Below are 115,343 nucleotides of genomic sequence, written 5' to 3'. Positions count from 1 at the left end.
CGCCGAGCTCGAAGCCGCGCAGCCGGTAGATTTCATCGGTGACGTGCACGCGGTGGAAGCCGTACGTCAGCCCCGCGGTGTGCGTGAGCAGGTGCCACACGCGGATGGGCTCGGTCGCGGGCACGGTGACGGGCCGGGCCGCGGGCCCTCCGACGTAGACGCGCGGCTGGGAGAACTCGGGCAGCCACCGGCTGACGGGATCGGACAGCTCGAAGGCGCCCTCCTCCCACAGCATCATCGCCGCGACGGAGGTGATGGGCTTCGTCATGGAGTAGAGGCGCCAGAGGGTGTCCGTCTCGACGGGGCGGCCGGCCTCCTTGTCGGCGAGCCCGTACGAGGACAGGTGCGCGACCTTGCCCCGGCGGGACACCATCACCTGCCAGCCCGCGAGCCGCCCGTCGTCGACGTACCGGCGCAGGTGCGTGTCGATGCGCCGCAACCGCTGCGCATCCAGGCCGACCTCACCCGGCTCGACGTTGATGCCGAAGTCCGCCATCCGTTGGCTCTCCCCTCCAGGCTCCGCGTGGAGCATGGCACGGATGACGCGGTGCACAAGCCTCATGAGCGGGCGCTGTTCTCGAAGGTGAGCGCTCCCCGAGCACGAGCCCAGCGCGCCGATTTCAGTGGGCTTCGGTGGCAGGAGGGTTCGCTGCTGGGCGCGGACCTGCAGGGAGCGCGGCTCGCCGGTTGCCAGTGGATCGGGTGGGACTCACCGGGACTACCCTGCCGGAAGGATGGGTGCGCCATGCCACCGCCGTGGAAGAGCGCCGAAGCGGTCTCCCTCCTCAACAGGACGCGCTCTCCCTGGCAATAGACCTCGGCTATGCATCCACCGTGACGGCGTGCGCGTGGAGTCCGGACGGCCTGCGCCTCCTGTCTGGCTCTGACGACAAGTCCCTGCGCGTGTGGGACGCAACCTCGGGCCAATGCTCCTGGTCAGGCCATGTCATTCCCGAGGAACAGATCGCGGCGATCGATGAGATTCACGGACGCATCCTCCGGGCCTCTCCCGAAGCCTGGCGCTGGTTGGGCTGGCGCTGGACCGATCCCGCCACCGGCCAGCTCCGCCTCCTCCCCGCCGAAGCCTTCGGCCCGCTCCCCGCGTGAGCCCGAGTGACTCGCTCTCCGGCTCCATGACGCTGCCTCGAGGAGGGGAACGTCTTGCTCAGGGCTACGCCAGGAAGGCTCTGACGATCTCCTCCGCCGTGGTCTCCGCGGTCAGGTAGACAGTTCCCCGGTCGCACCTCAGCAAAAGCTGCTCGGTGTGTACGGCCGAGCGGCACCATACGGCGAACCGGGCGCAATCGCGCGGATCGCCTGTGAGCACCATGGCGTTGACCGTCCGCCTCACCTGACCGCTCACCTCGGAGTGAGGCATCGGCACATGGAACTCGAAGACCCATCGGCTGTCCGCGTCCACGGCTTCCACGAGCCGTGCCGAGGGCCAGCGCTCCCGCATCCGTTGCGCGAGAGCCTCCAACGGCATGCCCCAGCCCCCGCGAGCGATGATGTCGTAGTCCATCCACCCTGGGGGGCTGGCGTGTAGCCGAAGGCCTGGAAGATGTCCGTTTCGGTCGTGCCAGGCTCCAGCTCGAGCATGCCGCTCATGGAGTCGTCACAGAAGATCATCGGCTCGGAACCTGGGGCGAGCGAGCGGAACCACAGGGCAAGCCGGGCCGCATCACGGAGGTCGCTGTCGAAGTGAAATGACCTGCCCGCGCGGTCCAGCCCACCATCCACTCGCGAGTGGGGCATGCGCAAGTCGAAGTCCAGGCCCATGCCGCTCTCTGGCGCGCTCACTTCGCGGATGACGGCCTCTGGCCACTGGGCGCGCATCCGTCCGATGAACTCATCAGACTGGATTGCCCAGCTTCCCGTGGAGATGGCGAAGAAACTCATGGCGCGCTCTTCGTGATGACGACGATCCGGCCCGGGATACCGAGCTCTCTCATGAGCCCTTCGAAAAAGGGCATGGCACGGGCATCGTTGAGGATGACCTCGAGACCGACGGCGGGAGTCATCGGGTCCTTCAGGACGGCCGCATACCTGCTGAACTGCTCGAATTCCTTGAGGCGGATGCTGTCTCGGACCCGTTCGAGGCAACGCGACCCATTGATGAACGGACTGCTGTCCGGTTTTTCTACATGCTTGGCGTCCAGAAGGTGGGCATCGCTGGAGCGATAACCGTCTGCATCCACGGCCTGTCCGACGACCGGGACACCTTGCGCGCCCATCCAGGCAGCACTCAGTGCCATCATCGCCGCGAGACTCTCGGGCGTAAGCATTGCCCGAACTTCCTCTGAGGTGGCCTCCGGCACATTGGCCAGGGCGAGTGCGAGCGAGCGGCAAAGTTTCTCCGAGCCCTCCATTCGCGCGACAGGGTTGGGGGTCGTCCTGCAAAGGGCTTCTTCTAGCGTGTTGCCGAATGCCGGAGTGGCAAGCCACAAGCTCAGGAAAAAGATAAACGCTCTCAACAAGCCTCCAGCTTCCAAAGCCCAGTGGTAAGCGTTCACCGCCTCGGAGAATCAGGGCGGTGGTCGCGATTCAAGGGGAAGGCAGCAGAGAGGGAGCAGCCTGTCCATGCAGGTGGGCCACCATGGCGTCGGTCAGGTAATCGAGCACGTTGCGCTGCTGCAACTGGAGCGTGGTGACGGCCGTCAGTATCCGCTCGAGGTAGCGGCTCCCCTCGGCGCTGTGCGTCCCAAAGCTGCCCTTGCGCATACAGACGGCGGGGCGCAGCGCACGTTCGGCCCGGTTGTTGGTGGGCTCCACCTGCTCCATGTGCACAAACGCCCACAGCGCTGGCTCCACTTGGAGGATGGCCTCGGCCATGCCGGCCACCTTCTGGTCCGGGCACACGCGTGCCTTGCGCAGCAGTCGAGCCACTGCCGTCTCCACCTCGCGCATCCGCGCTTGGAAGGCCGGGCGCGGCAGCGGCCCATCCCGCCATTGGTGGTACAGCTCGAAGAGCTTCTTCGTCTGGCCCAGCAGGGCCTGGCCCAGGGGCATTGCCGCTCCGCCCCTGTCCACCCATTTCTGGAAGTCGCGCCGCAGGTGCGCCCAGCACACCTGCCGCAGGTTGATGTCCACCCAGTTGTAGCCACTCCACCTGTCGCTGCCCACGAAGCCCACGAAGTCCTCGCCCAGCAATCGCCGGGCGGCCTTGCCGCTGCGCTCCGGGTGGATGATGAACACGACTACCAGCGCCGTGGCGGCCACCCACAACCAGGCCTTCTTCAGCTTCTCGCGCCAGCTGGTTTCATCCGCGTTTACACTCAAGGCCTCACGCACGTACGCGCGCGCCTCTTCCACGGGCGCTCGCAGAGCGGCGCTCATGCTTCTCTCCAACTTGGAGATGCTCCCCAGGGCCACCTCCACCCCCAGCACGCTGGAGAGAAACTCCCGCACCAGCCGCTTTGTCAGCCGCAGCCGCCCTGTCATCAACGCCACCACCGCGGTGAGCCGGGGGCCAAAGGCTCCGCTCGGCACTCCCGGTGGCAGTTGGGCCTGCGTCCACACCTCACACCTCGCGCAATGCCCGTAGCGCAGCTGGTACTCGGTGACGCGCGGCTTCACCTCGGGCAGCTCCACCACCTGGTGCCGCCATGCAGCCGGCCCGTCCCCCCTGTGCTCGAGCTCGCCGCCGCACCGGCTGCACCCCTTGGGCTGCACCGCCACCACCTCGTCCACCTTCTGGGGCGGCAACAACTCACGCCGGTGCCCCTTGTGCCCGGGCTGTCCTCCCGGCTTCCTCCCCGTGGGCTCCTTGCGCTCTCGCTTCACTCCGGGCCCATCCGAGGAGGGCGGCTTGTTGGAGTTGCTCGAATTCCGCCCCAACCTCGTCCGCAGCTCGGCGAGGGTGGCCAGCGCTTCGGCCAACTCCTGCTTCAGCCCGGCAATGCTCGCCCGTGCTTCGGCCAGCTCGGCTTCGAGCTGGGCTATGCGGGCGTCTCTGGGGTCTGCCTCCTCCATACCACTGCTACATAACGCCAGCCGTCACCCCGTCCAGCACCACTTCTCCGGTCATCTCGCCCCTGCTCACCCACCCACCAACCAAGCCAGACGCGTGAACGGTTACGCCCAGTGAACGCCCTCCATGGACAGCCGGGCTGAAGGCGACAGCGCGGCAAACCGCCCGCGTCCAGGCACCAGGTGGTGGAGGCGACTCCGCCAGCTCGCCTGATTGCTCCTGTTCAGCACCCTCCGATGCCACGGAGCCAACCTGGGATACGTGGCACCCTCACCCCGTCCCTCTCCCGAAGGGAGAGGGGTTGATGCGGAGTGGGTGGCTGAGTGGTGCTCGGTTGGGCTTCAGAGGCTCGCGAGCGCCACGCGGTAGAGGGCCCGGTAGCCCATCCGCGGCGCGGGCTCGAAACGCTCCGCCGAGAGAGCTCCTCCAGCAGGCGCTTGCCGTCCTCGCTCTCGTGCAGCGCCAGCAGCGCCCGCTCCAGCAGGCCCACCACTTCCGGCGCCACGCCCATGCCCACCGGCACCCCGTCGTTGGGGGCTTCCTCGGTGTAGGCGATGAGTTCGAACGCCCCGCCCTTCCCCGGCAACACCACTTCCACGCCATCCGCGTACGTCAGCCCCGTGGACTCCGGCGGGCAGAAGATGCTCGCCACGTCCGCCTGTCCGCCCTGCACCGCCTCGAGGGCCGCCTTGTACGAGCCCGCGAACTGCTGCGCGGCGAACGTCTTCACCGGCTCCCGGCCCTTGGCCTTCAGGTACGCCACCGGCAGCAGGTAGCCCCCCACCGAGTCCCGGTCCACCCACGCCACGCGCGTGCCCTGCAGCGTCTCCAGCGTCAGCCCGGAGCCCGCCCGTGTCACCAGCGCCGAGCGGTACGACGAGCGCCCCCGCCGCACCCCGCGCGCCAGCACCCGCACGCCCATGGCCTCCACCCGCGCGCACACGAAGGGCGGCGCCCACACGGCATCCGCCCGGCCCGCCAACAGGTCCTTGGCCAGCGCCTCATAGCTGGCCGCCACGCTCACCTCCACCTTGCGGCCCAGGGCCCGCTCGATGAACGCCGTCAACTGCTCGGCCCGGTCGCGCGCCAGCCCATTGCCTAGAGAGGGCGGTAGACCGAACCGGAAGGAGAATCGTGCCGGGTTGGGAGGAGAGACGGACATGGTCGGGAGCCCGTCCTACGCCTCGCGGTCCAGCCGCGCCACTTCGTCGTCCGCCAGCCCGAAGGTCGCCTGGAGCATGTGGAGGATGCGCTGCTCGGCGAGGCTCGGCTCCTGGCCGCCCGCGTGGGCGATCTTCGTCGCCAGCCGGTAGGCCTTCAGCCGCTGGGTGTGGGTCGTCAGCCCGTGCGCCATCACCTGCAGCCGTGCCGGCAACCCCTCGGCGGCCAGCGCCGCCACCGACTCGCTCACGAAGGACTGCGCCCGCTCGGGGCTCACGTTGTGGAAGAGCGGATCCGACGCGAAGCTCTCCACCAGCGCCCGCGCCTCGGCCTCCTTCAGACGGCCGTCCGCCGCGCTCACCAGCACCATCACCTCGGCGAAGAGGCGCTCCAGCGGCTCACCCAGCGCCTCCGCCAGGCTGCCTCCGCCCTCGATGACGTCGATGATCTCCGCCACCTCGTCCTCGGAGATGCCCAGCGCGGCCTGGAACGTCTTGAGCAGCCCCAGCTCCGAGCGCGTGGCCCGGTGGTCCGCGAACGCCACGGACGCCGCCAGCCCGAAGGCCAGCATCCGGTTCTTGTGGTCCGGCAGCCGCGCCCGCAGCGAGGCGAGAATCTCCTCCAGGTCGTGCGCCGCGGACAGCCGCTGGGCGCTCGACTCCACCAGGGAGTTCGAGCTCCTCGGGCTTGGTGCCCTCGAACTCGGGGCGCTCGATGACGCGCCGCAACAACGTCTGCAACTCCCGCTGGGAGACACGGCCATCGGCCATGGCCGCCAGCAACATCACCTCCACCAGCGCGGCCTTCCGCTCCTTGCGCGCCTTGATCGCCAGTTCCTTAGGCATCCGCCAACCCTCCCAGGATTCGTGCTGCCGTCGTCGTCTGTGCCTGCGCCTGCGCTTCTTCTGCTGGAGTACCCTCGGACGCGAGCGCGGAGAAGTCGAAAACGCTCTTGTCCAGCAGGTGGCTCGGCCGCACGTTGCTCATGGCGGAGAGCACGCTCTGGCGGACGTTGGGAATCTCCTTGCCCAGCTCCTCCATCAGCTTCTGCATGCGCTTGCGCTGGAGGTTCTCCTGGGTGCCGCACAGGTCACAGGGGATGATGGGGAACTGCTTCGCCTCGGCGTAGGCGGCGATGTCCTTCTCCGGCGCGTAGCACAGCGGGCGGATGACGGTGTTGCGCCCATCGTCGCTCTTGAGGATGGGGGGCATGGCCTTGAGCGAGCCGGCGAAGAAGAGGTTGAGCAGCAGGGTGTGGATGAGGTCATCCCGGTGGTGGCCGAGGGCGATCTTGTTGCAGCCCAGCTCCACCGCCGCCGTATAGAGGATGCCGCGCCGCATCCGGGAGCAGACGGCGCACTGCGTCTTCCCGGGGGGCGTCTTCTCGAGGACGATGGAGTAGGTGTCCTCCTTGAGCATCTTGTAGGCGAAGCCCTCGGACTTGAACCAGCCCTCGAGCTTGCCGGCGGGGAAGCCGGGGTGGCCCTGGTCGAGGTTCACCGCCAGCAGGTCGAACTTCACCGGCGCGCGGCGCTGCAGCTCCCTCAGGAGGTACAGCATGGTGTACGAGTCCTTGCCACCGGACACCCCCACCATGATGCGATCTCCCTGGGAGATGAGGGAATAATCGGAAATGGCACGGCCCATGTGGCCGAGCAGGCTCTTCTCGAGGCGAAGGACGTCGGGGTTCATCGGGGTTGTCATCCTAGCGGCGGCTGGGGAAAAAACACGCTACACGTACATACCTGGTCCGCTAGCCTGCTCTCTGCCATGTCGACCTTCCCACAAGGTGCGCAGGACATCATCGATTCACCCGGAGCCCAGGCGGCCGCCCGGAAGCTCGAAGCTTCCCGGGAGCTGGCCGTGGACGTGGAGGCGGACGCGATGCACGCCTTCCGTGCCCGCCTGTGCTTCCTCCAGGTAGCCACGGACGAGGAGGTGCTGCTCTTCGACACACTCCAGCCCGGGGTGGAGGCCTCCCTGCTGGCGCCGGTGATGGGGGACCCGGAGCGGACCAAGTTCTTCCATGCGGCCGGGGGGGACCTGCCCTACCTGGCCGAGGCGGGCGTGCGGGTGCGGGGGCTCTTCGACACGCACCGGGCGGCGACGCTGCTGGGCTGGCCCAAGGTGGGGCTGGCGGACCTGGCGCGCGAGCGGCTGGGCGTGGAGCTGCCGAAGGAGCATCAGCAGTCGGACTTCTCGCTGCGGCCGCTGCCGCCGGGAATGCGGGACTACATCGCCAACGACGTGCGCTACCTGGTGGAGCTGGGCCGCCTGGTGAGGGAGGAGACACGGAAGGCGGACATCCTCGAGGAGGTGCTGCTCGACTGCCAGCGCATGTGTGACGAGGCGGCGGCGAGGCCGGACGTGGGGGCGGACTTCAAGCCGCGCCTGCCGAAGGCGGGGCTGACGCCGGGGCAGATGGTGCTGGCCAACGCGATCGCGCAGGCGCTGCACCGCAAGCGGCTGGAGTGGGCCGAGGCGGAGAACGTGCCCATGGGGAGGATGCTCTCCAACATGGCGATCTCGGACATCGCGGTGAAGCCGCCGGGCAACCCGCGGGAGCTGGCGAAGGCGGCGGGAGTCCGGGGCGCCTTCGTGAGGGCGCACGGGGAGGAGATCATCGCCCTGGTGCGCGAGCTGCTGGAGAAATCCCGGCGGGGCGACCTGAAGCCGGAGCAGGAGCAGAAGGGGCCGAAGGATCCGAACCGGCGCAAGCGCGAGGAGGCGATGAAGGCGTGGCGCTCGGAGAAGGCGTCGGCGAGGAAGGTGACGCCCTCGGTGGTGCTGCCCAACCCCGTGTTCGACGTGCTCGTGTCACGGCCTCCGGCGAACCTGGACGAGCTGAGGACGGTGCCGTACATCGGAGAGAAGCGCGTGGAGCTGTACGGAGAGGAACTGCTGGCGCTGCTCGCCCAGCACCCCGTGCAGGGCTGAGCCCTCTGCTCCACCCATCCCCGTGCATCCATCCCCAATCCCTCCCCTCTCCCCCCGGGAGAGGGACGGGGTGAGGGTATCCGTCCCCGTGCTTCCCACTGCTCACGGGTTCTATCGTGCGCGCTCCGGTGCAATAGAACCGGCCCTCGGACGTTCTTCCGCCACCCAACCGAGGGAATCCATGCACCTCCGCTTCCGCCACACCCCGTGGGCGCTGCTCGCGCTCAGCCTCGCCTGCGCCACGCCGCAGCAGACCACCGCGCCCACCGCGCCACCGCCTGCCCCCGCGGCCGAGACCCCACGCCCGCCCACGTTCCGCCTGGGCACCCAGGTGAAGCCCACGGGCTACAAGGTGGAGCTCACCGTGGACCCGCAGAAGGAGGGCTTCGACGGCGTGGTGGAGATCGCCCTCGCGCTCTCCGAGCCCACGCGGCAGGTATGGCTGCACGGCAAGGGCCTGACGGTGAAGGAGGCCACGCTCACCGCGGGAGGCCCGCCGCAGCCGGCGCGCGCGGTGACGGAGGGTGACACCTTCATCGGCTTCCTGCTGGAGCGCCCGGTGGGGCCCGGCACGGCGACGCTGCGCGTGGCGTACCAGGGGCTCGCGCCCGCGAAGGAGACGGTGGGCCTCTTCCGCCAGAAGGATGGGGACAACTGGTACGCGCTGACCCAGTTCCAACCGGATGACGCGCGGCGGGCGGTGCCGTGCTTCGACGAGCCGGGCTTCAAGGTGCCGTGGCAGCTCACGCTGCGGGTGCCGGGCAGCCAGCGGGCCTTCGCCAACGCACCGGTCGAGTCCGAGCAGACGGGCCCGGACGGGTGGAAGACGGTGCGCTTCCGGACCACGCCGCCGCTGCCCAGCGAGGTGGTGGCTTTCGCGGTGGGCCCCTTCGAGACGGTGGATGCGGCGCCCGCCGGACAGAAGGGCACGCCCGTGCGCATCGTGGTGCCCAAGGGCCGCACGGCCGAGGCCGCCTATGCCGCCCAGGCCACGCCGCCGCTGCTCGGCCTGCTGGAGGACTACTTCGGCATCCCCTACCCCTACGAGAAGCTGGACGTGCTGGCCATTCCGCAGCCCGTGCTCTTCGGGGCCATGGAGAACCCGGGCCTCGTCACCTTCCAGATGCCGCTGCTGCTGGCCCGGCCCGAGCACGACACGCTCTCCCGCCAGCGCAGGTTCGCACTCATCCAGGCGCACGAGCTGGCCCACCAGTGGTTCGGCAACCTCGTCACCCTGGCCTGGTGGGATGACACCTGGCTCAACGAGTCCTTCGCGGACTGGCTCGCGCTCAAGGTGACGGGCCAGTGGCAGCCCTCGTGGAACATGGACGCCGAGCGCGTGCGCGACAGGGCCCACGCGATGACGGCGGACCGGCTCGTCACCACGCGCCGCATCCAGCAACCCGTCGAGAGCGAGGGCGACATCCTCACCGCCTTCGACGGCGCCATCACCTACCACAAGGGCAACGCGGTGCTCGCCATGTTCGAGTCCTGGGTGGGCCCGGAGCGCTTCCGCGACGGCGTGCGCGCCCACATGCGCCAACACGCCAACGCCAACGCCACCGCGGCCGACTTCTTCCAGGCCCTCTCCGAGGCCTCGGGCACCGACATGGCGGCCCCCCTCTCCACCTTCCTCAACCAGCCCGGCGTGCCGCTCGTCACCCTGGCCTTGCAGTGCGCGGCGGGCGCGCCCCCGAAGCTGACGCTGGCGCAGCGCCGCTTCCTCCCCGTGGGCTCCCAGGGCGCGAGCACCGCGGAGCAGACGTGGCAGCTCCCCGTGTGCGTGCGCTACGGCACCGGCAAGCAGTCGGCGCGGGCCTGCACCCTCCTCACCCAGAAGACGGGCGAGCTCGTGCTCACGGGCGCCACCGGCTGCCCCGAGTGGGTCGTCCCCAACGCGGACGCGCGCGGCTACTACCAGTCGAAGCTGGAAGGGGATCTGCTCGCCAGACTCACGCGCGGCGGCGCGAAGCAGCTCTCCCTGACCGAGCGCATGGGGCTGCTCGGCGATGCGCAGGCGCTGATGGCCAGCAACGAGCTGCCGGTGGACGCGGCCCTGGGCGTGGTGACGAGTCTGCTGCCCTCGGATGACCGGGACCTGCTCACCGGCGCGCTGGGCATGGTGGGCTCGGTGCGGCGCGAGTTCATCCCCGAGGCGCTCCGGCCGAAGTACGCGGCCTTCGTGCGCCGCACCTTCGGGGACAAGGCGCGCGCGCTCGGCCTGCAGCCGCGCCCGGGCGAGGACGAGGACACGCGCCTGCTGCGGCCCTCGGTGGTGCGCGTCGTGGCGCTGCTGGGCGAGGAGCCCTCGCTCCTGGCCAGCTCCCGCGAGCTGACGCGCAAGTGGCTGGAGAATCGGAGTGCCATCTCACCGGAGATGGTGGAGGTGGTGCTGCAGCTCGCCGCGGTGAAGGGGGATGCCGCGCTCCACCAGCGCCTGCTGGCCGAGGCCCGGAAGACACAGGACCCGGCCGAGCGCGGCAAGCTCTTCGCCGCACTGGGCTCCTTCCGGGACCCGGCGCTCGCCCGCGCCACCACCGCCCTGCTGCTCTCCGAGGACTTCTCCACGCTCGAGGTCATCATGGGCCTGGCCAACAGCATGCTGCTCGAGGAGAGCACGCGCGCGCTCTTCTACACCTACGTGAAGGAGCACTTCGACGCGCTCATGGCCCGGATGCCGCACGAGGTGGGCGGCCACATGCCGGCGCTCGGTGGCCTCTTCTGCGACGCCACCCACCGCCAGGACGTGGAGACCTTCTTCCAGGAGCGCGCGGCCCGCTACCCCGGCGGACCGGAGATCCTCAAGCGCACGCTGGAGGGCGTGGACCTGTGCATCGCCCAGCGCGAGTCCCTCCAGCCCGGACTGGTGCGCTTCCTCTCACGCCAGTAGCCCGTCTCCAGTGCCGGACCCACGAGGAGCGTAATGTTCCGGCCGGCAGGAACCGTTCCTTCCAGTGGCCCCACATGCATGAGGAGCCGCCGACATGGGCACTCAGGTGGATTGCCGGAGTTCCGCGAAGAACGGGGCGGGAACCGCGGTGTGCTCCTGTGCGTCCTTCTCGATGGCGGTAGGCACCAGGGAGAGTGTCATGGAGCCGATTTAACATGTGACTCGAAGGGCGACGGTTCCGGTTGCGGCTGGGGGGAACGTGCGTAGTTTTGAAGCCGCTGTGGAGGTGGCGTGGGCATGTCTGGAGTCCGACTGGGTGGCGCGACGGCCGACGTCCATCACTGCATCGCCGCGAGCCTGAGCTGTCAGGCCTCGTGCGAGGCGGCGATGGCGCAATTGGCCGCCAAGGGAATGCGCGCTGACAGCGAGCCGATGCGCCTGCTGCGTCAATGCGCGGAGTTGTGCGAGCTGAACGCCCGTGCCTTGCAAAAGGACAGCCGCCTGTCGCGGCGCACGGCCACGCTGTGCTTCGAGCTGAGCAACCAGGTGGCACGCGCCGCGTGGCTGGACGTCAACCTGTCCTCCAACGTGCTGGCGAGGGATGCGCTGCAACTGGCCCGGGCCTGCCGGCCGCTGCTCTTCACCTGACGGCGCAACCCTCCGTTCTTCCCCGGGAAACTCCCCGCTCCTGCTGGGAGGGGGCTAGGGTGGGGGTCTTCTCGCGAGGAGGACTCCCCCCGTGCAGACGCCCTTCTTCCTGGGTCCCCGCCTGTACTTCCGCCCGCTCGAGCGCGAGGACGCGCCGAGGCTGGCGGCCTTCGTCAACCACCCCGACGTGCGCCGCAACCTGCTGACCCACCGGCCGATGAACACGGTGCAGGAGGTGGCCTTCATCGACACGCTCACCGCCAGTCAGCGGGATGTGATGTTCGCCATCGTGCTGCGGGACGGCGACCGGATGATCGGCACCAGCGGGCTGCACGACCTGGACTTCCGCAGCCGGCGGGCCACCTTCGGCATGCTGCTCGGCGAGCCGTCCGAGTGGGGCAAGGGCTACGGCTCGGAGGCCACGCGGATGGTGCTGGAGTACGGCTTCGGCACGCTGAACCTGAACCGGGTGCAACTGGAGGTGCTGGAGCACAACGTGGCGGGCATCCGCGCCTACGAGAAGGCGGGCTTCCGCCGCGAGGGCGTGATGCGGCAGCACCACTACGTGGACGGCGCGTACGTGGACACGCTCGTCATGGGCATTCTGCGCTCGGAGTGGAAGCCGTCTCCGGCATAAGGTGCGGCGCACGAGGAGCGCATGCCGGAGGGAGACACGCAGGACCTGAGGGACGTGGTACGGCGGCTGGAAGAGACGGTCTCCCGGCTGGAGGCGCGCATCGAGCGGCTGGAGACGGTGGCCCCGGCCCAGCCCCCCGCTACCCCCACGGCCAGCGCCCCGGTGCCCGGCGAGCCCGTGCCCGCCCCCGCGCCGGAGCCGAGGGACCTGGAGGCGCACCTCGGCACGTACTGGCTGAGCCGGGTGGGCATCGTCGCGCTCATCATCGGCTTCGCCTTCCTCATCATCTACCACTTCGGCGAGCTGGGCGTGCTGGTGCGGGTGGGAGCGGGCTACCTGCTGAGCGCGGGGCTCGCGGCGCTGGGCCTGTGGCTGTCGCGGCGGCATGAGCTCTTCGGGCGCATCGTCTTCGGCGGAGGCCTCGCGCTCGCCTACTTCGTCACGTACGCGCTGCACTTCGTCCCGGCGGTGCGTGTCATCGAGAGCGAGCCGCTCGCGCTGGTGCTGCTCGCGTTGAACGTGGTGGGCATCATCGTCATCGCCCAGCGGATGCAGTCGGAGACGGTGGCGGGCATCGCGCTCTTCCTCGGGTTGCGCACGGGGATGCTCAGCGACATCACCTCCTTCACGCTCATGTCCACCACCATGCTGGCGGGCGGGGCGCTCTTCTTCCTGGTGAAGAACCGCTGGGTCTTCGTGCCGCTGTCGAGCCTCGTGGCCGTCTACGCCACGCACGTCGTCTGGGCGATGCGCACGGAGGCCATCGCCCCGGGCCAGCCCGACAGCGAGCGGCTGACGCTGAGCCTGTCCTTCCTGGTGCTCTACTACCTGCTCTTCTCGGTGGCGCTGCTGGTGCACCCCCGCGAGCTGTCCCGGCGGGCGGCGCTCTCCTTCGCGATGCTCAACTGGGTGGGGATGCTCACCCTGGGCGCGGTGGAGGTGGGGCGCTGGGGCGAGCCGCACCTCTTCACCTTCTTCGTCACCCTCGCGCTGGCGCAGGGCGCGGGCGCCGCGGTGGCCCGGTGGCGAGGCGCGTCCGGGGCGGTCATCCAGACCTTCCTCGCCACGAGCATCCTCACGCTCGCGCTGGGCCTGCCCTGGGAGTATGAGGACACGGCGCTGGTGGGGGCGTGGACGGCGGTGGGGCTGGTGGCGGGAGTCGCCGGGCGCGTCCTGGGCGCGGGCGCCCTGCAGGTGGTGGGCGTGGGCGTCCTCTATGTGGCGCTCGGGGCCACGTGGCAGGTGCCGCCCTCGGGGCGCGAGCTCCTGTACGCCGCCCTGCTGGTGGGCTTCACGCTCGTCGAGCGCGCCGCGGTGGCCCCCATGGACCGGCTGCCTCCGCCTCCCGAGGGCCGCCGCCGCGGCACGTTCCAGTTCTTCTGCGCGGCGGGCGCGGGGCTCGCGCTGCTGTGGCTCGTGGGCGAGCTGATGCCCCAGGATCTCACCACACTGGGCTGGGGCGTGGCGGCCTTCGGCCTGTTCGCCCTGGGCTTCGCCGTGCGCGAGCGCTGGTACCGGCTCGTGGGCCTCGCGGTGCTGGCCGTCACCCTGGGGCGCCTGCTCCTCGTGGACCTGTCCGGGCTGCCGCCCGACCAGCGCATCCTCACCTTCATCCTGCTCGGGGCGATGCTGCTGGCCGTCTCGTACGTCTACACGCGGCTGCGCGGCAACCGGAGCTGAGCGGGCCTACTCCAGCACCGGCGGCTGGGGCCCGTTCGTCTTGCGCAGCGGCAGCTCCGGCAGCGCCAGGGTGACGAGCAGCGCCACCAGCGCGATGAGCATGGTGATGCGGTAGATGTCGCGGATGGCCTCGGAGAAGGCCTCCTTGAAGGCCAGGGCCACCTTGTCCACCGTGGCCTCGGCGGACTTCTGTGCCTGCTCCAGGCCCGCCAGCCGGTCCTTCGCCGCCGGGTCTCCCGCCTGGGCCCCGGGGGCGAGCGCCTCGCGCTGCTTCTCGAAACCCTCGGCGAGGCGCGCCTTGATGGCCGCCGCGTCGAACGAGCGCTCCGTCACCCCGCCCTCCTCGCTCACCTGCCCGCCCGCGGCCTGCTGGGGCATGAGCTGCTGACGAAGCTCCACGGGCACGTCCCGCGTGGCCGCCGTCATGCGCGTGGCCATGGACGAGGCGAGCGCCACACCGAACACCGTGCCCATGAGCGCCACGCCGATGGTGGAGCCCATCTGCCGGAAGAAGGTGGCGCTGGAGGTGGCGACGCCCACCTGGTGCGGCGCCACCGCGTTCTGGATGGCCAGCGTGAACAGCGGGATGGAGGGGCCCAGCCCCAGGCCCACGAAGATCATCTTCATCGTGAGCTCGCCCTGGGTGGAGGCGGGCCGGAGGGTGAAGGCCATCACCCCGAAGGCCAGCACCGCCACCGCCTGCGCGGAGAGGATGAGCACCTTGTAGCGGCCCATCCGGGACACGAGCTGGCCGGAGAGGATGTTGCCCGCGACGATGCCCAGGGTGAGCGGCATCATCGTGAAGCCCGAGTCCGTGGCCGACAGCCCCACCACGTTCACCATGAAGAGGGGCAGGAAGACGATGGCGCCCAGGAAGACGGCTCCGCTGATGAAGGCGGCCGCGTTGCCCACGGCGAAGGTCCTGTTGCGGAAGAGCTTCAGGTCGAGCAGCGGCTCCTGCACGGTGCGTTCGATCAGGATGAAGGCCACGAGCCCCACCACCGAGAGCGCGAACATGCCCAGAATCTGGGGCGAGCCCCACGCGTAACCCGTCTCGCCCGGAGCGACGACGCGGCGGCCCAGCGACAGGGCGATCAGCAGCGGCACGGCGAACACCGACAGCGAGAGCGCGCCCAGGATGTCCACGGAGACCTTGCGCCCCTCGTGCCGCAGCGGCGGCATGCGCGTGAGGATGAAGGTGAGCGCCACCGCTCCCACGGGCAGGTTGACGAAGAACACCCAATGCCAGCTCAAATGGTCCGTGAGGAAGCCGCCCACGAGCGGGCCCACCACGCTGGAGAGCCCGAAGACGGCGCCGAAGAGGCCCTGGTACTTGCCGCGCTCGGAGGGCGGGAAGATGTCCGCGACGATGGCGAACGCACTGGTGAAGAGCGACGCGGAGCCGACGCCCTGCAACGCGCGGGCGAGGATGAGCTGGAGCGTCGTCTGCGACAGGCCACACAGCGCCGAGCCCACCAGGAAGATGACGATGCCGATGAGGAGGATGCGCCGCCGGCCGAACGCGTCCGACAGCTTGCCGTACACGGGCACCAGCACCGTGGAGGCCACCAGGTACGAGGTGGTGATCCACGCGTACAGCGAGGCGGGGATGTTCAGGTCCTTCTGGATGGCGGGGCCCGCGGTGGACACGATGGTCTGGTCGAGCGCGGCCAGCAGCATGCCCAGCAGCACGCCCAGCAGGGTGAGGACCTTCTGCGGGCGGGTCAGCTCGAAGGGCTGGTGGTGCTTCATGTCCGGCGGCTCCAATTCAGGATTCTTCCGACAGCTCGTGGGCGATCTCGCTCAGTGTGTCGGCCAACGCTTCCAGCCGGGCCCGGGGCATGCGGCCCGTGCCCCGCTGGACCAGTTCCAACATCGAGCCCCGCATCCCGGCGAGCACGGAGTCTCCCGCTGGGGTGAGCGCCAGCTTCATCCGCCGCAGGTCCTCGGGGTCCAGCTCGCGCCGGACGAGCCCCTTCTGTGACAGGGCATCCAACGCGCGGGACACCTCCGAGGGCGGCATCCCCAGGGCCTCGGCGAGCGCTCCGGGAGAGAGGTGGCCGCGGGAGATGCTCGTCAGCACCAGGAAGTGCTTGAACTGCACGCCGTGCTCGCGCTCCAGTCGCGGCGCGACGTGGCGCTTCATGGCTTGCGAGAGCTTCCACCAGGCCGACAACAACCTGGCGGCCGGCTCGCCCCCGTCCTTGTTTCCGGCGGGAGATATTTCCATTTCGAAAATATCTCTAAGCAGAAGCATCCCACCGCGCAACGCGGGACGGGGCCAAGGCCGCCCGGTTACCCTATGAGGAGGACACCGTGAACTCGCTGGCCCTCAGAGGGACACGCCGTAGAGGGCGCCGAACTTCGACTTGAGGTAGGCGAGGAAGTCCACGTCGGTGAGGCCCTGGCCCGTCACCTGGCGCACCAGGTCCTCGGCGGGCTGGCGGTGGCCCTCGGCGTGGACGTGGGTGCGCAGCCAGTCGCGCAGGGGCTTCAGCTCGCCGCGGGCGAAGCCGTCCTCCAGTTGCGGCAGGGCGCGCTTCGCCGCGCGGTAGAGGGACGCGGCGTAGAGGTTGCCCAGCGCGTACGTGGGGAAGTAGCCGAACTCGCCCCAGGCCCAGTGGATGTCCTGCAACACGCCCTGCGTGTCGTCCGGCGGGGTGACGCCCAGGAAGCGCCGCATGCGCTCGTTCCACGCCGAGGGCAGCTCGTTCAGCGGCAGCTCGTCGTGGATGAGCAGCAGCTCCAGCTCGTAGCGCAGGACGATGTGCAGGTTGTACGTCACCTCGTCCGCCTCCACGCGGATGAACGAGGGCGTGACGCGGTTGATGGCCGTGTGGAAGGTGTCCAGCTCCACGCCCGCGAGCGCCTGGGGGAAGGCCTCGCGCAACGCCGGGAAGTAGTGCGTCCAGAAGGGCCGGCCGCGCCCCACCAGGTTCTCCCACATGCGCGACTGCGACTCGTGCAGGCCCATGGAGGGCGCGTTCGCCAGCGGCGTGCGGGAGTGGGCCGGGGAGAAGCCCTGCTCGTACAGGCCATGCCCTCCCTCGTGCAGCGTGCTGAAGAGGGCCGTGAGCGAGCCCTCCTCCAGGTCCGTGGTGAGCCGCACGTCCGTGGCGTGCAGCCCGCTGGAGAAGGGGTGGATGCTCTTGTCCTGCCGCCCCGCCTCCAGGTCGAAGCCCATGTCCCCCAGCAGCCGCAGCGTGAAGCGCCACTGCGCCTCGGTGTCGAAGCGCCGGCCCTCGAAGAAGTCCGTCACCTTGCGCGGCGCCGCCTGGAGGGCCGCCACCAGCGGAATGAGGTTGTCCCGGAGCGCGCTGAGCACCGGGGTGAGGCGCTTCACGCGCATGCCGGGCTCGTAGCCCTCGAGCAGCGCGTTGTACCGGTCCCCGTCATGGCCGTAGGCGTCCGCCTGCTCGCGGCGGAGGACCAGCAGCCGCTCCAGCGCGGGCTGGAAGACGGAGAAGCGGTTCTGCTTGCGGGCCTCGCGCCACGCCACGAGGCCCCGGCTCTGCGCCTCGGCGAGCGCCTGCACCAGCCTCTTGGGCACCTTCACCGCCCGGTCGCGCTCCTGGGTGAGCACGCGCGCCATGGCCCGCTGGTCCTCGGTGAGGGCCTTGTTGCCCGCCGCCCAGTCGAGCAGCTCGCCCAGCCGGGGGTCGATCAGGCGCTCGTGGTGGATGCCCTGCAGGGTGGAGAGCTGGAAGGCCCGCGACTCGGCCCCCTTGGGGGGCAGGTAGGTCTCCTGGTCCCACGTGGCCAGACTGATGAGTCCACCGAGGTCCCGAAGCTCCTGCATCCGGGCGAGCAGCGCGTCGAAGGTCTTTTCCATGGCGGATTCTTTAGTCCGAATCGCCTCGGACTTCCGCAATGCGCGGCATTCGGTTAATTGCCCCACCATGGCCACCCAGCTTCAGTTCTTCATGTCCCCCGACGACGAGGTCGCCTTCTTCCGCTTCCTCGAGCGCTTCGAGCTGGAGGTGTACCCCCGGCGCGTCCCCCCGGACTGGAAGCCCTTCCGGGCGAGCGAGGAGAATGTCCCCAACCTGCCCGAGGAGGACGTCTACCTGGTGGCCGTCGCCATCGGGCCGGCCATCGTGGACAAGATGAAGCGCGGCCCGGACAAGGGCTTCTGGCGCATCGACGAGGTGCGCTCGCCCGTCATCTTCATGGAGCGCTGCCGGATGAACGAGGAGGGCGAGCTGCTCAGCGGCCAGCTCTGGGCCGAGCTGGATGTGACGCCCCAGACGGGCCGCGTGGACGCCACCTCGGACAAGTTCCGGCGCCTGTACCGCGAGATCGAGGAGTACCTGAAGAAGACCTTCCGCAGGGGTGACCCCAAGGCCTTCTTCGTCGGCCCCAAGGCCGCGCGCCTCTACAAGGAGACCCGCCTGGTGCTGCGCGACTCGGCCCACCGCGGCGGCACGGTGGTGCCCTACAAGTGAATTAGACTCCGTCTCCGCCCCGGCATCTGTGGTGCCGGCCGTTACCCGGAGACGCGACCTTGCGACGATTCCCTTCCCTCCTCCTTCCCCTCTCGCTCGGCCTCGTCCTCGCGGCCGCCTCCTGCGACCCCGACGAGCCCGGTGACGGCTCCGGCAACGACGCGGGCATGGAGGAACCCCTCCCGGACGCGGGCGGGGACGCGGGGGAGGAGACTGATGCGGGGCTCGACGCGGGCACCGAGGCCGACGCGGGGACCGAGGAGCCCGGTGAGCCCTGCACCCTCACCGACCCCCAGCCCTCCATGTGCGGCTATGGCTCGTTCTGCGGCGCCAGCAGCACCTGCCAGACCGTGCCCGCCCCCACCTGCGAGAACTTCAACAAGTTCCCCGTCTCGTGGGACCCGGCCACCTCGTCCGGCCCCGTCATCTACGGCGCCGAGCTGCTCTCCTTCGCGGCCGACGCCACGAATTGCTTCTCCGGGCGTCCCATGCGCATCCGGACCCGCATCCGGGCCTATTCACCCTCGGGCCGCCTTCCCACGACCCCTTCCGAGCTCGCGGCCGTGTTCAGCTATGTCCGCCCGGATGGCTCGAGCGTGGTGGACGCCAGCCAGTACAGCAACGTCGTGACCAGCGGAGATCTCACGCACACGGAGTTCGAGGTGCGCGTCTGCGTCAGCGATCTGCCCACCGTCAACCTCGGCTTCTACTTCGAGGAAGGGAACGGGTACTGCCAGACCGCTACCCGGTAGCGCCCGGGCCACGGGCTCGACTCGGGGCCCGTGGCACCCTCACCCCGGGGGGCTTGCTGCTCTCAGCTCCCCGTGTTCTCCAGCAGGCGCAGCATCGGCGCCGCCGACAGGAACTTCAGCTCCGGGTGCTTCTCCTCCGCGTGCTGCAGCGCCCAGTCGTCACGAAACAGCACCAGCGGCAGCCCGTCCCGGTCCTGCACCGTCTGCCGGTTGCCTTCCCAGTCGAACTTCTTCGGATCGAAGTCCGGCCCCACCACCCACCGCGCGTGGCTGAACGGCAGCCGGTCCAGCATGATCCGCGCCCCGTACTCGTGCTCCACCCGGTACTGCAGCACTTCGAACTGCAGCGCTCCCACCACGCCCACGATGGGATCCTTCATCCCCATCCCGAGCTGCTGGAAGATCTGCACCGTGCCCTCCTCGGAGAGCTGCTCCAGCCCCTTCTCCATCTGCTTGCGCCGCAGCGGATCCTTCGAGCGGACGATCGCGAAGTACTCCGGGCTGAAGCGCGGCACGCTGTCGAACAGCAGGTCCTCGCCCTCGCACAGCGTGTCGCCGATGCGGAACATGCCCGGATCGAACAGGCCGATCACGTCCCCGGGCCACGCGTCCTCGATGGCCGTGCGCTCGGCCGCGAGGAACTGGCTCGGCTTGGCCAGGCGCACTTCCTTGCCCAGCCGCGAGTGGAACGCGCTCATCCCCTTCGTGTACCGGCCCGACACCACCCGCATGAACGCGATGCGGTCCCGGTGCGAGGGGTCCATGTTCGCCTGGATCTTGAACACGAAGCCCGCGAACTTCGGATGCGTGGGCTCGCGCGGCCCGGCCTTCGTCAGACGCGACGTGGGCGCCGGCGCCAGCTCCAGGAAGTGGTCCAGGAACGGCCGCACACCGAAGTTCGTCATCGCGCTGCCGAAGAACATCGGCGTCAACTGGCCCTGCTCCACCTTCTCCCGGGTGAACTCGTCGCCGCCGATGTCCAGCAGCTCGATCTCCTCCTTGAGCGTGGCCAGCTCGCGCTCGTTGAGCACCGAGTGGATGTCCGGCGAGTCGATGGACACGGAGTGCTCGGCCACCTCGGACTCGCCGTGACGGCCCTCGGCCGCGAAGACGTGCACCACCTTGGACTGCCGGTCATACACGCCCCGGAACTCCGGCCCCATGCCAATGGGCCAGTTCATCGGGTAGGCGCGGATGCCGAGCACCTGCTCCAGCTCGTCCATGAGCTCCAGCGGCGCACGGCCCCAGCGGTCCAGCTTGTTGACGAAGGTGAAGATGGGGATGCCGCGCATGCGGCAGACCTTGAAGAGCTTCTTGGTCTGCGGCTCGACGCCCTTGGCCGCGTCGATGAGCATCACCGCCGAGTCCGCCGCCGCCAACGTGCGGTAGGTGTCCTCGGAGAAGTCCTGGTGGCCCGGGGTGTCCAGCAGGTTCACCGCGTGGCCCCGGTAGGGGAACTGGAGCACCGAGGACGTCACGGAGATTCCGCGCTCCTTCTCCAGCTCCATCCAGTCACTCGTCGCGTGGCGGCTCGCACGCCGGGCCTTCACGCTGCCGGCCAGGTGGATGGCGCCGCCGTAGAGCAGCAGCTTCTCGGTAAGCGTCGTCTTACCGGCGTCGGGGTGGGAGATGATCGCGAAGGTTCGCCGACGGGCGACTTCCTGGTCGAGCTCGGATGCCATATCGGGATTGGAACTATCACGGGGCGTGCGTTTTTTCGCGGGGTTCCACATATCGGACCCGTTCCGCCGGAAAGCCTCCGGGCGGACAGGCCCCTCCCCGCCTCCAGGCACACCCCATGTATGTCCCCACTCCCGCTCCCAGAGGGCTAGGGTGGGGGGCTGCTTCACCCCTGCACCCCAGGAGACCCATGCAGCGCACCACCTACTCCACCGGCACCGCCTGGGAACCCCGTGTGGGCTACTGCCGCGCCGTCCGCGTGGGGCCCTTCGTCTCCGTCTCCGGCACCACCGCCACGGACGCGTCCGGCCAGGTGGTGGGCGAGGGAGACATCTACGCCCAGACCGTCCAGGCGCTCACCAACATCCAGACGGCACTCGAGGCCCTGGGGGCCCGCCTGGAGCACGTGGTCCGTACCCGCATGTACGTGACGGACATCTCCCTCTGGGGCGACGTGGGCCGGGCCCATGGCGAGTTCTTCGCCACCATCCGCCCCGCCACCACCATGGTGGAGGTGACCCGCCTCATCGACCCGGTCATGCTCGTGGAGATCGAGGCCGAGGCCATCGTCCCCGACTGAACGGGGAACCGGCGTAGCCCGATGAGCCCTTCAGCCCGCCCTCTTCTGGGAGGAGGGCTCGGGAGGCGGGTGGGAGGCGGCCAGCTCGCGCACGGGCCGCTCCGGCTCCGCGACAACGTCCGTCAGCAGGGCCTCGAAACAGTCCCGCATGGCCTGGATCGTCTCCGGAGCGAAGACTCGGCCCGGTATTCGAAGCTGCCACCCAGCCCCTCGGGGCCTTCGGACATGCTCAGCTTCACGTCGTACAGGCTCACGCCGCGCGACATCATCACCGGGTGCACGTCCAGGCCCGGCACGCCCGAGCGCTGCCCGTCACGGCTGGAGAAGGTGAAGCCCGCCTTGCACGGTCCGGGCAGCAGCTTCATCAGCTCCACGTGCGGAAGCCCCTGATGCTCGAAAGCCTCCAGGCACGCCGTCCGCACCTGCCCGAGCACCTCGCGGAAGGAGGGCGTGCCCGAGAGATCGGCGCGGATGACGAAGTAGCCGGCGAACATGCCGATCATCCCCTCGAGCTTCCGGGCGCGGACGCTGCGCATGGGCGAAGCCCACGTAGATGTCCTCCTGCCGCGCGTAGCGTGAGAGCAGCACCTGGTAGGCCGTGAGCGCCAACATGAACAGGGAGACGCCCTCCCGGCGGCACAAGGCGCGGAGCTGCTCGGCGAGCTCGGGCGGCAGGAGGAAGTTCACGTTGGCGCTGCGGAACTGCTCCTGCGCGGGAACGGGGAAGTCGAGCGGGAGCCTCAGGTCCGCGGGCAACGCCGCCAGCCTCCGCGCCCAGTAGGAGCGCACCCGCTCCAGGGTCTCGCCCTGCATCCACTGCCGCTGCCAGCGGGTGAAGTCGCGGTACTGGAGCGCCGGCTCGGGAAGCAGCGAGGGCGCGCCCTCCCGGTAGGCGACGTAGAGCGCCGCCAGCTCCCCCACGAGCACCGTCAGGGACACGAAGTCCATGAGGGCGTGGTGCATGTTCATCAACAGCACATGCACCGTCTCCGAGATCCGGAAGAGGTGGCAGCGCACCAGCGGGCCGTGGGCCAGCTCGAACGGACGCAGCACCTCCTGCTCCACCCGCCTCCGGGCCTCCGCCTGCCGCTCCTCCTCCGGCAACGACTCGAGCGAGCTCACCGGGAGCTCCACCTCATACGGCGCACTGATGTGCTGGACCGGCACGCCTTCGCGCATGGGGAACGTCGTGCGCAGGCTCTCGTGACGGCGGATGAGCTCCGTCAGGCTCCGGCGCATCGCCTCCACGTCGAGCATTCCGTTCAGCAGCAGCGCCAGGGGCGTGGAGTTCACCACGCTGTCCGCGCCACCCTGCTCGGGAGACCAGTACGCCTCCTGGCCAAAGGAGAGCGGCAGGTATTCGGCCGGTGGCGTGGGAAGAACCGGAGGCAACGCGGCCCCCGGCGCGTCCCGTAGAGAGGCACGCTTCTCCGCCAGCCCGGCCACCGTGGGCTGATTGAAGATGTCCCGCAGGGAGATCTCCTGCCCGAGGGCCGCCCTGAGCCGCGACACGAGCTGGTTGGCCAACAGGGAGTGGCCGCCCAGGTCGAAGAAGTTGTCGTGGATGCCCACGCGCTCCACCCCGAGCACATCCGCCCAGATGGAGGACAGCAGCTCCTCCACCGCATTGCGTGGGGCCACGAACGCCACTCCCAACTCGGGCCGCTCCGCTCCCGGTACCGGCAGCGCCTTGCGGTCCACCTTCCCGCTGGACGTCAGCGGCAGCACCTCCAGCTCCATCAGCACCGAGGGCACCATGTAGTCGGGCAGCTTCGCCTTGAGGCCCTCGCGCACGGCTCCTGCCTCGACCGCCACGCCCTCCTGCCGGACGTAGTAGCCCACCAGCCGCTTGTCGCCGGTCTCCTGGCGTACCACCACCACCGCGTCGGCCACGCCGGGCTGCTGGCGGAGCACCGCCTCCACCTCGCCCAGCTCGATGCGGAAGCCACGCACCTTCACCTGCGCGTCCGCACGGCCCACGTACTCCAGGGCGCCACCCTCCACCCACTTCACCACGTCACCCGTGCGGTACAGCCTCGCTCCCGCTTCACCGCTGAGCGCGTCCGGCACGAACTTCTCCGCCGTCAGGTCCGCCCGGCCCAGGTAGCCGCGCGCCACGCCCTCGCCTCCCACGTACAGCTCTCCGGCCACGCCCACCGGCACCGGCATTCCCTGCCCGTCCAGCACGTACACGCGCACGTTGCGCCACGGCTTGCCAATCACCCCCGCCCGCTGCTCCTCCACCTCCTTGTTGATGGTCGCGCACACCGTCACTTCCGTCGGGCCGTACGCGTTGAGCAGCTTCCTGCCTGGCTTCCACTTGCCCACCACCTCCCGCGTGCACGCCTCTCCGGCGGAGATGATTGTCTCCACTCCCTCCAGCCCCTCCACCCCCTGCTGCGCCAGCACCGTCGGCGTCAGCGTCACCATGCTGATGCGCTGCTCCAGCAGCGTCTTCGTCAGCGGTGCTCCCGGCATCAGCTCCTCGCGCTTCGCCAGGCACAGGCACGCCCCCGCCACGAGCGTCGAGAACACCTCGCACACCGAGGCGTCGAAGCTCATCGAGGCGTACTGCAGCACCCGGCTGTCCTCGCGAACTCCGTGCTCCTCGCCCGCCGCCAGTGCCGTATTCACCAGGCCCCGGTGCCTCACCATCACGCCCTTGGGCCTGCCCGTGCTTCCCGACGTGAAGATGACGTACGCCAGGTTGTCGCCACTCACCCCCGACTCCACCCGCCCCTCGAGCTGCTGCTCCACCCGCGCCCAGTCCTCATCCAGGCGCACCACGTGCTTGCCTTGCGCCGGCAGCTCGTCGGCCAGCTTCCCCTGCGTCAGCAGCACCGGCAGCGCCGCCTCCTGCATCATCATCGCGAGCCGATCGGCCGGGTAGCCCGGGTCCAGCGGCACGTACGCGCCGCCCGCCTTGAGGATGCCCAGCATCCCCACCACCAGCTCCACCGAGCGCTCCATGCTCAGCCCCACCATCACCTCCGGCCCCACCCCCAAGCCCTTGAGGTGCCGCGCCAGCTTGTTGGCCCTGCGGTCCAACTCCGCGTAGCTGAGCGTCTGGCCCTCGAACGACACCGCCGGTGCCTGCGGCGCACGAGCCACCCGCGCCTCGAACAGCTCGTGTGCGCAGGCCTCCCGCGGCAAGGCCACGGCCGTCTGGTTCCAGTCGCGCACCACCCGCTGGCGCTCCTCCACCCCCATCACCTCCAGCTCCGTCACCCTCCGGCCCGGGTTCTCCGCCATCTGGCCCAGCACCCTTTCGAAGTGCCCGGCCATCCGCTGGATCGTCCCCGCGTCGAACAGGTCCGTGCTGTACTCCCACACGCTCTGCAAACCGTTCGGCGTCTCCTCCAACGAGACGACCAGATCCAGCTTCGACGTCCCCGTCTCGAAATTGACGGCGCTCATCGTCAGCCCCGGCAGCTCCAGCCTGGCCGTGGGCGTGTTCTGCAGGAGCAGCGACACCTGGAAGATCGGCGCGTGCCCGAGGCTCCGCTCCGGGTTCAGCTCTTTGACCAGCGCCTCGAAAGGCAGCTCCTGGTGCGCGTAGGCCCCCAGCGTCGTCTCACGGACGCGCGCGAGCAACTCCTTGCACGTCGGGTTCCCCGAGAGGTCCCCGCGCAACACGAGCTGGTTGATGAAGAAGCCGATCAGCCCCTCCGTCTCCAGGCGGTTGCGGCCCGCGATGCCCGTGCCAACGACGATGTCCTCCTGCCCCGAGTAGCGGCCGAGCAGCACCTGGAAGCCCGCCAGCAGCGTCATGAAGGACGTGACGCCTTCACCGCGGCTCAGCCGCTCGAGGGACTTCGTCAGCTCGGCGGACAGACGCCGGACGTGGTGGGAACCGCGGTAGCTCTGCACCGCCGGACGCGGCTTGTCCGTGGGGAGCTCGAGCAGCGCGGGCGCCCCCTGGAGCCGCTGCCGCCAGTACGCGAGTTGCGCCTCCAGCGCCTCACCCTTCAACCAGCCTCGCTGCCAGGCCGCGTAGTCCGCGTACTGGATGCGCAGCTCGGGCAGCGGCGAGGGCTTCCCGGCGGAAAAGGACTCGTAGAGCACCGCCACCTCTCGCAACAGGATGCCCGTCGACCAGCCGTCGGAGACGATGTGGTGCATCGTCAGGAACAACACGTGCTCCCGCTCGGACAGCCGCAGCAACCCGAGCCGGACCAGCGGACCCCGTGACAGGTCGAAGGGCTTGCGCGCCTCTTCCTCCGTCAGCCGCACGACCTCCGCCCGCTGCTCCCCCTCGGGGAGCGCACTCAGGTCCACCGCCACCAGCGGCGTCACGTGCGCGGGGTGGATGCGCTGCACGGCCTCCTGCCCCTCGGCCTGGAACGTCGTCCGCAGCACCTCGTGCCGACGGAGGATCTCCTCGAAGCACCGCTCCATCACCTGGACGTCGAGCACACCCTCGAGCCGGACGGCCGCGGGAATGTTGTAGAGGGGATTTTGCGGCTCGAGCTGATCCAGGAACCACAACCGCTGCTGCGCGAACGAGAGCGGCAGCGCCCCGTCCCTCGGCGCCGGCACCAGCGCGGGCACCTGCTGACCATTGGCCCGAGCCTGGAGCTCCTCCACCTTCCGGGCCACGCTCTCCACCTTCGGCGCCGCGAAGAAGTCCTGCAGCGGCAGCTCCACGCCCAGCACCTCGCGAAGCCGGGAGATGACCTGCGTGGCCAGCAGGGAGTGGCCGCCCAGGTCGAAGAAGCTGTCGTGGACTCCCACGCGCTCCACCCCGAGCACTTCCGCCCAGACGGACGCCAGCAACTCCTCCACCGGATTGCGCGGCGCCACGAACGCCACTTCCAGCTCCGGCCGCTCCGCTCCCGGCTCCGGCAGCGCCTTGCGGTCCACCTTCCCGCTGGACGTCAGCGGCAGCACCTCCAGCTCCATCAGCGCCGCGGGCACCATGTACTCGGGCAGCTTCGCCTTGAGGCCCTCGCGCACCGCTCCCGCCGTTACCTCCACGCCCTCCTCGCGCACGTAGTAGCCCACCAGCCGCTTCTCACCGCCGTCCTCCCTCGCCACCACCACCGCGTCCGCCACACCGGGCTGCTGGCGGAGCACCGCCTCCACCTCGCCCAGCTCGATGCGGAAGCCACGCACCTTCACCTGCGCGTCCGCACGGCCCACGTACTCCAGTGCGCCACCCTCCACCCACTTCACCACGTCACCCGTGCGGTACAGCCTCGCGCCCTGCTCCCCGCTGAGCGCGTCCGGCACGAACTTCTCCGCCGTCAGGTCCGCCCGGCCCAGGTAGCCGCGCGCTACGCCCTCGCCTCCCACGTACAGCTCCCCGGCCACTCCCACCGGCACCGGCATTCCCTGCCCGTCCAGCACGTACACGCGCACGTTGCGCCACGGCTTGCCGATCACCCCCGCCCGCTGCTCCTCCACGTCCCTGTTGATGGTCGCGCACACCGTCACTTCCGTCGGGCCGTACGCGTTGAGCAGCTTCCTACCTGGCTTCCACTTGCCCACCACTTCCCGCGTGCACGCCTCTCCGGCGGAGATGATCGTCTCCACTCCCTCCAGCCCCTCCACCCCCTGCTGCGCCAGCACCGTCGGCGTCAGCGTCACCATGCTGATTCGCTGCTCCAGCAGCGTCTTCGTCAGCGGTGCTCCCGGCATCAGCTCCTCGCGCTTCGCCAGGCACAGGCACGCCCCCGCCACGAGCGTCGAGAACACCTCGCACACCGAGGCGTCGAAGCTCATCGAGGCGTACTGCAGCACCCGGCTGTCCTCCCGAACTCCGTGCTCCTCGCCCGCCGCCAGCGCCGTGTTCACCAGGCCCCGGTGCCTCACCATCACGCCCTTGGGCCTGCCCGTGCTCCCCGACGTGAAGATGACGTACGCCAGGTTGTCACCCACGACTCCGGCCGCCACGCGTCCCTCGGGCTGCCGCTCCATCTGTGCCCAGTCCTCATCCAGGCACACCAACTGCTCGCCGCCAGCCGGCAGCTCGTCGGCCAGATGCCCCTGCGTCAGCAGCACCGGCAGTGCCGCCTCCTGCATCATCATCGCGAGCCGATCGGACGGATAGCTCGGGTCGAGCGGCACGTACGCTCCGCCCGCCTTGAGGATGCCCAGCATCCCCACCACCAGCTCCACCGACCGCTCCACGCACAGGCCCACCCGCACCTCGGGCCCCACTCCGAGCCCCCGCAGGTGCCGCGCCAGCTTGTTGGCCCTGCGGTCCAACTCCGCGTAGCTGAGCGTCTGGCCCTCGAACGACACCGCTGGGGCCTGCGGTGCACGGTCCACCCGGGCCTCGAACAGCTCGTGCGCGCAGGCTTCGCGCGGCAACTCCGCCGCCGTCCGGTTCCACTCGCGCACCACCCGCTGGCGCTCCTCCGCCCCCATCACCTCCAGCTCCATCACCTTCCGGTCCGGAGCCTCCACCACCTGGCCCAGCACCCTTTCGAAGTGCTCGGCCATCCGCTGGATCGTCCCCGCGTCGAACAGGTCCCTGCTGTACTCCCACACGCTCTGCAACCCGTCCGGGCCCTCCATCAAGTGGAGGCTCAGGTCGAGCTTCGCCATGCCCACCATGGCCTTCTGGGGCTTCAGGCGCAGGCCCGGCACGTCGATGGAGCCCACCGGCGCGTTCTGGAGGTTGAAGGACACCCGGTAGAACGGCGTGTGGCCCGGATCCCTCTCCGGCTGCAGCTCCGCCGCGAGGTGCTCCAGCGGCAGCTCCTGGTGCGCATAGGCGCCCAGGCTCGTCTCCTTCACCCGGCGCAGTGCCTCCAGGAAGGTCGGGTTCCCCGAGAGGTCCGTCCGCATCACGAGCGTGTTGATGAAGAAGCCGATCAGCCCCTCCACCTCACGCCGGTTGCGGCCCGCGATGGGGATGCCCACCGCCACGTCCGCCTGCCCCGCACGCCGCGCCAGCACCACCTTCAGGGCCGCCAGCAGCACCATGAAGAGCGAGCTGCCCTGCCGCTGCGCCAGCGCCTGCAACTGCTCCACCCGCGCCCTGGGAATCACGAAGGAGTGCGTCGCCCCCCGGAAGGAGGGCACGGCCGGCCGCGGGCGATCCGCCGGCAGCTCCAACATCGTCAGCCCCGCGAGCTGCTTCCTCCAATACGCGAGCTGCTCCTCCAGCACCGGGCCCTTCAGCCACTCCCGCTGCCACCGGGCGTAATCGCCATACTGCATCGGCAGCGCCGGAAGCATCGAGGACCGTCCCGCCACCCGGGCGAGGTACAGCTCGGTCAGGTCGCGCATCAGCACGCCCATGGACCAGATGTCGAACACGATGTGGTGCAGCGTCATCACCACCAGGTGCTCGCGCTCGCTCAGCCGAAGCAGCGCCATCCGCATCAGCGGACCCTTCGAGAGATCGAAGGGACGCATCAGCTCCTCACGTGCCAGCCGCTCGGCCTCCGAGGCCCGCTCCGGCTCCGGCACGCCCTGGAGGTCCACCACGGGCACCTCCACCTTCGACGTGGGAGACACCACCTGGACCGGCTGGCCCTTCTCCTCGGCGAAGTGGGTCCTCAGCACCTCATGGCGCTCGACGAGGGCCTCGACGGCGCGCGTGAAGGCGCCCACGTCCAGCGCGCCCTCGATGCGGAAGAGCGCCGGCAGGTTGTACACCGACTGCCCGGGCTGCATCCGGTCGATGAACCACAACCGGTGCTGCGCGAAGGACAGGGGCAATGGCTGGGAGGGGTCCCTCGTCACCGCCGGAGCCTGGGCCCGCTGCGCCGCTTTCGCCTCCTCCTCCAGCTTGCGCAGCAGCTTCTCGCGCTTCTCGGGAGGCAGGTTCGCAATCCGCTTCGCCAGGTCACTCATTCCTCGGCCTCCAGCTCCGCCAACATCGCCGCCAGCTTGTCCTCGTCGGTGCTCGCCGCCGCCCGGGCCTGGACCACCACCAGGGCCACTCCCGCCACCGTGGGAGTCTCGAAAACAGCACGCAGCGGTACGTCCACCTGAAACGACTCACGCACCCGCGACACCATCTGCGTCCCCAGCAGCGAGTGGCCGCCCAGTTCGAAGAAGTTGTCGTGAATGCCCACCTGCTCGATGCCGAGCAGCTCCTGCCACAGCGCGGCGATCTGGCTCTCGGACTCGTTGCGCGGCGCCACGTACGGGTTGGGGAGCCGCGGCCGGGCATGCGCCGGACGGCTGCCCGTGGACGCCTGGGCCTCGGTGGAGGACACGGGCGCGCGTTGCACCCAGAGCGCCAGGCGGGCGGAGAGGTCCCCCGTGGAGACGAGCCACCGGCCTCCCTCTCCCGTCGCCAGCACCCGCTGGAAGCACTGGAGTCCTTCTTCGAAGGAGAGCGCCAGCCGCTCCTTGTCCTTGGCCCATCCGTCCCAGCCCACGCTCAGCCACCGCGTGGTACCGGCCCGCGCCCGCTGGAGCGCGAAGGCGTCCATGAAGGCGTTGGCCGATGCATAGGCGGCGAAGCCCAGGCCACCCAGCACGGCGGCCAGCGAGGACTGCAGCACCACGAAGTCGAGCTCCCGTCCCTCCAGCGCCTGGGCCAGCACCCGCAGCCCGTGCACCTTCGCGACGAACTGCGCGTCACACCGCGCCACGTCCGCCTCGAGCACCGGGACGTGGGTGTCCGCGCCGATGCTGCCGGCCGAGTGCACCACCCCGTGCAGCGCGCCGAAGTGGGCCTGGGTCCGCTCCAGGACCGTCCGCAGCTGCTCCGGCTGGGACACGTCCGCGCGGAGCACCAGCACCCGCGCGCCCGCACGCTCGAGCGCCAGCAACCGGCGCACCTTGCGTGACGTCTCGTCCGCCTCGCCATGCGCGGCGAGCCACGCCTCCCACTCGCCACGGGCCGGGAAGTGCGAGCGGCCCACCAGCACCAGGCTCGCCCGGGCCACCGTGCCCAGGTGCTCGGCGATGGCGAGGCCGATGCGCCCCAGTCCTCCGGTGATGAGGTAGACGCCGCCCTCGCGCAGGGACACCGCTCCCGGAGCGGGCTCGGGCAACCGCGACGACACGTAGGTCTCCACCCAACGCTTGCCGCCGCGCCAGGCCACCACCGGCTCACTCGCGGGCACCGCCAGCTCCGCCAACAGGTGCTCCACCAGCCGCGTCCCGCCGGGTCCGCCCGCCTCGGGCAGCGCCACGTCAATGGAGCGGCAACGCCACCCCGGCCCCAGCTCCTGCGGCAGCACCTTGCAGGGGCCCAGCACCAGCGCCTTCTCCGGCTCCAGCGCTTCCGACCCCGTCACATCCTGCAGGCCATTGGTGATGAGCGACAGCTCGACCGGTGCGGAGGCCGCGTGCGCATGGAAGGCACGCCCCAGGTACAGCGGAGCGTAGAAGCCGAGCGCCAGCCGCTCCTCCAGTGAGGCCTGCCCGCCAACGGCCGGCTCATGGGTGACGCCCCACAGGTGGGCGATGCGCTCCGGCAGCGGGCCGTCCTCGCGCAGCGCGCTCAGCAGCCGCGCGTAGTGCTCCTCGCACCGCGGATCGATGGCGTAGCGCCGGGGGCCCGAGCGCGAGAAGGACTCCCCCGCGACGACGCCCACCACCTCGGCTCCGGCGGCCTCCAGGCGCGCCACCAGCCGCTCGCCGAGCCCCACCGCATCGAGGAACACGAGCCACCGGCTCCCCGTGAGGGCCGGCGCGTCGTGAACCGCGAGGCGCTCCTGCTTCCAGGCCGGGGTGTAGAACCAGTCCGCCAGCTCCGGCTTCCGCGTCACCGGCCCCTTCGGCTGCGCGGGCGTCAGCTCGGCGCCGCGCCCCTGCTCCACCCAGTAGCGCTCGCGCTGGAAGGGGTACGTGGGCAGCGGCACCCGGCGGCGCTTCTCCGAGTTGTAGAGCTTCACGCCCTCCAGCCGCACCCCGTCCAGCCACAGCCGCCCCGCCGTCTCCAGCAGGAAGGCCAGGTCCGGCCGCGGCTCGCGCGGGTGGCGCAGCGAGGGAAGGATGAGGGGCAGCGCTCCCGGCGAGGCCACCTGCCGGGCGAAGGTGCCCAACACCTGCCCGGGGCCGACCTCGAGGAGGATGCGGCCCGGCTCGGCCAGCAGCGTCGCCAGCCCGTCACCGAAGCGCACGGTGCGCCGCAGGTGCTCCACCCAGTAGCCGGCATCCGTCGCCTGCTCCGGGGAGATCCACTTCCCCGTCACGTTGGAGACATAGGGAATGCGCGGAGCGAACAGGCGCACCTGGCGCACCCGCGCCGCGAAGGCGTCGAGGATGGGCTCCATCATCGCCGAGTGGAAGGCATGCGAGGTGTGCAGGCGGCGGTGGGACACCCCGCGCCGGTCCATCACGGCCTCCAGCGCGCTCACCGCGTCCGGAGGTCCCGACACCACGCAGAGCGAGGGCCCATTGACGGCGGCCAGCGCCAGGGACTCGCCCAGCAGCGGCCGCACTTCCTGCTCCGGCAGCGACACGGAGAGCATCGCGCCGCCCGGCAGCTCCTGCATGAGCCGCCCGCGCGCCGCCACCAGCGACAGCGCGTCCTCCAGCGACATCACGCCCGCGAGGCACGCCGCCACGTACTCGCCGAGGCTGTGGCCCACCATGGCCCACGGCTTGATGCCCCACGACATCCACAGCCGCGCCAGGGCGTACTCGGTGACGAAGAGCGCGGGCTGCGTGAGGTCCGTCCGCTCCAGCCTGCGGGAGGCTTCCTCACGCTTCGCCTCCGGCGCGAACAGCAGTTGCCTCAGGTCGAGGCCCAGGTGCGGCAGCAACTGCTCGCAGCAGGCGTCCACGTGCTTGCGGAAGACGGGCTCCGACTCGTAGAGCCCCGCTCCCATGCCCGCGTACTGCGCGCCCTGGCCGGGGAACATGAAGACCACGGGGCGCTCCCCCGCCTCCTGCTCCTGGGTGAGCAGGCGCTGAGGGTCGCGCGACGCCAGTGCCGCGCGTGCGTCGCTCGTGTCGCGGCAGACCACCACCCTCCGGTGCTCGAAGCGCTTGCGCCCCACCAGCAGGGTGTGGGCCACGTCCGCCAGCTCCAGCTCCGGGTTGCGCTCGAGGTGCGTGGCGAGGTTGTCCGTCGCCGCCTCCAGGGCCTGGGGCGTGCGCGCGGACAGCGTCAGCAGGTGCCAGGGCCGGGCGCTCGCGGGGGCCGGCGCGGTGCGGGGCGCCTCCTCGAGGATGACGTGCGCGTTGGTGCCACCGATACCGAAGGAGGCTCACTCCCGCGCGGCGCGGGGCCCCCTGCGTCTCCCAGGGGCGCGGGGTGGCGTTGATGAAGAAGGGCCCGCTCGCGAGGTCCAGGCGCGGGTTGGGGCGCTCGAAATTCAGGCTGGGCGGGAGGAAGCGGTGACGGAGCGCGAGCGCCGTCTTGATGAGCCCGGTCACGCCCGCCGCCGCGTCCAGGTGGCCGACGTTCGTCTTCACCGAGCCGAGGGCACACGTGTTCGGCACCCCGCCCCGGAAGGCCTTGTTGAGCGCGGCGACTTCTATCGGGTCGCCCAGCGGCGTCCCCGTCCCGTGCGCTTCGACGTACTGGATGGAGGAAGGCTCCACCCCGGCCATGCCGAGGGCCTCGGCGACGACCGCCGCCTGTCCCGCCACGCCGGGCGCGGTGTAACCCACGCGATCCGCGCCGTCGTTGTTCACGGCCGAGCCGCGGATGACGGCGTGGATGAGGTCCCCATCCGCCAGCGCGTCTTCCAGGCGCTTGAGCACCACCACCCCCACGCCCGAGCCGCGCACCGCTCCGCTGGAGCGCTCGTCGAAGGCCCGGCAGTGCCCGTCCGGAGAGGACACGTCCCCCTCGCGGTAGAGGTACCCGCTGCGCTGGGGCAGCGAGATGGAGACGCCTCCGGCCAGCGCCAGATCGGACTCACCCGACATCAGGCTCTGGCAGGCCAGGTGCACGGCCACCAGCGAAGTCGAGCACGCCGTCTGCACGGCCACGGCCGGTCCGCGCAGCCCCAGCTCGTGGGCCACCCGCGTGGGCAGGAAGTCCTTCTCGTTGCCGATGGCCAACTGGAAGCTGCCCGCCGAGCGCAGCAGGTCCGGCCGCGACAGCAGGTTCTTGTAGAGGTACGAGGACGCGCCCGCCCCGGCGAAGAGGGCGATGGAGCGCTGGAAGGACTCGCTGACGTAGCCCACCTGCTCCAGCGCCGCCCACGCGCACTCCAGGAAGAGGCGCTGCTGCGGATCCAACAGCTCGGCCTCGCGAGGGCTGAAGCCGAAGAAGGCCGCGTCGAAGAGCTCCACGCCCTCCAGCAGGAACCCGGCCTTGACGTAGCCGGGCTTGGAGACGAGCTCCCGGTCCACCCCCGCGGCCGCCAGGTCCTCGTCCGTGAGCTGCGTGAGGGACTCCACACCCTCGCGCAGGTTGCGCCAGAAGGCCTCCACATCCCCGGCCCCTGGAAAGCGTCCCACCATCCCGATGATCGCCACGCCCTCCAGAGGGCCCCCCGACTGCTCACTCATCCTCGTTCTCCTGCTCCGCTCCGGTGTTGCGCCGCCGTGCCTGCCGCTGCTGCTCCATCCGGGCCCGCCGATGGTCGAAACGCTCGGGATCCGCCTGCTCGGGCGGGACCGCGGCCGCGGTCCGCTGGAGCAGATACGCGGCGAGGGCCCCGATGCTCGGGTACTGGAACAGCTCGGTCAGCGGCACGTCGATGCCGAGCTGGCTGCGCATACGGCTGTGGATCTGCACCAACGTCAACGAGTTGCCCCCCAGGTCGAAGAAGCGGTCATGCAGACCCACCTTCGGCACCTGGAGCACTTCCTGCCAGAGCGCGGCCAGGGCCCGCTCCGTTTCCGTCCGCGGCGGGGCGAAGGTCTCGCCCGCCCGCTGCTGGCTCGCGTCCGGAGCCGGCAGCGCCTTGCGGTCCACCTTCCCGCTGGGCGAGAGCGGCAGGGACGGCAGCACCATGAAGGACGAGGGCACCATGTGCTCCGGCAGCCGCTCGCGCAGGCCGGTGCGCAATGCCGCCACCTCGGGCCCCGCGCCCTCGCCCACCAGGTAGGCCACGAGCTGCTTGTTGCCCGGCACGTCCTCCCGCACCACCACCACCGCGTCCGCCACCCCGGACTGCTTGCGCAGCACCGCCTCCACCTCGCCCAGCTCGATACGGAAGCCGCGCAGCTTCACCTGCCCGTCCGCACGGCCCACGAACTCGAGCTCCCCCGCCCGGCAGCCACCGCACCACGTCGCCCGTGCGGTACAGCCTCGCGCCCCGCTCCCCGCTGAGCGCGTCCGGCACGAAGCGCTCCGCCGTCAGCTCCGCACGGCCCAGGTAGCCCCGTGCGAGGCCCTCGCCGCCCACGTACAGCTCTCCGGACACGCCCACCGGCACCGGCCGCAGCGTCTCGTCCAGCACGTACACCCGCACGTTGCCCAGGGGCCGGCCGATGGTGGGCCGCTCCTCGCTCACCTCGCTGGTGAGGGTGGCGCACACCGCCACCTCCGTCGGGCCGTACGCGTTGATGAAGCGCCGCCCCTGCTTCCATCGGGCCGCCAGCTCCGGCGAGCACGCCTCCCCCGCGGAGACGGCCACCTTCAGCGACCCCAGCTTCTCCGGCTCCAACTGCGCGAGCACCGAGGGCGTCAGCGTCACCGCGGTGATGCGCTGCTGCTCCAGCACCTCCATCAGCGGAGGCCCCGGCAGCAGGGCCTCGCGCGGCGCCAGGCACAGGCTCGCGCCCGACAGCAGCGTCGAGAACATCTCCCACACCGACGCATCGAAGCCGATGGACGAGAACTGCAGCACCCGGCTGTCCGGCCTCAGGCCCAGCGCCTGGAAGGCCATCCGCGCCGTGTTGACGAGGCCCCGGTGTGTCAGCACCGTGCCCTTGGGCCGGCCCGTGGAGCCGGAGGTGTAGATGATGTACGCCGCGCTGTCGGCCGACACCGCCGCGTCCGGAGCGTGCCGAGGCTGCTTCGCCACCGCCTCCCAGTCTGTATCCAGCAGCACGCGCGGCCCCTCGGACGAGGAGGGAATCCGCGCCGCCAGGTGCTCCTGCGTCAGCAGCAGCGGGGCCCGGGCATCCTCCACCATGAAGGCCAGGCGCTCGCGCGGGTAGGACGGGTCCAACGGCAGGTACGCGCCGCCCGCCTTCATCACTCCGAGGATGCCCACCATCAGCTCCAGCGAGCGATCCACGAACAGGGCGACCGGAACCTCCGGCCCCACCCCGCGCTCGCGCAGGTGCCAGGCGAGCTGGTTGGCCCGCTCGTCCAGTTCCCGGTAGGTGAGCGTCCGGCCCGAGAACGACACCGCGGGCGCGTCCGGAGTGCGTGCCGCCTGGGCCTCGAAAAGCCGGTGGGCGCACGGGGCGGACGGGGGCTCGCGGTGGGTGTCGTTCCACTCCACGAGCACCTGGCGCTGCTCCGCCTCGGAGAGCAGGGAGAAGCTCCGCGAGGCGCCGCTCGGGCTCGCGCACCGCGCCCACCAGGAGCGTGTGCAGGTGCTCGAACATGCGCGACACGGTCCCGCTGTCGAACAGGTCGGAGTTGTACTCCACCGTTCCGCGCAGCTCGCCCTCCTGCTCGGAGAAGGAGAACGCGAGGTCGAACTTGGAGGACTTCCGCTCCAGCTCGAGCGGGCGCAGGGTGAGCCCCGGCAGCGACAGCTCCGGCAGGGGCGCGTTCTGCAGGGCGAGCATCACCTGGAAGAGCGGCGTGCGGCTCAGGTCCCGCTCCGGCTGCAGCGCCTCCACCAGCTTCTCGAAGGGGACGTCCTGGTGCGCGTAGGCTCCGAGCGTGCTCTCTCGCACGCGGCCGAGCAGCTCGCGGAAGGTGGGGTTGCCCGCCAGCTTCGTGCGCAGCACCAGCGTGTTGACGAAGAAGCCGATGAGGCCCTCCGTCTCCACCCGGCCACGGCCCGCCACGGGCGAGCCCACGCAGACATCCTCCTGCCCCGAGTAGCGCGAGAGCAGCACCTGGAGGGCCGCCAGCAGGGCCATGAAGGGTGTCACGCCCTCGCGCCGGCAGAGTGCCTCCAGCGCCCCCGTCAGCTCCCGGCCCAGCCGCACCGGCAGGTGGGCGCCTCGCGACGTCTGCACCCGCTGCCGGGGACGATCCGTCGGCAGCTCCAGCGCGCGCGGAGCCCCGCCGAGCTGCTGCCGCCAGTATGCGAGCTGCATCTCCAGCGACTCGCCCCGCAGCCAGTCCCGCTGCCAGGCCGCGTAATCCGCGTACTGCACGGGCAACGGCGCCAGCGTCGCCTGGACGCCGGTGGTGGCCTCGCCGTAGAGCGCCGCCATCTCCCGCACCAGCACACCCATGGACCAGCCGTCGGAGACGACGTGGTGCATCGACAGCAGCAGCACATGCTCCCGCTCACCCAGCCGCACCAGCAGGGCGCGCAGCAGCGGACCGTGCTCCAGATCGAAGGGCCGCTCGCCCGCCTCGCTCACCCGGCGCCGGGCCTCGGGCAGACGCTCGGCCTCCGGCAGGTCGCTCAGGTCCACCTGCTCCACCGCCACCTGCCACGAGGGCGCGATGACCTGGAGCGGACGGCCCTCGTTGGAGGAGAACGTCGTGCGCAGGGACTCATGACGCCGCACGAGCCCGGCCAGTCCGTGCTCCAACGCGGCCACGTCGACGGCCCCCTCCAGATGGAGGGCCGCCAGGACGTTGTAGGCGGAGCTTCTGGGGCTCCAGCCGGGAGAGGAACCACAGCCGCTGCTGCGCGAAGGACAGCGGCAGCTCGCCCTCGCGTGTAACGGCCTGCAGGGGCGGCAGCCGTGAGCCCTGCCCACGCTGGAGCGCCGCGTCCACCCGCTTCGCCAGCTCGGCCACCGTGGGCGCCTCGAAGACGTCCCGCAGTGGGATTTCCACCTGGAAGGTGCCGCGGATGCGGGAGACGACCTGCGTGGCCAGCAGCGAGTGGCCGCCCAGCTCGAAGAAGCTGTCGTGCACGCCCACCCGCTTCACGCCCAGCACCTGCGCCCATACGCCCGCCAGCAGCTCCTCCTGCGGCGTGCGCGGCGCATCGAAGCCGGAGGACTCCTGACCGGCCACGGACTGCGGAGCCGGCAGTGCCTTGCGGTCCACCTTGCCGTTGGGCGACAGCGGCAGGGCCTCCAGCGTCACGAAGGCCGAGGGCACCATGTACTCCGGCAGCAGCTCCTTCACGAAGCCGCGGAGCTGCGCGAGGTTCAACCCGGGGTCCTCCACACCCTCACCCCGTCCCTCTCCCGGAGGGAGAGGGGAAATGGGGGAAGTGGGGGACCTGGGCACCACGTAGGCCACCAGCCGCTTGTCGCCGGGCGCGTCCTCCCGGACCACGGCCACCACCTGCTCCACGCCGGGGTACTTCGCCAGTGCCTCTTCGACCTCCCCCAGCTCGATGCGGAAGCCACGCACCTTCACCTGCGTGTCCCGCCGTCCGAGGAACTCGATCCTCCCGTCCGGCAGGTACCGCACCAGGTCGCCCGTCCGGTACAGCCGGGCACCCGGCTCCTGGCTGAACGGATCGGGCACGAACTTCTCCGCCGTCAGCTCGGGCCGGTTGAGGTAGCCCAGGGCCAGGCCGTCGCCTCCCGCGTACAGCTCTCCGGGCACGCCCACCGGCACCGGCTGCATCCGCTCGTCCAGCACGTACACCCACGTGTTGGCGATGGGCCGGCCGATGGACACCGTGGCTCCCACCTGCCCGGGCTCCGTCATCCGGTAGCAGCAGGTGAAGGTGGTGTTCTCCGTCGGGCCGTACCCGTTGACGAGCACGCCCCCGGCCTCCAGCCGCTGCTTCACGCGCGTCGGAGACAGCACGTCACCACCGGCCAGCACCTGCTTCACGCCCGCCAGCGCCTCGGGCTGCGACACCATCATCTGCTCGAACAGCGCCGCGGAGAGCCACAGCGTCGACACCTGGTGCGCGACCAGGGCCCGGCCCAGCTCCTCCAGGGACGGCGTCCCCGCCGGGAACACCACCAGCTTCGCCCCGTTCAGCAGCGCGCCCCACAGCTCCAGGGTGGCCGCGTCGAACGAGATGGGCGCGAACTGGAGGTACACCTCCCGCTCGCTCATCTCCACGAAGCTCGAGCCCTTCACCAGCCGCACCACCGCGCGGTGCGGGACGCACACGCCCTTGGGACGGCCCGTCGAGCCCGACGTGTACATGATGTACGCCAGCGACGCGGGCGACACGCGCTCGCCCAGGCTCTCGCCGCTCTCCTGCGCGAACGCCGCCCACGAGGGCTCCAGCTCCACCACCTTCGCGCTCGACGGAGGCAGCTTCGACAGCAGCTCCGGCTGCACCAGCAGCACCGCCAGCGCCGTGTCCTCCAACATGAAGGCCAGGCGCTCGGACGGGTACCCGGGGTCGAGCGGCACGTACGCGCCGCCCGCCTTGAGGATGCCGAGCGTCGCCACCACCATCTCCAGCGAGCGTCCCGCGCACAGGCCCACCCGCGAGCCCTCCACCACGCCCAGCCGCCGCAGGTGCCGGGCAACCTGGTTGGCGCGGCGGTTCAGCTCCGCGTACGTCAGCCGCTGCCCTTCGTACTCCACCGCGACCGACTCGGGCCGGCGCGCCACCTGCTCCTCGAACAGCTCGTGGATGGAGGCGTGCCTCGGGTACTCCGTCCGGGTGGCGTTCCACTCCACCAGCAGCCGGTTCCGCTCCTCCGCCTTCAGCATCGGCACCGCGGCCAGCGGCGCCTCCGGCCGGGCGGCGAGGCTCCCCATCAGCGTGCGCAGATGCTCCAGCACCTGCCCCACGGCCGCCGCTTCGAAGCGCGCCTGCACGTACGTGAGCTTCAGCAGCAGCGATTTCCCCGGGGTGACGACGAGGGTGAGCGGGAAGTTGGTCCGCTCCACGGCCAGGTAGTCGCGCACGCCCAGGTCTTCCACGCCCTCCCACACCGAGGCATCCAGCGGGTAGTTCTCGAAGGCCACCAGGCTCTCGAAGAGCGGCAGTCCCCGAGGCACGTCGCTCCAGCCCTGGACGCGCACCAGCGGACTGGACTCGTGCTGGCGCAACCCGGCCAGCCGTGCCTGGAGCCCGCGCAGCCACTGCGCCACGCCCTCACCGGAGGGCAGCCGCACGCGCACCGGCAGCGAGTTGATGAGCAGACCCACCATGGCATCGGAGCCCGCGAGCTCCGGCGGACGGCCGGAGACGGTGGCGCCGAAGAGGACATCCTCCTGGCCCGCGTAGCGCCCGAGCAGCAGCGCCCACGCGCCCTGTACCAGCGTGCTGAGCGTGAGCTGGTTGCCGCGTGCGAACTCCTGCAGCGCCGCCGTCTCCTGCTCGGAGAGTTCCAGGTGGAGCGTCCGGGTGCCAGAGGCCTCGGCGCGTCCGGCACCCTTGTCGGACGGCAGCGGCGTCGAGGCGGAGAAGCCCGCCAGCGCCTCGCGCCAGTAGCGCTCGGTGCCCTCCACGTCCTGCTTCCGCAGCCACGCGATGTACTCCCGGTACGCCGGGCCACGCGGCGGTTGCGGCGTCCGTCCCTGCCGGAAGGCCCCGTAGAAGGCGAAGATCTCCTTCAGCAGCAGGCCCACGCTCCACCCATCCAGCAGCAGGTGGTGGAAGCTCCACACGAGCCGGTGCACCCGCGCATCCAGCCGGATGAGCGTCAGCCGCATTAGCGGCGGACGGGAGAGGTCGAAGCCCCGGGCCCGGTCCTCGGCGAGCAGCGCCTCCAACCGCGTCGCCTGCTCCTCGGAGGGCACCGTGCTCCAGTCCAGCTCCTGCCACGGCAGCTCCACCGTGGCGTGGACCGCCTGCAGCGGCTGCTCGAGCCCCTCCGAGAGGAAGCCCGTGCGCAGAATCCCATGGCGGGTCACCGCCTCGCGCCACGCACGCCGGAAGGCCGCGACATCCATCGGGACGTGGAAGGTGCAGGTGACCTGCTCGAAGTACTCACCCGAGCGCGGCGAGTAGGTCGAGTGGAAGAGCATGCCCTCCTGCAGCGGAGACAGGGGGTACAGGTCCTCCAGGGACGAGCCGGACGGCAGCACCCGCTCGAGCGCCGCCTGCTCCAACCCGGCCAGGGGGAAGTCCGCCGGGGTGTAGCGCAGCAGGTCCGCCGGGTCCGCCCGGGCGATGAGCGCCCGCAGCACCGAGACACACTCGTTCGCCAGCGCCTCGAGGGAGGCGCGGGAGTGGAGATTCTCGCTGTACGTCCAGTCCAGCTTCAGCCGCCCGCCCAGCACGATGCCGCCCACCTCCAACAGGTGGGTGCGCGCACCGCCCTCGCCCTGCGCCGGGCCGCTCGACTCGGGAGAGGAACCGAAGAGGGAGGAAGCCGCGGCCGTCGCGTCGAACTGGCCCAGGTAGTTGAAGGCCACCTGCGCGGGTTGTCCGGCGCGCAGCGTCGCGGCCGTCTCGTCGTCGCGCAGGTAGCGCAACAGCCCGTAGCCGAGCCCCCGGTGGGGCACCGAGCGCAGGGAGTCACGGACCGCCCGCACGGCGTCACCCGGGCTGAGCCGCGCGGGCAGCTCCATCACCACGGGGTAGCCGGCGGTGAACCAGCCCACCGTCCGGGACACGTCCACGCCGTCGAAGGGCGCCTCGCGGCCATGGCCCTCCAGTTCCACCCGGAGCCGCCGCTCGCCCGTCCACCGCGCCAGCGCCAGGGACAGCGCCCCGAGCAGCACCTCGTCGATGCGCGCCCGCCACGCCGTGGGCACCGCCTGCAGCAGGGCCTGCGTCTCCTCCGTGTCCAGCATCACCGACACGCGGCGCGCGGAGGCCCGCGTGTTGGGGCCGCCCGCTCCGTCCACCGGCAGCGCCGCCACCTGCTTCGCGGCCTGGGCCTTCCAGTACCCCGCCTCCCGCTCCAGCTCGGGCGAATTCGCGAAGGCGGCCAGCCGCTCCGCCCACTGCTTGTAGGAGGCCGTCTTCGGCGGCAACGCCACCTGCGTGCCCTCGGCGAGCTGCCGGTACGCCACTTCCAGATCTTCCAGCAGTACCCGCCAGGACACCCCATCCATCACCAGGTGGTGGACCACCAGCAGCAGCCAGCCCGTCCTGCCCTGCCCACGCTCCAGGAGCGCGGCCTTCACCAGCGGCCCCGTGGCGAGATCGAAGCCACCGTGCAGCTCCGCCGCCACTTCTTGCAACACCGCCGTGTGCCGCTCCTCCGGCTCGCCCGACAGGTCCACCCGCCGCAGCACGGACACCGGCTCCGGCGCCACGAAGTGCTGCTCCCACCGTCCGTCCACCCGGGTGAAGCGCGAGCGCAGCGCGTCGTGGTGCGCCCACAGCGCCGCCAGCGCGCCCTTCAGCAGCGGCACCTCCAGCGCCTGCCTCACCTCCAGCAGCACGGCCTGGTTGTAGTGGTGCGGCTGGGGCAGCTCCTGCGCGAAGAACCACCGCTGCACCGGCGTCAGCGGCACCTCGCCCACCACGGGCCCCTGCTCCCCGGCGGCCCGCGCGCCCTCCCCTGCTTCCTCCGCCGCCGCCGCCAGCTCCGCCAGCGTCTGGCACTCGAAGATCTGCCGCGCCGACAGCACCAGCCCCGCCTGCCGCGCCCGGCTGATGATCTGCAGGCTGACGATGGAGTCTCCACCCAGCTCGAAGAAGTTGTCGTGCAGGCCCACCTGCGCCACGCCCAGCACCTGCGCCCAGATGGCCGCGAGCCGCTTCTCCTTGGACGTCCCGGGCTCGGCGAACTGGCCCTTGCGGCCCACCTGCGCCACCTCCGGCACCGGCAGCGCCTTGCGGTCCACCTTCTTGTTCGGCGTGAGCGGCAGCGACTCCAGCTCCACGAAGAGCGCGGGCACCATGTAGTCGGGCAGCTTGCTCTTGAGGAAGTCGCGCAGCGCCTCGGGCTCCAGCGCCTCGCCCTCGTGCGCCACCAGGTACGCCACCAGGCGCTTGTGGCCCGGCACGTCCTCGCGCGCCATCACCACCGCCTCGCGCACCCCGGGGTGCTCGCTCAGCGCCCCCTCCACCTCACCCAGCTCGATGCGGAAGCCGCGCACCTTCACCTGCTGGTCCACGCGGCCCACGAACACCAGCTCGCCATCCGCCCGCCACCGCGCCAGGTCTCCCGTGCGGTACATGCGCGCCCCGGACTCTCCACCGAAGGGCACCGGCATGAAGCGCTCCGCCGTCAGGTCCGGGCGGCCCAGGTAGCCACGGCCCACGCCCACGCCCCCGAGGTACACCTCTCCGGGCACGCCCACCGGCACCGGCTGCAGGGCCTCGTCCAGGAGGTACGCCTGCACGCCCTGCATCGGACGGCCGATGCCCAGCCGCTCCGGGCCCGCCTCCTCATTGAGGGTGGCGCAGATGGTCGTCTCGGTGGGGCCGTACTCGATGAGGAACCGGCGTCCGGCGCTCCACCGCCGCGCCACCTCGGGCGCGCACACGTCGCCTCCGGTGAAGAGCGTCGTCAGCGCGGGCAGCCCGCTCGAGTCCAACTGCGCCATCAACGACGGCGGCAGACCCACCGTGGTGATGGCCAGCTCCTCGAGGAGCGTCAGCAGCCCAGGCCCCGGCCGGAGCGCCTCGCGGTCCGCCATGCACAGGCGGGCGCCCGTCAGGAGCGCGGAGAACACCTCGCTCACGAACACGTCGAAGCTGGGCGAGGCGAGCTGCAACACCCGGCTGCCGGGCCCCACGCCACGCGCGCGGGCCAGCATCAGGGCCATGTTGCTCAATCCGTGGTGGGTGAGCAGGACGCCCTTGGGCCGGCCCGTCGAGCCGGAGGTATAGATGACGTAGGCGAGGCTGTCGGGAACCACGCCCGTCCCGGGAGGCGTCTCGGGCTGAGCGTCGAAGGCCGCCGCGTCCGAGTCCAGGCACACGAGCAGCTCGCCGAGCGAGGGCAGCTCATCGGCCAGGAGCTCCTGCGTCACCAGCACCGGCACGGCCGCGTCGCCCATCATCATCGACAGGCGCTCGGCGGGGAGGCTGGAGTCCAGCGGGAGCCAGGCCGCGCCCGCCTTGAGGATGCCGAGCAGGCCCACCACCAGCTCCGGCGAGCGCTCCACGCACAGGCCGACGACCATGTCCGGCCCCACGCCCAGCGTCCGCAGGTGCCGGGCAACCTGGTTGGCGCGCCGGTCGAGCTGCGCATACGTGAGCTGACGCTCCGCGAAGGAGATCGCCACGGCGTCCGGCGTGCGCGCCGCCTGGGCCGCGAAGATCTCATGGGCGCACAGGCCCGGAGGAGCCACCTCTCCACGATTCCCGTTCCACTCCACCAGCACCTGCCGCCGCTCCTCGGCCGTCAGCAGGGGGAGCACCGACAGCCGCTGCTCCGGCGCCGCCACCGCACCCTCCAGCACCGTGCGCAGGTGTCCCTGCAGACGCGCCACGGTCCCCTCGTCGAACAGGTCCGTGCTGTACTCGCACACGCAGCTCAGCCCGTCGGAGGAGTCGGTGAACACCACCGTCAGGTCGAACTTCGCCGCGCCGGAATCCTTGCCCTCGCTGCGCAGTGTCAGCCCGGGCAGCTCCAGCGCCACGTCCCGCGCGTTCTGCAGGATGAGCTTCACCTGGAAGAGCGGCGAGTGGGCCAGGCTGCGCTCCGGGTTGACGGCCTTCACCAGCTCCTCGAAAGGGAGGTCCTGGTGGGCGTAGGCGCCGAGCGACGTCTCACGCACCTGGGCGAGCAGCTCGCGGAAGGAGAGCGCGCCGGAGGGCCGCCCGCGCAGCACCAACTGGTTGACGAAGAAGCCGATGAGGCCCTCCGTCTCCGCGTGGTGGCGGTTGGCGATGTCCGTGCCCACCAGCACGTCCGTCTGGCCGGTGTAGCGGAACAGCAGCGCCTGGAAGGCGGCCATCAGCACCATGAAGGGGGTGCAGCCCTCGCGCTCGGCGAGCTGGCGGATCTCCCCGGCCAACTGGGGGGAGAACTGCGTGCTCAGCAGCGCGCCCTGGAAGGTCTGCACCGCCGGGCGAGGCCTGTCCGAGGGCAGCTCCAGCACCGCCGGAGCCCCTTCAAGCTGCTGCTTCCACCAGGAGAGCTGCGTCTCCATCACCTCGCCGCGCAGCCAGCGCCGCTGCCACACGGCATGGTCGGCGTACTGCACGGGCAGCTCCGGCAGCGGAGAGGGCTGGCCGGCGAGGAAGGCGCCATAGAGCGCGCCCACCTCGCGGATGAGCAGGCCCATGGACCAGCCATCGGAGACGATGTGGTGCAGCGTCAGCAGCACCACGTGCACCGAGTCCTCCAGCCGCAGCAGCGTGCAGCGCACGAGCGGGCCCCGGCCCAGGTCGAAGGGCCGCGTCGCCTCCGCGAGCGCCAGGCGGCGCACCTCGTCCTCACGGGCCCCGGCGGGCACCTCGCGGAGATCCACCCGGGCGAGCACCTGCTCCGGCGCCGGAGCGACCACCTGCACGGGCCCCTCCGGGCTCGCGTGGAAGGTGCTCCGCAGCACCTCGTGACGGCGGATCACCTCGCGAAGGCCGCGCTCCAGCACCTCCGCGTCCAGGTGGCCCTCCATCCGCACCATCGCCGGGACGTTGTAGAAGGCGCTGCCCGGCTGGAGCTGATCCAGGAACCACAGCCGCTGCTGGGCGAAGGACAGGGGCAGCGGGGCGGTGCGAGGCTCGGGCAGCACCGGCGGCCTGCGCCACTCGGCTCCTGCCCTGGCCAGTGCCTCCAGCCGCTGTACGAGCGCCGCCACCGTGGGGGCCTCGAACAGCTCACGCAGCGGCACCTCCAGACGGAAGGCGGAGCGGATGCGCGAGATGGCGCGGGTGGCAAGCAGCGAATGGCCACCCAGCGCGAAGAAGTCGTCATGCACGCCCACCCGCTCCACGCCCAGCACCTGGGCCCAGAGTCCCGCCAGCACTTCCTCGGCGGGGGTGCGCGGGGCGACGTAGCTCCGGGCCACCTCCTGGCTCGCGGCGGGCACCGGCAGCGCGGCGCGGTCCACCTTGCCGTTGGGCGTGAGCGGCAGCGCCTCCAGCACCACGAAGGCCGAGGGCACCATGTACGCCGGCAGCTTCTCCTCCAGGAAGGAGCGCAGCGCCCCGGGCAGCAGAGAGACACCCGCCCGCGGCACCGCGTACGCCACCAGCCGCCGGTCGCCGGAGGTGGAACCGCGCGCCAGCACCACCGCCTCGCGCACCGCGGGGTGGTGCGCCAGCGTGGCCTCCACCTCACCGGGCTCGATGCGGAAGCCGCGAATCTTGAGCTGATCGTCGAAGCGGCCCAGGAACTCGAGCACGCCCTCGGGCAACCAGCGCACGCGGTCGCCGGTGCGGTAGAGCCGTCCACCCGGCTCGCTCCCGAAGGGCGAGGGGATGAAGCGCTCGGCGGTCAGGTCCGGCCGGCCGAGGTAGCCGCGGGCCACGCTGGCGCCGCCGATGTACAGCTCACCGGGAACGCCCACGGGCACCGGCCGCATCCGCGCGTCGAGCACATACACCTCGACGTTCGTGAGGGGGCGGCCCAGGGGCACGGACTCGAAGGTGCGGCCGCGCGTGAGGTGGCAGGTGAGCACGCCCACCGTGGTCTCGGTGGGGCCGTAGTGGTTGTGGATTTCGCAGTCCGGCGCCAGCTCGCGCACGCGGGCGATGAGCGCGGGATCCGTGGACTCTCCGCCCAGGATGAGGCGCTGGCGCGGCAGCACGCGCGCGGCGGCGTCCGAGGCCAGCAGCGCCCCCAGGTGCGAGGGGACGATCTTCAGGCAGTCCACCGCGTGGCGCTCGAACCAGCCAGCGAGCGCGGAGGGGTCCGAAGCGTGCTCGCGCGAGACGAGCAGGAGGGTGCCGCCCAGGCAGAGCGAGGGAAAGAGCGAGGTGTGGCCGAGGTCCGCGGCGAGCGTGGAGACGGAGGCGAAGCGGGCGCCCTCGGGCAGCTCCAGGCGCCGGATGACGGCGCGCACGTAGTGGACGAGCTGCCGGTGCTCGATGGCCACGCCCTTGGGCCGGCCGGTGGAGCCGGAGGTGAAGATGGCGTAGACGAGGTTCTCGGGAGAGGCGGCGCACGGAAGATCCACCGCGTCCAGGCCCGCGAGAACCTCGCGCTCGGAGTCGAGCCGGACGAGCGTGCCCGGGAACCCGGCGAAGCGGCCGGCCAACGGCGCCGCCGTCACGAGGACACGGGCGCCAGCGTCCTCGAGGATGGAGCGCAGACGCTCATCCGGGAAGGTGTCATCCAGCGGCACGTAGGCGCCACCGGCCTTGAGGATGCCGAGCAGACCCACCAGGGCATCCACGGAGCGTTCGAGCCCCAGGCCCACGCGCTGGTCCGGGCCCACGCCGAGGGCACGCAGGTGCCGGGCGAGCTGGTTGGCACGCGCGTTCAGCTCCCGGTACGTCAACGCATGCTCGCCCGCCACCACGGCGACGGCATCCGGCGTGCGCGCGGCCCAGGCTTCGAACATCGTGTGCAGGCACGCGGACTCACCGAACGTCTCGCGCGTCCCGCGCCACTCCGCCAGCAACTGGTGCCGCTCGGCCTCGGGCAGCAGCGGCAGCTCCGAGAGCCGCAGCTCCGGCCGGGCGAGCGCGCCCTCCAGCAACGTGCGCAGGTGTCCGGCGAGCCGCTCCACGGTGGCGGCGTCGAAGAGTTCCACGTTGTACTGCAGCATCCCGGCGAAGCCTTCCGCGGTGTCCGTGAGGCTGAGCGTCAGCTCGAACTTGGCCGTGCCGCTGTCCACGTCCTGCGGGCGCAGGGCCAGGCCGGAGAGCTTCAGCTCCGGCAGCGTGTCCTGCTGGAGCACGAGCATCACCTGGAAGAGCGGCGAGCGCCCCAGGTCGCGTCCCGGCTGGAGCATCTCCACCAGACGCTCGAACGGGACGTCCTGGTGGGCATAGGCGCCGAGGGCCTCCTCGCGAGCCCGGACGAGCAGCTCACGGAAGGAGGGATCTCCGGCGAGCCGGGCGCGCAGCACCAGGGTGTTGACGAAGAAGCCGACCAGCCCCTCGAGTTCGGCACGGCCACGTCCGGCGATGGGGGTGCCGACGCAGAAGTCCTCCTGCCCGGAGTACCGGGAGAGCACCACCTGGAAGGCGGCCAGCAGCACCATGAAGGGCGTGACGCCCTCGCGATGGGCGAGCGTCTTGAGCGCGGCGGACAGCTCCGGCGGCAGGCGCACGGGCAGCGCGGCGCCGCGGGTGTCCAACACGGCCGGACGCACCCTGTCCGTGGGCAGCTCCAGCGCCTGGGGCACGCCGTGCAACTGCTGGCGCCACCAGGAGAGCTGCGCCTCCAGCACCTCGCCGCCCAGGGCCTCGCGCTGCCAGCCCGCATAATCGGAGTACTGCACCGGCAGCGGCGCCAGCGGCGACGCCCGGCCCTCACGGAAGGCCGCGTAGAGCGCCGCCACCTCGCGGATGAGCACGCCCATGGACCAGCCGTCGGAGACGATGTGGTGCATCACCGTCACCAGCAGGTGGCGGTTCGCGTCCAGCCGCACCAGCGTCACCCGGAGCAGCGGCCCCGAGGCCAACGCGAAGGGCTGACGTGCCTCCTCCCGGGCCCGGCGCAGCGCCTCCGCCTCGCGCCCGGCCTCCGGCAGCGGCTCCAGGTCCACCCGCGCCACGGAGAGCGCCAGCTCGGGCAGGATGTGCTGGGAGGGCGTGCCCTCGTGCTGCGGGAAGAAGGTCCTCAGCGACTCGTGGCGCCGCACCACCTCGCGGAAGCAGCGCTCCAGCGCCTCGGTGTCCAGCGCGCCTTCCAGCCACACCGCGGCGGGGATGTTGTAGGCGGGGCTGCCCGGCTCGAGCTGGTCGAGGAACCACAGGCGCTGCTGCGCGAAGGACAGCGGGGGCGCGCCCTGCCACGTGCGCCGCTGGAGCCGAACCCCGACGGAGGCGCCTCCCCGCTGCGCCCACAACCGGCGCGACAGCTCGAAGAGCGAGGGCCCCTGCAGCAGGGCCTCCATGGGCAGCACCAGGCCCAGGGTCTTCTCGATGTCGTGCGTCAGCTCCACCGCGGCCATCGAGTCCAGGCCGAGCCGGGTGATGGGCTCGGCGCCGTCCACCTGCGCGGCGGGCACCCGCAGCCGCGCGGCGAGCCGGGCGCGCAGCCAGGACTCGAGCGCCTCGGGCGTGTCCAGCCGCTCCTCCGGCACGGGCGCGCTGGCCTCGGGCTCCGGCTCCACGGCGGCGTCCGTCTCCCGCCACGCCAGCACCGTGCGCAGCTCCCCCTCGAGGAAACCGGCCTTGCACGCGTGACGCTGGATCTTCCCGCTGGACGTCTTGGGAATGCTGCCGGGCTCGAGGAGCACCAGCGCGTGGGGCTGCACCTCGTGCCCCTCGCTGAGCGCCTGGCGCATGGCCCCCAGCACCTGGGCGGGGTCCGCGGGCTGACGCGGATCGAGCTCCTGCACGACAACGAGCCGCTCCTCGCCGCCCACCTCCACGGAGAAGGCCGCGCCGCACCCGGGCCGCATCGCCGGGTGGCACTGCTCCACCGTCAGCTCCAGGTCCTGCGGATAGAGGTTGCGGCCGCGCAGGATGATGAGGTCCTTGCGACGGCCGGCGACGAACAGCTCCCCGTCCAGCATGAAGCCCAGGTCGCCCGTGCGCAGGAACATCTCCGTCCCGCCATCGGCCAGCCGCGCCTGGAAGGAGCGCTCCGTCTCCTCCGGCCGCTGCCAGTACCCGAGCGCGACACTGGGGCCGGACACCCAGATCTCCCCCACCTCGTTCCCGGCGCACCGGGTGCGCGTCTCCGGGTGGACGATGAGCACCCGCTGATCCGGCAGGGTCCTTCCACAGCCCACCACCACGCGCCCGCCCGTCCGGTCCGCGGGGACCTGCTCCACCCGGGCGCGCTGCAGCGCCGCTTCCTCCACGGTGCGCAGCACGGGCTCCTGGCCCCGCTCACTGCCCGTGACGATGAGCGTTCCCTCCGCGAGCCCGTAGCAGGAATAGAAGGACTGGCGGCGGAAGCCGCAGGCGCCAAAGGCGGACACGAACCGGTCCAGCGTCTCGGAGCGAATGGGCTCGGCGCCACAGAAGGCCACTTCCCAGCTCGACAGGTCCAGGGCCTGCCGCTCCGCCTCGGGGATGCGCCGCGTGCACAGCTCGAAGGCGAAGTTGGGACCGCCGCTGATGGTCGCCCGGTAGCGGGAGACGGCCTCCAGCCAGCGCTGAGGCCGCTTGAGGAACGTCATCGGCGACATCAACACCACGGGGAAGCCCACGAAGAGCGGCTCCAGCACACCGCCGATGAGCCCCATGTCATGGTACGGGGGCAGCCAGATGACGCCCACGCTTTCGCGGTGCGCGCGGAAGGCGTGGGTGATGAGCTCCAGGTTGTGCAGCAGGTTGCGGTGGCTGAGCATCACGCCCTTGGGCGTGCCGGTGGAGCCGGAGGTGTACTGTAGGAAGGCCAGCGAGTCCGGGCCCACGTCCGGCTCGCGCCAGTCCGCCTCCAGGCCCACGGGCAGCTCGTCGGTGGCCACCCACCGCAGCGACTTCAAGTCCGGCGCCTGCTCGAACAGGAACTCGCCCATCCCCAGGATGAAAGAGGTGGTGAGCACCGCCGTCGCCCGCGCGTCGCGGATGATGGCCAGCAGGCGCGGCAGCGTGCGCTCCAGGCGCGAGGGATCCGGCGGGTAGGCCGGTACCGCGACCAGCCCCGCGTGGAGGCAGCCGAAGAAACCCGCCACGTACTCCAACCCGGGAGGGTAGAGCAGCACCACGCGATCGCCGGGGCTCAATCCCTGGAGCGCCGTGGCGATGCGCCGTGCGCGCCGCCCCAGTTCCTCATAAGAGAGCGCGCCCTCTTCGCCTCCGGCGTCATCCAGGAAGGTGTAGAGCCGCTGTTCACCCTCCGCTGAAGCTCTGTGCCCCACCAGTTCGAGCAGCGTGGACACGGACGACGAGGCGGACAGATCCCGAAGTGTTCCCATGGGGAATCCAGTCAAAGTAGCCAGAGGGGTGTTCGCGGCGAAGTCGTCGACTTAACATGCGGCTCGATTCCCCAGCAATGTGCCCCCCGGAGCCCGCATGGCCACTCTCCTCTTCGCCCCGATGCCGCTCGCGGGCCACGTCAACCCGACGTTGAAGCTGGCCAAGACGCTCCGGGCGCGGGGGCACCGGATCGTCTACAGCTCCCTGCCGGAGGTGGAAGACACCGTGCGAGCAGAAGGCTTTGACTTCGTGCCCGTCTTTGGCTCCATCTACCCGAAGGGAACGCTCGCGGAGTTGTCCGCGCGGCTCCCTACCCTACGGGGACTGTCGCTGCTGCGCGTCGGGCTCGAGTTCCTGCGGCGGCGCGAGGCCATGTTCCAGGCGGGGCTCGCGGGCGAGTACGACCGGATGTTGGACGCGGTGCGCCCAGAGCTGGTCCTGTGCGACGAGCGGGTGCCGGACCTGCCCCTGGTGTGTCATGGCCATGGGGTGAGCACGGTTCGGTTGAACACCACGGTTCCGCGGCACCTGCTGCACACCCTGCCGGGAACCGATGAGGCCGCCCGGCCCGGGAAGCCGGTCATCGCCGTGCTGAAGGGACTCGAGCGCTTGCTGGGCCAGCTTGGTCTCGCGCCGCGATTCCAGTGGTACCATTCCCAACTGGCGAGAAAGCACGGCTGTCCACGGGACGCGGTGCTCTTTCCCCCCTTCTACCTGCCACGCCTGCCGGACCTGGTGCTCTTTCCGGAAGCGTTCGGCACGCCCCGCACGCCCGAGGCGCGGGCGCGGGTGCATCACCTCGGGCCCTCCATCGACCTGGAGCGGCGGGAGCCGGCCTTTCCCTGGGAGCGGCTCGAGGAGGGCCGGCCGCTCGTCTACGTCTCGCTGGGCACCATGGCCTATACCTCGCGGCTGATGCCCCGGTTGTTGCGCGTGGCGGCCGAGGCGGCGGCACGGCGGCCGGACTGGCGGTTCGTCCTCGCGGTGGGGACGGCGCTCGAGCCGGCGCGCTTCGAGGAGCTCGCCCCCAATGTGATCGCCGTGCGGCACGCGCCCCAGCTCCAACTGCTGCGCAAGGCGGCGGCGATGGTCACCCACGCCGGCTTCAACAGCGTGAAGGAGTGCATCTACTTCGGCGTGCCCATGGTGGCGCTGCCGATGCAGCATGATCAACCCGACGTGGCCCGGATGGTGGTGCACCACGGGCTCGGCGTGAAGGGCCACCCCGCGCGGCTGGACGTGGACGGGCTGCTCGCGCTGCTGGACGAGGTGGTGGGCCACCACCCCGCGCGGGCCCAGGCCCTCGAGGAAATGAAGACACGCTTCCGCGAGGCGGAATCTCCCGAGGCGAACGTCACCACCGTCGAGCGATTCCTGGAGAGCGCGCGGGCTCGGGTGACGGCCACCGGTTGAGCGGCTAGAGTGCCCTGCTCCCCCATGCGCCTCCCCTTCCTCCGCGCCCTCCTGCCGGCCGCGATGCTGCTGGCAACACCCGCCCTCGCTCAATCGGCGAATCACCAGCTCTCCCTGGGGGTGGGTTCCCTCAACTACACCTCCTTCCGGCGGCCCTCCTCCGGCTTCACCGTCCTCGAGGCCGCCTATCACCGGCCCGTGGGACAGGAGACGCCCTGGCGCTCGCTGCGCATTGGCGGAGGGTTGCGCACGGGCCTGCCCGCCGCCGCGAGCAACCTTCCGCTGGAGGGCTTCGTCCAGGTGCAGCTCACCGCGAAGGTGGGCGTCTGGGAGGTGGCCGTGGGCCCCGAGCTCGGGCTGAGTGGCTTCGGCAAGCTCATTGATCTCCCGCTGCCGGCGGACGAGCTGTTCGAGATGGAGGATGCACGGCTCGGCCCCGCCTACGCGGCCTTCCATGCGGCGCCCCTGCGCTTCCACTTCAACTGGCTCTCGGTGAGCGCGTTGGAGCTGTCCCTCGGTACCTCCCTGTCCTCGCCCGGCACGGCCCTCCGGATCCACCTCGGCCTGCTGCGGCTCGGAGTGTCGCTATGAGCCTCCGCAACTCTCCCGCGCTGCTGCTCTGCCTGGCACTGCTCGGCACCTCCTGCTCCGAGAAGTCCCTGCTCGAAGGCGCCCGGATGGACCGCCTGAAGGAGATCTCCGGGAAGGTGGAGCAGGAGCGGTTGATGGGCCTCGTCCAGGAGCTGGTCACCGCGCACCAGGAGGACACGCCCGTCTACTGCTCGGAGTTCGAGCACATCCCGGACGAGGTGGTGCGTGACGCGCTCTGCCACCTCACGCGGGATAAGTCCGGGGCGTTGATGCAGTCACGGCTGGAGTCGCTCGGCCTGCGGGTGCAGCGGCACGACTCCGCCAGCGGCAGCCCCTTCACCACCTCCAACATCATCGCCGAGCTTCCCGGCACCACGCGGCCCTGGGAGATCGTCCTGGTGGGCGCCCACTTCGACGCCTTCTATGGTGGGGCCGATGACAACAGCACCGGGGTGGCCGCGGTGCTGGAGGCTCGCGCGCGTCCTCTCCCAGTACCGCTTCGAGCGCACCATCCGCTTCGTGGGGTTCGACCTCGAGGAGCTCGGGCTGGTCGGCAGCAGCCGGTACGTGGAGGAGGCGCTCGGGCCGGATGAGATCGTGGCCTCGGTGGTCTTCGACTGCATCGGCTTCTACAGCTCGGAGCCGGGCTCGCAGCGGTCGATTCCCGGCCTGCCCTCGCCGACGTCCGGGGACTTCCTCGCGGCCATCGGCAACGACGTCTCGAGCCGCAGGGCCTCCGAGCCTCTACGCGCTCAACGACGCCCTCCAGCTCACGAAGGTCGTCCCCATCCTCGCGCCCGCCGATGGGGCCTCGCCGGTGGGCGGCAACCTGATGCGCAGCGACCACACGCCCTTCTGGCTCACGGGCCGCGACGCGCTCTTCCTCACCGACACCGCCAACTTCCGCAACCCCCACTACCACCAGAAGACGGACACCGTGGAGACGTTGGATCCCGTCTCCTTCCGGCGTGCCGTGCAGGTGTCCGCCGCCGCGCTCGCCTTCTGGGCGGGAGGTCCGCAATGAAGGTGTCCGCCCCGCGTTCCCTGGGTCTCCTGCTGCTGCTGCTCGCCACACCGGCGGCCGCCGAGCACCCACTCACCGTCTACAGCCGCGCCGGAGCCATGCTGTACCTCTCCGACGCGCAGACCGCCGGGGGCATCGGTGGAGGCGTGGGGCTGCGCGCCACGTTCGACGAGCGCTTCTTCCTCCAGGCGGACGTCAGCTACCTGATGGGCGTCAAGAACGTGGCCGGGCTGCGGCTCGGCGCGGGGCTCCAGCGGCGGGGCACGTACACGCCCGCGGTGCTCCTCAACCTCTCCACGTTGGTGGGAGACCGGCTCGTCTTCCTCACGCCCCAGCACCCCACCCCGGCGGGCCCGGCCCTGGCGCTCGGGGTGAGCATCGCGCCGCTGCGCTTCAGCCACCAGGGCACGCAGGTGTCGCTGCTGGAGCTCGGCGTGGGCGTGGGCACGGATCTGCCAGGGACGGGCGTGTCCTGGCAGCTCGGCTTGGTCGAGGCGGGCGTCTCCTTCTGACGCGCTTCGCCTAGCTGCTCGCGGAGGTGTAGTGGCCGATGGAGTGCAGCCACACCCTCCGCGACAGGAAGGCGAAGAGGAGGGAGCCCACCACGGCCCAGAGCAGCGACGTCCACGGCAGCCGCCCCAGCATGGCCTGCGCGGGGAAGGTCGTCATCACCGCCAGCGGAATCACGAAGGTGAAGACGAAGGCCAGCACGCCGCGGAACACCGATGCGGGCCAGCGCGCCGCATCGAAGATGGACGTGAAGAAGTACGTGAGGTTGTCCACCTTCACCACGTAGAAGGCCGCGGCCACCGTCAATATCCACAGCGAGTAGAGCAGCAGCACGCTGGTGGCCAGCAGCACCAGCGAGGCCAGCACGCCCACGGGTGAGGGAAGGCGGCCAATGAGGCGGAAGCCGTAGGCGAACAGCCCGAGGCCCGCCAGCACGTTGATGGAGCGCCACGGCAGGAAGCGCGCGGTGGACACCAGGAACTGCGCGTCCGCCGGTTTGAGCAGCACGAAGTCCAGCGTCCCCTTGCGGATGTGCTCCACCACGCCGGTGAGACTCGGGTTGATGGCCCCCTCGAGAATCCCCTGCAGCAGGGTGAACCAGCCGATGACCAGCAGCGCCTCGCCGAAGCTCCACCCGGCGATGGATTGCCGGTCGCGGTAGACGACGAAGAGGGGCGCCAGCGCGGTGGCCGTCCAGAAGAGGGAGATGATGCCCTCGATGACGAAGTCCCCCCGGTACTGCATGGCCAGCAGGCTCGAGGCCCGTAGCTGCACTCCGAGCAGACCCAGGTAGCGCCGCAGCATCTGCCTCACCCTCCAAAGGCCGCGAAGCGCTTCAGGCCCCGCTTCCAGAGTCCCAGGCTGATGACCAGCATCAACCCCACCCACAACCACTGGCGCCCCAGCAGCACCAGCGCTTCGCCGAAGGCGTATTTGTTCGTCATCAGCTCCACCGGCAGGCCGATCTGGTAGCGGAAGGGCAGCCAGTCGATGACCGTCCGCAACCCGGGCGGGAAGAGCTCCACCGGGTAGAGGTAGCCGGAGCACACGAAGAAGAGCGCCAGCCACACGTCCATCAGCTTGGTGCTGCTCTCCATGTAGAGGCTCAGCGTGCCGATGGCCACGTTGACCAGGAAGGTGATGAGCCACCCACCGAAGATGGAGACGAGGAGGAAGGCCCAGCCCCACGCCGTCTGGGGCACCGCCTGCCAGCCCACCGTGTACACGGCGAAGCTCGCCACCGGCACCACCACGAACAGCCGCATGGGCATGGCCCCGAGGTTCTCCGCCGCGTAGCCCCACAGCGGCGAGATGGGGCGCAACAGGCGCATGGCCAGCGTGCCCTGGCGGACCTCGTAGTTGATCATCCAGGCGGCCCAGGCGCCCGTGAGCTGGCGCACCACGAAGGCCGCGAGGAAGTAGCGCACGAAGTCCTCCGAGCCGTACTGGCCCACGGGCGCCTCGCGGGCCACCGCCGTCCACAGCGCCATCATGATGAGCGGCATGGTGGTGGACAGCACCCAGACGAACATCTCCGCCCGGTAGGCCACCGCCTCGGAGAGGCCCACCCGCAGCAGCGTGGGCAGGGCCCGCAGTGTGCTCCCCACGCTCATGTGCCCACCGAGCCCCGGCGGGCCTTGGTCTCGGCGAACAGCTCGCTCATGACCTCCTCCAGGGGTGCGTTCTCCACCGTCAGGTCCTGCACCGGCAGGCTGGAGAGCGCCCGGCTGACGGTGGCGTTGACGGCGTCCTGCGGCACCTGCAGCACCGCCGTGACGTTGTCGTGCGTCACCACCTTGCCCAGCAGGGCCAGGCTGTCGGCGGCCACCGCCTGGTTGAGGCGCAGCACCACGCGCTTCTCGGGGCGCACCCGCTGCACCAGCGCGTCCAGGCCGCCGTCGTACGACAGCAGGCCCTTGTCGATGACGATGACGCGCGGGCACAGCGCCGCCACGTCATCCATGTAGTGGCTGGTGAGGATGAGCGTGGCCCCGTTGCGCTCGTTGTAGGACTTGATGAAGGTCCGCATGGTGGCCTGCATGGACACGTCCAGGCCGATGGTGGGCTCGTCCAGGAAGAGCACCTTCGGGCGGTGGATGAGGGCCGCGGCCAGCTCGCACTTCATGCGCTCGCCCAGCGAGAGCTGCCGTGTCGGCTTGCTGATGAGCTCTTCCAGCTCCAACAACGTCACCAGCTCGTCCAGCGTCTGCTTGAATTGGGCGCGGGGGACGTCGTAGATGGCGCGATTGAGCTCGAACGTCTCGGCGGGCGGCAGGTCCCAGAGGAGCTGCTGCTTCTGCCCCATCACCAGCATGATCTTCTTGAGGAACGCATCCTCGCGGAAGCGGGGCACATGACCGTCCACCCGCACCTCGCCGCTGGAGGGGTGGAGCAGCCCGGAGAGCACCTTGAGGGTGGTGGTCTTCCCGGCCCCGTTGGGACCGAGGAAGCCCACGCGCTCGCCGGGCTTTATCTCGAAGGAGATGCCATCCACCGCCTTCACGGAGGTGTAGGTCCGGTGGATGACGGAGCGGAGAGCGGCCTTGAGACCGGGCGGACGCTTGTGGACCTGATAGTGCTTGCGCAGGTCTCGGACGGAAATCATTGAGACGGGATTTAACGCGGTTGCCCGCAAGAGGCGACCCCTCGTTGGAAGGCAGGGTTGGATGAGTGGCGCTTACGGCAAGGACCTGGAGCGGTGGATACCGCGGCTCATCGCCGTCTGGCGCGAGGCCCGGAACCGGGGGGACGGGCCGGAGACGCGCCTGACGCCCCAGGAGGTGAAGGAGGTGGGAGCCGGGGTGAAGCAGCTCTCGCTCGGGCTGACGCGCGACCGGAAGCTGGCCGGGGCCCGGTACATGGACGACCCCAGGCTGCTGGGCGCCTACCTGCTCTTCTACTGGCCGGTGTCCTATGCCCAGGCCCGCGAGGCGCTCGGGGAGTTGCCCCACCGGCCTCGCGCCGTGTTGGACCTGGGGAGCGGACCGGGCCCCATGGCCTTCGCCGCGCTGGACGCCGGGGCCGCGGAGGTGACGGCGGCGGACCGGAGCAAGCCCGCGTTGACGCTCGCCCGGGCGCTCGCCGCGGAAGCGGGCGAGGCATTGGCCACCCGGGAGTGGGACCCCACGCGCAAGGCGGCCCCTCCGGAGGGCAAGTACGACCTCATCACCATGGGCCATGTCCTCAACGAGCTGTACGGCTCGGGGGACGAGGCGGTGAAGCCGCGCGCGGCACTGCTGGAGCAGGCGCTGGCGCAGGTGAAGCCGGGCGGGAGCCTGCTGGTGCTGGAGCCGGCGCTGCGTGAGACGTCGCGGCTGCTGCTGAAGGTGCGGGACGCGATGGTGGAGAAGGGCTACGCCATCCGCGCGCCGTGCATGTACCGGGGGGCGTGCCCGGCGCTGGTGAAGGAGAGCGACTGGTGCCACGCGGAGCGCGACTGGCCGATGCCCAAGGTTGTGGAGGAGATCGCCCGGGCGGCGGGGCTGCACAAGGAGTCGCTGAAGATGAGCTACCTGATGCTGGCGCCGAAGGGGGAGGGCTGGCCGGAGCCGAGGCCGGAGCGGCTGTTCCGCATCGTGTCCGAGTCGCTCGAGGGCAAGGGTCGGCAGCGCTTCATCGGCTGCGGGCCCGAGGGCCGGGTGGGGCTGGCGATGCAGGAGAAGCACCGCACGGAGAAGAACGAGCGCTTCTTCAAGCTGCACCGGGGAGACGTCATCTCGGTGACGAACACGGAGGCGAAGGGAGACGGGCTCGGGCTGAACGACACCTCGGAGGTGAAGGTGGTGGCCTACGCGGGCCAGGGAGTCCCCCCGGCGCCCCCCTCCCCTCTCCCCCCGGGAGAGGGAAAGGGTGAGGGTAGCTGAACCCCGGGTTCCCCCTGGAAGAGGGCCCGAGCCACCAGGGCCCTACTTCAAGTCCTTCGCCAGCTCCTCGTACAGGTGGATGGCGCTGCGCACCGCCTTCTCGTAGTCACCCAGGTGCAGGCTCTCGTTCTCCGAGTGCGCGTTCGTGTACGGGTCCTCCACGCCGATGAGCAGCGCGGGCACGCCGCCCAGCTCCTTGGCGAAGGGCTCCACGAACGGAATCGACGCACCGCATCCAATGGCCACCGGCTCCGTGCCGTAGCCCTTGCGCAGCGCGCGGAACGCCGCCTGGAAGGCGGGGTGCGAAACATCCGTGAACCACGGGCCGGCGGGCGGGTCCTGCTTGATGTGAAGCTCCAGTCCCCAGGGCACCACCTTCTTCAGGTGCTCCACCAGCCGCCGCTGTACGTCCTGGGCATCCATGTCCGGCACGACGCGGATGCCCACGCGGGCCCAGGCCACGTCGCAGAGGATGTTGCGCGCGTCCTTGCGGCTGCTGGCCTGGATGGCGTTGATGGCCAGCGCGGGCTGCCGCCAGTTCATCTCCCACGGGTGGCGTCCGCCGAGCAGCTCCGCCCCCGGCACCATGCCCACCTGCTTCTTGAAGTACTCCGCGTCGCCCGGCAGCGACTGGATGCTCTGGCGCTCGGCCTCGCTCAGCGGACGCACCTGCTCGTAGATGCCCTCGATGGCGATGCTCCCGTCCGGGTTCGTCAGCGTCGCGAGCATCCGGCACAGCGCCATCACGGGGTCCGGCACCGGCCCGCCCCACATGCCCGAGTGCACCGCCTGCCGCAGCGCGCGCACCTCCACGTCCACCGTCACCAGTCCCCGCAGCGCGGTGGTGATGGACGGCAGCCCCGTCTCGAAGTTCGTCGTGTCCGTGAGCACGATGGCGTCCGCCTTCAGCAGCGCCTTGTGCTTCTGCAGGAACGTCCCGAGGTGTTCGCTGCCCACCTCTTCCTCGCCCTCGATGACGACCTTCACGTTGAGGGGCAGCTCGCCCGCGCCCTTCAGCCACGCGTCCACCGCGGACGTGTGCACCACGATGCCCGCCTTGTCGTCCGCCGAACCCCGGCCATACAGCCGGCCGTCCCGCACCTGCGGCTCGAACGGCGGGCTCTTCCAGGCCGCCTCGTCTCCCGCCGGCTGTACGTCATGGTGCGCATACAGCAGCAGCGTGGGTTTGCCGGGGGCCTTCAAAATCTCCCCATAGACATACGGATGCGCGCCTTCGATCTCCAGGAGCTGCACGTTTTCGAAGCCACGCGACTTCAACAGTCCCGCTGTCGCTTCCGCGCTCGCGCGCACGTGGGCCGGATCGAATCCGTCGAAAGACACACTGGGAATGCGGACCAACTGCTTCAAATCTTCGAGGTAGCTGTTCTTCTGCGCATCGAAATGGGCCAGGGCCTTGTCGGTGGACATGCTCCCTCCCTTACTTCAAAAGCAGGCGCGCCGTGCCGCGTCCGTCGACTTCCCGTCCATCATCTTTCACGCTGCGTTCATCGATGCACGGCCTTCCAGGTTGCGCGGGCATTCGAGCGCCATCCGGCTTATCATTCACGCACATGAGCCCCCCGACTCTCCTGCTGGTCGACGACGATCGCTTCGTCCGCAATCTCCTCAAGGACGCCATCCAAGAGAGTGGCCTCGAGGTGAGGCTCCTCGAGGCCTCGGATGGGCAGGAGGGGCTCGAGGTGGCGGCGCGCGAGCGTCCCGCGGTGATGCTGTTGGATCTCTTCATGCCCCGGCGCAGCGGCCTGGAGGTGCTGGCGGCCATGAAGGACTCGTCGCCGGACACGCGCGTCCTCATCATCAGCAGCATGGATGCCGAGCCCGTGGTGGAGCAGGCGATGTCCGCTGGGGCCGTGGGCTTCGTGGGCAAGCCCTTCCATCCGTTGGAAATCGCCCTGGCCGTCCGGCAGGCCCTGGCCCACTGATCCACGAGGTGACCGTGTCGACGAATTATTGGATCGGAGATTCCATCGGCCGCGTGCTGGGGCCCCTGACGCTCCAGTCGCTGCGTGAGCTGATCGGCTCGGGGCGGCTCAAGGCCGTCACCCGCGCCTCTCGTGACGGCTCCTCGTGGGAGCCCATCGAGCAGTTCAACGAGGTGAAGGATCTGCTGGGCGCGCTCAAGGCCAACCCGGCCGCCGAGGCCCAGCAAGCCGCGCGGCTGCGCCAGCAGTTGAGCCAGATGCAGGGGTTGCCCGCCCACCAGCTCTTCGGGGTGAAGGCGGACGCGCCGGTGGAGGAGCTGCGCGGTGCCTTCTTCCGCCTGGCGAAGCGCTACTCGCCGGAGCACCAGGGGGCGGACACGCACCCCGAGCTGCGCAAGGTGCACGCCGAGGTCTTCGAGCTGCTCTCGCGCCGCATGCGCGAGGCGGAGGCCCAGCAGGCGCCCGCGCGCGCGCCCAACGTGGCCCGCCCCGGCCAGCAGCAGCAGGGCGGCCCGGTGTACACCTACTCGGCCGATGAGTTCGTCGGGCTGCAGACGCGCAACGACCGGCTCCAGGTGAGCGTCAAGGTGAGCACGCGCACCGCGGGCATCTTCACGGACCACCGCATCATCAACCTCCAGTCCGGCGGCCTCTTCCTGCCCACCGACAAGCCGCTGAAGCTGGGCACGCGGGTGGAGCTGGTGCTCGACTTCGAGCAGCAGCAGAAGCAGATCAAGCTGCGCAGCTCCGTCATCTGGGAGTACACGCTGGATGACGGCAAGCAGCCGCGCGGTTATGGCCTGGGCCTGGCGGATCTCCGAGCGGAGGAGCGCTCGTTCATCGACGAGTTCCTCCGTGGCAACCGCACCGGAGCGCCTACAACAAGCCGCTGAGGAAGATGGCGGCCAGCAGCACGTAGCCGGCCGCCACCACCACCACCGCCTTCAGTTCCAGCTCGTCCGGACCCATCGCATTGGCGAAGCGCATGTGCATTTCCCCTGTCTTGCCCTACGCTCTGATCTACGGAGCAAGGCGGGAGTGATTGCATCCGGGAGGAAATGAAGTGTCCGACATGGCGGAGTACCGTCCGCTCGAGGGGCTGCCTGCTCCGGTCCTGGTGGTGCGCGACAACCACGTGGTCTACGCCAACGCGGCGTTGCTGACGTTGCTGGGCATCGGCCTGGAGGAAGTGCGCGCCACCGAGCTGCTGAAGCTGCTGGCCCGCTACGCGCCCGAGGATCAGTCGTGGTTGGAGCCGCTGCACGCGGAGGCCGCGCGCGGGCAGGGATTTCCCGACACGGTCTGGGTCCGCGTGCGCGGGGCGGGAGGCGAGGAGCGGACCTGGTGCATGCGCCGGGGCGCCGGGCCGCGGCCCGAGGACCTGCTGCTGATGCTGTTTGACGCCGAGGGCGAGGCCAGCACGCGGCGGCTCACCGAGGCGCTGGTGCAGACGGCGGGCGAGCTGATGCGCTGCCGCGACGAGCAGGCCGTGCTGGAGACGGCGGTGGAGGCCATCCACCAGCAGGGTTTCTTCGTGACGGTCATGCTGCTCGATGGGGAGACACTCCTCCATGGGCCGATGCGGCAGGACCCCGCCCAGGTAGCCGCCGCCGAGTTGCTCTACGGGCAACCCATCCAACAGGTGCGCTTTCCCCGCTCCACCGTGCCCCACCTGGAGGAGGTGCTCACGCGGCGCAAGGCGGCCTTCCACCAGGATTTCCTGCGGGCCCTGGAGAACTTCCACCCCTCGGAGCTGCTGGCGAGGATGCGGAGGGACCACCCCGTCGTCCGGGCCCTGGACGCGCCCATCTTCGTGGAGGGAGAGCCCTTCGGGGTGCTGTCCGTGCAGGGCGAGGCGCTGACGCCCACGAGCGCGGCCACGCTGGAGCTGTTCGCGCGGCAGGTGGGCGGGGCGCTGGAGAACGTGCGCCACCACCGGCTCGCCGCCTCGCGGCTGGCCGAGCTGTCGCGGCTGCAGTCGGAGCTGGTGGCGCAGGAGCGGCTGACGGTGCTCGGCGAGGCCGCGGGCGTGGTGGCCCACGAGGTGCGCAACCCGCTGGGCTCCATCCTCAACGCGGTGGCGGTGCTCAAGCGGGACAAGCTGGGCCCTGTCGGCGCCAGCGCGGTGGAGATGTTGGAGGAGGAGGCCACGCGGCTGGATGCGATGGTGCGCGACCTGCTGGACGTGGTGCGCCCGCTGGAGCCCCGGCCGCGTCCGCTGCACGCGGGCGAGCTGGCCCGGCGCACGCTGGAAGCTCTTCCACGAGCGGCGCCAGCTCGGCACCGTGCGGGTGACGGTGGACGAGGTGCCTGGTCTGCCCATGATTCACGCGGACGAGACCCTGTTGCAGCTCGCGCTGGAGAACCTGTTGCGCAACGCGGTGCAGGCCTCGCCCACGGGAGGGCTGGTGCACGTGGCGCTGGGGAGCGTGCCCGGGGGCATCTGCCTCACCGTGGAGGACCAGGGCCCCGGCGTCTCGGCGGGGGATGCCCACCGCATCTTCGAGCCCTTCTTCACCACGCGCACCACGGGCACGGGCCTGGGCCTCGCGGTGGTGCGGCGGGTGGTGAACGCCCACGGGGGCACGGTGTCGGTGGGCCAGCGGCACGGCGGCGGCGCTCGCTTCGAGCTGCGGCTGCCGCTCCAACTGGAGCCGCGGCCCCTTCCGCCCACGCGTTAGAGCGTGCTCACCAGGAGGCGGCAGCGCAGGCCGCCGTTGCGCACCGGGAGGTTGCGCCCCTCGGGCAGCCCCAGCGCGCGGAGGAGGCCCGCGTCGTCCGGGAGCAGCACCGCGGCGCGCCAGCCCTTGAAGGCCCGCCGGAAGGTGGCCCCCATCGCCCGGTACAACCCCGGCAGGTCCTCCGCCTCCCCCACCCGCTTGCCGTAGGGGGGATTGGCCACCACCAACCCGGGCCCGAGCCCCGCCGGCGCCACCAGCGTGCGCACGTCCTGGCGCTCCAGCGTGAGCGTCACCCCGGCCCGCCGGGCGTTGCGCCGCGCCGTGCCCAGCGAGCCCGCGTTGAGGTCGTGGCCCCTCAGCGCCGAGCGCGGCGAGGGCAGCGCCTCCACCTCCGCCCTGGCCTTGCGTGCACTCCAGTCCGCCGCGTCGAAGCCGGGGAAGCGCTCGAAGGCGAACACACGCTGGAGCCCCGGCGCCCGCCGCTGGGACATCCACGCGCCCTCGATGAGGAAGGTGCCCGAGCCGCACATCGGGTCCACCAGGGGCTCCACCCCGTCATACCCGGCCAGCACCAGGATGCCCGCGGCGAGCGTCTCGCGCAGGGGCGCCCGGCTCACCTCCTGCCGGTACCCGCGCCGGTGCAGCGGCTCACCACTGGTGTCCGCGCTCACCGTGCACGTGTCGCCCTCCACCCGGACCAGCAGGGTGAGGCCCTCGGAGGACTCCTCGTCCAGCGGGCCCGCGCGCTCCACCGAGGGCAACCCCCAGGCCCGCGCCGCGGCGGCCAGCACCGCGTCCGGCCCCTTGAAGGGCGCGCGGTGCAACACCACCGAGAGCCTCGGCGCCGTCCGCCTGTCCCACACGGTGTCCAGGGGCAGCCCCGCCAGGCCCTTGGCGAGCGCCCCGGGGTCCGCCGCGGAGAAGCGCCCCAGCCGCAACCATACGCGGCTCGCCGTGCGCAGGCGCAGGTTGGCCTCCTGGTGCAGCCCTGGCGCGCCCGTGAGCTCCGCCCCGCCCTCCACCGGACGGGACGAGAAACCCAGGGCCTCGGCCTCGGCGTGCACGGCGGGCTCCAGCCCCGGCAGCGCCGGGACGAAGACGTGCTCCCTCTGTTGGACGTTCGTCACCTGAAACGGCATTGTCCGCGGCTGACGCCCGGCCGCAATGCTTTCCTCGATGGAACGTCCACCGGGCTGGTAGGGAGGAAGCCATGAGCGCAGCCGTGACGACCGCCCGGAACCGCCCCAAGGAGTACGAGGTGACGGTGACCGAGGTGCGCCTGGAGACGCACGACACCGCCACCCTCTCCCTGGACTTCGGCCCGGAGCGCCCCGAGTACAAGGCCGGCCAGTTCCTCAACCTGGACCCGCACCAGTTCCCCGCGCTGGGCCGCTTCGCCGCCTACCTCCAGGAGCACAAGGGCCGCAAGGAGCCCGCGCGCTCGTACTCGCTGGCCTCCGCGCCGCACGAGCCCCTGGTGGCCATCACCGTGAAGGACGAGGACTACATCCCCGGCTTCACCCGCTACCCGCCCCTGCTCTCGCCCTACCTCGTCCACGCGCCCCTCACCGGCTCGCGCATGAAGGTGCTGGGCTTCATGGGGCCCTACGTGCTGCCGGATGACATCGAGGAGCGCACGGACCACCTCATCCACGTCGTGGCCGGCTCCGGCGCGGTGCCCAACTTCTCCATCATCAAGGACGCCCTGCACCGGGGCCTCAAGCCGCGCCACACCGTCATCTGCTCCAACAAGACGTGGGGCGACATCCTCTACCGCGAGTCCTTCGAGGCGCTCGAGCGCGCGCACCCGGACAAGCTGCGCGTGGTGCACACCCTCACCCGGGAGATGGACGAGTCGCGCTACGGCCCGGGCGTGCGCAAGGGCCGCATCAACGAGGCCCTGCTGGAGGAGCTCATCCCGGACCGGGCCACGTGCCTCGTCTACGTGTGCGGCCCGGCGATTACCCCGTGGGACCGGCGCAAGGCGCTGGAGACGCGCACCCCGGCCACCCCGCGCTTCATGGAGACGGTGCTCGGCCACCTCCACACCATGGGCCTCGAGGACAAGCGGATCAAACGGGAGTCGTACGGGTAGCGGCGGGGAGCAGGAGCCTTCAACCCGGCATGCAGTACCAGGGATCGTCCGGATAGTGCTGCCCACAGGTCAGCCCTGGCCCGCAGGTCTCGGGAGATTGAGGCTCGCAGGGCTTGCGGCACCCGTAGTCGTGGCAGAAGTACCCGGTGGGACAAGAGGCATCCTTGTCACAGATTCGCCTGCATTCCGTCCGCAGCTCCCAAGGACGCTGCGGAGGTTCGAGCAACTGGCAGAGATGCTTCTCAGGACACGGAACCTTCCGGCAGTCCTCACCCTGCATCCGGGCACAAACAGAAGCGCCATTTCCACGTGAAATGCACTTCAGTCCATCAGGGCAGGGGCGGCCCTTGCAGGTGGGTAGACACGAGGGAGGCCCTTGTCGGCCCTCCGCGCAGAAGAAACCGTCAGGGCAGCTGGACGGGTCATCCAACTGGCATGGACGGCCGCACCGCCCCTGACAAAGCAGACCCTGCTCACAGCCATCGCGCTGGACCGCGGGAAGCACCATGCAGCGCTCCCCCTCCTTCCTCTGTCCTACCAACGCGCAGGTGCGAACAATCGCTCTTCCATCAACGGTCTTGAAGGGCATGCAAGAAAAGCCCTCGTCACAGTCCTGGTCTGTTTCGCATGTGCTGTCCACGCACATATGAAGCGACGAAGCCCTCTTGACGAGACACCCCAGCGGTGGCTCGCAGTCCACGTCCGCACGGCAGTCTCTGCGGTAGGTCAGCAGGGATTGCCGGACATCGGGAGACAGTACCGGAATGGGCCTCGCCCCCTGCCGCTCGCCAGAGATCGTCCGCGGCATGGCAGTGGAGAGCAGCCATGCAAGTGGAAGCAGGAGAAGCGTACAGGCCAAGGAAACCAGGAGCACGCGCCGCAGCATGGGTCGTCCCATCAAGACTCAACCACCTACCACTCCTCTTCGAGCTCATCAGGAAGAGGACACTGCTCAGGACAATCTCCTGAATGGTCGACCGCAGAGCCACAGCGCAGCACCCATTGTTCGTCCGTCAAGGGGCACGACCTGTGAATCAATGCCTCTTTGAGGATGTTCTTGTGGAAGGTCTTCTGCACATAACCTTCCTTTCCCCAGGTGGACGGGCAGGCCGTCCCGAGGAAGAGCAACGGCATCACGGTCAGACGCACGGAACGAGGCCACATCTCAGCATGGCCGCTCCTCTCGGACAACGGCCTCCTCCGCGCCGCATGACCTGCTAGGTTCACTCGCCGGAGGAACTTCCCGAGTGACCCTGGCCCTTCCGCGCCGAGCCCTGTGTCTGCTGCCCCTGATGGGCGCCGCTTCCGCCGCGGCCCAGCCGCTTCCGCTCTCCAGCCCCGAGTTGAAGGCCCGGCACCTGGTGCTCCCCGACAGCACCCGCGCACCGGTGCCAACGGTGCGCATCGCCCCCGGCTACGACACGGTGCTGGAGTTCGATGCGCCGCTCGATCCGGACTCGCTCGCCCTGGAAGGGCGGGAGGAGCGCTTCGCACTGGTGGAGCCCACGACACGGCTCGTGGTGCTGCGGCCGGCGCTCCCTCTGCACGAGGACGCGCCCCTGCTGCTGAAGGTGGGCTTCGCGGATGGCCTGCCGCCCACCCACGCCACGCTCGCGCTCGTCCCTGCGACACGAGAGGTGGATGTCCAGGTGCGCGTCATCCGCCAGCCGCGCTCGGTCGCGGCGCTGGAGTCCAGGCTCGAGGAGGTGCTCGCCCGCTGCGAGGCGGGCAGCTTCGTCAAGCTCGCGCTCTCGGGGGAGCTGCGCATGGGCGTGACGTGGCAGCATCTGGAGGCAGCCGCATCTTCGCGGAGTGAAGTGCGGCTGGCTGAACAGGATGTCTACCGGACGCGCGCGCGTACCGTGGTGGTCGCGACGCTCCGACTTTCCCCGGAGGCCCGCCCCTGGCTCCCCGGTGAGGCCCGGCTGCTGGACGCGGCGGGCCGCGAGGTGCGGCGGCTGCCCGTGTGGATGGACGGAACGCGGCTGCAGCCGGGAGAGGTCCGTGCCCTCGCCGTGGAGTTGGAGCGGCCCGCGGAGCACACGGACCCGCTCTGGAACCTGGAGCTGCGCGAAAGGGACGGCGAGCGCGGCGTCTCCCTCCTCCCCTTCGAGCCCTGAGGTGCCCCATGTACGAAACAACCCCGATCCTCCGGCCCGAGTCCCTGCCAGCAGGCACGGAGGTGGGCCACTGGCGCGTGGTGGAGAAGCTGGGCGTGGGCGGATACGGCGCCGCCTACGAGGTGGAGGACATCCATCACCCCGGCGCCAAGCTGGCCCTCAAGCTGGCCCTGCGCCCCGGAGACGCCCGCGCCGGGCGGGAGGTGGTGTTGTTGATGGACAAGGCCGTCCACCCCAACGTGGTGCGCATCCATGGCCACGGGCGCTGGCCGGACCCGGTCGAGGGCCACACCTACCACGTCATGGACCTGGTGCCCGGCCTCGCCCTGGACGTGTACACCGAGACGCTCAACCCCTCGTTCCTCCGGTTCGCCGAAGTGGGGGCGAAGCTGGCCCTGGCGTTGGGAGAAGCTCCACACCCGGGGCGTGGTGCACCGGGATGTGAAGCCCGAGAACATCCTCATCCGCGAGCCGGATGGAGAGCCCGTGCTGGTGGATTTCGGTATCGGCGTCTACGAGGGCGCGAGCCCGCTGACCCCCACGTCCCTGCCTCCGGGCACGGCGCACCTGCGCAGTCCCGAGGCCATGCGCTTCTGGATGCAGCGGGGCCAGCAGTCCGGCGAGCCGTACCAGGCGGGCGCCGCGGATGACCTGTACGCGCTGGGCGTGAGCCTGTACCGCGCGGTGACGGGGCACTACCCCTTCAATCCCGAGCTACCGGCGGACTTCCTGGCGGTGACGATCGCGCACCACCGGGCGCACGCGCCCCGGGACTTCAACCGCCGGGTGCCCAGGGTGCTGAGCGACGTGCTGATGCGCATGCTGGCGAAGGACCCGAAGGAGCGCTACCGCGACGGCGCCGGGGTGCACGAGGCGCTGACGGCGGCGGCGGCCTTCGGCAAGCGCGGAGAATGGGAGGCGAGCCTCTTCGAATGGGAGCCCGTCCCGGCGGCCAGGGAGGGCGAGACTCCCGGGCGGCGCATCCGCCGTCCAGCCTTCCCCACCCGGCCCCTGACCGCCACCAGCCCGCGGTTCATGCTCCTCGCGAGTGCCCTGTCCGCCGGGCGCCGGGGAAGAGGGCCACGGGCCGGAGAGCCCACGCCCATGCCGGGCCGCCGGGGACGCGGCCGGGCCATTCAGGTGGGGGGACTGGCGCTGGGACTCGGCCTCGCGCTGACGGGCCTCTGGGCAGTGGCCCGTCACGCCTCCAGTTCCCCGTCCACCCCGGAGCTGTCACGGTCCACGCCGTCCTCCTCCGAGCTCCTCCCGCCCGGGAGCGGCGAAGTGGCGCGGGCACTGGAACTCCCCGATGCTGGGTCGGCCGCGGCTCCACTACCTCTGGAGTCAGCCCCCGCGGCTGCCTCCCCCAGGAAGGCACGAGCCACGAAAGGTGCCCCCTTGAAGAAGCTCCCGCAGACAACGCCCAGCGAGCCCCCGCGGCAGCTCCCTGGCTCCCCGGGCAGAGCGCTCGGCACCACCGCCTTGTGCGTGGGCCTGGCCTGCGCCGGTGCCCAACTACGCCCCGCCGAGATGGACTGCCCCGCCGAAGCGCGCGCCGCGATGGAGGCGCTCGACCAGCCCTGGGGAATGACCCTGAACGTCTTCATCGACAGCCAGCAGGACGAGTGGGGCCCGCCTCCCCGCGTCCGCTCCGGTCCCATTACCAGCAGGGTGCAGCGCGGTTTTGGACGGCTGACCGAGGGGACGCTGCTCTTCGGCGAGCTCTTCACCGAAGGCACGAACGTTTATGGCCGGTACGACCGGGCCCAGACGCCCGACGGCAAGACGTACCCCGTCTGCTTCACCCTGGGAAACAACGAGGAGGACGGACTGAAGAAGGGCCCGGACTCCCGGCCGGGTGCCGTCGCCCTTCCCTATTATGCCCCCATCACCGCCGTGAAGCGCTTCGTCTTCAAGGAGCCGCCCACGCCGGAGAAATAGGCGCGGGCGCGCGCGTCAATGGGAGGGGTCTTCGTCGTCGTCGTCCGGCTCGGGTATGTCCCGGGCCGCGGCCACCCGTTTCGCCAGTTGCCGATCCCGCTCGTCATACCGGGCCTGCAAGTCCGCCTCCCGTTGGGCCCGCTCCTGCTCGCGGCGGGCCACGAGGTCATTGCCCTTCTGCATGAAGTCCGCGAGCACCGGCCAGTGCTCCCGGCAGAACGCCAGTTCCCTCTCGGGGATGGGCGCGAGCGACAACAGCGTCATGTAGACGAAATCGGTATTGCGCTCGGGGTCCACCTTCCACTGCGCGAAGGCCCGGAACAGCCGGAGCCGGACGCACAAGCGCCCGTCGGCCATCAGCAGCGGCCAGCAGTCCTCCATCATCTTCAACGCCGCGCCCAGATGCCCTTCCCGGCAGAGGATGGCGATCTCGGGCAGCAGCAGGAAGGTGACCCGCCCACCAAAGCGCTCGTGGGCCTCGCCGAGCCAGTGTCTGGCCCGCGAGGTCTCTCCCAGCATGGCCAGGCACAGCGCGAGGTGCCCGGGCAGGGCGACCTCATCCAGCCCCATCGCGCGCGGCAGCCGCCGCGCCATGAGTGGCTCCAACATGGCCGCGGCATCCGCGTACCTGCCCTGTTGCATGCGGCTGACTCCCACTCCCGCCAGCGCCGCCGTCCGGCGGGTTCCATACGCGCCTCGGGCCGCCCTCTGGAAGCGCTCCTCCGCCTGCTGGAGCCCACCCGTGCCCAGCAAGTCGCAGGCCTGGCGGTAGGACCGGGTCCAGCGGCTGCGGTGCAGGAGCACCAGTATCGCGGCGGCGCACGGCAGCGCCCCCAGCATGAGCACGGACAGGACAGGGCGCACGGGCAGAAACCATTCCATGAGGGGCTCCAGGTTGACGGCGGAGGTCTGGTGCCCCACCCTACCGCGAACGTCACCCCAGGTCACGCATCAGGGCCAGGCGCAACGGGCTCGGAGCCCGTCGCGCTCAGTCGGAGCCCATCCCGCTCAGGGAGGAGTGGGAAGCGTCCGCGGCGTGGGCTCCACGCCCAGCACCCGCGCCAGCTTGGGCCGCACCCCGAAGGAGCCCAGCAGCGACTCCAGCTTCACGCGCGCCTGCCGGTTCTCCCGGTGCACGCGCCGGCCGAGAATCAGCTCGTTCTTCAGCGAGTGCTCCCAGCCCGTCAGCTCCGTCACCGTCACCTGGTAGCCGAAGGCCTCCAGCGTCAGCGCGCGGATGACGTTGGTGAGGTGGCTGCCGAACTCCCGCCGGTGCCAGGCGTGCTGGTAGAGCAGCGCCAGCGTCGGCTCCACGGCCTGCTTGCTCTCCTTGAGCTGCTGGGCCACCTCGGCCTGGCAGCACGGCACCACCGCCACGTGGTCCGCGCCCTTCTGGATGGCCACCGCCAGCGCGTCGTCCGTCGCCGTGTCGCACGCGTGCAGCGCCATGAGCACGTGGACGCGCTCGGGCCACTGCGCCGCGTCCAGGTGCGCCGTCTGGAACTGCATCCGCCCGAAGCCCAGCCGCCCGGCCCGCTCCTGCGCCCGCTGCGTCAGCTCCGGCCGCCCCTCGACGCTCAGCAGCGTGCCCGCCTCGGCGTCCTTGAGGAACAGCTCGTAGAGGATGAAGCCCAGGTACGCGTTGCCGCTGCCCGCGTCCACCACCACGGGCGCTTCATGGCGCGTCTGCACGTCCTCCATGGCCGGCCGCAACAGGCCCACCAGGTGGTTGACCTGCTTGAGCTTGCGCAGGGCGTCCGCGTTGAGGTTGCCCTCGCGCGTGAGCAGGTGCAGCTCCCGCAGGAGCTCCTTGGACTGGTCCGGCAGCAGCTCCCGCCGGACCTGCTGGCCTTTGACCTGCCGCCTCAGACGGACACCACTTCGGTGACCTCGGGGACGAGCTCCCGCAGCCGCGTCTCGATTCCCATCTTCAAGGTCGCCGTGGACGAGGGGCAGCCCGCGCAGGCGCCCTTCATGTGCAGGTAGACGATGCCTTCCTCGTAGCGGTCCAGGGTGATGTCGCCACCGTCCTGGGCCACGGCCGGGCGGATCTCCGCGTCCAGGATGTCCTGGATGCGCGCCTCCACCGAGCCGCCCTCGGCCGCCGTCGTCCGCGCCGCCGCCAGGGCCTCCTCGTTCACCGAGGGCAGCCCCGCCGTCAGGTGCTCGTCCAGCGTGGCCATCACCGCGTCATTCAGTTCGTCCCACTCGCCCTCGTCCCCCTTGGTGACGGTGACGAAGTTGCTGCCCACCATCACCGCCGCCACGCCCTTGATGTTCATGAGCTTGAGCGCCAGCGGCGACTTCTCCTCCGCCGCCTGCTTGCTCGTGATGTTCACCGCACCGGACGACACGAGCCGCCGATCCACCACGTACTTCAGCGTGCTGGGGTTGGGCGTCCACTCGAGCTGGATGTTCACCGACATGTGGAAATCTCTCCTGTGCCCTTCCTCTAAGCCGCCCGCCCGCCCGTGGCAACCGCGAGCAGGGGGGGTGAGGCCCCTCCTGGATTGATTTATCGGACAATCATATTTTTACCGGACTTCAGTGGATGACCGTTCAGGCATGCTAAGCTGAGAGAACGGTTGGGTATCCAACCGGGGGAGAGGTCCCATGGAGAGCTCGAGTCTGCTGGCGCAGACCTCCAGATTGGCAGCACAGCCGCGCATCCCGTCGAGCGTCTTCGAGGGGCTGTTCGTCCGGGGGTTGGAGCCGAACACCCAGTTGGCCCGGGCCCTGGTGGCCGAGGGGTACGAGCCGAAGTGCCCCGAGGTGGACTACCCGGTGCAGGTGTGGAAGCGGTGCGTGGCGCTGGCGAGGGACATGGCCTACGCGGAGCTGAGCGACGCGGAGGCCTACCGCATCCTCGGCCGCAAGCTGACCGAGGGTTTCTCCAACACGCTGGTGGGCCGGGTGGCCGCGGTGGCGCTGCCCATGATTGGCGCGGCGCGCGTGGTGGAGCGGCTGCCACGCTACCTGGCGATGATGGGGCGGCCGGACCTGGACGTGCAGCTCGTGCCGGTGGGCGAGCGCGCCCGGCGCATCACCATCCCCGACATGCACAACCGCCCGGAGTTCATCGCCGGGGCGCTCGAGGTGGCCCTGGAGCGGGCCCACGTGCAGCCCATCGTCAGCGTGGAGGATCGCTCGCACCTGGGCTTCCGCCTCCTCGTGCGCTGGTAGGAGGAGACACGCCATGGCCTATCCCCCTCGGCTGGCCCACCTGGCCACGCGCCCGGTGGTGGTGGCGAAGCTGATGCCCACCTACGCGCGCGCCCACAACATCGACGAGGACGAGGCCTCTCAACGGCTCTCCTCCGCCCTCCAGGGCCGGCTGCTGCCCTCGCTGCTGGAGGAGGCGTGGACGGCCATGCGGGGCAAGTCCAAGCGGCTCGACGACGAGGGCCTGCTGGAAAAGGTGGCCACCACGTTGAAGGACCGGCCCACGCGGCCCGGACGGGTGGCGGAGCTGAACCCCGCGTGGAGTGCCTTCCTGGTGCTCGCGGACCTGGAGGCCGGCACCGCCAGCGAGGCCGCGCGCCGGGTGATGGAGTCGCCCGAGGGCCGGCAGCGCGCCCAGGCCGGGCTGGCCGAGGTGGGCCGCTTCCTCGCCGCCGAGCTCACCCGGGGCAAGTAGGCGGCGAAGGTGTCCACCTGTTGGACACCTTTTGGAAGAGCGCGCCCGGAGCGGGCTGGCGGGTCCACGGCCCGGCCGTTATAGGCTGCCGCCGCTCGACGATGTCCGACCCGCTGCCGCCCACCCTGCGCATCCATCGCGCCATCACCGAGGTTCCCCGGGGAGCCTGGGACGCGCTGCTCGACGACGCGGGCCGGCCCTTCCTGGAGTGGGCCTTCCTCGCGGCGCTGGAGGAGAGTGGCAGCGTGGGGCCGCATGTGGGCTGGCATCCCCACCACCTCACGCTGTGGCGGGGCTCGCGGCTGGTGGCGGCGGCGCCCGCGTACCTCAAGGACGACAGCCACGGCGAGTTCGTCGCCGACGGCGCCTGGGCCACCGCCGCCGAGCGGATGGGCGTGCGCTACTACCCCAAGCTGGTCCTGGCGGTGCCCTTCACCCCCGTCACCGGCCGCCGGCTGCTGGTGGCGCCCGGAGAGGACCGGACGGCCCGGGAGGCGGAGCTGGCCCGCGTGGCCCTGGAGTACGCCCGCTCCCAGGGCTTCTCCAGCGTCCACGTCCTCTTCCCCACCGAGGCCGAGACCCGGGCCCTGGAGGCCGCCGGCTACGCGGTGCGCCTGGGGGTGCAGTACCAGTGGCGCAATACGGGCTACGGCTCCTTCGAGGACTTCCTCGGCCGCTTCCACACCCGGCGGCGCAACCAGCTCCGCCGGGAGCTGCGGGCCCCGGCCGCCCAGGGCCTCACCCTGCGCACCCTCCGGGGCGGCGAGCTGGCCGGAGTGGACCCGGACGACCTCTACCGCCTGTATGCCTCCACGGGGGACAAGTACTCATGGGGGGGGCGCTCCCTCACCCGGGACTTCTTCGCGCGGATGCTGTCCACCTTCTCCCACGCCTGCGAGGTGGTGGAGGCCCGCCGGGAGGGCCGGCTGATGGCGGGGGCCTTCAACCTGGTGGGCCCCCGGGCGCTCTACGGCCGTTACTGGGGCTGCTTGGAGGAGCACCCCTTCCTCCACTTCAACGTGTGCCTCTACCACCCGGTGGCCGACGCCATCGCCCGGGGACTGGAGCGCTTCGAGCCGGGGGCGGGGGGGAGCACAAGCTCACCCGGGGTTTCGAGCCGAGCCTCACCTGGAGTGCTCACTTGCTCTTCCACCCGGGGGTCGACCGGGCTGTACGATCCTTCCTGGAGCACGAACGGGCGGCCGTGCTGGCTGGCCTGCCCCGGTGGCGGGCCGAAACAGGATTCAAGCGGGGGCCGTTGGTGCCCCCTACTCGTTAGAGGGAGACCATGTCCCGAGAGAAGTACGACCCGGATTCCAACGTTGTCACGGAGACGGTACCGCAGAAGAAACTCAAGCGGCCCACGCTCTACAAGGTACTGCTGCACAACGACAACTACACGACCCGGGAGTTCGTGGTGGCCGTCCTGAAGGAGGTCTTCCACAAATCCGAGACGGACGCCGTGCAGATCATGCTGCACGTTCATTACAACGGAGTTGGCGTGGCGGGCGTTTATACGTTCGAGGTCGCCGAGACGAAGATACGGACCGTGGAGGCGGCGGCGCGGGAGAATGGCTTCCCGCTGCGCCTCTCGATGGAACCAGAGGAAGGTTGAGACCGTGGCAGGACCGCTGATTGCCAAGGCATTGCAGGACAGCTTCCGGAACGCGCTGGACGAGGCGAGCCGGATGCGACACGAGTACCTGACGCTCGAGCACCTGTTGCTCGCGCTCACCAAGGACACCCGCACCCGCGAAGTGCTCAAGGGCTGCGGGGCCAACGTCAAGCGTCTCCAGGAGCGCCTGGAGAACTTCCTGGAGGAGACCGTCGAGCGGCTCCCCGAGGGTGTGGAGGCCGAACCCCAGCAGACCATCGGCGTGGAGCGCGTGCTGCACCGCGCGGCCATGCACGCCCTGTCCGCCGAGCAGAAGTTCATCGACGGCGGGGACATCCTCGTGGCGCTCTTCCGCGAGGAGGAGAGCCAGGCCCTCTACCTCCTGCAGGAGGAGGGGCTCACCCGGTTGGATCTGCTCAACTTCATCTCCCACGGCATCTCCAAGGACGGCGCCTCGCCCTCCGAGGGAGCCGGCGACGGCGCCCCGCGCGCGGGCGGCATGCCCGCGGGGGATGACGAGGAGGGTGAGGGAGGCCCCCGCAAGAGTCCGCTGGAGGCCTACACCACCAACCTCAACGAAGAGGCGAAGCTGGGGCGCATTGATCCGCTCATCGGGCGGCAGAAGGAGCTGGAGCGCACCATCCAGGTGCTGTGCCGGCGCCGGAAGAATAACCCGCTCTACGTGGGCGAGACGGGCGTGGGCAAGACGGCCATCGCCGAGGGCCTCGCGCTGCACATCCACGAGGGCAAGGTGCCCGCGGTGCTGAAGAACTCGGTCATCTTCTCGCTGGACATGGGCGCGCTGCTGGCGGGCACCAAGTTCCGCGGGCAGTTCGAGGAGCGCCTCAAGGGCGTGCTCAAGGCGCTGCAGGAGCACCCGGACGCCATCCTCTTCATCGATGAAATCCACACCATCGTCGGTGCGGGGGCCACCAGCGGCGGCTCCATGGATGCGTCCAACCTGCTCAAGCCCGCGCTGGCCAGCGGCAGGCTGCGGTGCATCGGCTCGACGACGTACCAGGAGTTCAAGGCGTCCTTCGAGCGGGACCGGGCCCTGTCGCGGCGCTTCCAGAAGATTGAAGTCGGCGAGCCGAGCGTGGAGGACACCATCCTCATCCTCGAGGGACTCAAGAGCCGCTACGAGGACCACCACGGGGTGAAGTACGACACGGAGGCCCTGCGGGCGTCGGCGGAGCTGAGCGCCAAGCACATCAACGACCGCTTCCTGCCGGACAAGGCCATCGACGTGGTGGACGAGACGGGCGCGGCCGAGCGGCTCAAGCCCGAGGGCCAGCGCACCGGGAAGGTGACGGTGGCGGACGTGGAGACCGTCATCTCGAAGATGGCGCGGATTCCGGCCAAGAGCGTGTCCGCCAGCGAGGGCGTGCAGCTCAAGAACCTGGAGCCGGAGCTCAACAAGGTCATCTTCGGGCAGGAGACGGCCATCAAGTCGGTGGTGGACGCCATCAAGCTGGCGCGCAGCGGCCTGCGCGCGCCGGAGAAGCCGATTGGCAGCTTCCTCTTCTCGGGCCCCACGGGCGTGGGCAAGACGGAGCTGGCCAAGCAGCTCGCGGCGGTGTTGGGCGTGGAGTTCCTGCGCTTCGACATGAGCGAGTACTCGGAGAAGCACACGGTGAGCCGGCTCATCGGCGCGCCTCCGGGCTACGTGGGCTTCGACCAGGGCGGCCTGCTCACCGATGCCATCCGCAAGCACCCCTACGCGGTGCTGGTGCTGGACGAGATTGAAAAGGCCCACCCGGACCTCTTCAACATCCTGCTCCAGGTGATGGACCACGCGACGTTGACGGACAACAACGGCCGCAAGGCGGACTTCCGCAACATCATCCTCATCCTCACCACGAACGCGGGAGCGAGGGAGATGAGCACCAAGTCCATCGGCTTCGGGGACACGCAGGCGCCGGCGGACGCGAAGCGCGCGAAGAAGGCGATTGAGAACACCTTCACGCCGGAGTTCCGCAACCGCCTGGACGGGTGGGTGCTCTTCTCCGGACTGCCGCCCGAGGTCATCCTCAAGGTGGTGGACAAGGAAGTGGGCCTGCTCCAGAAGATGCTCACGGAGAAGAACGTGAAGCTGGAGCTGACGCCCGCGGCGAGGGCATGGCTGGCGGAGAATGGGTACGACCCGGCCTTCGGAGCGCGGCCGATGGCGCGGCTGGTGGACAACTCGCTCAAGAAGCCGCTGGCCGAGGCCCTGCTGTTCGGCGAGCTGGCGAGCGGAGGCATCGCGCGCTTCGACGTGGAGGGCGAGGGCCTGAAGCTCAAGGCCCTGCCCGCTCCGGCGCCCGCCCCCGCGGCGTAGAAGCGAAACCCTCACCCCGACCCTCTCCCAAAGGGAGAGGGAGCCGGGAAACGACAAGGGCCAGGTCGGAGGGTCTCCCCTCCCCTGGCCCTTCGTCTTTGCCACGAGTGGCGGACTACTGAACCCGGTAGGTCTTCACCGCGCTGCTGAGCTGGTCGGCGATGATCTGCAGGGTGGTGGCGGCCTCACCGGTGGCGCCGATGCGCGACACGGTCTCGTCCATCATCTTGGACAGGTCGCTCACGGCGGTGGTGATCTGGTTGATGCCCACGTTCTGCTGGCCGACGGCGGCGGCGATCTGCCGGACGGCGGCGGCGTTGTCCTGGATGATGGAGGACAGCTCGCGCAGGTTCTTGCCGTAGGTGCGCACCTGCTCCAGGCCCGCCTCCATGCGCTGCGAGCCGCGCTCGGTGATGCGCACGGCCATGGCCACCGAGTTGCCGATATCGTCCAGCAGCTCGCGCACGCGGTCCGTGGACTCGATGGACTGGTCGGCCAGGGCGCGGATTTCACGGGCCACGACGCCGAAGCCCTTGCCGTGCTCGCCGGAGCGGACGGCCTCGATGGCGGCGTTGAGCGCCAGCATGTTGGACTGGTCGGCCAGGTCCTTCACCGTCTGGGTGATGCTGCCGATCTGCACCGTGCGCTCGCCCAGCTCGAGGATCTTCTGGGCGATCTCCTGCACCTGGGTGCGGATGTCGTTGAGGCCCACGAGCGTCTGCTCCAGGGCGGCCTCGCCGGCGCGGCTCAGCTCGTCGGCGCGCTCGGCCACGGAGAGCACCGAGTCGGCCTTCTGGGCGGCCAGGAGACTCGTCTGGCGGATCTCCTGGGCGGTGACCTGCGTCTCCTGGAGGGCGGAGGCCTGGCGGGAGACCGTCTGCGACTGCTCGGCGGCGGAGGTGTTGAGCTGCTCGGTGGAGGCGTTGAGGGCCTCGGCGGCCTGCTGGAGGTTCTGCGTCACCGAGCGCAGGCGCTCCACCATCTGCGCGAAGGAGCGGGCGAGCATGCCCACCTCGCCCGAGGCGGACACCTTGATGGGACGGGTGAGATCGCCGGACTCGACGATGTGGGCGGCCACGGAGGCCAGCTCACGCAGCGGGGCCGCGACGGAGCGGCTCAGGAAGGTGGCCGCCGCGACGCACAGGCCGATGATGAGCAGCCCCAGGGGCAGCATGTACACCCCCAGAGAGGACTGGGCGCCGATGGAGCCGTGCTTGATGCCCACGTGCACCACGCTGCCCATGCCGCCGGACAGCGGCGCGGCCACGTCGAGCGTCACGAACTGCTTGCCCTCGGCCTGGAACTCCACCGACGGGAGCACCTTGACGCGCTGGCCGTTGATGAGCTCCCCGGACTGCAGGCTGTTGGCGCCGAGCAGCGCCTGGGGGAACTCGCCGGTGGAGAAGGTGTGGGCCAGCACGTTGTTGGCGCTGTCCACCACGTAGATGTAGCCCACGCCGTCGGCGTCACGGAACGTGTTCAGCAGGGGCTCGAACGAGGTGACGCCGCCGGACGAGGCCCGCTCGGCGGCCGCCGTGAAGCCGATGGCGATGGCCTTGCCCTGGCTCTCGGCGCTGGCGAGCTGGGTGCCGCGCAGCAGTTGGGTGGCCACGAGCGAGAACAGGCCCACGACGCAGGCGGCGATGACCGCCGCGATGAGAATGAACTTGGGGCCGATGCCAAGTGATTGGTTGGAGGAGGCGGGGAGGCTCACGGAAGATCCTCAGCGGAGAAGAAAAAGGGGCTCAAGCGATACCTTCCGGACCTGGAGGGCGGCTGTTGGGCATGGGGCCGCGGCGGCAGCTCATGCGGATGATGTCGGGAATGGCGGACAGAGGCACGCCCCGGTCCGTGGCCCTCAGCTCGATGGCCACCCGGGGCATTCCGAAGACGACGGAGGAGGCCTCGTCCTGGGCGAAGGTGACGCCGCCGGCCTTCTTGATGTCCAGCAGGCCGCGGGCGCCGTCCTCCCCCATGCCGGTGAGGACGCCACCGCCGGCGCGGCTGCCATAGGTGCGCGCCAGCGAGGACAGCAGCAGGTCTCCCGAGGGGCACGGTCCGCCGCGCGTGCGCGTCAGCCGCACCACCCCGTTGCCTTCCACCGTCAGGTCATGCCCGTCGAGCGGGAAGTACACCCGGCCCGGCTCCAGGCGCTCGCCCTCCTTGCCGATGACGACCTTGAGGGACGTCACCTGGGAGAGCCAGCGCACCATGCCGGGGGTGAAGCCCTCGGTGATGTGCTGGGCGATGACGATGGGCACGGGCATGTCCGCCGGCAGGCGCGAGAGCACCTCCGACAGCGCGGGAGGCCCGCCGGTGGAGGCCGCCAGGCCGAAGATGTCCACGCGCGCCCCGGTGACGGGCGGCGGCGGGGAGGCCATGCGCACGCGCCGGGAGATGACCGGCACCTCCGCCATCAGGCACACCGACTCGGCGAGCTGCCGGCCCCAGCGGCGCAGCTCCTCGCCACTGGTGACGGTCGGCTTGCCGATGAGCTCCAGCGCACCCGCGCTCATCGCCTGGAAGCACACGTCCAGGTTGCGTTGATCCGCCACGGCGCTCACCACCAGGATGCGCGCCGGCGCCTCGGCCATGATGGCCGCGATGGCCGCCGGTCCATCCAGGTCCGGCATCAACAAATCCATGGTGATGACGTCCGGGCGCAGCAACCGCGCCAGCGTCACCGCCCGGCTTCCCGTATTGGCCCGTCCCACCACCTCGATGCGCGGATCGTCCGTCAGCAGCGCGCTGACGGCGTCCGCCATCGTGGGTGAGTCGTCCACCACCAGGACGCGAATGGGCTCCTTGCCACTGCTCATGCGCGTGCACCTCTCCGGCTCATCACGTCCAACACCTCGGTCAACAGGCGGCCCGCGGCGCACTCACGCTTGCTGAGGTAGCCGTCCGCGCCCGCCGACAGCCCGCGCGAACGAGCGCCCGCGCTGTCGTTGGCGGAGACGAGGATGACGGGAACCTCCTTGGTGTCCGGCTGCGTCCGCAGTTTCGCGATCAGCTCGGTCCCGTTCATCTCCTCCATTTCGAGGTCGCAAATGATCACGTCGTAGGTCTCCGTCTGCAGCCGCTCCAGGGCGCGGGCGCCACTGGAGGCCAGGTGCACGGTGAAACCACCGGCCTCCAGCATGGCCCGGTGCAGGGCGCGAGCGGTGAGCGAGTCGTCCACCACGAGGGCCCGGCGGCTCGTCGGCATGGACACCGACTGCGGGGCGGACTCCGTCACCACCCAGCCGGGGCGGAGGATGAGCAACAGCTCGCCGCGGCTGAGGATGGCCGCGCCCTGGTAGGCGGGCACATCGCGCACCTCGGCGGGCAGCGGGCGGATGACGAGATCCCTGTCCCCCACCACCGCGTCCACCGCGAGCGCCATGCGCTTGCCGCCGCTCTGGACGATGATGAGCGGCTGGCCCTCGGACGGAGGCGCCGAGGCGCGCAGACCCATGCGCGCGCCCAGGTCCACCACCGGCACGAGCTGGCCGTTGTAGTCGAGCTGCGTCTTCATGCGGCCGATGCGCAGGTTCTCCGGGCTGGCGAGCTGGGTGGACTCCACCGCCAGCATGGGCAGACCCACCTGCGAGTCGATGGTGCGCACCGTGAGCACCGGCGAGCTGCCGAGCTTCCATGGGCAGGGTGAGCATGAAGCGCGTGCCCGAGCCCTTGGTGCTCACCACCTCGATGCGGCCCTGCATGCCCTCCACCGCGGAGCGCACCGCGTCCAGGCCCACGCCGCGGCCCGAGGTGTCGGTGACGTCCGTGCGGGTGCTGAAGCCGGGGCGGAAGATGAGGTCGCGCACCTGCGCCTCGTGCATCCGCGCGCCCTCCTCGGCGGAGATGAGCCCCTTGCGCTCGGCCGACGCGCGCACGTGGTGCACGTCGATGCCGCGCCCGTCGTCGCTCAGCTCCAGCACGAGGATGTTGCCCTGCTGCTCCACGCGCAGGGTGAGGGCGCCCTCGTGGTGCTTGCCGGCGCGCTCGCGCTCGTCCGGCATTTCGATGCCGTGGTCCACCGCGTTGCGCAGCAGGTGCACCATGGCGCCCTTGAGCTTCTCGAGCAGCCGGCGGTCCAGCGACACCTCGGCGCCCACCACCGAGAGCCGGGCCTGCTTGCCCAACTGGCGCGACAGGTCGCGCACCATGCGCTGCAGGGGCTCGAGGATGGTGCGCACCGGACGCGTGGTGATGGACTTGAGTCCCTCCTCCAGGCTGTCCACGATGTCGGAGGCCTCGTGGCCGTCCGAGCGCACACCGGCCGTCACGGACGAGAGCATCGCGCGGGCGCGGGCCGTGGGCGCCAGCAGCTCGCGCGCCGTCAGCAGCTCCACCGCCTTGGAGATGTCGCGCAGACGGTCCTCCAGGCGCATGCGGAACTCACGCAGGCGCTCCACCTCGCGCATCAGCGCCGTCACCTGGTGCGCGGCCACGCGCCAGCCGGCGTCCACCGTCGCTTCGTCGTCCACCGTCATGGACGCGGGCGCCTGGGACGGAGCGGCCTGCATGGGAGCGGAGACGGCGGGCGCATGGGCCGAATCGGCGTCCATGACCATCCCCTCCGCGGCCTCCTCGGGGGGCGGTGCGTCCGCCACGAGCTGCGCCAGGGCGGCCGTCGGATCCGGCAGCGCCTCGCCGCGGCCTTCCGCGTGGGCCTGCGCACGCAGCAGGAACAAGTCCAGCCCGTGCAGCAGCATGTCCACCATCGGCCGCGGCATGGGCTTGATGTCCTTGCGCAGCGGCGCGAGGGCATCCTCCAGCTTGTGCGCGATGGCGCTCAGGTCCTGCAGTCCGAGGCTGGCGGCACTGCCCTTGAGGGTGTGCAGGTGCCGCGCCAGGCGCGTGTACACCTTGGCCAGCGCCTCGTTGTCGATGCCCTCCCGCTCCAGGTCGAGCAGGTCCAGGGTGACCTTCTGACAGACTTCCTGCGCCTCGGTGGAGAAACCCGCCACCAGGCTCTGCAGCATGGGATCAACCGCCATGGCGAGCCCCCACGGTGCCGGCGCCCCGCGCGAAGAGGCGCGGCAGGTCGATGAGGTGGATGATCTGCCGGTTGTTGCTCAAGAGGATCTCGGTCACGGGGCCTTCGGAGTGCGTACGGGCCGCCTCCACCGCCGCGGTGGGCAGGCTGAGCGGGCGCGGAATGGCCTCACAGTCCAGGGCGCACAGCTCGCCGTCACCGCGCTCCACCACGAGCAGCACGGCGGGGTCCTGCCGCCAACCATGGCCGCCCAGCATCGCGGCGAGGCTGAGCGCGGCGAGCACCGAGCCCTGGTAGCGCAGCACGCCGATGACGTGCGGCTGGGACAGGGGCACCGGCGTCACCAGGCGCAGCGGCAGCGCCGCGCGCAGCGACTCCAGGGGAATGGCGTAGCGCTCCTCGCCCAGGGGGAACTCGGCCACCATGAGCAGGGTCTCGTCGGCGGAGCCGTCGGAGCGCCCGCGCAGCCGCGTCGCACGCTCCTCCAGGATGGAACGGATCTCCTGATCCTGGACGTCCTCGGGGCCTCGGTTCGTGGATGTCATTCGATGGCTCCCAGCGTGAGGAAGGCGTCAGCGGACGCCCTGTAGAAGCGGGCCGGGAGGGGCTCGGGCCCCTCGATGGTCAGATCCGGCGGAAGCCGGGCAGCATTGTCGCGCACGGTGTGCATGAGGGCGAAGGCAGCCTCGCGGGCCCCGGCGCGCTCGCGCAGCAGGGCCAGCTCCAGCATGCCGGGAAGGTAGTCACGGAACTGTTGCAACAGTTTCTCCAGAAGGGTCGCGGCGCCGGTCTCGTCACCGCTCTCGATGCGCTGGAGCGCCTCGGTGTGCAGTTCCACGGCGGAGGGCGCGCGAGGAGGCGGCGGCGCCGGGACGCGGAGGGCGGCCCTGTAGGGCTCGGGGGCCACGGCAAGGGGCCTGGGCGTCGGTGCCGGCGCCAGCTCCCGGGGCAGCGGCCGGCGGAAGGCCTGCAACTCCGGAGCGCCCACGCGCACCAGCCCCGCGGGCGGATGATCCACCTCCACGGTGCCCAGCAGCAGGAAGCCACCCGGGACGAGCGCCCGCGCCAGATGGCCCAGCGCCACCTGCACCGCGTCCGGGGAGAAGTACGTCAGCACGTTGCGGCAGAAGATGACATCGAAGCTGCCGTGCATCTCCTGCAGCGGCTCCAGCAGGTTGCCCTGGGCGAAGCGGACCACGGCGCGCACGGAGTCGAGGATGCTCACCCGGCCCTCACCGATCTCCTGGTAGAGGGGATGGAGCAGCGGCCCGGCCTCGCGGCGGGACCAGTTGCCGTACGTGCCCCGGCGAGCCGCTTCCAGCCGGCCCTCGTGCAGGTCGGTGCCGAGCACCTCCACGCGCACGCCCGGAGGCGCCATGTTCAACAGGCACGCGGCGATGGAGTACGTCTCCTCGCCCGAGGCGCACCCGGCGCTCCACCCGCGAAGGGTGAGGTTGCCCCGGGCCAGCGCGGCGGGCACCGCCTCATAGGCCAGGAAGCGGAACTGCTCCGGGTGGCGGAAGAAGTACGTCTCCCCCACCAGCACGGCATCCAGCAGCGCCCGCGCCAGCGGCGCACCGGGACGCTGCAACTCCGCCAGCAGCTCCGACGGAGAGCGGCCCCGCGCCAGCTCCGCGCGTACGACACGATCCACCGCCGAGGGCGAGATGGCCGTGTCACGGAAGCCCGTGCACGACGAGACGACCTCACGCGCCCGCGCGAGAACCTGCTGAGGCTCCACCCCCGAACTCATGCGCTGCGCTCCACCCCCGCCGGCCGCAACACTCCCACGGCCTCGCGCAACAACTCCTGGGTGGCAAAGGCCTTCGGATCGAAGATGGGCACCGGGCGCTCACCGGCCCTCAGCATGCCCATCAGCGTGTCACGCAACTGGCCGTGATCGGCGCCGCCCACGCGGTCGCGCCGATCGATGTCCGAGGCCTGGTACTCCTCGGGGTCCTGCACCGTGTCCACGCTCAGCGCCAGCAGCACGCTGTCGATCTCCAGGATGACCAGCTTGCGCTCCTCGACGACCTCGCGGTGCGCCACTTCCAACCGGCGCGCCAGGTCCAGCACGCACACCGGCTGGCCCCGAAGCTCGAAGAACTCGGAGATGTAGCCCGGCCCCATCGGCAACGGCCGCGTGGCGGGCTGGAGGATGACCTGACGCACGCAGTCCAGGGGGATGGCGAACTCCAGGCCTCCCACCGTCAGCCGCAGCAGGGCCAGCGAGCCATGCCGGGCCCGGCGCCGCGCGTTGGCCAGTGCGTTCTCCACCGCGCTCAGCAGCTCATCCGCGCGGAAGGGCTTGGCCAGGAACAGCTCCGCGCCCAGCGACAGGCAGGCCTCGGCCCGCGCCACCTCCGAGGAGATGATGATGACGGGGATGGGCTCGGTGGCGGGATCCGCCTTGAGCCGCTTGAGCACCTCGTCGCCGTCCATCTCCGGCATGGAGAGGTCCAGCAAGATGGCGGCGGGCTGCACGCGCGCCACCTTCTCGAGCGCCTCCTTTCCATTGCTCGCCGTATTCAGCGCGTAATGGCCGGAGAGAATCGCGCGCTCGAGCGCGAGGATGGCATCACTGTCATCGACGAGGAGCAGGGACGGAAGGCTCACGGCTCGGCTCTCAATTCTGCGCCAGGAACTTGCGCACGGTCTCTGTCAGATCGTGGTGAGAAACTGGCTTGTTGATGAAGGCATTGGCACCGGCTTCGACGCCCCGCTGCCGCAGGTCGCCGCCCCGCTCACCCGTCAGCAGGATGACCGGAACGTCGCGCACCTGAGCCAATGGGCTCTGGCGCACCTGCTTGACGAAGGTGATGCCGTCCATGCCAGGCATGTTGATGTCCGCGATGACCAGCTTCACCGGCACCAGCCGGAGTAGCTGCAATGCCCGCGTCGCATCCTCTGCCTCGACGAACCCCATCTTCAGGTTCATGAGATAGATCTTGAGGATGTTGCGAACGGTCGGGCTGTCATCCACGAGTAGGATGTTGGCGCTCAAACCCAGGCTCCTGCCAGGCCCGGAGATCGGGAACCGGCTGAAGGAAACGGTCAGACTGTATCGTGTCCTCGCCGTCCAGCAAAAGCGGGGGCGAGAGAATCTCGGACTCTAGAGGGACGAGCGAGCCCGTCCCCCCGTGAAGCGATCAGCCAGCCGAGGGGGGAGAACCACTCTCGCCGCCCCCCTGCTTGCCCTCCTCTGTTGTATCCACCGGGGGCGCCCCGATGGCGTGATAACCACCGTCCACGTGCACCATTTCGCCCGTGGTGGAAGGAAGCCAGTCCGAGAGGAGGGCGCAGGCGGTCCGGGCCACCATGTCGTGGCTGTTGCGGGCATCCCACCCCAGGGGAGCCTGAGCGCCCCAGCCCTTCTCCAGGGACTTGAAACCAGGAATGCCCTTGGCGGCCACGGTGGCCAGCGGGCCGGCGGCCAGGGCGTTGACCCGGATGCCCTTGGGGCCCAGGTCCCGGGCGAGGTAGCGCACGGTGGCCTCCAAGGCGGCCTTGCAGACGCCCATCCAGTCATAGATGGGCCAGGCGACCCGGTTGTCGAAGTCCAGGGTGACGATGGAGCCGCCCCGGGGCATCAGCGGCATGGCCGCCACGGCCAACTCCTTGAGGGAGAAGGTGGAGACGCGGAACGCCGTCTGGACGCTCTCCCAGGGGGTGTTGAGGAAGTTGCCGCCCAGCGCGTCCTCGGGGGCATAGGCGATGGAGTGCAGCACGCCGTCCACCCGGCCCCAGCGCTGGCGCAGCGCCTCGGTGAGCGCGGGGAAGTGGGCGGGGTTGCTCACGTCCAGTTCCAGCACCTCGGTCCCCGCCTTGAGGCGCTTCGCGCTGCGCTCCGTGAGCGAGCGCGCCCGGCCGAAACCGGTGAGGACGATGTCCGCCCCCTGCTCCAGCGCGTGCTCGGCGATGCCGTAGGCGAGCGACTGGGGGGTGAGCACTCCGGTGATGAGGAGCTTCTTGCCCTGCAGCAGCATGCACAGGCCTTTCCGGTAAGTTAGGTGATGTGGGACGACGGGGTTTACCACTCCCGGCCGCCTGGGACAGCACGGAAGATGGGCCCCACCGTCACTGCGGCCTGAGCGTCACGGAGAAGGAGAACCCACCGTCCGAGTTTTCGAAGATCGGAGTGCCCCGAAAGCGCCCGTCCTGATTCAAGCGGATCAGGGTCACATCGCGGAGTTCCTCCTCGCTCCCCGAAACATGCCCCGAGGGCTCCGCATGGGCGCGCAGGGCGGCCCCCACCTGGGCCTCTGGTGCCTCGCGTCCCCTCTTCTTCGACTCGCTCACCCGTCACCTCGCACCACGTTCACCCACCTCCAGTGGACCCGAACAGCTCAGCCCCCCTCCCGGGTCTTCAACTTCTAGTTGACTGGAAGCAACGTGGGTCCTTCTCCCACATCAACCCCTTCCAGTCGACTGGAAGCGAAGCACTCAGAAGGGCCCAGCACAATCCCGGATGACGGACGCACCAGCCGGAGCGTGGACGCTCTTGAGGCACACGCGCAGCATAACCCCCCGAAATGACGTCTCCCCGGCCCTGGCCCGCCGCGTGCCATGCCTGGAGCCGCTGTACAGAGCAGTTCCACTCCAACGGGGGAAGAGTCACATGATCGCATCACCGTCGACTGCACCGAAGTCCGTCACCAGTTCCGACCTGACGCTCGACCAGATCGCCGACAACATCAACAACCTGGTCAAGCAGGGCAACACCAGCCAGCACCAGATCGGAGTGTTCTACAACCAGGTGGTGGACAAGCGGCTGGCGGAGCTGGGCGGGTACAAGAACGCCAGGGACTTCTTCGTCAAGCGGGTGAAGGCACTGTCCCAGGCGACGCTGAGCGCGTACGGCACCGTCGCCCGGAACTTCCCGGAGGCAGCAGCCACCCAGTACGGCATGTTCAACCTGCGGGCCCTGCTCACCTACGCGGAGGTGACGGGCACGGAGGTGCCAGCCGATCCCGGCCCGTTGCTCATCGACGTGCCGCAGGAGGACGGAACCCTGCTGAAGGTGCGCTTCGCCGACTGCACCGTGGATGACGTGGAGAGGGCCACACGCGCCAAGCGTTCGCCCCCGCGGCCGAGCGTCCCCACTCCTGATGCCGCGCGTCTGCTGTTCATCGAGGCCAGCGTCCGGCGGCATTTCACCGGTATCGCCAACGTCAGCCTCAGTTCGAGGAACGAGGGCGGCAAGACGCTCCTCAACATGCAGAACGTGCCCATGGTGGAGTTGGAGCGGTTCCTCGCCGCCGTCCGGGAGGGCTTGGAGGCCGAGCCCACGCTCGCGGCGAACTGAGCGCTCACGGGGGGGAACACCGTCCGCGAAGGGGCCGTGTTCCCCCCTCCTTCCCAAGCATGGCCCCGCGCGCACAGTCCCCTCACGCCAGCACGGGCGGCACGTCGTCAGAACACCGGGGCACGTCGTCCGCGAAGACGCCCATCTCGAACAGCCCCAGTTCCTCTCTCAAGGGAGACACCTCGGCCTCGGCCCGGGCTTGACGGAGCTTCCCGCGCGGCCTCCTCTGCGCCATAGGGCACCGCTCCCAGGGCTTTCATGCACGCCTGGAGGTCGGCTCGTACTTGCGCCGCCGTCGCGTACCGCTCCGCCGGGGCGTGTCGAAGCAGCTTGCGGACAACATCGCCCACGGGCGTGGACCCCCCTGCTTCGCGCAGCACCTCATCCACGTGCTTGGGATGAAAGGCCGCCGCACGCATGGCCATCTCCGTCACGGGGACCCAGCTTGGCACCTCCGCAACCCACCTGGCCCGCCTCCTGTGGGCTCGCAGTGCCCGCTGGGCCGCCGTTTCCACCGCATCGAGATCGTAGAGAATGCGGCCTGTCAGCAGTTCCAGCAGCAGCACTCCGAGGGAGAAAAGGTCCGCCCGGAAATCCACCACGGGACTGCCTTTCAACACGAGGCGCTCCGGCGCGGCTGTATCGATGATTCCTCGAATCCGCTTCTCCGGAGTGGGCTCGCGTTCGGGGAGCAACGAATAGGCGAAAGCAAAATCGGCCAGCTTCACCACGCCACGCTCCAGTCCCACGCGGATGGACTCCGCGCCCACTCCACGGTGGACAATGCCCAACGGACGCCCCTGCTCGTCCGTCAGCGTATGGGCGTAATGCAGCGCTCCCGCCACCTCGCTGGCCACGTAGACAGCGAAGGCAGGGGACATCAGTTTCTGGCGTAACGTGGTGAAGGAGCCGACCGACTCCAGGCTGCAACCCTCCACATGCTCCGCGACCAGGAACGCGCCGCCCGCGTGCTTGTAGAGACCGTGGACGCGTGCAATGGCTGGGTGATTGAGCCGTGCGGTGAGAGTCACCTCCTCCTCGATGCGCACGGACGCCATTTGAGACGCACCGCGCGGCAGCACCGTCACCTCCACCAACTCGCCGATCCCCTCGGGTGTGCGCGGGCGTGCCAGATAACTCACCGCCGCCTCCAGCCTGTTGCTGTCCGGCAGACGCCAGACCTCCAGGTAGTCGGTGCCCTCATGTGAAAAAAGGACGCGGGGGGTCGCCTCCTTGCCACTGGCGGTCTGCCGCCCACGAGGGGTGGGGAAATCCATAGGTCGCAACGCTCCTGCCTCCGGGAAACGCCTCCCAGACGGCGGGGAGGTGGTCGTGTCAGATGGAGGCACGAGCACTACTACTTGAGGAATCACCGCACTGGGAACGACCCGGGAAGTAGCTAGGCAGGGCGCCCCCGGCTGTAAAGCACGTGCACTCTGAAAATATTTTACAGCTCATCCCGAGCCGCCGCCTCTGGAAGGCCCCACCGCCCCGGCCCTTCTCGAGCAGCACCACCGCCAGCGGGCCGTGAGGTGAGACCCGGGGCGGTGAGCCGTCAATAGACGACGCAGTCGAGCTTCTCGAGGACGGCCTTGAGCTCTTCCGGAGTGGTCCCGTACCGCTTGGCGATCGTCGGGGCGTGAAAGGTCACGGCTACGGTGGATGGGGGCTGGGTGTGGAGGTTTTCCACGATGACGCCGCCAAACCGCTCCGGCCACTTGACGCTATTCAACTCCCGGCTTCTCCCGATGGGGTCCAGGAGAGTGAAGCAGGGCCATAGGGGCAGGCGAATGGTGCGCATGTCACAGCCGTGGAAGCGGCAGTAATTCAGGCGGGCTTCGGTGAAGTCGCAGTCCTCGATGCCGCCGTTCTCCCGGCCTGGCCAGTGAAGGGGGAGCCGGTGTCCGAAGTCACAGCCGGTCAGGCGTCCGGTGAACCGGCATCCTTTCAGGAACGCGCTCGACCAATCGTGGTTATTCAACTCCTGCTTCACCTGGATGGTGCAGTCGATGAAGCGCGTGGGCCGGATATGCAACCAGCCCGCGCTCACACGGGTCACCACCGTGCAGCGCCGCAGCGTCAGGTTCGGACCGAGATAGTAGTTGCCCTCTTTGTTATCGGTCAGCTCCAGCCGCTCGCCTTCTATCTCCCGGTCCTCGTAGATGACGTTCATACGCTCCCTTGTGTTCTTTCAGAAGAAGATCATCCGGAAGAAGACGCCATACATCCGACGGCCGTGGCGCCCGAAATTGTCCGCTGACCCGGCGAGCACCTCATAGTGGTACTCCTGCCCCGCCGGGCCTGTGACATCGACTCCTTCGTGGTTCCATTTCAGGTGACCAAACTGCTGTTTCAGCTGTTTCTCCACCCAGCGGCCACGGGCCTGTCCCTCCAGCCGGGAGGCCTGAAAGTATTTGCCCGCCCTACGGGCTTCGTCTATGGCCGCTTGTTCTTTGATGGTGAGGTCGCTCGGCCTCCATTTCTTCGCCACCTCATTGGCCGCGGCCTGAATCTCGTCGCCGAGCGGGTCATTCAGGGGGATATCGTGGATGGACTTGCCACGTGGCAGGTGCCAGCGCTGGCCATTGGGGAGAATGACCTGCAGGTTGCCGCCCCGGTGACGCAAGACGGTGATGACCGAGTTGCGCCCAGGCGCCGGGCCGGCCGCGCTCGCCGAGCCGTTGTGGCTGAGCATCACCACCGCCAGGGGTCCATGCGGGGTGGCCGCCACCGTCTCCACCGCCACCACCGCCCGGGCCAGCGCCCCCTCCTGGGCCGCCATCACCTCCAACCGCCCCAGCACCGCGGCCCCGTCCTGCGCCTGCCACTGCGCACTCGCCAGGCCGTAGCCCGGCAGTGAGCGCACCCGCGCCACCACCTCGCCCAGCGTGCGCCCGGTGAGCGCTCCCACCGCCAGAATCATCGCCCGCGCCGCGTCCGTACCCAGCACCCGGCCGAAGCCCTCGCCCGCCTCGCGCAGCTCGGCGAAGGTGGAAGCCTCGTGCGCCCGGCTGGCCATGCTCGCCCAGCCGTCCATCAGCCCCCAGAGCGTGTCCACGCCCAGCCACGCCACCAGCACGACGGACAGCCCGGCGGCCAGCAGCTTCGTCGTCGGCTCGGGCACCAGCCAGAGGGCCATATAGGTGCCGAGCGTCCACATGCACGAGGCCATCAGCACCTGGGGGCTCAGCTCCCGCCCCAGCGCCGCCTTCGTCTCCTCCAGCACCGAGCCGAACGCCAGGGCGAGTGCCAGCGTGCGCCGGTCGTCCGTCCGGAGGTAGGGCCCGTCGTCGAACAGGCGCAGGCAGTCGCCTCCGCCCCAGGCCCGGGTGCACCACAGCAGGTACTTGTCGCGCAGCTCCGCGTCCGCCTCGGGTGCCAGCCGGTTGTCCTCGTCCACCGGCACCAGCGAGAGCACCTCGCCCTTGGACACCTCGGCCACCCATGTCCCGCTCAACTGCTCCCATTCCGGGTGCTGCTCCACCTGGCCCTTCAGCCACTCGCGCGCGGCCTCGCGCGGGCTCCTGCCGTTGTGTTGCACCTCGCGGGCGATGCGCTGCACGGCGCGCTGGAAGTCCGCCCGGGCCACCGGCACCGGCCGGGTGGTGCCACGGCCCGGCTCCAGCACCGCCACCTCGTACACCACCGCTCCCTCCAGGCCGGGCTCCGAGACGGGCGCCTCCCGGGGCGCCAGGGGCGGCGTGAGCGACACGGGGCGCATGCGCCCCGTCAGCACGCCACCCGGGGGATGGCCCGTTGCACAGCCCGAGAAGAGGAAGACGACGAGCAACACCCACCAGCGGCGTGGCGGCATGCCGGCCGGGGGGTGAGGCTTCAAAGGGGGGGACATGCCATCCTCCAACACACCGTGAGCCGTGAAAGCCAGGGGCTCGGGAGTACAGGAGGGCCTACGCGGCCATGTCAATCCACCGGGTAGGGGAAGAGGTGGAGGACGTATCAGGAAGGGAGCCCTCCGTTACGGGAACATCACCCCTTCCAGCGAAACACTCGGGGGCTCGCCGTCCTGCCACAGCAGGAGGGTGAAGCGGCCCCCAGCCTCCGGCGCCTCGGCCTCCACCACCATGCGCCGCCATTTCGCTCCCGGAGGGAGGGGCGCCAGGGGCCACACCCGCAGCACCTTGCGCCGCACGCCGTCCTCGCCCACCAGCACTGCTCCCGCCGCCGTCCAGGGCCGCGAGGACACGTTGCGCACCTTCATGTCCAGCGCCACCGTGTCCCGGGCGCGGTAGCTCGTCGCCTTCCGCACCGTGAGGGGCGCACCGGGGCGCTGGGTGAAGTCGCGGCGCAGCCGGAAGCTTCGCGGGTGGTGACACCCGTTTCGTCCAACTGCCCGGTGGCGAGCAGGCCGGTGATTCCGTCCGGGCGTTGCCGCACCCGCGCCAGCTCTGCCTGGCACTGCCGGGCCATGACGCGCTCGGCCTCGGCCTGTGTCCAGCAGGCGTCCGGCACGGGCGGCCGCAGCTCCACGTTCACCTGGGGCTCGGCCCGGGAGGCGTCCACCACCAGGAGGAAGTCCGCGCTCTCGGGCCGCGTCCCCTCCACGAAGCGCACCTTCAGCCGCAGCCGCTTTCCCGCGCCGAGCGCGCCGGAGGGCACGAGTTGGAGCGCATCCTCCAACACCTTCACCCGGGAGAAGCGCTCGCGCTCCTCCACCTCCACCCCGGCCAGCTTCAGGGGCACACCGAAGAGCAGCGTGGTGAGATGGTCCGGGCGGATGTGCACCTCGGGCACCGCCCCCTGGCCCGCCGGGGACAGCACCACGGCGCGGAGCTTTTCCGGCGCTTCACCGCCCGGGGTGGCGGGCTGCGCGGCGGCGGAAGTGCTGGCGAGGAGCAGCAGCAACGCGAGGGCGGCGGGAGAAGGGCGCATGAAACCTCCGGAGTGGTGCACCCTAGCAGGGACCTCCTACGTTGGCCCCTGCCTTGTTTCATCCGGCCGCTCGCGCCCGCGCCCGCCTACTCGAAGCGCTCCACCGCGCGGACCTCTGGGGCGGGGATGACCTTCGCGGTGTCCGGCCCACCATTGGGCCTCCGAAACATGCCACGCTCGGCTCTATACCCTTCCTTCGGGTCGCCCCAGACCTCCAGGCAGACGCGGTAGGTTTCCCCACCCGGACGCTGGGCCTCGGTGAAGCGGCCATATACGCGCTCCTTGCCGAAGAGCAGGCGCCCCGTCAGTACGGTGCCCGCCTCCAACTGGCCCATGTCTTCTCCCAGCTCGAGCTGGGCACCCGGCCCCTCGCGCACGGTGACGTATTCCGTAGGCACGCCAGGGAAGTCGGTACCGCCCTCGTCCCCGGTGGAGATGCCCAGGCGCTGCATGGTCTCCAGGGCGCCGGGCGGGCACGCCTCGGGCGGGGGCGTGGCGCGCACCTGGACACCGGGGCACCCGGCGGCGAGCGCCCCCACGGCGGCGGTGCACAGGGTATTGGCCACGGCGCTGCGCGCCGGGCCGGGCTGCTTCTTCTGCTGGGTGCTGGAGTCCTTCCGTGAAGTCTTCACGCGCGTGCTGTCCTCGGGGAGCGCCGCCAAGGCGACGGGCGCGGGGGTAGCCGCCCACGCGGGCGCCGCGCCTCCTCCACCTTCGAGCGGGCACCACGCACGCGCCACTTCCTGGCGATCCAGCGCCACCAGCAGTTGCGCGAGTCCTTCTTCCAGTCCCCGCTGAATGAAGAGGGACCGGGGCGGTGGCGAGGGAGGAGGCGGAAGGAGGTTCGCCGCGAGCGCCAGCGCCATGAAGCCGCCACCGAGCAGAACGACTTTCACCTTTGGGACCCTGCGCGCCGACACCGGCACCACCTCCCGCGGGCTCCCGGGCCTGCCGCGCACCGGGTGTGCGCGCTCGTGCGCCAGCACCCGGCGGTCACGCGCCAGCGCCTGCTCCACATCCAGCACCTCTTCCATCCGGGTGGTGGCGTTCTCCGGGCTCCAGGCCTCACACAGCGGCACCGCCCAGGCCGCGTCCGCCCCCGCCTGCGCCTCCTCCAGCGCCGCACATACCGCCTCCGCATCCGGGTAGCGCGCCTCGGGCGCCTTCTCCAGCATGCGCATGCACACGGCGGACAGCTCCGGGGGTACGCGCACATTGCGCTCGTGCGGCGGCACGGGCCGGGCGCTCAGCGCCGCGTCCTCCACCTCCTCCTCCCGTGCTCCATCGAAGGGCCAGACTCCCGTCAACAGCCAGTAGAAGAGCACGCCCAGTGCCCACAAATCGTCCCGGGCGCTCGCCACGTACTCCTCGCCTGGCTGGCGCTCGCGCCGGAAGCACCAGGCCTCCGGGGCGCGGTAGCGGATGGAGCCCGGCAGCAGCGCTCCCGTCACCTTCAGTGCCCCGGGAAAGGTGCCCACGCCGTAGTCCACCAGCACCGGTCTGCCGTCCCCCTTCACCACCACGTTGTCGCACTTGATGTCGCGGTGCACCACGCCCACCGCATGCGCCACCACCAACTGCGCGGCCAGCCACAGCACCACGTCCGCAACCCCCCGGGCCGTGGGGTTGTGACGCTCCACGTACTCGTCCAGGGGCAGTCCAGGCACATAGGGCGTGACGATGTAGAGGAAGAGGGGCCCGAAGCCCGGATGCTCGCCATGGTGGCCATGGCTGTCCACCACCACGAGGCCCACATGGTGCAGGCGCAGCAGCACCTCCAGTTCCCGCAGCGCCCACTCCCCCGCGCGAGGCAGGTAGAGCAACTTCACCGCGTACTCGGTGTCATCGCGCACCCCCAGGTACACCGTGCCGTAGCTGCCCTCTCCCACCTTCGTCTTCAGGACGAGGTTGCCCACCCGCTCTCCTTCCAACGGAAGGAACTCCTCCTGCGCCCCATCCTTCGTGAGTCGCCGGAGCAAGTGCTGCTGGCGACGTTGCGCGAGGGCCTGTCCCGCCTCTTCCGTCCCCCCTTCCTCGGCCTGCGACATGCGTGCTACCTCCCAGGTGGGGCAGCGTAACATGACATCCTCCGTCACCGGACGCTCGGGCCAGGGCACGCGGCCCAGCCCACTTCCAGTCAACTGGAAGCATCCGACATTCGCTTACATCACTTCCAGTCAACTAGAAGCACAATGCCCTTGGGCACCCCGCCACCTGCCTGAGCGCAAGGCAGAGAGGCATGCGCAGAGCCCCTTTTCCCCTCGGAAGCGGCGCGTTAGCTACATCCACAACCCGCCGCGTGAGGCCTCCGTCCAAGGCAGAGGCGCACAGACCCCGGCTCCTGTACGGAGCCAGATGGGGGCGGAAATCAAAAGGTGCGCTCACGTGGCGCATGAATCCTGCTGCTCGCCCCGCCCGCCCGGACTGGGAGACGGGGCGCGGCTGATCAACAAATCGTGCCGAAAACCCCCCAACGGGGCGGCCTTCCAGTAAAAGAGCGCACGCCATGGCGAATTTCCAGGACTCGTACCTCTCCGGCGGAAACATCGACTTCATCGAGGGGCTCTACGCGCGCTACCTCGAGGATCCGTCCAGCGTGGACCCGAGCTGGCGCGAGTTGTTCGAGCGCAACGACGGCGCCGGCCGACCCATCTTCAACAAGACCCTGATCGAACCACCTGCCCCCGTCGTCCCGGGCAAGGAGGGCAAGGGCGACGGCAAGGGCGAGGGCAAGGGCAACAAGGCCGCCGCCGCGGTGGCGCTGGCCCCGCAGACGGCCCCCACGGTCGCCTTCGAGCAGGACATGAAGCTGCAGGCCCGGGTGGATCAGGCCATCTCGGCCTTCCGCCTGCGCGGCCACCTGCGCGCCCAGTTGGATCCGCTCGGCCGGCCCCGCCCGAGCCTGGACCACGTGGCCGACGTGGGCATGGCGGACCAGAAGCACTTCACCGCCACCGAGCAGGAGCAGCTCGTGGAGAGCTTCAACGTCTTCCCCGAGGCGCGGGTGAAGCTCAAGGAGCTGCTGGGCCGGCTGCGCCGCACGTACACCGGCGCCATCGGCGTCGAGTTCATGCAGATGCTCGACAGCGAGCGGCGGCGCTGGCTGATGCGGCGCATGGAGCACACCGAGAACCGCACGGCCTTCACGGTGGACGAGCAGCGCCACATCCTCACCCGGCTGTCCTACGCCGAGGGCTTCGAGAACTTCCTGCACACCAAGTTCATCGGCGCCAAGCGCTTCGCGCTCGATGGCGGCGAGGCCCTGGTGCCCATGCTGGACGCCGTGCTCGAGGTGGGCGGTGACCTGGGCCTCAAGGAAGTCGTCATCGGCATGGCCCACCGCGGCCGCCTCAACGTGCTGACGAACATCCTGGGCAAGAAGCCGGATCAGATCTTCAGCGAGTTCGAGGGCCCGCAGGATCCCAAGCAGCACATGGGCCGCGGCGACGTGAAGTACCACATGGGCTTCAGCTCGGACCACGCCACGCGCGGCGGCAAGAACATCCACCTGTCGCTGGCCTTCAACCCCAGCCACCTGGAAGCGGTGGACCCGGTGGTGGAGGGCCGCGTGCGCGCCAAGCAGGACCGCAGCGGGGACACCGAGCGCACCAAGGTGATGCCGCTGCTCATCCACGGCGACGCGGCCTTCATCGGCCAGGGCGTGGTGGCCGAGACGCTCAACATGGCGGGCCTGGAGGGCTACAAGACGGGCGGCACCCTGCACGTCGTCATCAACAACCAGGTGGGCTTCACCACCGACCCGTCCGACTCGCGCAGCTCCATCTACTCCACGGCCCTGGCGCAGATGCTGGACGTGCCCGTCTTCCACGTGAACGGGGATGACCCCGAGGCGTGCGTCCACGTGGCCCGCCTGGTCGCCGAGTACCGGCAGACCTTCAAGAGCGACGTCGTCATCGACCTCGTCTGCTACCGCCGCTACGGCCACAACGAGGGCGATGACCCCTCGTTCACCCAGCCGGCGATGTACGAGATCATCCGCAAGCACCCGACCGTGCGCACGCTCTACGCGCAGCAGCTCGCGCAGCAGGCGCGCATCTCCGCGGAGGACTCCGAGGCCATCAAGCAGCGCTGCATGCAGGAGTTCGACGCGGCGCTCACCCGCGCCCGCGCGGAGAGCCAGTTCAAGGAGCCCAACGCGCTGGAAGGCCTGTGGCAGCCGTACAAGGGCGGCGCGCACAAGAGCGCCCCGCCGGTCATCACGGCGGTGGACAAGGAGACGCTGCGCTCGGCGCTGAAGAAGCTGAGCGAGGTGCCCGAGGGCTTCAACGTCCACCGCGACGTGGAGCGCACGGTGCTCAAGAAGCGCCAGGGCATGCTCCAGAGCGAGGAGCTGCAGTGGAGCGAGGGCGAGTCGCTGGCCTACGCCACGCTGCTCTCCGAGGGCTACTCCATCCGCGTGAGCGGCCAGGACAGCGAGCGCGGCACCTTCAGCCACCGCCACGCCGTGCTGCACGACGTGAAGACGGGGGCCAACTTCGTCCCCCTGCGGCAGTTCCCCACCGGCCGCGCCCACTTCGACGTCTTCAACAGCCCCCTGTCGGAGATGGGCGTGCTGGGCTTCGAGTACGGCTACAGCCTGGACGTGCCGGACGGCCTCACCATCTGGGAGGCCCAGTTCGGTGACTTCGCCAACGGCGCTCAAATCATCATCGACCAGTTCATCGCGGCCGGTGAGAGCAAGTGGCGGCGGCTGAGCGGCCTCACCCTGCTGCTGCCCCACGGCTACGAGGGCCAGGGCCCGGAGCACTCCAGCGCCCGTCTGGAGCGCTTCCTGAGCCTGAGCGCCGAGGACAACATCCAGGTGGCCTACCCCACCACGCCCGCGCAGATCTTCCACCTGCTGCGCCGCCAGTTGCTGCGCCCGCTGCGCAAGCCGCTCGTCATCATGTCGCCCAAGAGCCTGCTGCGCCGCCCCGAGGCGACGAGCAAGCTGGACGAGCTGGCCACCGGCACCTTCCAGGAGATCATCCTGGACAAGGTGGACCCGGCCGGCGTCACGCGCCTGCTCCTGTGCTCCGGCAAGGTCTACTACGACCTGGTCAAGGCCCGGGACGAGCGCAAGGACGACTCCATCGCCATCGTGCGCGTGGAGCAGCTCTACCCCTTCCCCTTCGACGAGCTGGCAGGCCTCGTCGCGAAGATGCCGAAGCTCACCGAGCTCTACTGGGTGCAAGAGGAGCCCCGGAACTCGGGTGGCTGGCACTTCATGTTCCCCCGCCTGCACGACCTGGCCTCCGCCCGGGGCCAGAACCCGCTGAAGGTGGGCTACATCGGGCGCGCGGAAGCCGCCAGCCCCGCCACCGGCTTCCCCCAGACGCACAACCTGGAGCAGCAGCTCATCGTCGAGGAAGCCATCCTCCGAGGAACCAAGAATGGCCGTTGAACTGAAAGTCCCGCCCCTGGGCGAGTCCATCACTGAAGCCGTCGTCGGAAAGTGGAACAAGAAGAAGGGCGAGGCGGTCTCCGCCGATGAGCCCCTCGTCGTCCTGGAGACCGACAAGGTCACCATCGACGTGCCCGCTCCCGCCGCCGGCGCCATCCTCACCATCGCCTTCAACGAGGGCGACAAGGTGCGCGTGGGTGACGTGCTGGGCACCATCGAGGCCGGCGCTGGCGCCTCCGCTCCCCAGGCCGCCGCTCCGGCCACCGCTCCCGCTCCCGCCGCGGCTCCCGCGGCCGCCGCCGCTTCCGGCGGTGCCGACGTCCGCATGACGCCCACCGCCCGGAAGATCGTCGAGGAGAACAAGCTCGACGTGGCCCAGCTCAAGGGCAGCGGCACCGGCGGCCGCATCACCAAGGAGGACGCGCTCGGCCAGCTCAACCGCCCGGCCGAGGCTCCCGCTCAGCGTGCTCCGGCTCCGGCCGCCCCCTCCGGCCCGCGCCCGCGCGCGGACCGCGAGGAGCGCGTGAAGATGACGCCGCTGCGCCGCCGCGTCGCCGAGCGCCTCGTGCAGGCCCAGTCCACCGCCGCCATCCTCACCACCTTCAACGAGGTGGACATGGGCGCGGTGATGGACCTGCGCAAGCAGCACCAGGAGAAGTTCCTGGCCCGTCACGGCGTGAAGCTCGGCTTCATGAGCTTCTTCATCCGCGCCGCCGTCGAGGCCCTCAAGGCCTTCCCCCAGGTCAACGCGGAGATCGACGGCGACGACGTCGTCTTCAAGCACTACTACGACATCGGCGTGGCGGTGAGCGGCAGCCGCGGCCTGGTGGTCCCCGTCGTGCGCGACGCCGACACCCAGTCCATGGCCGAGCTGGAGAAGAAGGTCGGCGACTACGGCACCCGCGCGCGCAACGACAAGCTCACGCTCGCCGAGCTGCAGGGTGGCACCTTCACCATCACCAACGGCGGCATCTTCGGCTCGATGCTCTCCACCCCCATCATCAACCCGCCCCAGACGGGCATCCTGGGGATGCACAACATCGTGGAGCGCCCGGTGGCCCGCAACGGCCAGGTCGTCATCCGGCCCATCATGTACCTGGCCCTCTCCTACGATCACCGCCTCATCGACGGGCGCGAGGCCGTGCAGTTCCTCGTCCGCATCAAGGACTGCATCGAGGACCCCACTCGGCTCCTGCTGGAAATTTGAAAAACCGCTAAACGGTAGCAACCAGGAAAACAGGGCAGCCGACTAGACAGACGCTCGGCTGCCCGCCTAGCCTTCACTCGTCACCCGACGGACGGGGGACGGGAGAACGAGTTGGCCTCTGGCCGGCTCCTGACGAGGAAGCACAATGGCAACTGGTACCGTGAAGTGGTTCAACGATGCGAAGGGCTTTGGATTCATCGTGCAGGACGGTGGGGGCGAGGACGTGTTCTGCCACCACACCGCCATCAACATGGATGGGTTCCGCACCCTCGCCGAGGGTCAGAAGGTGGAGTTCGAGCTGGCCAAGGGCCCCAAGGGTCTGCAGGCGCAGAACGTTCGCGCCGCCTGATTCCGCTCCGAGCCACTCCTGAGTGGCCTCGGAAGAAGGCCCGGCATCCCAGGGGGGAGCCGGGCCTTTCTCTTTGCGGGCGCGCCCCCGCCCCTACTTCGCCAGGTGCCGCTTGAAGTGGTTCATCACCCACTCGTACTGGCGCTGGGTGACGAGCGGATCCGGCACCATGTGCGTGAGGCCGCTCAGGGGCAGCAGCTCGTGGTGCTTGCCGGCGCGGAAGAGCGCGTCGGAGAGCTTGAGGGTGTGGAAGAAGTAGACGTTGTCGTCCGCGGTGCCGTGGATGAGCAGCAGCGGGGAGAGGGGCTTGCCGGTGTCACGGGCGTAGGTGAGCAGCGAGCTCTTCTCGTAGGCCTCGGGGTGCTGCTGGGGCAGGCCGAGGTAGCGCTCGGTGTAGTGGGTGTCGTAGTCGAGCCAGTCCACCACGGGGGCACCGGCCACGGCGGCCTTGAAGAGGTCCGGGCGCTTGAGGGCGGCGAGCGCGCCCATGTAGCCACCGAAGCTCCAGCCTTGGATGCCCACGCGCTGCAGGTCCACCTCGGGCACCACGGCGGCGAGCGCCTGGACGGCGGCGGCCTGGTCCTCCAGCGTCACGCCGGAGAAGTCCAGGTGCACGGCGCGCTGCCACTTCGCACCGCGCAGCGGGGTGCCCCGGCCATCGAAGCGGGCGATGAGGAAGCCCTGGTCCGCCATCCACTGCGACAGCAGGTGCGCGGCCATGGACTTGTGCACGACGGTGACGGTGGGGCCGGCGTACACCTCGACGAGGGTGGGCAGCTTCTGGCCGGGCTTGCCGTTGCGCGGGCGCACCAGCGAGGAGTGGAACTTGAGCGGGCCCACCTCGCGGTACTCGACGACGGGGACGAAGCCGGGCTCCACGGCCACCGAGGGCAGCTCGCCCACGCGGGTGCCATCCCCCCGCACCACGTAGGTGCGCGGCATGGACTTGGGGCTCGAGTGGGTGATGACGGCCAGGTTGCCGGAGCGGGCCACGCTGCCCATCTCCACGGCCTCACCCGTGGTGCCGGGGCGCACCTGCTCCGGGGCGCCGCCCTCCTTCACGCGCCACAGGTAGCTCTCGGTGGGGTTGGGGCCACCGGTGAAGTAGAGGGTGCGCTCCTTCTCGATGTAGCGGGCGAGGTTGCGGAAGCCCGCCTCCGGCTTCACCAGCGAGCGCGCGAGGGTGCCGTCCGCGTTGCGCAGCTCCACCTCGGGGCCGCCGTTGCGCTCGGTGTACCAGAGGAAGCCGCTGCCATCCTCGAGCCACAGCGGGAAGGTCTGCTCCAGCTCGAGCCAGGCCTCGTCCTTCTCGGTGAGCAGCTCCCGCGTCTTGCCGCTGGCCGTGTCCACCGCGAGCAGCTTCTGCTCCGTCTGCGTGCGGTTCTGCACCAGCACCGTCAGGGAGCCCTTCTTCGGCCACACCACCGTGGCCAGGTACGGGTACTTCTCCGCGTCCCACTGCACCCACACCGTCTTGCCACCCGTGACGGGGGTGATGCCCAGGCGCACCTTCGCGTTGTTCTTGCCCGGCCGCGGGTAGGAGTAGTCCTCCGCGCCCTTCTCCGGGTGCATCACGTCGATGATGGAGAGCTTCTCCACCTGCGCGGTGTCCGACTCGGTGTAGGCGATGAACTTCGCGTCCGGGCTCCACCACCAACCGGAGAAGCGGCTCATCTCCTCCTGGGCCACGAACTCGGCCAGGCCGTGCGTCTTCGCCGGGGTGCCCCCCTTGGTGACGCGGTGCTCCTTGTTGGTGGCCAGCTCGAGGCGGAAGACGTCGTTGTCCCGCACGTACGCCACGTGCTTGCCGTCCGAGGAGAAGCGCGGATCGATGACGCCCGGACCCGTCTTCAGCTCGGTGGACTTCCCGCTGGCACGCTCGACCAGGTAGAGCTTGCCGGAGAGCGGCACCAGGATCCGCTCACCGTCCTCGGAGAGCTGGTAGGAGGTGAAGCCCCGGGCGCTCACGCGCATGCGCTCGCGGCGGGCCTTCTCCTCGGGGGTGAGCGTCTCCTCGGAGCCCTTGAGGATGGCCTCGGGGGTGAGCACTTCCCTGGCCTCGCCGGTGGCCACGTCGAAGGCGAAGAGGGTCTGGATGGGCGCGCGGGGCTGGCCGCGCAGGAAGAGGACGGTCTTCTCGTCGGGGGTGATGCGGGGGTTGACGGGACGCCCGCTCATGAAGCGGCGTGTCTCCGCGTAGTCCCGCAGGAAGGCATCTTGTGAGGCGGTCATGGTTTTCGCGGGGGGCTGCTGGGCGAGGACGGGGGCGCTCGTCAAAAGGAGCGCGGCTGCGAGCAGGATGCGCATGCGGGGCTGACGCCCGGGAGGCGGGCGGTCCCTCCTTTGGGGTAGGAAGCGCGCGCAGCCTACACTCCTGGCGGCGCGCGGCCCGCCAAATGCCGTGCAGGAGCGGTTATTCCCCGTGATGGACGAATCCCACAAGCACCTGCGTCTCGCGGGCGTAATCCGCCTGTCACTCGGCGGCGGGCGGGGCCCGACGGACGCGTACGTGTTCGACCCGCACCGGCTGGCGCTGCCCGCCTGGGCCTGCGCGCTGGAGGACGGGCCGGCGGCGCTGCTGGTGACGCTGGACCGGCACCTGGACCTGGTGGTGCCCCAGGCGCCCGCGGCGGTGCCGGACCGCTCGGCGGGACTGAGGGCCCTGGACGAGCACGCGCGGTGGGCCCTGGACGTGCGCAACTACGACCACGTGCTCGCGGCGATGGAGGCGGGGCTCGTGGGTGACGCGCTGGTGATCGCCCGGGGACGGCCCCGGGGGACCTTCGCCGGAGACGTGTACGTGGACACGCGGGGGCGCCCGCACCGGCTGGTGGTGGTGCCCACGGTGGACCGGGCCGCCGAGGCCTTCAACGCGCCCGCTCCCGGTGACGCGGTGCGCGACGTGCTCGCGTCCGCCGAGCGCATCCTGCTGGACGTGGACCTCGACTGCTTCACCAGCCTGAGCGATGCGGACCCGACGACCGTGCTGCCCTGGCCCCGGGGTGTCATCCGGGACTACCTCCTGCCACCGGACTCGGAGTCCTTCTGGGAGGCGGTGCTCGGCCGGTGTGTCGCGCTGACGCTGGCGCGCGAGCCCCACCACTGCGGGGGGCTGCTGGCCTCGGGGAAGCTCTTCCGGGACGTGGCCGAGGTGCTCTTCCGGGAGCTGCTGCGCACATCACCTCCCTAGCCTTCCCTTTTCCCAGTTTTCCTCTATTTGCAGACACGCCGGGCGGCCCCGGACTAGCATCACACCGGTAGGGAAGCATCCAGGCAGGCGCCGGGATTTCTTCCCCCCGCCTTTCCTTCCGATGCCCTCCCTCTGGGAGAATGGCCCCGCCTCATGAACGGCTCGCCCCCGCAGACGGTCATTCCTCCGCAGCTCGCCCGACGGATCCACCTCGTCATGCTGGCGTGGCTCACCCCCTCCGCGCCCATCGCCGGCTACCTCCTCGCGTTGTCGCTGGGGCTCTCGGCCCAGGACCACATCTGGGCCCTGCTGCATGTGCTGCCCGTCGTCTTCGTGGTGGCGGCGCTGCTGATCCCCTGGTCGGGGATCTCCTGGCTGCTGCGGAGCAACCTCCCCGCCCGGCCCGACGAGCCTCCCCAGGAGCGGCTCGCCCGCCTGCAGATGCTGCCCTGGAAGCTCGCGTTCGTGGGGACCCAGGTTCCTGCCCTCGTGGGCGGCCTCATCTATGTCGTCCCGTTGGTGAGCCGGACCGGCAAGCACTCCTTGATGATCGGCCTCGGGTTCCTGGTGGCCGCCACCATCGGCCAGGTGCTGGCCCTGCCCGTGGGCATCAAGCTCGAGCAGATGTTGATGCCGCTCGTCGTCGAGGAGCGCAACCGTCTGCGGGTGCACGCCAGTGGACGGGGACTCTTCTGGCCGAGGCAGCGCTGGTTCCTGCCCTACGTGTTCGCCACCACCCTGACGAGCACCCTGGTGCTCTCGGGACTGGTGTTCGTCATGCAGACGCTCGAGCTGCGCGACCAGCAGATGCGGGCCATCCGCGAGGACACGTCCATCTCCCAGGCCCAGGCCGAGCTGATCGCCCAGAAGCTGCACGGCTTCAGCGACAACCTGCTCTCGACGATGGGCCCGCCGCTGCTGGCGCTGGGGGCGTTCGTCCTCATCGTCCTGTCGCTCGCCGCGTGGATGCTGGCGCGGCGGCAGGTGCGCGCGACGGCGGCCGTGCTGGAGGCCATCGAGGCCCTGGCCAAGGGCGCCCCCTTCGCGCCCCGCTGGGCCTCCACCGATGAGATGGGAGACCTCGCGGCGGGCATGGTCACGGTGCTCGAGCGGCTGCAGGAGATTCCCACCCGCCTCCAGGCCTCGGCCACCATGCTGCTGTCGGCGAGCACGGCGCTCGGCTCCGCGAGCAACCAGCAGCGCCAGCGGCTGTCCGAGCAGGCCGCCATGCTGCAGCAGGCCCAGCTCACCTCGGAGGAGATCCGCACCACCTCCGAGCTGGCCTCGCACAAGGCCGAGAGCGTGCTGAGCGTGGCCGGCCACGCGGGACAGCTCGGCCAGTACGGCGAGGAGGCGCTGGACCGCACCCTGACGGGCCTCAACACCATCCGCGACTTCGTGGACGGCATCCGCGGCAAGGTGCTGCGGCTGCAGGAGAGCGCCACGCAGATTGCCCACATCGCCGTCACGGTGAAGGACCTGGCCGACCAGTCCCACCTGCTGGCGCTCAATGCCTCCATCGAGGCCGCGCGCGCCGGAGACCAGGGCGCGGGCTTCGCCGTGGTGGCCAGCGAGATTCGCAAGCTGGCGGATCAGACCATCCGGGAGAACGCCCTCATCCGCAAGAGCCTGCTGGACATCGGCACGGCCATCCGGGACGTGGTCTCCATGAGCGAGCAGGGCGCCCTGCAGGTGGAGGGCGGCCTGGAGATGGTGAAGTCCTCGGGCAACAACCTGCGCGAGATGTCGCTCATCATCCAGGAGAACGCCGCGGCCGTGCGGCAGATCGCCGTCGCGGTGAACCAGCAGAACACGGGCATTTCGCACATCTTCAACGCCATCACCCACATCTCCGCGGGCATGGACGAGACGATGAAGCGGCTGGACACGACGCTGCAGGCCACCGAGACGCTCCAGGCCGTCACCCGCGAGGTGACGGAGATCGCCCGCCGCTACCAGCTCAACCGCTGAGGGCGTAAGACGCGGTGCATGAGACGTGAAACGAAGGAGCCCCAGGAGGACGTGGCCGCGAAGCTGGCCGCCATGACGCTCGAGGAGAAGGTGGCGCTGTGCGCGGGCCGCGATCTCTGGACGCTCGGCGGCGTGCCGCGGCTGGGCGTGCCCCCCATCGTCCTCACCGACGGCCCCCACGGCGTGCGCCTGATGAAGGGGGACCCCGGCCAGGCGGCGAACCTGGCCACGAGCGAGCCGGCCACCTGCTTCCCCACCGCCTCCTCCCTCGCGGCCACCTGGGACGTGGCGCTGCTCGAGGAGGTGGGCGTGGCGCTCGGCGAGGAGGCCCGGGCCATGGGGGTGAGCGTCCTGCTCGGGCCCGGCGCGAACATCAAGCGCACGCCCCTGTGCGGCCGCGACTTCGAGTACTTCTCCGAGGATCCGCTCCTCTCCTCGCGCATGGCGGGCGCGTGGATCCGCGGCGTGCAGCGCACCGGCGTGGCCGCCTCCCTCAAGCACTTCGCCGCCAACAACCAGGAGGAGCGCCGCACGTACATCGACGCGCGGGTGGACGCGCGCGCGCTGCGGGAAATCTACCTCGCGAGCTTCGAGCACGCCGTCACCGAGGCACGGCCGTGGACCGTCATGGCCGCCTACAACCGGCTGGAGGGCACGTACTGCGCCCAGCACCCGTGGCTGCTCACCGGCGTCCTCCGGGAGGAGTGGGGCTTCGACGGCGTGGTGGTGTCCGACTGGGGCGCCATCGACGTGCGCGCCGAGTCGCTCGTCGCCGGATGTGACCTGGAGATGCCCGGGTCCCTGGGGCGGGGGGATACGGCCCTCCTGCGCGACGTGCGCTCCGGGCGGGTGCCGCTCGCGACGCTGGACGCGGCGGTCACGCGCATCCTCCAGCTCATCCAGCGCACGGCCCGGGCGCGCGAGGCCGGCCATACGTACGACAAGGAGGCCCACCACGCGCTCGCGCTCCGGGCGGCCGCGGAGGGCGCGGTGCTCCTGAAGAACGAGGGCGGCCTCCTGCCGGTGAGCCCCGCCTCGTACCTGGCGGTCATCGGCGCCTTCGCGCAGGTGCCTCGCTACCAGGGAGCGGGCAGCTCGGAGCTCACGCCCACGCGGTTGGAGGACGCGCTCGGGGCGCTGCGTGCGCGCGTCGCGGAGGCCGGCGGGCGCCTCACCTACGCTCCGGGGTACGGCCGGCACGAAGATCGCCCCGACCCGGCGCTCATCGCCGAGGCGTGCGAGGCGGCGCGCCATGCGGACGCCGTGCTGCTCTTCGTCGGCCTGCCCGAGGCCTACGAGACGGAAGGGCTCGACCGGGAGTACCTGCGCCTGGCGCCCGCGCACGATGCCCTCGTTCGCGCGGTGGCCGAGGTCAACCCGCGCGTCGCCGTCGTCCTGAGCAACGGGGCCCCCGTGGAGATGCCATGGCATGCCCAGGTGCCGGCCATCCTCGAGGCCTACCTCGGCGGGCAGGCGGGGGGCGGCGCCGTGGCGCGCGTGCTGCTCGGGGACCTGGAGCCCGGGGGACGCCTGGCGGAGACCTTCCCGCTGCACCTGGAGGACCTGCCGGTGAGCGCCATGCCCAAGGGGCCGCGGGTGCTCGAGTACCGGGAGAGCCTGTACGTGGGCTACCGCTACCACGACGCGGCCGGCACGGACGTGCTGTTCCCCTTCGGGCACGGGCTCTCGTACACCACGTTCGCGTACGCGGACCTCGCCCTCGACGCCGAGCGGCTGCGCGACGGCGACACGCTGGAGGTCTCCGTCACCGTGACGAACACCGGCCCGCGCCCGGGCGCCGAGGTGGTGCAGGTGTACGTGCACGCCATGGCACCCGGCGTGTTCCGGCCCCCTCAGGAGCTGAAGGCCTTCACGAAGGTGCGGCTCGCCCCGGGCGAATCGCGGCGGGTGCGGCTGACGCTCGACCGGCGCGCCTTCGCCGTCTGGGACGCCGCCCAGGGGGGCTGGGCGGTGGAGCCCGGCGCCTACGAGGTGCGCGTGGGCAGCTCCTCGCGGGACGTGCGCGCTCGCGCCCAGGCGGAGCTCACCTCCGAGGCCCCTCCCGCGCTCCGGGACGTGCCCGCGGTGTACCGGGACGTGCGGGCGCCGGGGGGCTTCAGCCACGAGGCCTTCGCCGCCCTGTACGGCGCCCCCCTGCCGGAGAACACCCGCGAGGTGCCCGGCGCCTTCACCCTCAACACCCCGCTCATGGACATGCGGGCCTCGCCCGTGGCGCGCTTCATCCACGCGCGCATGTTCGCCGAAGCGAGCAGGGTGCTGGGGAAGGCCAAAAAGGACATCTCCCCCGTCCTCCGAAGCATGCTGGAGGAGGCCTCGCTCCGCTCCCTGTGGCTCGCCAGTCAGGGCCTCCTGCGACGGCCCCTCCTCGAGGCGCTGCTCTCCCTGAGCAACGGCCGCTACACGCGGGGAGCCCTCGCGATTCTGCGGGCCGCGCTCACGCTGGGGCGATGACGCTCCACCGGGCGCTCAGTCCTCGGTTTCCTGGCAGATCGAGCCCGCGCCACAGACGAAGAACACGGTGTTGAGGTAGTCCGCCGCGCTCGAGCACGAGGTGGTGCGGATGCGCTCCAGGCACGTCTCGAACCCCTTCTCGTTGATGGCGGGGCAGTTGTTCGCCGTCCACGCGGACTGGAAGAAATCGCGGGTCTTCACCTCGCACTCGTTCCGGTCCTGGAACTCCTTGCCCTCGCCGGAGCCGATTTCATCGCACTCCGCGTAGTAATCGCAGGCGGCCCGGGTGGCCTGGACCTGGGCATCCTCGCGGGTGGTGGGGCCACACGCGGGGAGAACGACGAGCAGGGACAGCAGGGAGAGGGAGGACGAGAGGCGCATAGGGGTGACTCGCGATACGGGGTGAGAGGTTGGGTAAGACGACGTGCTCCCCATGAGCAAGGGGCGGACCAACGCCAAACCCGCGAAACGACGAGGACGCGGTGCGGGGGTTGTAGGCTCGAGACAACAGGGGAGCGCCGGAACTGTAGACCGCGGCCAACACCAAAGCAGCAGGGACCTGAAGCAGGCCACGCGCTAGAGCGGCGCGTCCAGGAAGCCGGGCCGGAACTCCGTCACCTGCCCGCCGCTGAAGGAGAAGCGGCCGGCGAACTCGGGCCGCTCGTCATTGAGGACGTACCCGAAGTCGAGGCGGAACGGGAAGGTGTTGAACTGGGGGAAGAGCAGCCGCAGCCCCACGCCCACCGAGTGCACGAAGCGGGGGCCCTCGTCGAACGCCGAGCCCGCGTCGTAGAAGAGCACGCCGCCCAGGTGCACCGTATAGAGGATGAGGGGCCGGGTGCGGTACTCCACGTTGACCAGCGCCGTGCGCCTGCCCGAGTAGGCCTCCGGCCGCGCGCCCCGCAGTCCGTTGCCGCCGCCGAGCAGCAGCACGCGCTCGTTCAGGTCGTCGATGTTCACGTCCAGCAGGCCGCGCACCACGAAGCGCCCGCCGAGCACCTTCGGAGACACCTGCTGGAACTCCGCGGCCCAGCGGCGGTTGACCCACGTCCCCGCCCCCTCCCCTCCGAGAATCCGGCGCACGGAGGCGGCCGTGGCCCATGAGGAGAGCGCGTCCCCCAGGCGCACGCGGTAGCGGGCGGTGAGGCCCACCTCGGCGAAGTGGCCCGCCGTGGCCAGCAGCGCGGGCGCGTAGCGTGCCGTGGCGGTGAGGTAGGGCCCCACCTGGAAGTCCTCGGAGAGGGCATAGGAGTCCACGTCGCGCATCACCTCGTAACGCGTCTCCCAGAAGCGCGCGTAGCCGAGCACGTAGGTGGCGTCCTCGCCCCGAGGCAGGTAGGTGTCGCGCAGCCACGCGCGCCGGGCCTCGTCCAGCCCGGAGTCCGCGGGAGCCCCATAGCGCCGGTGGTACACGCCCACGCCGCCGCCCGCGTCCAGCTTGTAGCGCGAGCCCCAGGAGCGCAGGTACAGCGTGCTCCCGCTGAGCTCGCGCGCATCGTAGATGTAGGGCACCGTCCCGCCGTCGGGGTACGGCAGGGCCCACACGTCGGCGCCGCGGAAGACGCGGATGGGCTGCACGCGCCACACCGCCTGCGCCTGGAAGCTCCACGGCGTGTCCAGCGCGTAGAAGGGCCGCGTCACCAGCACGCTGCCGCGCGAGCCCTCGAGCTGGCCGCTCTCGCGTCCGACGATGAGCGAGGCCGTCTCACTGAGGTACCAGCGGCTGCCGCCCAGGCGCGGGTCCACGTACGTCTGCCCGAAGCTCAGCGAGTCCCGGCGCAGCAGGAAGTCGAGCGCCACCTTCTTGTTCAGCCCGAGGAAGTTCTGCTCGGTGCCCTGCAGCCGCAGCGACTGCACCAGCGTGCCGACGATCTGGAAGTCCTGGTTGAGCCGCAGCGACCAGAGATCCTTGGTGATGATGAGCAGCGACACCGCGTCCGGCGTGGAGCCCCGCACCGGCACCACGCGCACCACCGCGAAGATGCCCAGCTTGCGCAGGTTGCGCGCCGTCTCCAGGGCCAGCGCCGCCGAGTAGGGCGCCCCGGGCTTCAGCAGCACCTCGCGCCGGATGACCGCCTCGCGGGTCCGCGCGTGGAACACGTTGAGCAACAGCGGATACGGGTCACTCGGGGCGACGACGTCCTCGGAGGCCACGAGCACGGCCTCCAGGCGCTTGCCCTCGGGCTCGGGCTCGAGGCTCCGGCCCCCGTCGAGGGACAGGCCCCACTGCACGAGCGCGTCCTCGTAACCCCCGGTGGGCGGAGCGGGGTCCGCCGCCAGCAGGGGGGCGAGGAGGAGGGGCAGCCAGGCGAGCGACACAGTCCTCATCCTGACACGCCGAAAGGGCTCGGGAATACGCTAGTGAACAGCTCCGGCCCCTGCCGGACTGGAGGGGATTCCCGGGCATGGCCGGAAGCGGGAAACTTCCGGCTTTGAAGCGATGCACCCCGTAACGTCCGGACGCAACGTGAAGATTCTCCTGGTAGAGGACAACGAGGACATCCGCGAAGGGCTGACCGATCTCCTCGAGAGCGAGGGGTATTCGGTGGCCGGCAGCGGTACCGCGGAAGAGGGTCTGGCCCGCTTGAGGGCCGAGTCCTTCCACCTGGTCATCACCGACTACATGCTTCCCGGCCAGAACGGCGATTGGCTGTTGGAGCAGGCGGAGCGGGAGCACCGGTTGCACGGCACGGGCGCGTTGATGATCACCGCCCATCCCCGGGTCCGGCCTCCAGCGGGCGTGCGGCTGATGCACAAGCCGCTGGATATCGACGACTTCCTGCGGGTGGTGAGCGAGTCCCTCCCCCACTTACGCGCGGTCGGCGGGTAGCGGCGCGGCCCGCAAATCTCCCGGACGTGGCGCGGGCAGCTTCTCGCCCCGGGCGATGGCCGCCACGATGCTCGCGAGCTGCTCCACCCCATCCGACAGGGCCGCCGGGCCCGGTTGGAGGATGAACGGGCTCTTCACCTCGTAGAGCTGGTCGTCCACCACCGCCGTCACCCGCTCCCACCCCGGCCGCGTGACGATCTTCTCGCGCTTCGCCTTGCGGCCACACCAACTGGCGATGACGCCCTCCGGGTCTCTCCGGGCCACCTCGGCCGGCTCGAAGATGCGGCCCTTGGCGCCCTGGTGCTCGCGCGACTCGCGGCACACGTCCTCCCCGCCCACCAGCTCCACCAACTCCGAGCACCAGCGGATGCCGGAGATGAGCGGCTCGTGCCACTCCTCGAAGAAGATGCGGGGCCGGCGCGGCAGCCGCTCCGCCGCCTCCGCGTGCCGCACGAGGTTGGCTTCCAACTCGTCCGCCAGCGTCTCCGCCGCCTCGGCCCGCCCCACCAGCGCGCCCACCACCCGCACCGTCTGGAGGATCTCGGCGAGCGAGCGCTGGTTGAAGAGGTACACGGGCACCCCGCGCTTGCACAGCTCGCGGCCGATGTCCGCCTGCAGGTCCGAGAAGCCCAGGACCAGGTCCGGCTTCAGCTCGAGGATGCGCTCGAAGTTGGCGTCCAGGAAGGAGCTGACGCGCGGCTTCTTGCGGGCCTCGGGCGGACGCACGGTGAAACCGGAGACGCCCACCACGAGGTCTCCGGCGCCGATGCGGTACAGCGTCTCGGTCGTCTCCTCGGTCATGCAGACGATGCGCTGGGGGTAGCGCGGCGCGGAGGAGAGCAGGGCCTTCCATCGGTCGGTCATGGGCCGCAGTGTAAGGCTTCAACGGCCCTGGATCGGCGCCCGATGCGTGCCCCCCGGGCTTCCTTCCACCCGCCCTTCCGGACCATGCTCTCCCCTACCCCGAGCCGGGGATGGCGACCGACATGACTCCCGCACGCACGATCTCCCGCACCTGGGTGCTCCTCCTCCTCCTGGCGGTGGCCTCGAGCGCCTGCGGCCCCCGCACCAAACAGCAGCGCCAGGCCTACGGCGAGAAGCGGACCGACGAGGCCACCCTGCTGCTCAACGAGGCCACGAACCACCTGCGGGAGCTGAACGCGGACCGGGCCGAGCCCCTGCTCGCCAAGGCGAAGGAGGTGCTGGCCCACCCGGACGTGAACCTGTCGCCCGAGGGGGAGATGCTGCGCTCGGAGCTGTCGGAAGCTCCAGGCGCGCGTGCCCCGGGTGCGCGAGGAGAAGGTCCGGCGGGAGAAGCAATCCATCGCGGACCGTGAGCGCAAGGAAGCTCGAGGCGGCGGTGGAGAAGCAGCGGGACTCGGTGGTGGAGGCGATGTTCGCGGTCACCGAGGCGCTGGATGCACTGGAGACGAAGGAAGCCGGAAGCGCGCAGGTGACGGCGGCGAGCGAGGCCATCCAGCGCACCCGGGAGCGGCTGCGGACGGGCAAGGAGCTGGAGGCGAGGAGCGAGGACTACGCGGCCTCGGCGCGGAGCACCGAGCGGAAGCTGGAGCAGGCGGAGGTCCGGCTGAAGCAGGGGCGGAGGGTGATCGACTTCGTGTCCGGGCCGCTCGGCGAGAGCCAGGAGGCGCCGGAGCTGGAGAAAAAGGCGCGGCGGGAGAAGGACATCGCGGCGCGGCTCTCGCTCTACACGGAGGTGCGGGACCGCTACCGCCGCTGCGGGAGCGAGGCGGAGAAGCTGCTCTCCGAGGCCCCCGAGCTCGCGCGCAGCCCCCTCCCGGTGAAGGGCCGCCCGATGGTGCTCAAGGCCGTGGCCGCCGGGTGCAAGAAGAAGGCGGGCCTCACCCAGCGCGCGGTGGTGAAGCTGGAGAAGGCCCAGGTGAAGTGGGAGAAGGCCCAGGCGAAGCGGGAGGCCGCCCGGGAGAAGAAGGAGAAGCTCAAGGCCGCCCGGGAGAAGGCCAAGGAGGCCGCCCGGGAGAAGAAGGAGAAGCTCAAGGCCGCCCGGGAGAAGGCCAAGGAGGCCGCCCGGGAGAAGGCGCTCGCGCGCAAGCGCAAGTAGGCCTCACTTGACGCGGTGCGCAAGCCACCCTCGGCCCGGGGCTGATGGCTCGCACGCAGCGCGTCAGGGAAGGACTCCGCAGGTGAACCTGTCTGGCACGTGACGGATGTGCGCGGGGGCCGTATTGTCGGCCCCTGACGAAACGGGATTCCAGCAGCTCCCTGCTTTTCGGAGTCGGCGAGTCTGGTGGTAGCATACGAGACAGGTCACATTTCACACCCCGCCCACCCGGCGGGCGGTGGGGGAGCTCATGGTACAAAGCGGCGCGCAGGCCCCAAGCGCACCGGCCGACGTCGGAGATCCCCTCATCGGCCGGATCCTCAACGACAAGTTCCGCATCGTGGAGGCGCTCGGCTCCGGGGGCATGGGCCGCGTGTACAAGGCCGTGCAGTCGCCGCTGGACCGGTTGGTGGCCCTCAAGGTCCTCAACCCCCAGTACAGCGAGGGCAAGGACCCGGGCTTCCAGAAGCGCTTCTTCCTGGAGGCGGCCGTCACCGCCAGGCTGCGCCACCCCAACACCGTCACCGTCATCGACTACGGCAGCACGGACGATGGCGTGCTGTACATCGCCATGGAGTACCTGGAGGGGCAGACGCTGGCGCAGCTCCTCACGCAGATGGGGCCGCTGCCCTGGATGCGGGTGATGAACATCACCCAGCAGGTGGCGCGCTCGCTGCGCGAGGCGCACCGCGTGGGCCTCATCCACCGCGACCTCAAGCCCGCCAACATCATGGTCCTCAACCAGGAGGACGACCATGACGTGGTGAAGGTGCTGGACTTCGGCCTGGTGAAGTCCTTCCTGCCGGACCGGGGCGGGCCCAACGAGACGGAAATCACCCAGGCCGGCGTCATCCTCGGCTCGCCGCAGTACATGGCGCCCGAGCAGGCGCGCAACGTGTCCGACCCGCGCAGCGACGTGTACTCGCTGGGCGTGGTGATGTTCCAGATGCTGATGGGGCGCCCGCCCTTCCAGGCGGCGCAGAGCATCGACGTCATCTTCAAGCACCTCAACGAGGCCCCGCCCGTCTTCGCCGCCGTCTGGCCCGCGCACACCGTGCCGCAGGAGGTGGAGGCGCTGGTGATGCGCTGCCTCTACAAGCGCCCCGAGGAGCGCTTCCAGTCCATGGACGAGGTGCTGGAGGGCATCCGCCGCGCCGCCGCGTCCGCGGGCTTCAGCGGGGCCTTCTCCAGTCCGCGCAACGCCGTCACCGGCGGCTTCGTGGCCATCCCCCCTCCTGGCAGCGGCCCCATGTCGGGCCCGCAGACCGGCCCCCTGCCCTCCCCCGGCTCCACGGGCGCGAGCACCGTGGCGCTGGACATCGCCGTGGAGGAAGTACCCGCGAAACCGGCCGCCCGGCGCACGCTGCCCCTGGCCCTCTTCGCCGGCTCGCTGATGATCGGGCTCACGGTGGCCGCGGTGGTGGCCCTGCGCGCCCCCGCGCCCCAGCCCCTTCCCGCGCCCGAGCCCGTCCAGGCGGTGGCGCCAGCGGTGAAGACGCCCGCCCCCGAGCAGCCCGCGCCCGCGGAGCCGCCCCCCGCCACCGCCGAGGCCGCGCTCCCGGAGCCCGCCGCCGAGCCCGTGGCGGAGGCCGCCCCGCCCGCCCCGGCCGAGCCCGTGGCCATCCGCTTCCTGATCGACAGCGAGCCCGGCGGCGCGAAGGTGCTGTACGAGGGACGCGTGGTGGGACAGACGCCCGTGGAGCTGCCGGTGCCCCCGGACGCCGATGGCCGCGCGAGCGCCCGCCTCACCTTCGCGTTGGAGGGCTACCACCGCGTCACCTTCATCGCCCGGGGCGAGGGGCCGGAGGTGCGCCACACGCAGAAGCTGAAGAAGAAGTCCGGTTCCCGCTCCGCGTCGGACAGGAAATCCGCCGGGTACAAGGACGACCCCTACTGAGATGGTGATGAACCCAACCGCCCTGAAGCGAGCGGGCGCCCTCGCGCTGATGCTGTACGCGGGGAGTGCCTTCGGCGACGCGCGCCTGGAGGCCCGCCGTCATTTCCGCACCGGCATGAGCCTCATCGCCCAGGGTCAGTACGACCAGGGCATCTCCGAGCTGCTGGTGGCTTATTCCATCAAGCCCCACCCCAACGTCCTCTACAACATCGCCCGCGCGTACCAGGACGCGGGCCGGTTGACCGAGGCGGCCGACTACCTGCGGCGTTACATCGCCGCCAACCCGCCGGACGTGGCCACGGCGCAGGCCACGCTGGTGAAGTTGGAGGAGTCGCTGCGGGCCGCCGAGGCGGCGAAGCAGGCCGAGGCGGCGAAGCCCGGCGAGCCGGTGGTGCCGGGGAAGAAGCCCGGAGGACTGCCCCCCATGCCCGCGCCCCCCGGGGCCGAGGCGGCCCGCTCGCTCGCGGTGCTGGTGGAGCGGCTGGAGAAGGCCATCGCCCGCGCCGAGTCCCTGCCCGCGGCGCCGGCCGCCACCAGCCCCGAGAAGCCCACGCCGGCCGGTGAAGCCCTCGAGGCCGAACCCGTGGCCGCCTCCGGGCTGGACGAGGGCGAGGTGCCCTACGAGGAGCGCGTGGTGACGGCCAGCCGCCGTGCCCAGTCCTCGCTGGAGGCCCCCAACGCCACCTCCGTCATCACCTCCGAGGACATCCGCCTGTCGGGCGCCACCACCCTGCCGGAGCTGCTGCGCCGCGTGCCGGGCGCCGACGTGATGATGCTCGGGCCGGGCAGCGCCAACTTCTCGGTGCGCGGCTTCAACCAGCGCGTGGCCAACAAGGTGCTGGTGCTGGTGGACGGCCGCACCGAGTACCAGGACTTCCTGGGCATGACGCTCTGGTCGTCCATGCCGGTGGAGCTGGAGGACATCGAGCGGATCGAAGTCATCCGCGGCCCGGGCAGCGCGCTCTACGGCGCCAACGCGATGCTGGGCGTGGTCAACATCATCACCCGCACGCCGGGCACCGGCCCCAAGGCACGCTTCCAGGCCCACGCCGGCAACGCCAACGCCGCGGGGGGCAGCTTCGTGAGCCATGGCGGCTCGGGCGGGCTGCGCTACCGCGCCTCGGCGGCGTACTCGCAGGCGGACAAGTGGAGCCGGGACTTCGCGGATGACCGGCCGGACGTGGCGGTGACGGACCCGCAGCCCAACCTCGGCCTGCGCAGCGCGCGCGGCAGCCTGGCCACCAGCTACAAGTTCGACTCGGGCGTCGAAGTGGGCATGTCCGGCGGCATCAACCGCTTCTACACGGAAATCTACCCGCTGGGCCTGCTGCGCAACTTCTACCTGGACGGGGTGAGCGCCTTCGCCAAGCTGGACGTGGGGCTGGGGCCTCTCAAGGTGAAGGCCTTCTGGAACCACCTCGGGGTGGACGCGGGGCCGCAGTACGAGCCCGTGGGGCAGCGCTCGCTGGCCACGCGCGTCGATTCCAACCTCTTCAACGGCGAGGTGCTCTACAGCAAGAGCTTCCAACTGCTGGGCGAGCACCAGGTGAACGTGGGCGTGGAGGGCCGCCTCAAGCGCGTGGCGTGGAGCTACCTGGGCCCGCTGCGCGAGGAATTCCACGCCGCGGCCTACGTGCAGGACGAGTGGCGGCTGGCCCAGCCCCTGCGCGTGGTGGCCTCCTACCGCGTGGACCGGCACCCGCTGCTCGACAAGGGGCAGCCGGGCCTGGCGCACTCGCCGCGCATCTCCGCCCTCTTCATGCCCTTCGAGGGCCATGCCTTCCGCGCCAGCGCGGCCTCGGCCTTCCGCGAGCCCACGTTCCTGGAGAGCTACATGGGCGTGCGCGTCCCCATCCCGGGCGTCAACGGCGCCAGCGCGCTCTCCCTGGGCAACCGGGCGCTCCAGGCCGAGCGGATGGTGGCGCTCGAGCTGGGCTACCGCGGCGAGGCGCCGGAAGCTCGGCATGGACTGGGACGTGGCGCTCTACCAGCACACGGTGAGCAACCTCATCCACCTGTCCGCCGTGCGTCCCCTGCCCGCGGGCGAGTCCTGGGACGCGGAGACGGGCACGTACCTGCTGGGCCGCTCCCTCTTCGAGAACGAGGCGGCCGTCTACACCGCGCGCGGCGCCGAGGCCGGCGTGACGCTGGCCCCGGTGGATGGGCTCGGCATCAAGGCCAGCGCCGCCTTCCAGCAGGTGGCGGCCAATGGGGAGAACGGCCTGTGCGGCCCGTGCAGCCAGGCGCCCCAGGTCAAGCTGTTCGGCGCCATCACCTACCGCACGCGCCAGGCCCTGGAGCTGGGCGTGGACGCGGCCTGGACGTCCGCCACCACCTGGGTGGAGCGCGAGCCCTCGTCGAAGGACCCCACCGTCATCGAGCCGCTGGCCAACACGCTGCCCGCCTACGCCGTCATCAACGCCCGCGTGAGCTACACGCCGGTGAAGGACCGGGTGTCGGTGGCCCTGGTGGGCTCCAACCTGGGCCCCACGCACGCCCAGCACCCCTTCGGCAACCGCATCGAGCGCCGCGTGCTCGCCCTCCTGACGGTGACCCCATGAGCTTCTCCTCCTCCAAGACGCTGGTGGGCCTGGCGCTCGCGTCCGTGCTCGCCACCGGCTGCGAGCCCCCGCCCGTGGTGCCCACCGCGGACCAGCGGCAGAACCAGAACCTGTCCCGCATCGAGGGCCAGGTGGTGGTGCAGAGCCAGGCGCGCGGCAACGCCATCGTCCTGCTCTACGACGCCGCCCGTCCGCCTCCGCCCCAGGGCTCGGGCCGCCCGCTGAGCTTCACCGTCATCCCCGCGGAGAAGCTCTTCGGACCGGCGCAGCCGGGCTCCTCCGGCCCCTTCACCGCGCCCTTCTCCTTCAGCCTCGTGGCCCCGGGGCGCTACCTGCTGCGCGGCTTCATCGACTCGGACACGTGCCTCACGGGCGCGACGCCCTGCCACGG

Annotated in this window: 77 protein-coding genes and 11 pseudogenes (1 of these 88 running past the window's edge); 41 read left to right on the top strand and 47 right to left on the bottom strand. The window is 70.4% G+C overall.

The features are described 5' to 3' along the window. Positions 1-562: the 5' end (the start) of a serine hydrolase domain-containing protein gene (locus ACN28I_RS39245; RefSeq protein WP_420946998.1), read on the bottom strand. 740 nt of this gene lie to the left of the window's left edge; only the first 562 of its 1,302 coding nucleotides appear in the window; it begins with the start codon at positions 560-562; its stop codon lies off the left edge, out of view. A 176-nt stretch (positions 563-738) separates the two neighbouring features. Here ACN28I_RS39245 and ACN28I_RS39240 point away from each other — a divergent pair, with 176 nt between their 5' ends. After that, entirely contained in the window at positions 739-1,107 is a 369-nt protein-coding gene (locus ACN28I_RS39240) for a hypothetical protein (RefSeq protein ID WP_420946997.1), read from the top strand. Between the two features lie 64 nt (positions 1,108-1,171). On the opposite strand, the gene ACN28I_RS39235 is transcribed toward ACN28I_RS39240, so the two are convergent. The 6 genes and pseudogenes from ACN28I_RS39235 to ttcA form a co-directional block, all read right to left on the bottom strand. After that, positions 1,172-1,522, bottom strand: a complete 351-nt coding sequence (locus ACN28I_RS39235) for a hypothetical protein (protein WP_420946996.1) — start codon at positions 1,520-1,522, stop codon at positions 1,172-1,174. A gap of 373 nt (positions 1,523-1,895) precedes the next feature. Continuing rightward, complete coding sequence (locus ACN28I_RS39230) at positions 1,896-2,513, bottom strand: restriction endonuclease fold toxin-2 domain-containing protein (protein WP_420946995.1); 618 nt, start codon at positions 2,511-2,513, stop codon at positions 1,896-1,898. 31 nt (positions 2,514-2,544) lie between these two features. After that, positions 2,545-3,972, bottom strand: coding sequence for an IS66 family transposase (gene tnpC / locus ACN28I_RS39225; protein WP_420946994.1), 1,428 nt, complete (start codon positions 3,970-3,972; stop codon positions 2,545-2,547). A gap of 221 nt (positions 3,973-4,193) precedes the next feature. Beyond that, on the bottom strand, positions 4,194-5,132 hold the full coding sequence (locus ACN28I_RS39220) for a phosphate/phosphite/phosphonate ABC transporter substrate-binding protein (protein ID WP_420946993.1): 939 nt from the start codon (positions 5,130-5,132) through the stop codon (positions 4,194-4,196). Between the two features lie 15 nt (positions 5,133-5,147). After that, positions 5,148-5,976: pseudogene (locus ACN28I_RS39215) on the bottom strand (TerB family tellurite resistance protein). Then, a complete protein-coding gene (gene ttcA, locus ACN28I_RS39210; protein ID WP_420946992.1) occupies positions 5,969-6,835 on the bottom strand; it encodes a tRNA 2-thiocytidine(32) synthetase TtcA in 867 nt (288 codons plus the stop codon). The pseudogene ACN28I_RS39215 and the gene ttcA overlap by 8 nt, the downstream one beginning before the upstream one ends. A 66-nt stretch (positions 6,836-6,901) precedes the next feature. Here ttcA and ACN28I_RS39205 point away from each other — a divergent pair, with 66 nt between their 5' ends. The 5 genes from ACN28I_RS39205 (at position 6,902) to ACN28I_RS39185 (ending at position 13,923) form a co-directional block, all read left to right on the top strand. Then, positions 6,902-8,068: a ribonuclease D gene (locus tag ACN28I_RS39205; RefSeq protein WP_420946991.1), complete on the top strand. Its 1,167-nt coding sequence runs from the start codon at positions 6,902-6,904 to the stop codon at positions 8,066-8,068. Positions 8,069-8,249: 181 nt separating this feature from the next. Continuing rightward, positions 8,250-10,958 carry a M1 family aminopeptidase gene (locus ACN28I_RS39200; RefSeq protein WP_420946990.1) on the top strand — a complete coding sequence of 903 codons (2,709 nt, stop codon included), beginning with the start codon at positions 8,250-8,252 and terminating at the stop codon, positions 10,956-10,958. Positions 10,959-11,255: 297 nt separating this feature from the next. Beyond that, positions 11,256-11,606: a hypothetical protein gene (locus ACN28I_RS39195; RefSeq protein ID WP_420946989.1), complete on the top strand. Its 351-nt coding sequence runs from the start codon at positions 11,256-11,258 to the stop codon at positions 11,604-11,606. A gap of 91 nt (positions 11,607-11,697) precedes the next feature. Beyond that, the gene (locus tag ACN28I_RS39190) at positions 11,698-12,243 is read left to right on the top strand and encodes a GNAT family N-acetyltransferase (protein WP_420946988.1); all 546 of its coding nucleotides are present in this window, start codon (positions 11,698-11,700) and stop codon (positions 12,241-12,243) included. Between the two features lie 21 nt (positions 12,244-12,264). Then, entirely contained in the window at positions 12,265-13,923 is a 1,659-nt protein-coding gene (locus tag ACN28I_RS39185; RefSeq protein ID WP_420946987.1) for a DUF2339 domain-containing protein, read from the top strand. 6 nt (positions 13,924-13,929) lie between these two features. Here ACN28I_RS39185 and ACN28I_RS39180 read toward each other — a convergent pair whose 3' ends face one another. From ACN28I_RS39180 to ACN28I_RS39170, 3 genes are all read right to left on the bottom strand, one after another. Next, the gene (locus ACN28I_RS39180; protein ID WP_420946986.1) at positions 13,930-15,675 is read right to left on the bottom strand and encodes a DHA2 family efflux MFS transporter permease subunit; all 1,746 of its coding nucleotides are present in this window, start codon (positions 15,673-15,675) and stop codon (positions 13,930-13,932) included. A gap of 16 nt (positions 15,676-15,691) precedes the next feature. After that, complete coding sequence (locus ACN28I_RS39175; protein WP_420946985.1) at positions 15,692-16,069, bottom strand: MarR family winged helix-turn-helix transcriptional regulator; 378 nt, start codon at positions 16,067-16,069, stop codon at positions 15,692-15,694. A 186-nt stretch (positions 16,070-16,255) separates the two neighbouring features. Beyond that, positions 16,256-17,755 carry a carboxypeptidase M32 gene (locus ACN28I_RS39170; RefSeq protein WP_420946984.1) on the bottom strand — a complete coding sequence of 500 codons (1,500 nt, stop codon included), beginning with the start codon at positions 17,753-17,755 and terminating at the stop codon, positions 16,256-16,258. A 67-nt stretch (positions 17,756-17,822) separates the two neighbouring features. Between ACN28I_RS39170 and ACN28I_RS39165 the strand changes: the two genes are divergently transcribed. Beyond that, entirely contained in the window at positions 17,823-18,368 is a 546-nt protein-coding gene (locus tag ACN28I_RS39165; RefSeq protein ID WP_420946983.1) for a hypothetical protein, read from the top strand. 59 nt (positions 18,369-18,427) lie between these two features. Continuing rightward, positions 18,428-19,120, top strand: coding sequence for a hypothetical protein (locus tag ACN28I_RS39160; protein WP_420946982.1), 693 nt, complete (start codon positions 18,428-18,430; stop codon positions 19,118-19,120). A gap of 62 nt (positions 19,121-19,182) precedes the next feature. On the opposite strand, the gene ACN28I_RS39155 is transcribed toward ACN28I_RS39160, so the two are convergent. After that, positions 19,183-20,802 (bottom strand): peptide chain release factor 3, encoded by a 1,620-nt coding sequence (locus ACN28I_RS39155; protein WP_420946981.1) that lies wholly within the window; start codon positions 20,800-20,802, stop codon positions 19,183-19,185. A gap of 188 nt (positions 20,803-20,990) precedes the next feature. Between ACN28I_RS39155 and ACN28I_RS39150 the strand changes: the two genes are divergently transcribed. Next, positions 20,991-21,380 (top strand): RidA family protein, encoded by a 390-nt coding sequence (locus tag ACN28I_RS39150; RefSeq protein WP_420946980.1) that lies wholly within the window; start codon positions 20,991-20,993, stop codon positions 21,378-21,380. A 122-nt stretch (positions 21,381-21,502) separates the two neighbouring features. Here the strand turns inward: ACN28I_RS39150 and ACN28I_RS39145 are convergent, their stop codons facing one another. The 8 genes and pseudogenes from ACN28I_RS39145 to ACN28I_RS39110 form a co-directional block, all read right to left on the bottom strand. Further along, on the bottom strand, positions 21,503-21,874 hold the full coding sequence (locus ACN28I_RS39145; protein WP_420946979.1) for a hypothetical protein: 372 nt from the start codon (positions 21,872-21,874) through the stop codon (positions 21,503-21,505). A gap of 34 nt (positions 21,875-21,908) precedes the next feature. Next, positions 21,909-29,189, bottom strand: a pseudogene (locus tag ACN28I_RS39140) (amino acid adenylation domain-containing protein); the annotation flags it as partial. Next, complete coding sequence (locus ACN28I_RS39135) at positions 29,186-32,473, bottom strand: SDR family oxidoreductase (protein ID WP_420948801.1); 3,288 nt, start codon at positions 32,471-32,473, stop codon at positions 29,186-29,188. The gene ACN28I_RS39135 and the pseudogene ACN28I_RS39140, both read right to left, overlap by 4 nt. A 196-nt stretch (positions 32,474-32,669) precedes the next feature. Further along, a pseudogene (locus ACN28I_RS39130) lies at positions 32,670-33,716 on the bottom strand (beta-ketoacyl synthase N-terminal-like domain-containing protein); the annotation flags it as partial. A gap of 40 nt (positions 33,717-33,756) precedes the next feature. Next, entirely contained in the window at positions 33,757-34,452 is a 696-nt protein-coding gene (locus ACN28I_RS39125) for a phosphopantetheine-binding protein (RefSeq protein ID WP_420946978.1), read from the bottom strand. Positions 34,453-34,522: 70 nt separating this feature from the next. Beyond that, positions 34,523-35,557 (bottom strand): annotated as a pseudogene (locus ACN28I_RS39120) (amino acid adenylation domain-containing protein); the annotation flags it as partial. A gap of 193 nt (positions 35,558-35,750) precedes the next feature. After that, positions 35,751-36,881 (bottom strand): annotated as a pseudogene (locus ACN28I_RS39115) (condensation domain-containing protein); the annotation flags it as partial. Continuing rightward, positions 36,835-50,058, bottom strand: a complete 13,224-nt coding sequence (locus ACN28I_RS39110; RefSeq protein ID WP_420946977.1) for an amino acid adenylation domain-containing protein — start codon at positions 50,056-50,058, stop codon at positions 36,835-36,837. The gene ACN28I_RS39110 and the pseudogene ACN28I_RS39115, both read right to left, overlap by 47 nt. 97 nt (positions 50,059-50,155) lie before the next feature. Here ACN28I_RS39110 and ACN28I_RS39105 point away from each other — a divergent pair, with 97 nt between their 5' ends. From ACN28I_RS39105 to ACN28I_RS39080, 6 genes and pseudogenes are all read left to right on the top strand, one after another. Further along, positions 50,156-51,472, top strand: coding sequence for a glycosyltransferase (locus tag ACN28I_RS39105; RefSeq protein ID WP_420946976.1), 1,317 nt, complete (start codon positions 50,156-50,158; stop codon positions 51,470-51,472). A gap of 24 nt (positions 51,473-51,496) precedes the next feature. Then, a complete protein-coding gene (locus ACN28I_RS39100; RefSeq protein ID WP_420946975.1) occupies positions 51,497-52,063 on the top strand; it encodes a hypothetical protein in 567 nt (188 codons plus the stop codon). Next, positions 52,060-52,524, top strand: a pseudogene (locus tag ACN28I_RS39095) (M28 family peptidase); the annotation flags it as partial. The gene ACN28I_RS39100 and the pseudogene ACN28I_RS39095, both read left to right, overlap by 4 nt. Further along, positions 52,487-52,654 (top strand): annotated as a pseudogene (locus ACN28I_RS39090) (M28 family peptidase); the annotation flags it as partial. The pseudogenes ACN28I_RS39095 and ACN28I_RS39090, both read left to right, overlap by 38 nt. 241 nt (positions 52,655-52,895) lie before the next feature. Continuing rightward, complete coding sequence (locus tag ACN28I_RS39085; protein WP_420948800.1) at positions 52,896-53,087, top strand: M28 family peptidase; 192 nt, start codon at positions 52,896-52,898, stop codon at positions 53,085-53,087. Then, complete coding sequence (locus tag ACN28I_RS39080; RefSeq protein WP_420948914.1) at positions 53,084-53,599, top strand: hypothetical protein; 516 nt, start codon at positions 53,084-53,086, stop codon at positions 53,597-53,599. The genes ACN28I_RS39085 and ACN28I_RS39080 overlap by 4 nt, the downstream gene beginning before the upstream one ends. A 10-nt stretch (positions 53,600-53,609) precedes the next feature. On the opposite strand, the gene ACN28I_RS39075 is transcribed toward ACN28I_RS39080, so the two are convergent. The 3 genes from ACN28I_RS39075 to ACN28I_RS39065 are packed head-to-tail and all read right to left on the bottom strand — an operon-like array spanning position 53,610 to position 56,202. Next, on the bottom strand, positions 53,610-54,401 hold the full coding sequence (locus ACN28I_RS39075; RefSeq protein ID WP_420946974.1) for an ABC transporter permease: 792 nt from the start codon (positions 54,399-54,401) through the stop codon (positions 53,610-53,612). Between the two features lie 5 nt (positions 54,402-54,406). Next, the gene (locus ACN28I_RS39070) at positions 54,407-55,210 is read right to left on the bottom strand and encodes an ABC transporter permease (protein WP_420946973.1); all 804 of its coding nucleotides are present in this window, start codon (positions 55,208-55,210) and stop codon (positions 54,407-54,409) included. Next, positions 55,207-56,202, bottom strand: a complete 996-nt coding sequence (locus tag ACN28I_RS39065; protein WP_420946972.1) for an ABC transporter ATP-binding protein — start codon at positions 56,200-56,202, stop codon at positions 55,207-55,209. Before ACN28I_RS39065 ends, ACN28I_RS39070 begins: the two co-directional genes overlap by 4 nt. A 61-nt stretch (positions 56,203-56,263) precedes the next feature. Between ACN28I_RS39065 and ACN28I_RS39060 the strand changes: the two genes are divergently transcribed. Then, entirely contained in the window at positions 56,264-57,460 is a 1,197-nt protein-coding gene (locus tag ACN28I_RS39060; protein WP_420946971.1) for a small ribosomal subunit Rsm22 family protein, read from the top strand. 42 nt (positions 57,461-57,502) lie between these two features. Here the strand turns inward: ACN28I_RS39060 and ACN28I_RS39055 are convergent, their stop codons facing one another. Continuing rightward, the gene (locus tag ACN28I_RS39055; protein WP_420946970.1) at positions 57,503-58,888 is read right to left on the bottom strand and encodes a M20/M25/M40 family metallo-hydrolase; all 1,386 of its coding nucleotides are present in this window, start codon (positions 58,886-58,888) and stop codon (positions 57,503-57,505) included. Positions 58,889-59,031: 143 nt separating this feature from the next. Between ACN28I_RS39055 and ACN28I_RS39050 the strand changes: the two genes are divergently transcribed. Both ACN28I_RS39050 and ACN28I_RS39045 read left to right on the top strand, forming a co-directional pair. Further along, a complete protein-coding gene (locus tag ACN28I_RS39050; RefSeq protein WP_420946969.1) occupies positions 59,032-59,403 on the top strand; it encodes a response regulator in 372 nt (123 codons plus the stop codon). A 14-nt stretch (positions 59,404-59,417) separates the two neighbouring features. After that, positions 59,418-60,296: a TIGR02266 family protein gene (locus tag ACN28I_RS39045; protein ID WP_420946968.1), complete on the top strand. Its 879-nt coding sequence runs from the start codon at positions 59,418-59,420 to the stop codon at positions 60,294-60,296. Between the two features lie 346 nt (positions 60,297-60,642). Here ACN28I_RS39045 and ACN28I_RS39040 read toward each other — a convergent pair whose 3' ends face one another. Continuing rightward, entirely contained in the window at positions 60,643-60,948 is a 306-nt protein-coding gene (locus ACN28I_RS39040; protein ID WP_420946967.1) for a hypothetical protein, read from the bottom strand. On the opposite strand from ACN28I_RS39040, the pseudogene ACN28I_RS39035 reads away from it, so the two are divergent. Together ACN28I_RS39035 and ACN28I_RS39030 are read left to right on the top strand one after the other, a co-directional pair. Then, positions 60,869-61,537, top strand: a pseudogene (locus ACN28I_RS39035) (GAF domain-containing protein); the annotation flags it as partial. The gene ACN28I_RS39040 and the pseudogene ACN28I_RS39035 overlap by 80 nt on opposite strands. Positions 61,538-61,562: 25 nt before the next feature. Further along, the gene (locus ACN28I_RS39030) at positions 61,563-62,084 is read left to right on the top strand and encodes a sensor histidine kinase (protein WP_420946966.1); all 522 of its coding nucleotides are present in this window, start codon (positions 61,563-61,565) and stop codon (positions 62,082-62,084) included. Here the strand turns inward: ACN28I_RS39030 and ACN28I_RS39025 are convergent. Next, positions 62,081-63,223, bottom strand: a complete 1,143-nt coding sequence (locus ACN28I_RS39025; RefSeq protein WP_420946965.1) for a THUMP domain-containing class I SAM-dependent RNA methyltransferase — start codon at positions 63,221-63,223, stop codon at positions 62,081-62,083. The two genes, ACN28I_RS39030 and ACN28I_RS39025, sit on opposite strands and share 4 nt — an antisense overlap. Before the next feature lie 71 nt (positions 63,224-63,294). On the opposite strand from ACN28I_RS39025, the gene ACN28I_RS39020 reads away from it, so the two are divergent. Then, positions 63,295-64,179 carry an oxidoreductase gene (locus ACN28I_RS39020; RefSeq protein ID WP_420946964.1) on the top strand — a complete coding sequence of 295 codons (885 nt, stop codon included), beginning with the start codon at positions 63,295-63,297 and terminating at the stop codon, positions 64,177-64,179. A 912-nt stretch (positions 64,180-65,091) separates the two neighbouring features. Here ACN28I_RS39020 and ACN28I_RS39015 read toward each other — a convergent pair. Continuing rightward, on the bottom strand, positions 65,092-65,328 hold the full coding sequence (locus ACN28I_RS39015) for a hypothetical protein (RefSeq protein WP_420946963.1): 237 nt from the start codon (positions 65,326-65,328) through the stop codon (positions 65,092-65,094). Positions 65,329-65,426: 98 nt separating this feature from the next. Between ACN28I_RS39015 and ACN28I_RS39010 the strand changes: the two genes are divergently transcribed. Together ACN28I_RS39010 and ACN28I_RS39005 are read left to right on the top strand one after the other, a co-directional pair. Further along, positions 65,427-66,299: a DUF2381 family protein gene (locus ACN28I_RS39010; protein ID WP_420946962.1), complete on the top strand. Its 873-nt coding sequence runs from the start codon at positions 65,427-65,429 to the stop codon at positions 66,297-66,299. Positions 66,300-66,740: 441 nt separating this feature from the next. Next, positions 66,741-68,240 carry a serine/threonine protein kinase gene (locus ACN28I_RS39005; RefSeq protein WP_420946961.1) on the top strand — a complete coding sequence of 500 codons (1,500 nt, stop codon included), beginning with the start codon at positions 66,741-66,743 and terminating at the stop codon, positions 68,238-68,240. A 15-nt stretch (positions 68,241-68,255) separates the two neighbouring features. Here the strand turns inward: ACN28I_RS39005 and ACN28I_RS39000 are convergent, their stop codons facing one another. The 3 genes from ACN28I_RS39000 to ACN28I_RS38990 form a co-directional block, all read right to left on the bottom strand. Beyond that, positions 68,256-69,122: a hypothetical protein gene (locus ACN28I_RS39000; RefSeq protein WP_420946960.1), complete on the bottom strand. Its 867-nt coding sequence runs from the start codon at positions 69,120-69,122 to the stop codon at positions 68,256-68,258. Between the two features lie 126 nt (positions 69,123-69,248). After that, on the bottom strand, positions 69,249-69,962 hold the full coding sequence (locus ACN28I_RS38995; protein WP_420946959.1) for a class I SAM-dependent methyltransferase: 714 nt from the start codon (positions 69,960-69,962) through the stop codon (positions 69,249-69,251). Between the two features lie 143 nt (positions 69,963-70,105). Then, on the bottom strand, positions 70,106-70,666 hold the full coding sequence (locus tag ACN28I_RS38990; protein WP_420946958.1) for a NifU family protein: 561 nt from the start codon (positions 70,664-70,666) through the stop codon (positions 70,106-70,108). Between the two features lie 187 nt (positions 70,667-70,853). On the opposite strand from ACN28I_RS38990, the gene ACN28I_RS38985 reads away from it, so the two are divergent. The 5 genes and pseudogenes from ACN28I_RS38985 (at position 70,854) to clpA (ending at position 75,812) form a co-directional block, all read left to right on the top strand. Further along, a complete protein-coding gene (locus ACN28I_RS38985) occupies positions 70,854-71,423 on the top strand; it encodes a DUF2378 family protein (RefSeq protein WP_420946957.1) in 570 nt (189 codons plus the stop codon). A gap of 13 nt (positions 71,424-71,436) precedes the next feature. Beyond that, a complete protein-coding gene (locus tag ACN28I_RS38980) occupies positions 71,437-71,877 on the top strand; it encodes a hypothetical protein (protein ID WP_420946956.1) in 441 nt (146 codons plus the stop codon). 101 nt (positions 71,878-71,978) lie between these two features. Next, positions 71,979-73,156: pseudogene (locus ACN28I_RS38975) on the top strand (GNAT family N-acetyltransferase). A gap of 9 nt (positions 73,157-73,165) precedes the next feature. Beyond that, positions 73,166-73,492 carry an ATP-dependent Clp protease adaptor ClpS gene (locus tag ACN28I_RS38970; RefSeq protein ID WP_375767673.1) on the top strand — a complete coding sequence of 109 codons (327 nt, stop codon included), beginning with the start codon at positions 73,166-73,168 and terminating at the stop codon, positions 73,490-73,492. Between the two features lie 4 nt (positions 73,493-73,496). After that, the gene (clpA, locus tag ACN28I_RS38965) at positions 73,497-75,812 is read left to right on the top strand and encodes an ATP-dependent Clp protease ATP-binding subunit ClpA (protein WP_420946955.1); all 2,316 of its coding nucleotides are present in this window, start codon (positions 73,497-73,499) and stop codon (positions 75,810-75,812) included. Between the two features lie 115 nt (positions 75,813-75,927). On the opposite strand, the gene ACN28I_RS38960 is transcribed toward clpA, so the two are convergent. The 8 genes and pseudogenes from ACN28I_RS38960 to fabI form a co-directional block, all read right to left on the bottom strand. Continuing rightward, complete coding sequence (locus ACN28I_RS38960) at positions 75,928-77,526, bottom strand: methyl-accepting chemotaxis protein (protein ID WP_420946954.1); 1,599 nt, start codon at positions 77,524-77,526, stop codon at positions 75,928-75,930. Positions 77,527-77,557: 31 nt separating this feature from the next. Next, on the bottom strand, positions 77,558-78,631 hold the full coding sequence (locus ACN28I_RS38955; RefSeq protein WP_420946953.1) for a chemotaxis protein CheB: 1,074 nt from the start codon (positions 78,629-78,631) through the stop codon (positions 77,558-77,560). Continuing rightward, positions 78,628-80,797 (bottom strand): annotated as a pseudogene (locus ACN28I_RS38950) (hybrid sensor histidine kinase/response regulator). Before ACN28I_RS38950 ends, ACN28I_RS38955 begins: the two are co-directional and overlap by 4 nt. Further along, positions 80,787-81,341, bottom strand: a complete 555-nt coding sequence (locus ACN28I_RS38945) for a chemotaxis protein CheW (RefSeq protein ID WP_420946952.1) — start codon at positions 81,339-81,341, stop codon at positions 80,787-80,789. The pseudogene ACN28I_RS38950 and the gene ACN28I_RS38945 overlap by 11 nt, the downstream one beginning before the upstream one ends. Further along, complete coding sequence (locus ACN28I_RS38940; RefSeq protein ID WP_420946951.1) at positions 81,338-82,549, bottom strand: CheR family methyltransferase; 1,212 nt, start codon at positions 82,547-82,549, stop codon at positions 81,338-81,340. Before ACN28I_RS38940 ends, ACN28I_RS38945 begins: the two co-directional genes overlap by 4 nt. Next, positions 82,546-83,412, bottom strand: coding sequence for a response regulator (locus ACN28I_RS38935; RefSeq protein WP_420946950.1), 867 nt, complete (start codon positions 83,410-83,412; stop codon positions 82,546-82,548). The genes ACN28I_RS38940 and ACN28I_RS38935 overlap by 4 nt, the downstream gene beginning before the upstream one ends. A gap of 10 nt (positions 83,413-83,422) precedes the next feature. Continuing rightward, the gene (locus ACN28I_RS38930; RefSeq protein ID WP_043405934.1) at positions 83,423-83,800 is read right to left on the bottom strand and encodes a response regulator; all 378 of its coding nucleotides are present in this window, start codon (positions 83,798-83,800) and stop codon (positions 83,423-83,425) included. A 145-nt stretch (positions 83,801-83,945) separates the two neighbouring features. Then, positions 83,946-84,782 carry an enoyl-ACP reductase FabI gene (fabI, locus tag ACN28I_RS38925; RefSeq protein WP_420946949.1) on the bottom strand — a complete coding sequence of 279 codons (837 nt, stop codon included), beginning with the start codon at positions 84,780-84,782 and terminating at the stop codon, positions 83,946-83,948. A 632-nt stretch (positions 84,783-85,414) separates the two neighbouring features. Here fabI and ACN28I_RS38920 point away from each other — a divergent pair. Beyond that, entirely contained in the window at positions 85,415-86,101 is a 687-nt protein-coding gene (locus ACN28I_RS38920) for a hypothetical protein (RefSeq protein ID WP_420946948.1), read from the top strand. A 107-nt stretch (positions 86,102-86,208) separates the two neighbouring features. On the opposite strand, the gene ACN28I_RS38915 is transcribed toward ACN28I_RS38920, so the two are convergent. The 6 genes from ACN28I_RS38915 to ACN28I_RS38890 form a co-directional block, all read right to left on the bottom strand. Next, entirely contained in the window at positions 86,209-87,378 is a 1,170-nt protein-coding gene (locus ACN28I_RS38915) for a protein kinase domain-containing protein (RefSeq protein WP_420946947.1), read from the bottom strand. Positions 87,379-87,656: 278 nt separating this feature from the next. Continuing rightward, the gene (locus ACN28I_RS38910; protein ID WP_420946946.1) at positions 87,657-88,274 is read right to left on the bottom strand and encodes a pentapeptide repeat-containing protein; all 618 of its coding nucleotides are present in this window, start codon (positions 88,272-88,274) and stop codon (positions 87,657-87,659) included. Positions 88,275-88,292: 18 nt separating this feature from the next. Then, on the bottom strand, positions 88,293-89,951 hold the full coding sequence (locus tag ACN28I_RS38905; protein WP_420946945.1) for a hypothetical protein: 1,659 nt from the start codon (positions 89,949-89,951) through the stop codon (positions 88,293-88,295). Between the two features lie 126 nt (positions 89,952-90,077). Continuing rightward, positions 90,078-90,368: a DUF2381 family protein gene (locus ACN28I_RS38900; RefSeq protein ID WP_420946944.1), complete on the bottom strand. Its 291-nt coding sequence runs from the start codon at positions 90,366-90,368 to the stop codon at positions 90,078-90,080. Beyond that, positions 90,317-90,991: a DUF2381 family protein gene (locus ACN28I_RS38895; RefSeq protein ID WP_420946943.1), complete on the bottom strand. Its 675-nt coding sequence runs from the start codon at positions 90,989-90,991 to the stop codon at positions 90,317-90,319. Before ACN28I_RS38895 ends, ACN28I_RS38900 begins: the two co-directional genes overlap by 52 nt. 86 nt (positions 90,992-91,077) lie before the next feature. Further along, complete coding sequence (locus tag ACN28I_RS38890; protein ID WP_420946942.1) at positions 91,078-93,039, bottom strand: serine/threonine protein kinase; 1,962 nt, start codon at positions 93,037-93,039, stop codon at positions 91,078-91,080. A gap of 458 nt (positions 93,040-93,497) precedes the next feature. Between ACN28I_RS38890 and ACN28I_RS38885 the strand changes: the two genes are divergently transcribed. From ACN28I_RS38885 to ACN28I_RS38875, 3 genes are all read left to right on the top strand, one after another. Further along, complete coding sequence (locus ACN28I_RS38885; RefSeq protein WP_420946941.1) at positions 93,498-96,395, top strand: 2-oxoglutarate dehydrogenase E1 component; 2,898 nt, start codon at positions 93,498-93,500, stop codon at positions 96,393-96,395. Further along, on the top strand, positions 96,385-97,602 hold the full coding sequence (gene odhB, locus ACN28I_RS38880) for a 2-oxoglutarate dehydrogenase complex dihydrolipoyllysine-residue succinyltransferase (RefSeq protein WP_420946940.1): 1,218 nt from the start codon (positions 96,385-96,387) through the stop codon (positions 97,600-97,602). The genes ACN28I_RS38885 and odhB overlap by 11 nt, the downstream gene beginning before the upstream one ends. A 145-nt stretch (positions 97,603-97,747) precedes the next feature. Beyond that, positions 97,748-97,951 (top strand): cold-shock protein, encoded by a 204-nt coding sequence (locus ACN28I_RS38875; protein WP_047860205.1) that lies wholly within the window; start codon positions 97,748-97,750, stop codon positions 97,949-97,951. A 93-nt stretch (positions 97,952-98,044) separates the two neighbouring features. Here the strand turns inward: ACN28I_RS38875 and ACN28I_RS38870 are convergent, their stop codons facing one another. After that, positions 98,045-100,258: a DPP IV N-terminal domain-containing protein gene (locus ACN28I_RS38870; protein ID WP_420946939.1), complete on the bottom strand. Its 2,214-nt coding sequence runs from the start codon at positions 100,256-100,258 to the stop codon at positions 98,045-98,047. 118 nt (positions 100,259-100,376) lie between these two features. Here ACN28I_RS38870 and ACN28I_RS38865 point away from each other — a divergent pair, with 118 nt between their 5' ends. The 3 genes from ACN28I_RS38865 (at position 100,377) to ACN28I_RS38855 (ending at position 105,584) form a co-directional block, all read left to right on the top strand. Continuing rightward, positions 100,377-101,141, top strand: coding sequence for a hypothetical protein (locus ACN28I_RS38865; protein ID WP_420948799.1), 765 nt, complete (start codon positions 100,377-100,379; stop codon positions 101,139-101,141). A 153-nt stretch (positions 101,142-101,294) separates the two neighbouring features. Continuing rightward, a complete protein-coding gene (locus ACN28I_RS38860) occupies positions 101,295-103,112 on the top strand; it encodes a methyl-accepting chemotaxis protein (RefSeq protein WP_420946938.1) in 1,818 nt (605 codons plus the stop codon). Positions 103,113-103,130: 18 nt separating this feature from the next. Further along, positions 103,131-105,584 (top strand): glycoside hydrolase family 3 C-terminal domain-containing protein, encoded by a 2,454-nt coding sequence (locus ACN28I_RS38855; protein WP_420946937.1) that lies wholly within the window; start codon positions 103,131-103,133, stop codon positions 105,582-105,584. 15 nt (positions 105,585-105,599) lie between these two features. Here the strand turns inward: ACN28I_RS38855 and ACN28I_RS38850 are convergent, their stop codons facing one another. Together ACN28I_RS38850 and ACN28I_RS38845 are read right to left on the bottom strand one after the other, a co-directional pair. Further along, the gene (locus ACN28I_RS38850; protein ID WP_420946936.1) at positions 105,600-105,965 is read right to left on the bottom strand and encodes a DUF6184 family natural product biosynthesis lipoprotein; all 366 of its coding nucleotides are present in this window, start codon (positions 105,963-105,965) and stop codon (positions 105,600-105,602) included. A gap of 195 nt (positions 105,966-106,160) precedes the next feature. Continuing rightward, positions 106,161-107,912, bottom strand: a complete 1,752-nt coding sequence (locus ACN28I_RS38845) for a BamA/TamA family outer membrane protein (RefSeq protein ID WP_420946935.1) — start codon at positions 107,910-107,912, stop codon at positions 106,161-106,163. 139 nt (positions 107,913-108,051) lie between these two features. On the opposite strand from ACN28I_RS38845, the gene ACN28I_RS38840 reads away from it, so the two are divergent. Further along, positions 108,052-108,414, top strand: a complete 363-nt coding sequence (locus ACN28I_RS38840; RefSeq protein ID WP_420946934.1) for a response regulator — start codon at positions 108,052-108,054, stop codon at positions 108,412-108,414. Here ACN28I_RS38840 and ACN28I_RS38835 read toward each other — a convergent pair. Beyond that, positions 108,394-109,278: a cobalamin-binding protein gene (locus tag ACN28I_RS38835; RefSeq protein WP_420946933.1), complete on the bottom strand. Its 885-nt coding sequence runs from the start codon at positions 109,276-109,278 to the stop codon at positions 108,394-108,396. The genes ACN28I_RS38840 and ACN28I_RS38835 overlap by 21 nt on opposite strands. 122 nt (positions 109,279-109,400) lie before the next feature. On the opposite strand from ACN28I_RS38835, the gene ACN28I_RS38830 reads away from it, so the two are divergent. The 5 genes and pseudogenes from ACN28I_RS38830 (at position 109,401) to ACN28I_RS38810 (ending at position 114,952) form a co-directional block, all read left to right on the top strand. Then, complete coding sequence (locus ACN28I_RS38830; RefSeq protein ID WP_420946932.1) at positions 109,401-109,751, top strand: hypothetical protein; 351 nt, start codon at positions 109,401-109,403, stop codon at positions 109,749-109,751. Further along, positions 109,748-110,494 (top strand): hypothetical protein, encoded by a 747-nt coding sequence (locus ACN28I_RS38825; protein WP_420946931.1) that lies wholly within the window; start codon positions 109,748-109,750, stop codon positions 110,492-110,494. Before ACN28I_RS38830 ends, ACN28I_RS38825 begins: the two co-directional genes overlap by 4 nt. Positions 110,495-110,744: 250 nt before the next feature. Then, on the top strand, positions 110,745-112,391 hold the full coding sequence (locus ACN28I_RS38820) for a serine/threonine protein kinase (RefSeq protein WP_420946930.1): 1,647 nt from the start codon (positions 110,745-110,747) through the stop codon (positions 112,389-112,391). A 1-nt stretch (position 112,392) separates the two neighbouring features. Next, a pseudogene (locus tag ACN28I_RS38815) lies at positions 112,393-114,273 on the top strand (TonB-dependent receptor domain-containing protein); the annotation flags it as partial. Further along, positions 114,167-114,952 carry a TonB-dependent receptor domain-containing protein gene (locus ACN28I_RS38810; RefSeq protein ID WP_420948798.1) on the top strand — a complete coding sequence of 262 codons (786 nt, stop codon included), beginning with the start codon at positions 114,167-114,169 and terminating at the stop codon, positions 114,950-114,952. The pseudogene ACN28I_RS38815 and the gene ACN28I_RS38810, both read left to right, overlap by 107 nt. Positions 114,953-115,343 lie beyond the last annotated feature (391 nt).

It is taken from the genome of Archangium gephyra, from assembly GCF_049060025.1.
GTDB lineage: Bacteria > Myxococcota > Myxococcia > Myxococcales > Myxococcaceae > Archangium > Archangium gephyra_A.
This window is presented reverse-complemented; position numbering and strand designations above follow the sequence as displayed.

Bases quoted from the DNA above. Each gene is read 5' to 3' on its own strand.
- ACN28I_RS39235 (WP_420946996.1), bottom strand. From the start codon at position 1,522: ATGGACTACGACATCATCGCTCGCGGGGGCTGGGGCATGCCGTTGGAG.
- tnpC (WP_420946994.1), bottom strand. From the start codon at position 3,972: ATGGAGGAGGCAGACCCCAGAGACGCCCGCATAGCCCAGCTCGAAGCC.
- ACN28I_RS39220 (WP_420946993.1), bottom strand. From the start codon at position 5,132: ATGTCCGTCTCTCCTCCCAACCCGGCACGATTCTCCTTCCGGTTCGGT.
- ttcA (WP_420946992.1), bottom strand. From the start codon at position 6,835: ATGACAACCCCGATGAACCCCGACGTCCTTCGCCTCGAGAAGAGCCTG.
- ACN28I_RS39205 (WP_420946991.1), top strand. From the start codon at position 6,902: ATGTCGACCTTCCCACAAGGTGCGCAGGACATCATCGATTCACCCGGA.
- ACN28I_RS39200 (WP_420946990.1), top strand. From the start codon at position 8,250: ATGCACCTCCGCTTCCGCCACACCCCGTGGGCGCTGCTCGCGCTCAGC.
- ACN28I_RS39195 (WP_420946989.1), top strand. From the start codon at position 11,256: ATGTCTGGAGTCCGACTGGGTGGCGCGACGGCCGACGTCCATCACTGC.
- ACN28I_RS39185 (WP_420946987.1), top strand. From the start codon at position 12,265: ATGCCGGAGGGAGACACGCAGGACCTGAGGGACGTGGTACGGCGGCTG.
- ACN28I_RS39180 (WP_420946986.1), bottom strand. From the start codon at position 15,675: ATGAAGCACCACCAGCCCTTCGAGCTGACCCGCCCGCAGAAGGTCCTC.
- ACN28I_RS39175 (WP_420946985.1), bottom strand. From the start codon at position 16,069: ATGAAGCGCCACGTCGCGCCGCGACTGGAGCGCGAGCACGGCGTGCAG.
- ACN28I_RS39170 (WP_420946984.1), bottom strand. From the start codon at position 17,755: ATGGAAAAGACCTTCGACGCGCTGCTCGCCCGGATGCAGGAGCTTCGG.
- ACN28I_RS39165 (WP_420946983.1), top strand. From the start codon at position 17,823: ATGGCCACCCAGCTTCAGTTCTTCATGTCCCCCGACGACGAGGTCGCC.
- ACN28I_RS39155 (WP_420946981.1), bottom strand. From the start codon at position 20,802: ATGGCATCCGAGCTCGACCAGGAAGTCGCCCGTCGGCGAACCTTCGCG.
- ACN28I_RS39150 (WP_420946980.1), top strand. From the start codon at position 20,991: ATGCAGCGCACCACCTACTCCACCGGCACCGCCTGGGAACCCCGTGTG.
- ACN28I_RS39145 (WP_420946979.1), bottom strand. From the start codon at position 21,874: ATGTTCGCCGGCTACTTCGTCATCCGCGCCGATCTCTCGGGCACGCCC.
- ACN28I_RS39110 (WP_420946977.1), bottom strand. From the start codon at position 50,058: ATGGGAACACTTCGGGATCTGTCCGCCTCGTCGTCCGTGTCCACGCTG.
- ACN28I_RS39105 (WP_420946976.1), top strand. From the start codon at position 50,156: ATGGCCACTCTCCTCTTCGCCCCGATGCCGCTCGCGGGCCACGTCAAC.
- ACN28I_RS39100 (WP_420946975.1), top strand. From the start codon at position 51,497: ATGCGCCTCCCCTTCCTCCGCGCCCTCCTGCCGGCCGCGATGCTGCTG.
- ACN28I_RS39085 (WP_420948800.1), top strand. From the start codon at position 52,896: ATGCGCAGCGACCACACGCCCTTCTGGCTCACGGGCCGCGACGCGCTC.
- ACN28I_RS39080 (WP_420948914.1), top strand. From the start codon at position 53,084: ATGAAGGTGTCCGCCCCGCGTTCCCTGGGTCTCCTGCTGCTGCTGCTC.
- ACN28I_RS39075 (WP_420946974.1), bottom strand. From the start codon at position 54,401: ATGCTGCGGCGCTACCTGGGTCTGCTCGGAGTGCAGCTACGGGCCTCG.
- ACN28I_RS39070 (WP_420946973.1), bottom strand. From the start codon at position 55,210: ATGAGCGTGGGGAGCACACTGCGGGCCCTGCCCACGCTGCTGCGGGTG.
- ACN28I_RS39065 (WP_420946972.1), bottom strand. From the start codon at position 56,202: ATGATTTCCGTCCGAGACCTGCGCAAGCACTATCAGGTCCACAAGCGT.
- ACN28I_RS39060 (WP_420946971.1), top strand. From the start codon at position 56,264: ATGAGTGGCGCTTACGGCAAGGACCTGGAGCGGTGGATACCGCGGCTC.
- ACN28I_RS39055 (WP_420946970.1), bottom strand. From the start codon at position 58,888: ATGTCCACCGACAAGGCCCTGGCCCATTTCGATGCGCAGAAGAACAGC.
- ACN28I_RS39050 (WP_420946969.1), top strand. From the start codon at position 59,032: ATGAGCCCCCCGACTCTCCTGCTGGTCGACGACGATCGCTTCGTCCGC.
- ACN28I_RS39040 (WP_420946967.1), bottom strand. From the start codon at position 60,948: ATGACCGTCACGAAGAAACCCTGCTGGTGGATGGCCTCCACCGCCGTC.
- ACN28I_RS39030 (WP_420946966.1), top strand. From the start codon at position 61,563: ATGCGATGGTGCGCGACCTGCTGGACGTGGTGCGCCCGCTGGAGCCCC.
- ACN28I_RS39025 (WP_420946965.1), bottom strand. From the start codon at position 63,223: ATGCCGTTTCAGGTGACGAACGTCCAACAGAGGGAGCACGTCTTCGTC.
- ACN28I_RS39020 (WP_420946964.1), top strand. From the start codon at position 63,295: ATGAGCGCAGCCGTGACGACCGCCCGGAACCGCCCCAAGGAGTACGAG.
- ACN28I_RS39000 (WP_420946960.1), bottom strand. From the start codon at position 69,122: ATGGAATGGTTTCTGCCCGTGCGCCCTGTCCTGTCCGTGCTCATGCTG.
- ACN28I_RS38990 (WP_420946958.1), bottom strand. From the start codon at position 70,666: ATGTCGGTGAACATCCAGCTCGAGTGGACGCCCAACCCCAGCACGCTG.
- ACN28I_RS38985 (WP_420946957.1), top strand. From the start codon at position 70,854: ATGGAGAGCTCGAGTCTGCTGGCGCAGACCTCCAGATTGGCAGCACAG.
- ACN28I_RS38980 (WP_420946956.1), top strand. From the start codon at position 71,437: ATGGCCTATCCCCCTCGGCTGGCCCACCTGGCCACGCGCCCGGTGGTG.
- ACN28I_RS38970 (WP_375767673.1), top strand. From the start codon at position 73,166: ATGTCCCGAGAGAAGTACGACCCGGATTCCAACGTTGTCACGGAGACG.
- ACN28I_RS38955 (WP_420946953.1), bottom strand. From the start codon at position 78,631: ATGAGCAGTGGCAAGGAGCCCATTCGCGTCCTGGTGGTGGACGACTCA.
- ACN28I_RS38945 (WP_420946952.1), bottom strand. From the start codon at position 81,341: ATGACATCCACGAACCGAGGCCCCGAGGACGTCCAGGATCAGGAGATC.
- ACN28I_RS38940 (WP_420946951.1), bottom strand. From the start codon at position 82,549: ATGAGTTCGGGGGTGGAGCCTCAGCAGGTTCTCGCGCGGGCGCGTGAG.
- fabI (WP_420946949.1), bottom strand. From the start codon at position 84,782: ATGCTGCTGCAGGGCAAGAAGCTCCTCATCACCGGAGTGCTCACCCCC.
- ACN28I_RS38920 (WP_420946948.1), top strand. From the start codon at position 85,415: ATGATCGCATCACCGTCGACTGCACCGAAGTCCGTCACCAGTTCCGAC.
- ACN28I_RS38915 (WP_420946947.1), bottom strand. From the start codon at position 87,378: ATGGATTTCCCCACCCCTCGTGGGCGGCAGACCGCCAGTGGCAAGGAG.
- ACN28I_RS38910 (WP_420946946.1), bottom strand. From the start codon at position 88,274: ATGAACGTCATCTACGAGGACCGGGAGATAGAAGGCGAGCGGCTGGAG.
- ACN28I_RS38905 (WP_420946945.1), bottom strand. From the start codon at position 89,951: ATGTCCCCCCCTTTGAAGCCTCACCCCCCGGCCGGCATGCCGCCACGC.
- ACN28I_RS38895 (WP_420946943.1), bottom strand. From the start codon at position 90,991: ATGCGCCCTTCTCCCGCCGCCCTCGCGTTGCTGCTGCTCCTCGCCAGC.
- ACN28I_RS38890 (WP_420946942.1), bottom strand. From the start codon at position 93,039: ATGTCGCAGGCCGAGGAAGGGGGGACGGAAGAGGCGGGACAGGCCCTC.
- ACN28I_RS38885 (WP_420946941.1), top strand. From the start codon at position 93,498: ATGGCGAATTTCCAGGACTCGTACCTCTCCGGCGGAAACATCGACTTC.
- odhB (WP_420946940.1), top strand. From the start codon at position 96,385: ATGGCCGTTGAACTGAAAGTCCCGCCCCTGGGCGAGTCCATCACTGAA.
- ACN28I_RS38875 (WP_047860205.1), top strand. From the start codon at position 97,748: ATGGCAACTGGTACCGTGAAGTGGTTCAACGATGCGAAGGGCTTTGGA.
- ACN28I_RS38870 (WP_420946939.1), bottom strand. From the start codon at position 100,258: ATGCGCATCCTGCTCGCAGCCGCGCTCCTTTTGACGAGCGCCCCCGTC.
- ACN28I_RS38865 (WP_420948799.1), top strand. From the start codon at position 100,377: ATGGACGAATCCCACAAGCACCTGCGTCTCGCGGGCGTAATCCGCCTG.
- ACN28I_RS38860 (WP_420946938.1), top strand. From the start codon at position 101,295: ATGAACGGCTCGCCCCCGCAGACGGTCATTCCTCCGCAGCTCGCCCGA.
- ACN28I_RS38855 (WP_420946937.1), top strand. From the start codon at position 103,131: ATGAGACGTGAAACGAAGGAGCCCCAGGAGGACGTGGCCGCGAAGCTG.
- ACN28I_RS38850 (WP_420946936.1), bottom strand. From the start codon at position 105,965: ATGCGCCTCTCGTCCTCCCTCTCCCTGCTGTCCCTGCTCGTCGTTCTC.
- ACN28I_RS38845 (WP_420946935.1), bottom strand. From the start codon at position 107,912: ATGAGGACTGTGTCGCTCGCCTGGCTGCCCCTCCTCCTCGCCCCCCTG.
- ACN28I_RS38835 (WP_420946933.1), bottom strand. From the start codon at position 109,278: ATGACCGACCGATGGAAGGCCCTGCTCTCCTCCGCGCCGCGCTACCCC.
- ACN28I_RS38830 (WP_420946932.1), top strand. From the start codon at position 109,401: ATGACTCCCGCACGCACGATCTCCCGCACCTGGGTGCTCCTCCTCCTC.
- ACN28I_RS38820 (WP_420946930.1), top strand. From the start codon at position 110,745: ATGGTACAAAGCGGCGCGCAGGCCCCAAGCGCACCGGCCGACGTCGGA.
- ACN28I_RS38810 (WP_420948798.1), top strand. From the start codon at position 114,167: ATGCCTTCCGCGCCAGCGCGGCCTCGGCCTTCCGCGAGCCCACGTTCC.